The sequence below is a fragment of the Nostoc piscinale CENA21 genome (assembly GCF_001298445.1).
GTDB lineage: Bacteria > Cyanobacteriota > Cyanobacteriia > Cyanobacteriales > Nostocaceae > Nostoc_B > Nostoc_B piscinale_A.
Genome location: NZ_CP012036.1, coordinates 6164989 through 6280331, shown reverse-complemented (window position 1 = coordinate 6280331; position 115343 = coordinate 6164989). Strand labels below are relative to the sequence as shown.

Annotated in this window: 99 protein-coding genes and 5 pseudogenes (2 of these 104 only partly in view); 61 read left to right on the top strand and 43 right to left on the bottom strand. The window is 42.2% G+C overall.

Going from position 1 to position 115343, the window contains the following annotated elements; translation table 11 throughout:
- Nucleotides 1–1468, top strand: partial view of a hypothetical protein gene (locus ACX27_RS26885; protein ID WP_062296986.1) — the 3' portion only. It extends 1271 nt beyond the left edge of the window; the window shows 1468 of its 2739 coding nt (coding positions 1272–2739); the start codon falls outside the window, past its left edge; the stop codon is at nucleotides 1466–1468.
- A gap of 195 nt (nucleotides 1469–1663) precedes the next feature.
- On the opposite strand, the gene ACX27_RS26880 is transcribed toward ACX27_RS26885, so the two are convergent.
- Together ACX27_RS26880 and ACX27_RS26875 are read right to left on the bottom strand one after the other, a co-directional pair.
- Complete coding sequence (locus tag ACX27_RS26880; protein ID WP_062296985.1) at nucleotides 1664–1993, bottom strand: hypothetical protein; 330 nt, start codon at nucleotides 1991–1993, stop codon at nucleotides 1664–1666.
- A 171-nt stretch (nucleotides 1994–2164) separates the two neighbouring features.
- Nucleotides 2165–2371: a helix-turn-helix domain-containing protein gene (locus ACX27_RS26875; protein ID WP_062296984.1), complete on the bottom strand. Its 207-nt coding sequence runs from the start codon at nucleotides 2369–2371 to the stop codon at nucleotides 2165–2167.
- Between the two features lie 749 nt (nucleotides 2372–3120).
- Here ACX27_RS26875 and ACX27_RS32030 point away from each other — a divergent pair.
- The 19 genes from ACX27_RS32030 to ACX27_RS26770 all read left to right on the top strand — a co-directional run bounded on the left by ACX27_RS32030 (nucleotide 3121) and on the right by ACX27_RS26770 (nucleotide 18940).
- Nucleotides 3121–3504 (top strand): hypothetical protein, encoded by a 384-nt coding sequence (locus ACX27_RS32030; protein WP_144427542.1) that lies wholly within the window; start codon nucleotides 3121–3123, stop codon nucleotides 3502–3504.
- A 292-nt stretch (nucleotides 3505–3796) separates the two neighbouring features.
- Complete coding sequence (locus ACX27_RS32025; RefSeq protein WP_144427541.1) at nucleotides 3797–4015, top strand: hypothetical protein; 219 nt, start codon at nucleotides 3797–3799, stop codon at nucleotides 4013–4015.
- Between the two features lie 22 nt (nucleotides 4016–4037).
- Nucleotides 4038–5264, top strand: coding sequence for a hypothetical protein (locus tag ACX27_RS26855; RefSeq protein WP_062296980.1), 1227 nt, complete (start codon nucleotides 4038–4040; stop codon nucleotides 5262–5264).
- Nucleotide 5265: 1 nt separating this feature from the next.
- Nucleotides 5266–6738 carry a type 1 periplasmic-binding domain-containing protein gene (locus ACX27_RS26850; protein ID WP_062296979.1) on the top strand — a complete coding sequence of 491 codons (1473 nt, stop codon included), beginning with the start codon at nucleotides 5266–5268 and terminating at the stop codon, nucleotides 6736–6738.
- A gap of 108 nt (nucleotides 6739–6846) precedes the next feature.
- A complete protein-coding gene (locus ACX27_RS26845; RefSeq protein ID WP_062296978.1) occupies nucleotides 6847–7419 on the top strand; it encodes a hypothetical protein in 573 nt (190 codons plus the stop codon).
- A gap of 13 nt (nucleotides 7420–7432) precedes the next feature.
- Nucleotides 7433–8404 (top strand): phage major capsid protein, encoded by a 972-nt coding sequence (locus ACX27_RS26840; RefSeq protein WP_062296976.1) that lies wholly within the window; start codon nucleotides 7433–7435, stop codon nucleotides 8402–8404.
- Nucleotides 8405–8409: 5 nt separating this feature from the next.
- Nucleotides 8410–8763 carry a hypothetical protein gene (locus tag ACX27_RS26835; protein ID WP_062296974.1) on the top strand — a complete coding sequence of 118 codons (354 nt, stop codon included), beginning with the start codon at nucleotides 8410–8412 and terminating at the stop codon, nucleotides 8761–8763.
- Nucleotides 8757–9077: an HK97 gp10 family phage protein gene (locus tag ACX27_RS26830; RefSeq protein ID WP_144427539.1), complete on the top strand. Its 321-nt coding sequence runs from the start codon at nucleotides 8757–8759 to the stop codon at nucleotides 9075–9077. Before ACX27_RS26835 ends, ACX27_RS26830 begins: the two co-directional genes overlap by 7 nt.
- Nucleotides 9078–9252: 175 nt before the next feature.
- Entirely contained in the window at nucleotides 9253–9537 is a 285-nt protein-coding gene (locus ACX27_RS32020; RefSeq protein WP_144427538.1) for a hypothetical protein, read from the top strand.
- A gap of 83 nt (nucleotides 9538–9620) precedes the next feature.
- Nucleotides 9621–10148, top strand: coding sequence for a hypothetical protein (locus tag ACX27_RS26820; protein ID WP_144427537.1), 528 nt, complete (start codon nucleotides 9621–9623; stop codon nucleotides 10146–10148).
- Nucleotides 10149–10153: 5 nt separating this feature from the next.
- Entirely contained in the window at nucleotides 10154–11629 is a 1476-nt protein-coding gene (locus ACX27_RS26815) for a phage tail sheath subtilisin-like domain-containing protein (RefSeq protein WP_083468851.1), read from the top strand.
- Nucleotides 11630–11639: 10 nt separating this feature from the next.
- Nucleotides 11640–12116, top strand: coding sequence for a hypothetical protein (locus ACX27_RS26810; RefSeq protein WP_062296965.1), 477 nt, complete (start codon nucleotides 11640–11642; stop codon nucleotides 12114–12116).
- The gene (locus tag ACX27_RS26805; RefSeq protein WP_062296963.1) at nucleotides 12116–12526 is read left to right on the top strand and encodes a hypothetical protein; all 411 of its coding nucleotides are present in this window, start codon (nucleotides 12116–12118) and stop codon (nucleotides 12524–12526) included. The genes ACX27_RS26810 and ACX27_RS26805 overlap by 1 nt, the downstream gene beginning before the upstream one ends.
- Before the next feature lie 174 nt (nucleotides 12527–12700).
- A complete protein-coding gene (locus tag ACX27_RS26795; RefSeq protein WP_062296959.1) occupies nucleotides 12701–14623 on the top strand; it encodes a phage tail tape measure protein in 1923 nt (640 codons plus the stop codon).
- The gene (locus ACX27_RS26790; protein WP_062296957.1) at nucleotides 14623–15378 is read left to right on the top strand and encodes a hypothetical protein; all 756 of its coding nucleotides are present in this window, start codon (nucleotides 14623–14625) and stop codon (nucleotides 15376–15378) included. Before ACX27_RS26795 ends, ACX27_RS26790 begins: the two co-directional genes overlap by 1 nt.
- Complete coding sequence (locus ACX27_RS26785; RefSeq protein ID WP_062296946.1) at nucleotides 15375–15776, top strand: LysM peptidoglycan-binding domain-containing protein; 402 nt, start codon at nucleotides 15375–15377, stop codon at nucleotides 15774–15776. Before ACX27_RS26790 ends, ACX27_RS26785 begins: the two co-directional genes overlap by 4 nt.
- A 1-nt stretch (nucleotide 15777) precedes the next feature.
- Complete coding sequence (locus tag ACX27_RS26780; protein WP_062296944.1) at nucleotides 15778–17982, top strand: peptidoglycan DD-metalloendopeptidase family protein; 2205 nt, start codon at nucleotides 15778–15780, stop codon at nucleotides 17980–17982.
- Complete coding sequence (locus ACX27_RS26775) at nucleotides 17982–18719, top strand: phage baseplate assembly protein V (RefSeq protein ID WP_062296942.1); 738 nt, start codon at nucleotides 17982–17984, stop codon at nucleotides 18717–18719. The genes ACX27_RS26780 and ACX27_RS26775 overlap by 1 nt, the downstream gene beginning before the upstream one ends.
- A 20-nt stretch (nucleotides 18720–18739) precedes the next feature.
- Nucleotides 18740–18940 (top strand): hypothetical protein, encoded by a 201-nt coding sequence (locus ACX27_RS26770; RefSeq protein ID WP_062296940.1) that lies wholly within the window; start codon nucleotides 18740–18742, stop codon nucleotides 18938–18940.
- Between the two features lie 15 nt (nucleotides 18941–18955).
- Here ACX27_RS26770 and ACX27_RS26765 read toward each other — a convergent pair whose 3' ends face one another.
- Nucleotides 18956–19468: a hypothetical protein gene (locus ACX27_RS26765; RefSeq protein ID WP_062296938.1), complete on the bottom strand. Its 513-nt coding sequence runs from the start codon at nucleotides 19466–19468 to the stop codon at nucleotides 18956–18958.
- A gap of 199 nt (nucleotides 19469–19667) precedes the next feature.
- Between ACX27_RS26765 and ACX27_RS26760 the strand changes: the two genes are divergently transcribed.
- Genes ACX27_RS26760 through ACX27_RS26720 form a run of 10 tightly spaced genes read left to right on the top strand, consistent with a single transcriptional unit; the run spans nucleotide 19668 to nucleotide 27279 of the window.
- Complete coding sequence (locus ACX27_RS26760) at nucleotides 19668–19955, top strand: GPW/gp25 family protein (protein ID WP_144427536.1); 288 nt, start codon at nucleotides 19668–19670, stop codon at nucleotides 19953–19955.
- Between the two features lie 14 nt (nucleotides 19956–19969).
- Nucleotides 19970–21139, top strand: coding sequence for a baseplate J/gp47 family protein (locus ACX27_RS26755; protein ID WP_062296933.1), 1170 nt, complete (start codon nucleotides 19970–19972; stop codon nucleotides 21137–21139).
- Nucleotides 21139–21696, top strand: coding sequence for a phage tail protein (locus ACX27_RS26750; RefSeq protein WP_062296931.1), 558 nt, complete (start codon nucleotides 21139–21141; stop codon nucleotides 21694–21696). Before ACX27_RS26755 ends, ACX27_RS26750 begins: the two co-directional genes overlap by 1 nt.
- Before the next feature lie 6 nt (nucleotides 21697–21702).
- Nucleotides 21703–23151, top strand: coding sequence for a hypothetical protein (locus tag ACX27_RS26745; protein ID WP_062296929.1), 1449 nt, complete (start codon nucleotides 21703–21705; stop codon nucleotides 23149–23151).
- 13 nt (nucleotides 23152–23164) lie between these two features.
- A complete protein-coding gene (locus ACX27_RS26740) occupies nucleotides 23165–24301 on the top strand; it encodes a phage tail protein (protein WP_062296927.1) in 1137 nt (378 codons plus the stop codon).
- A 2-nt stretch (nucleotides 24302–24303) separates the two neighbouring features.
- Nucleotides 24304–24477 (top strand): hypothetical protein, encoded by a 174-nt coding sequence (locus tag ACX27_RS32605; RefSeq protein ID WP_158507425.1) that lies wholly within the window; start codon nucleotides 24304–24306, stop codon nucleotides 24475–24477.
- 1 nt (nucleotide 24478) lies between these two features.
- Nucleotides 24479–26182, top strand: coding sequence for a hypothetical protein (locus ACX27_RS26735; RefSeq protein ID WP_062296925.1), 1704 nt, complete (start codon nucleotides 24479–24481; stop codon nucleotides 26180–26182).
- Nucleotides 26183–26228: 46 nt separating this feature from the next.
- Entirely contained in the window at nucleotides 26229–26591 is a 363-nt protein-coding gene (locus tag ACX27_RS26730) for a hypothetical protein (RefSeq protein WP_144427535.1), read from the top strand.
- A 1-nt stretch (nucleotide 26592) separates the two neighbouring features.
- Nucleotides 26593–26934: a hypothetical protein gene (locus tag ACX27_RS26725; RefSeq protein WP_062296921.1), complete on the top strand. Its 342-nt coding sequence runs from the start codon at nucleotides 26593–26595 to the stop codon at nucleotides 26932–26934.
- Between the two features lie 15 nt (nucleotides 26935–26949).
- The gene (locus tag ACX27_RS26720) at nucleotides 26950–27279 is read left to right on the top strand and encodes a hypothetical protein (protein WP_062296919.1); all 330 of its coding nucleotides are present in this window, start codon (nucleotides 26950–26952) and stop codon (nucleotides 27277–27279) included.
- A 289-nt stretch (nucleotides 27280–27568) separates the two neighbouring features.
- On the opposite strand, the gene ACX27_RS26715 is transcribed toward ACX27_RS26720, so the two are convergent.
- Complete coding sequence (locus ACX27_RS26715; protein WP_062296918.1) at nucleotides 27569–27748, bottom strand: ribbon-helix-helix protein, CopG family; 180 nt, start codon at nucleotides 27746–27748, stop codon at nucleotides 27569–27571.
- Between the two features lie 227 nt (nucleotides 27749–27975).
- On the opposite strand from ACX27_RS26715, the gene ACX27_RS26710 reads away from it, so the two are divergent.
- On the top strand, nucleotides 27976–28908 hold the full coding sequence (locus ACX27_RS26710; protein WP_062296915.1) for a phosphodiester glycosidase family protein: 933 nt from the start codon (nucleotides 27976–27978) through the stop codon (nucleotides 28906–28908).
- 117 nt (nucleotides 28909–29025) lie between these two features.
- Here ACX27_RS26710 and ACX27_RS26705 read toward each other — a convergent pair whose 3' ends face one another.
- A complete protein-coding gene (locus ACX27_RS26705) occupies nucleotides 29026–31809 on the bottom strand; it encodes a M16 family metallopeptidase (RefSeq protein WP_083468850.1) in 2784 nt (927 codons plus the stop codon).
- A 374-nt stretch (nucleotides 31810–32183) separates the two neighbouring features.
- On the opposite strand from ACX27_RS26705, the gene ACX27_RS26700 reads away from it, so the two are divergent.
- The 5 genes from ACX27_RS26700 to ACX27_RS32015 all read left to right on the top strand — a co-directional run bounded on the left by ACX27_RS26700 (nucleotide 32184) and on the right by ACX27_RS32015 (nucleotide 37712).
- Nucleotides 32184–32879 (top strand): CHRD domain-containing protein, encoded by a 696-nt coding sequence (locus ACX27_RS26700; protein ID WP_062298601.1) that lies wholly within the window; start codon nucleotides 32184–32186, stop codon nucleotides 32877–32879.
- Nucleotides 32880–33256: 377 nt separating this feature from the next.
- Nucleotides 33257–35422 carry a lipoxygenase family protein gene (locus ACX27_RS26695; RefSeq protein ID WP_062296911.1) on the top strand — a complete coding sequence of 722 codons (2166 nt, stop codon included), beginning with the start codon at nucleotides 33257–33259 and terminating at the stop codon, nucleotides 35420–35422.
- Nucleotides 35423–35925: 503 nt separating this feature from the next.
- Nucleotides 35926–36126: a transposase family protein gene (locus tag ACX27_RS35885; protein ID WP_083468651.1), complete on the top strand. Its 201-nt coding sequence runs from the start codon at nucleotides 35926–35928 to the stop codon at nucleotides 36124–36126.
- Nucleotides 36062–37018, top strand: a complete 957-nt coding sequence (locus tag ACX27_RS31305) for an ISAs1 family transposase (protein WP_083468849.1) — start codon at nucleotides 36062–36064, stop codon at nucleotides 37016–37018. Before ACX27_RS35885 ends, ACX27_RS31305 begins: the two co-directional genes overlap by 65 nt.
- A 478-nt stretch (nucleotides 37019–37496) precedes the next feature.
- On the top strand, nucleotides 37497–37712 hold the full coding sequence (locus ACX27_RS32015; protein ID WP_144427534.1) for a hypothetical protein: 216 nt from the start codon (nucleotides 37497–37499) through the stop codon (nucleotides 37710–37712).
- Between the two features lie 55 nt (nucleotides 37713–37767).
- Here the strand turns inward: ACX27_RS32015 and ACX27_RS26685 are convergent, their stop codons facing one another.
- The 6 genes and pseudogenes from ACX27_RS26685 to ACX27_RS26660 all read right to left on the bottom strand — a co-directional run bounded on the left by ACX27_RS26685 (nucleotide 37768) and on the right by ACX27_RS26660 (nucleotide 45924).
- Nucleotides 37768–38634: a fructosamine kinase family protein gene (locus ACX27_RS26685; RefSeq protein WP_062298598.1), complete on the bottom strand. Its 867-nt coding sequence runs from the start codon at nucleotides 38632–38634 to the stop codon at nucleotides 37768–37770.
- An 85-nt stretch (nucleotides 38635–38719) separates the two neighbouring features.
- Nucleotides 38720–40002, bottom strand: a pseudogene (locus ACX27_RS26680) (M16 family metallopeptidase).
- A gap of 128 nt (nucleotides 40003–40130) precedes the next feature.
- Nucleotides 40131–40676 (bottom strand): hypothetical protein, encoded by a 546-nt coding sequence (locus ACX27_RS26675; protein WP_062296907.1) that lies wholly within the window; start codon nucleotides 40674–40676, stop codon nucleotides 40131–40133.
- A 573-nt stretch (nucleotides 40677–41249) separates the two neighbouring features.
- The gene (locus tag ACX27_RS26670) at nucleotides 41250–42848 is read right to left on the bottom strand and encodes an alkaline phosphatase D family protein (RefSeq protein ID WP_062296905.1); all 1599 of its coding nucleotides are present in this window, start codon (nucleotides 42846–42848) and stop codon (nucleotides 41250–41252) included.
- A 170-nt stretch (nucleotides 42849–43018) separates the two neighbouring features.
- On the bottom strand, nucleotides 43019–44134 hold the full coding sequence (locus ACX27_RS26665; RefSeq protein ID WP_062296903.1) for an AI-2E family transporter: 1116 nt from the start codon (nucleotides 44132–44134) through the stop codon (nucleotides 43019–43021).
- Nucleotides 44135–44481: 347 nt separating this feature from the next.
- A complete protein-coding gene (locus ACX27_RS26660; protein ID WP_062296901.1) occupies nucleotides 44482–45924 on the bottom strand; it encodes a cobyrinate a,c-diamide synthase in 1443 nt (480 codons plus the stop codon).
- Nucleotides 45925–46187: 263 nt separating this feature from the next.
- On the opposite strand from ACX27_RS26660, the gene ACX27_RS26655 reads away from it, so the two are divergent.
- Complete coding sequence (locus ACX27_RS26655; RefSeq protein ID WP_083468848.1) at nucleotides 46188–46757, top strand: DUF1877 family protein; 570 nt, start codon at nucleotides 46188–46190, stop codon at nucleotides 46755–46757.
- A 525-nt stretch (nucleotides 46758–47282) separates the two neighbouring features.
- On the opposite strand, the gene ACX27_RS26650 is transcribed toward ACX27_RS26655, so the two are convergent.
- Complete coding sequence (locus ACX27_RS26650) at nucleotides 47283–48242, bottom strand: aldo/keto reductase (RefSeq protein ID WP_062296897.1); 960 nt, start codon at nucleotides 48240–48242, stop codon at nucleotides 47283–47285.
- An 80-nt stretch (nucleotides 48243–48322) separates the two neighbouring features.
- Here ACX27_RS26650 and ACX27_RS26645 point away from each other — a divergent pair, with 80 nt between their 5' ends.
- Together ACX27_RS26645 and ACX27_RS26640 are read left to right on the top strand one after the other, a co-directional pair.
- The gene (locus ACX27_RS26645; protein ID WP_062296894.1) at nucleotides 48323–48913 is read left to right on the top strand and encodes a DUF1802 family protein; all 591 of its coding nucleotides are present in this window, start codon (nucleotides 48323–48325) and stop codon (nucleotides 48911–48913) included.
- Nucleotides 48914–49517: 604 nt separating this feature from the next.
- Entirely contained in the window at nucleotides 49518–49784 is a 267-nt protein-coding gene (locus ACX27_RS26640; protein ID WP_062296893.1) for a hypothetical protein, read from the top strand.
- Nucleotides 49785–49854: 70 nt separating this feature from the next.
- Here the strand turns inward: ACX27_RS26640 and ggt are convergent, their stop codons facing one another.
- Complete coding sequence (gene ggt, locus ACX27_RS26635; RefSeq protein ID WP_062296891.1) at nucleotides 49855–51654, bottom strand: gamma-glutamyltransferase; 1800 nt, start codon at nucleotides 51652–51654, stop codon at nucleotides 49855–49857.
- A gap of 236 nt (nucleotides 51655–51890) precedes the next feature.
- Here ggt and tadA point away from each other — a divergent pair, with 236 nt between their 5' ends.
- Entirely contained in the window at nucleotides 51891–52406 is a 516-nt protein-coding gene (gene tadA, locus ACX27_RS26630; RefSeq protein WP_200929875.1) for a tRNA adenosine(34) deaminase TadA, read from the top strand.
- 79 nt (nucleotides 52407–52485) lie between these two features.
- Nucleotides 52486–53256, top strand: coding sequence for a lysophospholipid acyltransferase family protein (locus ACX27_RS26625; protein WP_062296889.1), 771 nt, complete (start codon nucleotides 52486–52488; stop codon nucleotides 53254–53256).
- Here ACX27_RS26625 and ACX27_RS35020 read toward each other — a convergent pair.
- The 3 genes from ACX27_RS35020 to ACX27_RS31300 form a co-directional block, all read right to left on the bottom strand.
- The gene (locus tag ACX27_RS35020; RefSeq protein ID WP_256364364.1) at nucleotides 53243–53365 is read right to left on the bottom strand and encodes a hypothetical protein; all 123 of its coding nucleotides are present in this window, start codon (nucleotides 53363–53365) and stop codon (nucleotides 53243–53245) included. The genes ACX27_RS26625 and ACX27_RS35020 overlap by 14 nt on opposite strands.
- A gap of 198 nt (nucleotides 53366–53563) precedes the next feature.
- Nucleotides 53564–54028 (bottom strand): CYTH domain-containing protein, encoded by a 465-nt coding sequence (locus ACX27_RS26620; RefSeq protein WP_062296884.1) that lies wholly within the window; start codon nucleotides 54026–54028, stop codon nucleotides 53564–53566.
- A gap of 41 nt (nucleotides 54029–54069) precedes the next feature.
- Nucleotides 54070–57135, bottom strand: coding sequence for a PAS domain S-box protein (locus ACX27_RS31300; protein WP_083468847.1), 3066 nt, complete (start codon nucleotides 57133–57135; stop codon nucleotides 54070–54072).
- Nucleotides 57136–58024: 889 nt separating this feature from the next.
- On the opposite strand from ACX27_RS31300, the gene ACX27_RS26610 reads away from it, so the two are divergent.
- The gene (locus ACX27_RS26610; protein ID WP_062296882.1) at nucleotides 58025–58357 is read left to right on the top strand and encodes a hypothetical protein; all 333 of its coding nucleotides are present in this window, start codon (nucleotides 58025–58027) and stop codon (nucleotides 58355–58357) included.
- A 259-nt stretch (nucleotides 58358–58616) separates the two neighbouring features.
- A complete protein-coding gene (locus ACX27_RS26605; RefSeq protein ID WP_062296880.1) occupies nucleotides 58617–60056 on the top strand; it encodes a deoxyribodipyrimidine photo-lyase, 8-HDF type in 1440 nt (479 codons plus the stop codon).
- A gap of 149 nt (nucleotides 60057–60205) precedes the next feature.
- On the opposite strand, the gene ACX27_RS26600 is transcribed toward ACX27_RS26605, so the two are convergent.
- The 3 genes from ACX27_RS26600 to ACX27_RS26590 form a co-directional block, all read right to left on the bottom strand.
- A complete protein-coding gene (locus ACX27_RS26600; RefSeq protein ID WP_062296879.1) occupies nucleotides 60206–61273 on the bottom strand; it encodes a fatty acid desaturase in 1068 nt (355 codons plus the stop codon).
- Between the two features lie 227 nt (nucleotides 61274–61500).
- The gene (locus tag ACX27_RS26595; protein WP_062296877.1) at nucleotides 61501–62553 is read right to left on the bottom strand and encodes a fatty acid desaturase; all 1053 of its coding nucleotides are present in this window, start codon (nucleotides 62551–62553) and stop codon (nucleotides 61501–61503) included.
- Between the two features lie 287 nt (nucleotides 62554–62840).
- Entirely contained in the window at nucleotides 62841–63659 is an 819-nt protein-coding gene (locus ACX27_RS26590) for an acyl-CoA desaturase (protein ID WP_062296875.1), read from the bottom strand.
- 88 nt (nucleotides 63660–63747) lie between these two features.
- Between ACX27_RS26590 and ACX27_RS26585 the strand changes: the two genes are divergently transcribed.
- Entirely contained in the window at nucleotides 63748–64977 is a 1230-nt protein-coding gene (locus ACX27_RS26585) for a methionine gamma-lyase family protein (RefSeq protein WP_062296872.1), read from the top strand.
- A 59-nt stretch (nucleotides 64978–65036) separates the two neighbouring features.
- On the opposite strand, the gene ACX27_RS26580 is transcribed toward ACX27_RS26585, so the two are convergent.
- From ACX27_RS26580 to ACX27_RS26565, 4 genes are all read right to left on the bottom strand, one after another.
- Nucleotides 65037–66236 carry a Coenzyme F420 hydrogenase/dehydrogenase, beta subunit C-terminal domain gene (locus tag ACX27_RS26580; protein ID WP_062296870.1) on the bottom strand — a complete coding sequence of 400 codons (1200 nt, stop codon included), beginning with the start codon at nucleotides 66234–66236 and terminating at the stop codon, nucleotides 65037–65039.
- 166 nt (nucleotides 66237–66402) lie between these two features.
- The gene (locus ACX27_RS26575) at nucleotides 66403–67041 is read right to left on the bottom strand and encodes a pentapeptide repeat-containing protein (RefSeq protein WP_062296868.1); all 639 of its coding nucleotides are present in this window, start codon (nucleotides 67039–67041) and stop codon (nucleotides 66403–66405) included.
- Nucleotides 67038–68432 carry a DICT sensory domain-containing protein gene (locus ACX27_RS26570; protein ID WP_062296866.1) on the bottom strand — a complete coding sequence of 465 codons (1395 nt, stop codon included), beginning with the start codon at nucleotides 68430–68432 and terminating at the stop codon, nucleotides 67038–67040. Before ACX27_RS26570 ends, ACX27_RS26575 begins: the two co-directional genes overlap by 4 nt.
- Before the next feature lie 79 nt (nucleotides 68433–68511).
- Nucleotides 68512–70086, bottom strand: a complete 1575-nt coding sequence (locus ACX27_RS26565; RefSeq protein ID WP_062296864.1) for a photosystem II high light acclimation radical SAM protein — start codon at nucleotides 70084–70086, stop codon at nucleotides 68512–68514.
- Nucleotides 70087–70654: 568 nt separating this feature from the next.
- Between ACX27_RS26565 and ACX27_RS26560 the strand changes: the two genes are divergently transcribed.
- The 4 genes from ACX27_RS26560 (at nucleotide 70655) to ACX27_RS26545 (ending at nucleotide 73220) form a co-directional block, all read left to right on the top strand.
- Complete coding sequence (locus ACX27_RS26560) at nucleotides 70655–71032, top strand: DUF1830 domain-containing protein (protein ID WP_062296862.1); 378 nt, start codon at nucleotides 70655–70657, stop codon at nucleotides 71030–71032.
- 136 nt (nucleotides 71033–71168) lie between these two features.
- Entirely contained in the window at nucleotides 71169–71630 is a 462-nt protein-coding gene (locus ACX27_RS26555) for a DUF4079 domain-containing protein (protein WP_062296860.1), read from the top strand.
- A gap of 137 nt (nucleotides 71631–71767) precedes the next feature.
- A complete protein-coding gene (locus ACX27_RS26550; protein ID WP_062296858.1) occupies nucleotides 71768–72325 on the top strand; it encodes a hypothetical protein in 558 nt (185 codons plus the stop codon).
- A gap of 124 nt (nucleotides 72326–72449) precedes the next feature.
- Nucleotides 72450–73220 carry an ABC transporter ATP-binding protein gene (locus tag ACX27_RS26545; protein WP_062296856.1) on the top strand — a complete coding sequence of 257 codons (771 nt, stop codon included), beginning with the start codon at nucleotides 72450–72452 and terminating at the stop codon, nucleotides 73218–73220.
- Between the two features lie 132 nt (nucleotides 73221–73352).
- Here ACX27_RS26545 and ACX27_RS26540 read toward each other — a convergent pair whose 3' ends face one another.
- Nucleotides 73353–74120 (bottom strand): response regulator transcription factor, encoded by a 768-nt coding sequence (locus tag ACX27_RS26540; RefSeq protein ID WP_062296855.1) that lies wholly within the window; start codon nucleotides 74118–74120, stop codon nucleotides 73353–73355.
- A gap of 561 nt (nucleotides 74121–74681) precedes the next feature.
- On the opposite strand from ACX27_RS26540, the gene ACX27_RS26535 reads away from it, so the two are divergent.
- Nucleotides 74682–74930 (top strand): DUF6761 family protein, encoded by a 249-nt coding sequence (locus ACX27_RS26535; RefSeq protein WP_062296854.1) that lies wholly within the window; start codon nucleotides 74682–74684, stop codon nucleotides 74928–74930.
- 312 nt (nucleotides 74931–75242) lie between these two features.
- Here ACX27_RS26535 and grxD read toward each other — a convergent pair whose 3' ends face one another.
- The 3 genes from grxD to ACX27_RS26520 all read right to left on the bottom strand — a co-directional run bounded on the left by grxD (nucleotide 75243) and on the right by ACX27_RS26520 (nucleotide 76585).
- Complete coding sequence (gene grxD / locus ACX27_RS26530; protein WP_062296853.1) at nucleotides 75243–75566, bottom strand: Grx4 family monothiol glutaredoxin; 324 nt, start codon at nucleotides 75564–75566, stop codon at nucleotides 75243–75245.
- Nucleotides 75567–75641: 75 nt separating this feature from the next.
- Nucleotides 75642–75896 (bottom strand): BolA family protein, encoded by a 255-nt coding sequence (locus tag ACX27_RS26525; protein WP_062296852.1) that lies wholly within the window; start codon nucleotides 75894–75896, stop codon nucleotides 75642–75644.
- A gap of 119 nt (nucleotides 75897–76015) precedes the next feature.
- Entirely contained in the window at nucleotides 76016–76585 is a 570-nt protein-coding gene (locus tag ACX27_RS26520) for a hypothetical protein (RefSeq protein ID WP_062296851.1), read from the bottom strand.
- Between the two features lie 172 nt (nucleotides 76586–76757).
- On the opposite strand from ACX27_RS26520, the gene ACX27_RS26515 reads away from it, so the two are divergent.
- Complete coding sequence (locus ACX27_RS26515; RefSeq protein WP_062296850.1) at nucleotides 76758–78860, top strand: S8 family serine peptidase; 2103 nt, start codon at nucleotides 76758–76760, stop codon at nucleotides 78858–78860.
- Between the two features lie 44 nt (nucleotides 78861–78904).
- Here the strand turns inward: ACX27_RS26515 and ACX27_RS26510 are convergent, their stop codons facing one another.
- Both ACX27_RS26510 and ACX27_RS26505 read right to left on the bottom strand, forming a co-directional pair.
- Nucleotides 78905–79486 (bottom strand): Uma2 family endonuclease, encoded by a 582-nt coding sequence (locus ACX27_RS26510; RefSeq protein WP_062296849.1) that lies wholly within the window; start codon nucleotides 79484–79486, stop codon nucleotides 78905–78907.
- A 123-nt stretch (nucleotides 79487–79609) separates the two neighbouring features.
- Nucleotides 79610–80734 (bottom strand): type I restriction endonuclease, encoded by a 1125-nt coding sequence (locus tag ACX27_RS26505; RefSeq protein ID WP_062296847.1) that lies wholly within the window; start codon nucleotides 80732–80734, stop codon nucleotides 79610–79612.
- Nucleotides 80735–81061: 327 nt separating this feature from the next.
- On the opposite strand from ACX27_RS26505, the gene bioU reads away from it, so the two are divergent.
- On the top strand, nucleotides 81062–82072 hold the full coding sequence (bioU, locus tag ACX27_RS26500; RefSeq protein ID WP_062296845.1) for a (S)-8-amino-7-oxononanoate synthase BioU: 1011 nt from the start codon (nucleotides 81062–81064) through the stop codon (nucleotides 82070–82072).
- An 89-nt stretch (nucleotides 82073–82161) separates the two neighbouring features.
- Here the strand turns inward: bioU and ACX27_RS26495 are convergent, their stop codons facing one another.
- From ACX27_RS26495 to ACX27_RS26480, 4 genes are all read right to left on the bottom strand, one after another.
- On the bottom strand, nucleotides 82162–82719 hold the full coding sequence (locus ACX27_RS26495; protein WP_062296843.1) for a hypothetical protein: 558 nt from the start codon (nucleotides 82717–82719) through the stop codon (nucleotides 82162–82164).
- Nucleotides 82720–82952: 233 nt separating this feature from the next.
- Nucleotides 82953–84176, bottom strand: coding sequence for a type II secretion system F family protein (locus tag ACX27_RS26490; RefSeq protein WP_062296841.1), 1224 nt, complete (start codon nucleotides 84174–84176; stop codon nucleotides 82953–82955).
- 109 nt (nucleotides 84177–84285) lie between these two features.
- Nucleotides 84286–85404 carry a type IV pilus twitching motility protein PilT gene (locus ACX27_RS26485; RefSeq protein WP_062296840.1) on the bottom strand — a complete coding sequence of 373 codons (1119 nt, stop codon included), beginning with the start codon at nucleotides 85402–85404 and terminating at the stop codon, nucleotides 84286–84288.
- An 83-nt stretch (nucleotides 85405–85487) separates the two neighbouring features.
- Entirely contained in the window at nucleotides 85488–87500 is a 2013-nt protein-coding gene (locus ACX27_RS26480; RefSeq protein WP_062296838.1) for a GspE/PulE family protein, read from the bottom strand.
- Between the two features lie 298 nt (nucleotides 87501–87798).
- Between ACX27_RS26480 and grpE the strand changes: the two genes are divergently transcribed.
- The 5 genes from grpE (at nucleotide 87799) to rsgA (ending at nucleotide 93862) form a co-directional block, all read left to right on the top strand.
- Nucleotides 87799–88548 carry a nucleotide exchange factor GrpE gene (grpE, locus tag ACX27_RS26475; protein ID WP_062296836.1) on the top strand — a complete coding sequence of 250 codons (750 nt, stop codon included), beginning with the start codon at nucleotides 87799–87801 and terminating at the stop codon, nucleotides 88546–88548.
- 354 nt (nucleotides 88549–88902) lie between these two features.
- Entirely contained in the window at nucleotides 88903–90864 is a 1962-nt protein-coding gene (gene dnaK, locus ACX27_RS26470) for a molecular chaperone DnaK (RefSeq protein WP_062296834.1), read from the top strand.
- Between the two features lie 540 nt (nucleotides 90865–91404).
- A complete protein-coding gene (gene dnaJ, locus ACX27_RS26465; protein ID WP_062296832.1) occupies nucleotides 91405–92535 on the top strand; it encodes a molecular chaperone DnaJ in 1131 nt (376 codons plus the stop codon).
- Entirely contained in the window at nucleotides 92535–92792 is a 258-nt protein-coding gene (locus ACX27_RS26460) for a sulfurtransferase TusA family protein (RefSeq protein WP_062296830.1), read from the top strand. The genes dnaJ and ACX27_RS26460 overlap by 1 nt, the downstream gene beginning before the upstream one ends.
- Complete coding sequence (rsgA, locus tag ACX27_RS26455; protein ID WP_062296828.1) at nucleotides 92792–93862, top strand: small ribosomal subunit biogenesis GTPase RsgA; 1071 nt, start codon at nucleotides 92792–92794, stop codon at nucleotides 93860–93862. Before ACX27_RS26460 ends, rsgA begins: the two co-directional genes overlap by 1 nt.
- A gap of 94 nt (nucleotides 93863–93956) precedes the next feature.
- On the opposite strand, the gene ACX27_RS26450 is transcribed toward rsgA, so the two are convergent.
- The 5 genes from ACX27_RS26450 to ACX27_RS26430 form a co-directional block, all read right to left on the bottom strand.
- Nucleotides 93957–94745, bottom strand: a complete 789-nt coding sequence (locus ACX27_RS26450; protein ID WP_062296826.1) for an ABC transporter permease — start codon at nucleotides 94743–94745, stop codon at nucleotides 93957–93959.
- Between the two features lie 57 nt (nucleotides 94746–94802).
- Nucleotides 94803–95783 carry an ABC transporter ATP-binding protein gene (locus tag ACX27_RS26445; RefSeq protein ID WP_062296824.1) on the bottom strand — a complete coding sequence of 327 codons (981 nt, stop codon included), beginning with the start codon at nucleotides 95781–95783 and terminating at the stop codon, nucleotides 94803–94805.
- A gap of 173 nt (nucleotides 95784–95956) precedes the next feature.
- The gene (locus ACX27_RS26440) at nucleotides 95957–97603 is read right to left on the bottom strand and encodes an ABC1 kinase family protein (RefSeq protein WP_062296823.1); all 1647 of its coding nucleotides are present in this window, start codon (nucleotides 97601–97603) and stop codon (nucleotides 95957–95959) included.
- A gap of 31 nt (nucleotides 97604–97634) precedes the next feature.
- Nucleotides 97635–97883 carry a membrane protein insertion efficiency factor YidD gene (gene yidD, locus ACX27_RS26435; protein ID WP_335337738.1) on the bottom strand — a complete coding sequence of 83 codons (249 nt, stop codon included), beginning with the start codon at nucleotides 97881–97883 and terminating at the stop codon, nucleotides 97635–97637.
- 120 nt (nucleotides 97884–98003) lie between these two features.
- Nucleotides 98004–99068: a mannose-1-phosphate guanylyltransferase gene (locus tag ACX27_RS26430; protein WP_062296819.1), complete on the bottom strand. Its 1065-nt coding sequence runs from the start codon at nucleotides 99066–99068 to the stop codon at nucleotides 98004–98006.
- Nucleotides 99069–99185: 117 nt separating this feature from the next.
- Between ACX27_RS26430 and ACX27_RS26425 the strand changes: the two genes are divergently transcribed.
- Both ACX27_RS26425 and ACX27_RS26420 read left to right on the top strand, forming a co-directional pair.
- Nucleotides 99186–100697 carry an LCP family protein gene (locus ACX27_RS26425; protein WP_062296817.1) on the top strand — a complete coding sequence of 504 codons (1512 nt, stop codon included), beginning with the start codon at nucleotides 99186–99188 and terminating at the stop codon, nucleotides 100695–100697.
- Nucleotides 100698–100851: 154 nt separating this feature from the next.
- Entirely contained in the window at nucleotides 100852–101358 is a 507-nt protein-coding gene (locus tag ACX27_RS26420) for a pentapeptide repeat-containing protein (protein WP_062296814.1), read from the top strand.
- Between the two features lie 150 nt (nucleotides 101359–101508).
- On the opposite strand, the pseudogene ACX27_RS35880 reads toward ACX27_RS26420, so the two are convergent.
- A pseudogene (locus ACX27_RS35880) lies at nucleotides 101509–105052 on the bottom strand (GAF domain-containing protein).
- 423 nt (nucleotides 105053–105475) lie between these two features.
- On the opposite strand from ACX27_RS35880, the gene murJ reads away from it, so the two are divergent.
- Nucleotides 105476–107080: a murein biosynthesis integral membrane protein MurJ gene (murJ, locus tag ACX27_RS26410; RefSeq protein ID WP_062296813.1), complete on the top strand. Its 1605-nt coding sequence runs from the start codon at nucleotides 105476–105478 to the stop codon at nucleotides 107078–107080.
- 254 nt (nucleotides 107081–107334) lie between these two features.
- Nucleotides 107335–107847, top strand: a complete 513-nt coding sequence (locus ACX27_RS26405) for an outer membrane beta-barrel protein (RefSeq protein WP_062296811.1) — start codon at nucleotides 107335–107337, stop codon at nucleotides 107845–107847.
- Between the two features lie 271 nt (nucleotides 107848–108118).
- On the opposite strand, the gene ACX27_RS26400 is transcribed toward ACX27_RS26405, so the two are convergent.
- On the bottom strand, nucleotides 108119–109843 hold the full coding sequence (locus tag ACX27_RS26400; RefSeq protein ID WP_062296809.1) for a sensor histidine kinase: 1725 nt from the start codon (nucleotides 109841–109843) through the stop codon (nucleotides 108119–108121).
- A gap of 572 nt (nucleotides 109844–110415) precedes the next feature.
- Nucleotides 110416–111679 (bottom strand): annotated as a pseudogene (metK, locus tag ACX27_RS26395) (methionine adenosyltransferase).
- 256 nt (nucleotides 111680–111935) lie between these two features.
- Between metK and ACX27_RS26390 the strand changes: the two are divergent.
- Nucleotides 111936–112894, top strand: a pseudogene (locus tag ACX27_RS26390) (glycosyltransferase family 9 protein).
- A gap of 541 nt (nucleotides 112895–113435) precedes the next feature.
- Here the strand turns inward: ACX27_RS26390 and ACX27_RS26385 are convergent.
- On the bottom strand, nucleotides 113436–114416 hold the full coding sequence (locus ACX27_RS26385) for a PRC-barrel domain-containing protein (protein WP_062296807.1): 981 nt from the start codon (nucleotides 114414–114416) through the stop codon (nucleotides 113436–113438).
- A gap of 58 nt (nucleotides 114417–114474) precedes the next feature.
- Nucleotides 114475–115343, bottom strand: a pseudogene (gene smc / locus ACX27_RS26380) (chromosome segregation protein SMC) (it continues 2753 nt past the right edge of the window).

Below are 115343 nucleotides of genomic sequence, written 5' to 3'. Positions count from 1 at the left end.
TGTTGCTGAACTGACCATAGCCGACTTAGAGTCTGACAACGTTGAGCGTTATGACCTGTGCAAGCAAAAACGCAGACCAGATGCACCGCGCAGCATATACACATTGAATGGAAAAGCAATATCGCCAGACCACCACAGACACATCGCAACAAACAGTAGTGCCACTGTTGAAATAACCCAAGAGCGCAAGAGACAGATGTTTGCAGAGCTTCGCACCCTCCGCACCAACTACAAATCCATGCCAAGCTTAACTGAAGAGCAAAAGGTACTTAAGTTAAGAGCCAAGCACATATTCTTATCTACCTTTGCTGCATATAAGGCACTAGTACTTGAGAGTGGCGCAGTTTCACTACCAAACGGCAAGATACTGATTAAACCAGCTTACAGTCCACAGAAATCGGGCAGAATTACGATGAACGGTGGTGGATTGCAAAACCTGCCACGCCACTTTCAAGATATCCTGTTTCACAGCACGCAGTACCATAACATCGATATGCAAGCTGCACAGAGCAGAATCGCACTGCAACTGCTGAAGGAAGATGGTCTGAGCAGTGCCTGGCTTGAGGAATACACCACCAATCCTAAAGCTAAGTACGTTCACGCCGCCGCGTGCTTCCCTGACGTTGCAGAGGATGTACGCACCGGGTATTTTAAAGACCTATTGCATAGTTACCTGATGGGTGCAACGATCGCGCCACCTAGTGATAAGTTGAAGGCGCAGTGGGTTAAATCCTGGCAGGCTAAATATGTAGATGGAAAAGCGATTGGAACATCAGCCGCTAGAGACGTAGTTTTTGCAATGTACACCAGCGCAGAGCAAGCATACGCCGCCTACGTTCGCTGGTACAACCACTGTTTGCCCCTCATTACGGATATCGGTGCGTGGCACAAACTGATTGAGTTAGCTATTGCAGGTAAAGCCCCCGCCCCGGCTTGGTTAGTCCGCAATGCAGTTAAAAAATCTACCCTACATAAACACCTTGGTAAGCCTTCAGTACGCAATAAAATGGGAGCTACAGAAGACCTTGATGGGTTGAAGGGTGGAGAGTTGATACGCAGCCTAGTATACTTCCTGTTGCAGGGTGCAGAAGCTGCTTATATCACCGCTGCTGAGGCACTGCTTGAGGAATACAACATTAAGTTAGCGGCAAACATGCACGACGGATTTATCTGTAAAGTGGAGGGTTCTAGCAACTTAGAATCTATCCTTGATGAGATATCCCGCAGAGCAAGTGAGATTAGTGGGGTAGGTGGCACACTAGTTGAGAAGAAGTGGAACGAACCACAACCCGAAGATACAGTAACAGTTACTAATGTCGCCCCGGCACAAACAACCACCACACCAGTTGCCAAGCCCATCCCTGTTAAGCAAGCGCCCCCGGTACTGCAACCAATAAAGTCAGCGTTTAGAACAGTACAGGAATTAGCCGCTTGGTTTGAGAGTAGGTCATTGAAATTTGCAACGTGAAGCTACTAAGTTGTCTGTTACTTTAGAAATCAAATCAAATCATTCATTTAGAAGTGAGAGATTTAAGCCCCCTGCCAGGGGGCTTACTTAACTAATAGGATTTCCCATTATGAGAAATCCACCTATTATGAAAATAGGAATAGTCCAAAATTTGTAATAGTAAATAATTACTTTAGACAAAAAGATTATAGCCAACTAAAATTTTGGGAGGTAATCTCTAAGCCTCATAAATATAAATAAAACATCATTAAGTGTCCCGTCCTTTGATGCCTCTCTTATACTGCTTATCCAATGCGATATGTGCGCCCTGTCTATCTTATAATCATCAGCTAATATTTGAGCTTTTGCCTCTATTATCTCAGAAAGATTAATATAAGGTCGACCATTTACCCAAATTACATTCTCTCTATATTTTAATTCCACAACATGATAGTAATAATTCTTATAGTTTGCCTCTAACATCGGTTTATATATATTAATTAATTCTTGAATTGCCTCATCTAGGCTAATATTTTGCCCTGCCACTATATATATTCCTCAATCTCTATTAAATCCGATTATTTCATAAATTAAATTCCTACAATAATGGTGGTTTGTAAATCTTTAATTCCCTTAGATAAATTAAATACCCCCAGCATGTGTTGGGGGTTTCGCGCTGTCTATTCACCGTCTGTACTTCTATAAGCCGCCGCAGGGTCACTCAGCCTCTAAATGCAGAATATCACCTACACCACATTGGAATAGCTCACATAGCTTTTCTAGGTCACGGATTTTAACTGAACCAAGCTGGTTGTATTCTGCCCTTCTATAGTTTGTCTCTGTCATTTCGAGATAATTAGCCATGAATTTCTGGGTGTGACCGTGTGCTGTACGCAGTTCCTTCAATCGCAGTGTAATCTTCATAATTCGCTTTAAGCTCATATAAATATTCTATCATTTTATTTATGTAAGTCCTATGACTGCACGTTAAATGTACTAAAAGGAAACCCCCAGCAACAACTGCTAGGGGCTTTTTAGTAACCAGGAGTATGTTTAGGTTTATTCGCCGTCCCCGCCACCCTTAAAGATAGTTTTTCCAATAAAGAAGATAGCAGCTGTAGCAACGTAGCAAAGAAGAATAGTCTCCATATTTAGGTTCCTTCTATTAACTATTACCAGCCTATCCAATCCACACAACCAAACAAAGCTTTTTACACTAAGTGAAACTACTTAATTTTGCTTGGTATTTAATTAGTCTATGAATATGCTATAATATAACTATGTAGTGATAAAATAAATGATGCTAAATCTAGACCAGAAGAGAGAATTATTTAGGAGGCACTTGCTTGGTGAGTCGATAGCAAGCCTCGCGCGTCAACACAATATAAGACCGCAGACCATTAAGTATTGGTTTCGCAGTCATTTTAACTACCAGAGAAACCAACATAATACCCTCATACCTGTGGTGCAGGAGTACTTACGCTCCCCCGGCTTAACAAAACAAGAGAAAACTACCATACGTCAGTGGCTAGATGACAGCCTATATGAATTAGCCGCTGAAGGTAAACACACCACACACCCTGCTACGTCGGAATCAACCTTGATGTTCGACATTGCTAGGCAAAACAAGAAACTAATTTCACTCGCCCTACTATCTTCTAAGGAGATCGAAAATGCACACGACAGTCAAAGCTTTAACCACATCCTGTTTTCTCAACGCGCAAGACTTAGATGATTGCCTGAAAGCCTACTTTGCTGGCACGCTGGATTACTTCTCTAGTTTGGAGCGTATTTGCCTTCCCCCCACTCAACTACACCCTACTAATAGTCTCTGGGGGCAGCTAACTACCGATATGATGTACGGAGCACTAGATGCACTATCATATCTGCACCGCGCCATCATCGAGCAACTATACAGACCAAGTGAAGAGTCCTACGATTACCTGGTTGGCTGCTATGCACTGAGTGACCTAAGATTGTCATTCCCGGACTGGCAAAGTATCCAAACTACTGCTGCACTGCAAAGTCTAGAGGAAAATATACTAAATTTACTTTGACCCCTTGCTTTTGCCTTTAAATAGAGGGCTGATTTTACCTTGCTTGCCCTTCCGCCCTACGATGCTTGATAGAAACAGAAATTTAATAGAATTAGAATATAAATTTGTAGCCCTAAACATGCTGCTTAATCCTGCACTTAACAGAACGCAGGCAGCCGAACTCTTAGAAAAACAGTTCCAGATATCAATAACTTACAAGCAGTGGCGGGGCATTAAGGAAAGAATAAAGCCAATAGTAGAGCAACTACGGAATGATGATGATGAGTGCATAAGAATAGCCCAGCAGTGCGGAATGTTCAAATATGCCCACAAAGTACGCCGTATTCAGAAGCTGGAGGATTTAATAGACTCATCATTAAGGTCAGGGCATGAGAGTGCTGGTGTTGCCGCCCTCCGGCTACTAAAAGAAGAATATGCGTCAGAACAAACATCCACACCTGTACAGCTAATCATTGGCACTGCCACGCCCCCGCCACAAGAAGATGTCCTACCAGAAGACGAAGACCTATGATTTAAGCCTCCACAAGTCACAGATGGAGGTTTTTCAATGTCAGAAGACATTTAAGTTGCTGGTCTGCGGAAGGCGGTGGGGAAAAAGTAGGTTACAACTCACCAAGGGTATTGAAAGGGCATTAACTTACGATTTGCCGTATGACCCAGCGAGTCCCCCGGTTGTTCTTATATTAATGCCACAGCTAAAGCAGGCAAAGCAGATATTCTGGCGGCCATTAGTAAGCCTACTAGAAAATGCACAATTTGTTGAACGGTTCAACAACTCTGAACTGAGGATAACTTTAAAAGGAAATAAGCCGGATATCCTTGTACGCGGTGCTAATGATGATAATGGTGATAGCTTGCGTGGTTTGAAAGTATTTCACCTGGCTGGCGATGAGTGGCAAGATGTTAAACCTGCGGTATGGACTGATGTGCTGTTGCCCGCGCTAAGTGACACCCCTGGCAGTTCTGCAATGCTGACTGCAACACCAAAGGGTAAAGCGCACCCTTTATATCAATTTCACTTAGATGCGATCGCCTCACCCGAATGGAGTTACTTTCACTTCACCACGCGAGACAACCCATACTTCCCGGTTGCCAAGCTTAGAGAAGCAAAGCGCAACCTCCCTCCTAAGATTTACAATCAAGAGTTCCGCGCCGGCTGGGAAAATTTTGAAGGACAGGTATTCAGCGAGCTAAATGACAGACACTTTATTAAGGAAATACCACCTGAACTGACTTACTACTGCGGTGTGGACTGGGGTGACATTAACCCGGCTATAGTAATCGTTGGGTTGTCTAAGGAAGGTAAGTTTTACATAGTTGATAGTTGGTTAAACACTAGTGGTCAGGCAGTCACTCAAGATGAGGTTTTGTCTAAGCTTGATTCCTACTGCACCAAGTACAACGTCTTTAGGTCTTACTTGCCTGATGACCGCCCGGCATCAATTAAGTCAGCCCGCGAGTATGGAAGGAAGCATGGCATTAGGGGCATGGAGAAAGCTGTAGCAGTAGACCGCCGGGCTGTTGGAGTAATTGAAGGATGCCAAATAATGAATAACTTATTCTTTAGAGATGAGATGTTTATAAAGTCATCTGAACGCACTCTGATAGACCAATTTCAATCCTATCACCGCAAGACAGACCGCAACGGCAACATACTTAACGAACCTGCTGATGGACAGCAAGACCACCTAGTTGATGCTACACGCTACGTAGTATCTACACTTTACGCCGCACTACAGAAACGCAATTTATTATATTGATATGCCTTATCCCGCCAGTCTTACTTTAAAGCAACTAGAATCCTGCCACGACGAATACCTATACTCTGCTGATACCTTACGCCGCATTGACTTGCTAACGGCTGGCGGGCATAAGTTAGAGAAGAATATTGAAGAGTTCCTACCTCAGCGCCCTGGCGAAGATAATGAGGTATATGAGGCACGCCGTCGCAAGTATAATTATTTAAATATCCTTGGTAGTGCAATCAACCAACAGGTTGCCAAGTTATCCAGCGCCGCGCTCAGTGTATCTGGTATTGGTAACGAACCACTATGGGAACAATTTCGAGAAGATACAGACTTAGCTGGAAGGTCAGAACGTGAGTTGCTAAGTCACATCTTTGCAGAGTTACTTAAATTCAGAAAGGTATACCTGCACGTTGATAAGCCGCGCGCCCTGGTTGCACCACTAAACAGAGCCCAAGAGGCTGCACTAGGTTTAAGACCATATGCGATCGCTTACAGTCCATTCCAGGTGACTAACTGGCATGAGGAGTCTGGCAAGCTTCAGTGGATAAAGATTAGGCAGATTGTTACATCACAGCCAGACCCAACGCAGGAGCCACAGACTATTGCTAAGTGGACGTTCATAGATAACACCAGTATTGCAACCTACGCCGCCCCAGTCAAACTAAGAAACGGACGGATAGAAGAGATTAATGGTAAAGGTGCTGCTGATGAAACACCACTACCATTGCAAAGCGAAATACTGCACGGCTTGGGTGAGATACCAGTAATCAAGATTGAATTGCCTGATAGTCTGTGGGTTGCCGACCAAGCATATCCCAAAGCCTTAGAACATCTCAAGACTGAGCATACCAGACATGACATGTTAACCCTGGCATACTTTCAGCGCACATATAAGAAGGTACGCGTGCCTGACGACGATTTGGAAGAAACTTACTCAGAAGTCGAGCCAATTAAGACTGGCTTACAGCATGTACTGGAATTAGATGATTTCAAATGGAACGAACCCACTGGAACCATCATTGAACACATCAACAACACTCTGCAAAGCATCAAGGATGAGGTAAGGGACTTAATTAGTCTCGGCGGCGGCTCAACTACGACTGAAGCAGTACGCCAGTCTGGCGAGAGTAAAGTTATGGATTTCGTAAAGCAGGAAGCAATATTGAGACAGTATGGCAATATCATCTGCCAAGCTTACCAGTCACTGTTGCAGCTAGTTGCTAAGTCCGCCGGGCTATCTAATCCTGAACAAATATCAGTTACCGGGCTGCAAAGCTTCGACAACGACACATTAGAGTCGCTGATTAGCAAAGTTACTAATCTCAGCACTATTGACTTTACCACTTTAGCTGCAAACTTGCCACCAACTGCCTACAAGTTAATTTACAGCCAGTTAGTTTCTTTACTAGTTGGCAACTTAAGTGCTGAACAACAGCAGGCGATCGCAGCGGAGATAGATTCAATAATTGCCGCCCCGGCTATCTAATTTTTGCTTTTGCCTTTTAATAGGGGCTACTGGATAAGCCATACAAACCAGATACCCGCACCGTAGGGTAAATCGGACACCATATTTTAATGGATAAATTAAACAACAATGACACCAGAAGAAATTCAGGCTTTAGTTAACGCACAGATTGAAGGCTTGAGAGCTGAAATTGCTCAACAGATTACCACTGCTAATCAGGGTCTAGCCGCATCCCTTACTAAGGAATTTAAGAAGCACGCAGCACCCGCGCCGGCTGTCCAAGATGAACCAGAGAAAGAGTCCCTAACTCTTAAGTCTCTAAAACAACAACTCTCTGATATGCAGGCTGCATTTGCTGCAAAAGAGAAAGAGGCAACTGATGCCTTGAAGCGGTCTGGCATTGCAGAGGCAGTGGCACAAGCAAAAGCACTCGCCCCCGGCACTCTACAAAAGCTATTCCTCACCGAGTATGGTGATGCTCTAAAGCAAGAGAATGGCATGTGGTATGTGGATTCACCCGCAACTGGCGTAAAGCCACTCAATGCTGTTTTAAGCGATTTCTTGAAGTCTGATGACGGCAGGCTGTTCGTGCCGCCTTCTGGAGTAAATGGTGCTGGCTCTACTGAAGCAAAGCCTAGCCCCGCAACCACAACAGAAAACAAAGTAGAAGATTTACTCTTCCAGGCTTTTTCAAATATCTAATAAACAATAAACAATGGCAACGATTATTTCTCCTGTTGATGCTTTAGAACTACTCGTACAAGAGGAGGTAGCATCAACTCCTTTAGAGATGTACCCAATGCTCGACCGGCTCCGTGCCGCAGGCAATTTAAGGGTCGCCCGTCAACGTCAAATTAAATGGAATATTAACGCTGCTGGTGCAACCGCAACAGGTGAAGCCACTACAGCATCAGTTTCCGCGTATAGTGCTGATACCTATGTTCCCGCAACATTAGCGATCGGAGAAAATAGAATCCGCCACTCCTTTAGCATTCAGAAGGAATTGATCGCTGAAGCTGCTACCGCTGGTAAAGGGGCTTTACGCGATTTGTTTGCTGCTGATATTAGAAGCGGTGTGCGTATCTGCTTGGAGTCACTACAGACCAACATTTATACAGGTACTGGGTTACCCACAAATGGTGGTGTAGTGGGCTTAGACAACGTTGTTACTGCAACCAGTTATGCAAACATTAGTGGTACTACCTACACCAACTGGACTTGCTTCCGCAGTGCAAACGGTGGTACTAATCGCGCACTAGCCCTTAACCTGTTAACAGGTATGGAGGTAGGTATATATGGTAAAGGCGGAAACTTTACCGCAATTTACACTACACCAGCTATTGTAGCCACCTACAAGGCTCTGTTCGCTGCTCAAGCTAACATTCAGCCAGCAGCCATCCCCAGCATGACAGCTGACCTAGGTTACACAGGTGTTGCTTACGCAGGTAGACCTATCATCCAAGATCCATACGCTCCGGCTAACCGTCTGTATTGGGTTGATGAGCGAGATATCTTCTTATATACCTACGGTCAGAGCAACTCTCAGAATCAGCAAGGAATGCAATTCTGTATTGAGCAGTTACCCAGCGATAACCCAGACGCTTTGAGATATGCAATTTACGTTAAGCCTCAGTTGCAGGTGTTCAATCGAGGCAAGAATGTTGCACAACTAGGGGATATTACCTAAAAAACATGGCTGTACTCAGTCAAGACCAAATTGAGCGTATTGAGCTTTTATGCGGGTACGCTCAGTTCCAGAATTTAACTCGCACTCAGCTACAGGCTGATTTCACTCAGGCTGTGGTTGACCGCGTGGCTGAAATTCTGTCCCAACTAGAAACCATAGATACCCAGCTAATTCAGGTACGTGAGGATAATTACGTTGCCGAGAGCCGGGGTACAAAGTTGGACTATAAATACCACACTAGACAGTTAAAGATGTCGGGATATACCTTGCTACTTGAGTTGGGAACCATCTTAGGCATAAGGGTACTGAAGAATAGGTATGTCCACACAGGTAGTGGTTCAAACCATAACTATTGGTAAGCAACATGATTACTTCTAAAATCACGTTCAGGGGTAGAATCTTTGAGCGTGATATTAGCAATAAGATAGTCACGCAAGCCATCGATAACACCTCAGACTGGGCGCAGAATAGAATCCGCGCGGCTACTCCTGTAAGGTCTGGTAGGATGCGTGCCGGCTGGACTGTTACGCCACAGCGCCGTGAACTGTTTATCACTAATAACGTACCTTACGCTGACATAGTGTCGCGCCGCGTCGGGCTTTATGGTAAATCCATCCCACTAGCCGAGCAACGATTAAGGAATGAATTAAGGCGGTTATATGTCACTCTATGAGAAGCTGGCAGGTGTTGAAGCTAAATTGGCAGGACTGGAAGAGAAATTAGGGCTGCCACAGCGTAAGAACTTGCTGGTAAGGCAGATCTTTAGTAATCACACCAGCCGCACATCTACGATAGCTGATTACCTAATAACCCCTAAGCCATATATTACTAATGTCGCGCCCCGGCTAGTGAACTTACAAGTAGGCACTGAAGGTTCAGACCAGTTGTTTATAACTGCCAGCGATACACAAGTAGAAATCCCCCGCATATTCCCTAAATCATTCTTTGTAGTGCCTGGTACTTTAAAGACCGTGTACGTGATTGATCCACCACTTAACCCCAATGGCACTGTCGCATACACTAACCCAACTACTAAGACAATTGGCGCTTACTTCCACAATTTAATATACCTAGCAGACAACGACCCAACGCGGTGGATTCTAGTGTTGAGACAGGAGGCCGACAGGCGGTGAATATCATACTTGCCCGCGAGGCTATCAGAACTTTCATCACAAATAATGTCTCTATATATAGGTGGGATTCGGACGCACCTGACGTGCTGTATTATGCGCGCGGCGCTTCCAACATTCCAGCTAATACTGCAATAGAGTTACCAGTGCAGGAGTATGTCACGCAGAGAGAGGGCAACAATGGCGTAGTAGCCAGCGCCCGCTTCCCGTACCGAGTAACTTGGATATTCAGAGGTGATTTGCCTATTGAAAGCCTGCCACTAAAGGCTGTAGAGGCAGTGGTGGCTAACATTCAGGTACTAGCACTAATACAGCGTCCCAGCGTCGAATTTACCCAGTTTCTACCGTTTCAGGAACCGGACACAGTAACTCTATCCAACACAGAGGATGAAGACAGGAATTGGCTATTAAGTGCCAACTTTAGCTTTGAGGCTACATTCAGAGTTACCACACTGGCTGATGCAGAAGACCTCACCTCCCCCGGCTTCTTTGATTTAGGGGAAGAGCCACAGGTAGATCAGATAACTATAAAGGTAAATAAAGCCCAGCAAGGTTTTGATACCACCAATAACAACACCTATAAGCTTGACAACACAATAATTCTTACTCCGTAAAAATAATGGTTAATGTCTTCAGTTCATTCCTGTCTCCCGGCGTTCGTGTTACAGAAACGACCCAGGGATATAGGAACTTAGAGATTGCCTCTCATAGCCACACCTACATGATTGGCTCCGGGGCAACTGGCAACTTCAATAATCCCACCCAGGTAACTAGCCTCGCGGACTTTACTAATGTCTTCGGGTCGTCCCCCAGCACTGATGAAGTAAAACTATTCTTCCGCAACAACCGCCGGGGCATTTTGTACTTTGTACGTACCCAAATCGCCCAGCGTAATGAGATTACCATTGCTACTGCTGCGGCTGGTGCATACACAGTCACTATTAATGGTACGGCAGTAACATACACCGCCCCCGCATCTCCTACACCTACACTACAAAACGTAGCTGATGGTGTGCTGGCTGCAATCAATGCAAACTCTACTGTATCTGCCGCTGTTGTAGCCACACCTGGCTCTGCTACTTCTAGAGTATTTGTACGCTCCCGCGTTCCCAGTGTAACTTTCACTCTCACAGCCACCACAGCTAACTTAACTCAAGCCGCCGCTACCCCCACTACACCAATAGCAGCGGATTATGTTTATGCAATAGAGAATAGCTTTGATGCAGCAGATGAGTGGCCACAGGGGTTCCTTATTTGCCCAGATGCTTTTATGCTTCTAACTGCTCAAAGCGATCGCCTGGCAGTTGGTAATGCAATGCACGCCTTGGCTAGTGATGAGTTGTTTGATTGGGTTGCACTAGTGGACTCTGGCCCCGGCTTAACACCAGCACAAGCTAAGACTGAAGGTGAGTTGTATGTTTCGCCGCAGGGTCATTTAGCATTCTACTGGCCCTACCTTACTGACTTGGAAAACGCAACTGTAGCTCCATCAGCAGCTGTTGCGGCCATAGCCACACTCAGATATAAGGAACAGGGATTCCAGGAACCACCTGCGGGCGCACAATACCCAATCCAGGGTGTATTAGATGTAGTCACCAGAATCAACACCCAAGTTCAAGACACTTTAAACCCTAGTGGTATTAATGTGATTCGCAACTTACGCAACAAGGGTGTAGTGATTTGGGGTATGCGTACTCGCGCTAGTGATGACCTGTATAAGCAAGTTTCCCAGCGCGTCATTATGAATACCATCAACGGTACGCTGCGCCGGGGCTTTGACAACTTCCTATTCACTGCAATTGATGGTTATGGCATTTTGCTCAACGCGATGAGCCAAACCGCTAGTGCTGCATTAGAAAGCATCTGGCGTGGTAAGGCACTGTTTGGAGCTACACCTGTAGAGGCATTTGAAGTTAAATGCGACTTTGAGAACAATACGCCTGCGCTGCTTTCTCAGGGCAACGTGATTATGGAAGTTTATGTAGTCACATCTCCAGCACTTGAAAAGCTGCTCATTAACACCATCAAGGTGTCTATTGGCACGTTACCACTGAATCAAGAGCAAATTGACGTAACAACCCTTGAGCAAGCATAGGAACTAAATAATGCCTCGTTTAGACAACATTAACCCCATTGCCAATAGCGATTACCTTCTCACTGTTGAGGGTATTTCAGTTGACGGCTCCCCGGTGTACTTCACCACATTCTCTGGTGTGAAGTTTACCCGTAGTGCAGCAGAGTTTAATGACGGACTCTCTAATAACAAACGATATGTAGAAGGCGGTCTTAAAAGTTACCAGAATATCACCATCTCTAAGCCCCACGACCCTGAAAAAGACCAAACAATCATTGACTTCCTTAAGACTAAGGAAGATGGGTCTAAATTCAGTTTCCGCGCCCGCCCAATGTTAAAAACAGCCACAGGTAATGAGTCTAACACCTTTAGAGGTACTAAAGCTTGGGAGTGTTCAGGCTGTGACTTAGTTAGCTGGATGTGTGCTGACAACGTTGACACTGCGGACGGCGCGCAGGTTGCCAAACTAACCATCGAATTTAGAGTAGAGCAGGTAGAGTACAAATAATGGTACGCAAAGTTACTACAGTCGAGGAGCCTAAGCAAGTCATTGAGGCTCCTAAGACTTTTGCCGTGCAATACGACGATGAAGCTGGCACTGTATCCTTCAACCTATCTGATGGCACTCCAGTGGAGATGCGTAAGCCGCGCACCCGGCAATTACTATTAATTGATAGCTGGAAGTCAACCGCAGACCCTGAATATGTCACCACTGCATTTACTGCATTAAAGCTGGCTAGTCTCTGCGTTACCAAGTTTGGTAATGCTAACAAGGTAAGTTTTGACGAATTGATTGATGTAGATTTTGAAGACTGTGAGAGGGTGGTGAAAGCCCTTGAATGCTTTCGAGATGTCTTTGACTCTTTACAAGCAAGACTTAATAGTCAAGGTGCAGTCACTGCCAGCAATGACACTTGAGGATTTGCTACATCTACTAATGGTTTGCACTGGTGAGTATCTAAGCCAAACTTACTACCAGATGCTAGACATGCAGTTAGATGACGCACTATATCATGCCCTTACGTGGCGTAATTTGAAGGAAAAGCAGAATAAGGTTAACAGCAGCAAGCCATACTGGGCAGAAGGGGTAGAATGGCAGGAAATACAGTAGTAATAACGCTACAAGCGAATAATCAAGCCGCCCCGGTAGTCTCCCAGTTGGCTAACCAGATTGAGAGTAGGCTGGGTGGTGCAATACAGAAGGCTGCTATTAACTCTACTCTCCTAGTTAAGGGGTTAGAGGTTGGTCTGGGCGCGGTAACAAGCGTAATTGGCAGGCTTACCGATGGGTTGAAGGGTGCAGTAAAGGCACAGACCGAGACAATTACCGTTGCTGGCAACATTATGAAGCTGACTGGGCTTAACTTCCAGCAAGCTACAGACTTTGTTGACCAGTTTTCCGAGAGAATATCTAAGGTTGCTTCCGTCCTCCCCGGCACTACCAGTGACTATGTAGACTTTGGCAAGGCGATCGTAGATGATGTAATTCCCGCAATCAGGGAAGTCAATGGTGCTATTAACCCTGAGAAGCTACAGAAAGAATTAGAAGCTATATCTACTTATGGCACACAGCTGTCGCAGAATGCTAGTAAATCAAGTGCTGAGGGCGCGCAAGCCTTATCCAAATTCTTAGGTGGTACTGCTACCAAGGCAGAGCTCATGGGCAATGATTTCTTCCAGAAGAATAATACATTCCGCACCGCTCTGTTCGCTGAGGTAGATAAGCTTGGTGGAGATATTCGTAAGCTTACAGTACAGCAGAGATTAGAAATATTTAAGAAGGCTGCTCAAATCCCAGATGAGGTTCTTAAGGCACAATCAAACTCTATTGCCGGGCTTACCTCAAGCTTTGTTTCTAACTTGTTCGACCCTCTCACTGGTTTGTTTGGATTCTCCCGTGACTTAAACAAAACAGCTACTGGTAGTCAATCAGCATTATCAGCATTTAACGACAGCTTACTACTGCTGATTGGTCAGGACGGACTTCTCAGTACTATAGGCAAGCTATTAGAAGCTTTGGGTGTGCAGGCAATTGACCCAATGTTAGCCCTCCGCACCACTATAATTTCCTTCAACGATAAGATTAGAAACTTACAAGATTTTTTATCTCTAATATTAGATGGGTTTGATGCGGGATTCGGCGTAGACACCGGGGCAATCCTTAAATACCTTAATCTGGATAATATTGGTACAAGAATAGGTGCATTTGTTAATAGCATCTTCACTCAAGCTGCGGGCATGGACTGGTCAGCTGTATTTGGGGCTATAGGAGTTGGGTTAGCCTTAGTAATTAACGAAGGTTTGAGATTCTTCAACGCCCTAGACTTTGGTGCAATCCTCAAAGCTACGGTATCACTGGCTGGCGGACTGTTTATTGGTATTGGTAAGTTTCTGTCTACCCTTGACTGGGAGCAGGTATTATCAGGCTTTGTGAAGCTCTTAGGAATAGCAATACTAGCTTCAGTCACTGCGGCTGCTGCTGCCCTGGTTGCACCAGTTATTGCCAGTATAGGATTACTCGGCGCGGGTATTGCGATTGCTATAACAGGTCTATTAGCTGTAGTAGTAGCCAACTGGAAATCATTAACCAGCGCAGTCTCCAATAAGTGGAATGAAGTTACTACAGCCGTTACTGGCTTTTTCAACAATGTAGCCACTTGGTTTAATGACCTTATTTCCAAGATTCCAGGTGTAGGTGGTAAGGCTGAAACCGCGCGCACTGGTATTATACCCAACTTTGCTAACGGTAATCCTGGCTTACTCTCAGGCTTAGTAAGAGAGGCACAGCAGTCTCCCCCTGGCTCTACACCAGTCATAGCCAACTCTAGTGAGGCAATACTCACACTAGGTCAGCAGCGCGCCCTGATGGCTAATAGAGGTGGATTTAGCGTAGGTTCGCTGAATATCTACACCGCAGCCACCAATGCACAGGAGATTGCAGAGAATGTGATGAACTACCTTGAATTGGAATATGCAAGATATACACAGTCCCGCACGGTAACTGTGGAGGCTTAATGGTTAACACTTCAGTTTTAAACTCACTACCTGCTGTAGGGCAGAATGAGTTAGCCACGGCGCGGCTAGTCAATAACTTAGGGAAGGATGTCTACACATTCCTTTACAACCCGGAGAGCAAATCATTTAACCGCCGCGCCATATATAAGGAAGGTGCAAGCGCCCTTACCTCCTTGCCATCATTAAGCTACCAGTACACCACTGGCTTAACCCTAGACCTCAATAATTTGATTTTAGAGAGTTACAGCCGTGGCAAGTCAATTAGACCATTGCTGGATTCACTGCAAAGCTTGATGGTTGCCAACCCGACGCGTGGCAAGTATGCACCTAGTCCAGTCACATTTACCTGGGGTGCTAATACCTTCGGTCAAGCAGTGATTACCAAAATCGATTGGACTGAAACCGCATGGGTTGGTGGTGAGCCTGCCAGCGCCCGCGTTAACCTCCAGTTAATGCAAATCCCCAGCACCTCGTCTTCCGCAACCCCAGCACAAAGCACGCAGGCAGCAAGCAGTAAGGAGCAACCACTAACTGACAGAGAGAAGGCAGAGGCAATTAACAAAGCACGCGCCAACTTGCGTCAGACACTTAAGTCACTTAATGCTTCAGTTGCTCAACTTGTGCGCTCCGGTAATTACAAGTTAACCGTAAGCAACATGGGTGTGGTTACTATTAGTGACTCAAAGGATAGAGTGTTAGGCGTGGTTGGTACATACAGTAGAGGCAAATTCACTACCGCAGGGCGCACTATATGAGTACTGTACCGTTAAAGCAGGGTGATACCTTAGTTAAGCTGGCTAACGATATATTGGATGATTACAGGGCTTGGCGAGAGTTTGCCCAGATAAACAAAATAGATATATTTGATGACCTGCCCATTGGGGAAAATATACGAATCCCTGACAGAGAAGAGCTTAAGAAGATTTTAGATGAAGAGCAGGCTAGGGTAATTGCCAGCACTGAGAAAGATGTTAAGGCACGCCTTACCCAGATTGCAGCCGACAGGGAAGTGCAAAGCATTGCCAAAGTGTTAGGCGTTGACACCACCAAGTTAATAGAAGACTTAGACCTGAAATCAATTGCAGAAGCAAACCTGCCCCGCCTGTCAAACAATGTTGACCAGGTGTGGCAGTTAATCTCATGGATTGCATAGTATGACTAGCCCCAATCTCTTAGCACCATACCTAAAGGTTACTGTCGGCGCGATCGGTAGCCTACAGTCTGAAACCTTTATGATTGGGGATGGTAAGCTGGTTTCCGCCACCGTCCAGTTAGGCGAGGGTACACTACAGAGTAACTGTTCATTCACGGTACGTGACCCTGATAAGAGATTGTTGGACAAGTTTCTGGCATATATTGAGTCAGTAGATGGGTTAGATCAGTTAACCGAACCAGCACCAAGAATCAGTGATATATCCACCACAGTAAACACCAACCCTGAAAGCCACGTTGGTAAGCCTGAATTAGAGACTCAGCCTGGACAGGTTATTTATGCAAACGCACAGGCATCTACTTACGGCTATGGGGAGTCAACCCAAGGTGGGCAAATAGGGGCATACGGCGACCGCATACAGTGGAATGGCTTGTTTGCTGCTATGGTTGACACCAAGTACAAGTATGCCTCTATGCGTGTCACTAATCTCACTACGGGTAAATCTATTGTGGTGAAGGTTGTTGACCGTGGCCCTTTTGCTGTGGTTAACGGTAGGGCAGCAAGACCCCTTAGAGAACACCCCACGCGGAAGATTGACCTCACACCGGGGGCGTGGAGTGCATTAACTAATGGTGCAGCCCCTGGCATTATTAACGTGAAAATTGAGTGGATACAGCCAGGAACTATCGCTGCCAGCCCAAATCAACCAAGCAAGGAACAAGTTGATGCTGCGATCGCCACTGAACAGAAGAAAGAATCTACTCAGTCTCAGCCTACAATTCCTGTACCTGAGAAAGCCCCAGCCAACCCAAGCACTAGAACCTTAGTAGGCTCACAGATAACCATCGAGGCAGGCTATGACGGGCAAACTATCGCTGCGTGGAGTTTCATACACAACGGGCTGAGATATTCCTTGTTTGACCCAGATTTACTAGAGTTTAGTGGTCAGGCTGCAACTTGGGTCATGACCCGCAGACTGAAGAATACAGTTTACCAAAAGATGACGTTTAAGAAGCTGGCAACTAAGATTGCAGCAGCTTACGGCATTACAGTAGTGATGAGTGAGGAAGGCCCATACTATGAGTACTTCCCCCAGCGCGGGCAGAATGACTATGAATTACTGCTTGCTGAGGCACGGCGTATTGGATACCGGGTACACACCAAGGGCGCGAAACTATATATTGAACCTAGAGAGAAAAGTAGTGTAGTTAACCCAGACACCTTTGTATTGGAATATGGTGTCAACATGGGTTTAAGCTTTGACATAACCCACCAAGCTGAGTCAGATACTAAAGGCGGGGCGCGATCGTCAGACCCCGGCAACCGCACCACAACTGGAATAGTTAAGTTTGAAATTGACCCAGATACTGGCAAGGTAAAGCAAACTAAGAAAGAGTCTGACGCTGGCCTAGGAAACGACACAACAGCCATTATTTCTGGTAATGCCTTACCTACACCCAAGCCACGTACTGATGGCACTACAGCCAACGTAGACAGTCAGCGGCGCGAGAATGAGAAGCGTATTAAAGGTATTAAGGCTAATGCCAGTTTCCCCACTACACCTGAAGCGTTGCTAATAACTCCAGACACTGCCCTGCAAACTAAGGGTATATCAGTCACTGCCGATCGCTATTGGGTAGTTGATTCGGTGGAGCTTCAATATAAGGAAGGCGGATTCACTACTAATTTGAATCTATATTCTCCATTACGCAACAAATACCCAAGCTCAGATATTAATACACCAACACAGTCTACTTCGCCGCCACCGCCACAATCACCAGCCACACCGTTTGATGCCAATGCACCTAAGTTTGTTAGACCTACGACTGGCCCAATAACATCACTACACCGCACCGAGAATCCCAAACGACCTAACCACAGAGGGATAGACTATGGTGCATCAGCAGGCACGCCAGTAGTGGCAGCAGCCAGTGGCACTGTATCTAATGTAGTTACAGGATGTAAGGTTGGTGATGGGGCTTGTGGAGGTGGATATGGAAACATTGTCTATCTCAACCACGGCAATGGCTGGGAGACTCGCTATGCCCACCTAACTACTGTCACCGTTGCTAATGGTGCAACTATCAACCAGGGGCAGCAGGTAGGTACTGTAGGCAATACAGGCCGTTCCCGTGGAGCACACCTCCACTTCGAGACACGCAAAGATGGTAATGATCTGAATCCCCGCAAATATATCCCTGAATAATGAGCATATTTGAAATCCTGGCAAGAAGTGAGCGCGCCAATCAGTTTGCTATTGATCAGCAAGGGCGATCGCCTTACCCTACTCTGGGCATAGTGGTTGAGAACAATGATCCAGAAGGCAGACGTAGGATTAAGGTAGCATTACCCAGCAATCCGCAGGTGCAGAGTGACTGGATACGCAGGCTCACCCCATTCCCCCAGTTCGATCCACCACTGCCTGAAATCGGGCAAACAGTGTTAGTCTTCTACGCTGACGGTCTAGAAACCAACGGATACTACCTGCAATTAGTTAATGATACTAACCCCGCATTAGCTAAGGATAGTGCCTTAAATGACCACGCAACAGCCGTTAATGGCACGCGTACTACCACTATTGGCGGTGATGACACCACTACGGTAAGTGGTTCCTCTACACTACAAGCTTCTGAAGACATCAGCAATGAATGTGATGGAGACTTTAGTGTAGACGCAGGTCAAGACATATTAATGGAAGGCTTACGGGACTTGAAGCTAATAGCCTCACGTTACCTAAGAATACAAGTTTCTCCCAGCAACTATATTGAGTTGTCCTTTGATGGCACAAATCGCGTTGGCGGGGCATGGACAATCAATTTATCTGGTTCATCCATTAACTTCATAAATGCCTCCAGCAGTGCCATAACCATAAATGGTAAAGCCGTGGCTGTTGTAGGTGCTGCTGTAAGCGGCGGTGGCACAGTGGTGACAAGCGGTTACTAAATATATATAAGGAACTAACTATGAACTCTGAAGATTTAGCCAAAGAAATCTACTGCATCTACAACAGTTTGCGCTCCGGCGCGGCAAAGGAAATCCACGCAGATGTGTGGCAATACCTCAACCCATACGAAAAGCAGGTGTGGGAGGATACAGCCAAGGAACTGAAAATCCTCCTTACACCTGCAAAGGCTAGGAAAGCAGCACCCACCACTGAGGAGTAGTGGGTTGCTAATTATTTAGTTGTTGAACAGGAGATTCAATTTTTCTTGTTTCGCTGCCTCTATGCCTTTTTCTAAAATCTCTTCGGCGCTTAACTCTACCTTGTGGTTTTTAAACCACCCGCAGTAGGACTGAATTTCAAAAGGCCATTCGGTGAGGTAATACTTGCATTTGTCTAAGACTTCGCTCTCTGGGGTGCTGGAGGGGAGGCAGAGGTATTGAGCCTGTCCGTAGTAGTGGTGCAGTAGGCTGATTTCCCAGGTTTTCGAGTGTTTGGTGATGATTGCCTCACCACACTCGGTAACTATGTTGCAGTCGTTGAGCTTCTCACCTGTGCGCTCTGCCTCTTCTGCCTCCTCTGCCACTGCCTCCGCCTCTTCAATTTCTGTCTCAATCTCTTCGTAGCGGTCTTGAGCCTCGTCTTGCAGTTCGCTGATTGCATCGGCTAATTCCTGTAACTGCTCTTGAAGTGCTTCAATCTCTTCAAGGGTGGTAGCGGATGCGATCGCAGTTTTGATTGCTTCTAACATCGTAAATCTCCTATTCGGTTATCAAGGTTCTGGTTGATTTCTGTGAGGCGGGAGTGTGTAGTGCCTTCCCTTACCCTCTATACATATAGTATAGCACATTAAATGTGCATACGCAAGAATTACATAAGATATTTTTTAAAAATAATTTATGAGAGGCATTTCGTTTCCCCTCACGGTCGACCCGGCGCGTAAATCCCTAGTGGTAGCGTCCGATGCAGATTTGTACCGTGGGCATATCCTGTCATGGCTGTTAACAGAAAAAGGCGAAAGAATTATGCGCCCCAGGTATGGTTTAAAAGACTATCTGTTCACAGCAGTGCCTGATTTAGATGTTATTACGGCTGAGATGACCGCCGGGCTTACTGAGTACATACCTGAGTGCCAGTTCACCCTGCAAGGCACAATCAACGACTTGGGTGAAACAGTAATAACAGTCTTCTGGAGTTATCTGGGTGAAGACCAGTTAGCACTTAACGTTACTTTCTAGACATCTATATATATATGACAGATATATCCACTACGCTTAAATCAATAATCCTAGATGAGAGGGATGAGGAAACTATTCTGCAACAAGCCCAGTTGCGGGTGTTTAACGCCTCAAGTGGGCAGTTAGACGATTTCACAGAGAATAGCCCGGTAGCTGCACTGTTGCAGGGTCAAGCCTTTGCTGCTAGTGAGCTACTATACAAAGTCAATCAGTTGCCGATCGCAGTAATCATTGATTTCCTCAAAGTAATCGGCGTAGAGCGTAAACTAGGCACTAAGGCTACGGCTACCCTCACATTTACACTCACTGCACCCCTCAGCAATACCTTTGTAATACCTGAAGGTTTTGAAGTTATTGACATTACTGGTAATTTGTCGTTTCTAACTGATGCAGCCTTATCAATCCCTCCTGGCTTAATTAGTGGCTCGGTCACAGCAACCGCTGAGGCTAACGGTTCAGCATACAACCTCGCATCCTATACCTTGGTTGGCATCCCAAATCCCTTAACATTCCTTGCAGCAGTTACCAATGCAGAAGGTAGTAACGGGGGAAGCGACCCTGAGACTGATGAGGAAGTAATTAGCCGTGGCATTACAGAGTTGCGTGTGCGATCGCCTATCTCAGCCCCAGACTTTGAGTTTATTGCTGAGGGCGTGTTGGGCGCTGGGTCACGCTGCATTGCGATTGGTTTACTTGGTGCAAACAAGTTTACACGGCAACTTGGCGCAGTACACCTTTTCCTGCTGAATCCAGATGGCACACCAGCAAACTCTGCACAGTTGATTAAAGTGCAAGAAGCTTTTGCTAACCGCATTGCACTTGGTAGTTCATTGTATGTCTCTCCTGTAGAACTACTAACCATATCTGGTGATTTGGTAGCTAGGTTAGCGCCGGGGCGTGACCCAGACGAAACAGCAGATGAACTCTGGGAAGCTTTCACAACATACCTAGACCCCACCCAATACCCCAGCGATCAAGACATCGTGTTAAATGAGGTAGAGTTTGCCTTGCGCGCCACAGGTGCAATTAAAGATATCCAAACTCTAGACCTTAATGGTCAACCCTTGAACGTTCCCCTGCCTAACCAATACACATTACCTGTGGGGTTTAGCCTAAACATGAGCCTGATTAATGAGGAAGGCATCATCTTTGAGATACTGCGAGGTGCAGGGGAGCCGGAATAATGCACACCAAGCAATCCTGGGAAACAGGCAGACCAATATTCAGTAGGCTCCCAGATGTCTACCAGGAGAATAGCGTAGCTGATTGGCTAACAGTCTACTTCGATGAGTTTTTAGTTGGTACTAAAGCTCTAGTATATGACCTGCCAAATCAGTTTAATCCTTACACCTGCGACACGCGCTGGCTGGATTACATTGCACCCCTATATGGATTCTCCACTCTGTACTGGGATAGGGGATGGCCAGAGACAAGCAAAAGACAACTATTGGCTGGAGCCTACACTACTGTCTGGCCAAACCGAGGCACGCGCGTAGCACTCAGTTACATTCTCAGTTCGCTGTTGATTGAGCATACTATCTGGGAGGGTTCAACCTTTATCCTCGGTTCGAGCCAACTAGGCATCGGTACGCTAGGCAGTGGTGCATGGAAGTATAAAATCCTGTTGCCGCGCCGCTATGCCTTTGGGGGCTACGAATTTAGACTCACACAGAAGATTGATAGGCTCTTCGGCAATCTCTGGTGTGAATCAGAAGTTATTTACTACGACCAACTAACCTGATAATTAATGGCAACTTTAACAGGCACATTTGAGAATGGCAGCGCGGTAGTGCCAGGTAAGCTAGTACTCACATTAGCCAATGGCACAGTCAAAGACACCGCACCCAAGAAAGTATTCTTACCCAAACCTATTGAAATCCTCTGTCCCTCCGGTGTAGTGCCGGGTAGCACAAATGTTGAGGAGACGGAAACTAAAAATACTAGCTACTTATTAGAGTATTTCCCTAGGATCAGTACCTCACCTGATGTCTTCAGCGAAGATCAACTAGCACCATTCCCTTTCTATGCAGTCATACCCAATTTGGCTAGTGTAGATATTGCTGATTTAGTACCTACTGGGATGGTAAGCGACGTATTGGCAACCGGGGCGGTGCGGGTAGCACGCGTCATAGCAGGCGATCCAGCCCTGGCAGCAAGTATTGGTGGTATTACACCTAAAGGTGACTACAATGCAGCTACCAGCTATAAACGCGGGGATGTGGTTGCCTACTTAAACAGGTTCTTCCTTGCAAGTGAGGTAATTCCTTTCAGTGGTATCGTACCTACCAATACCTCATTCTGGATGGAAATACCAGTTGCACCGACCGGCAGCGTAGCTTTAGGAGACTCTACTGTTTACGGCGCGGCATGGGACAACTCTGGATTAGCACCTACGCAGGATTCTGTATACGACGTAATTCAGTCTACCCTATCAGCAGTTGCCGCCAAGGCAAACTCTACTGATGCAATCTTGGCTGGCAATCCTACTGCACCTACGCAAGCTACGGGCAATAATAGCACACGGATTGCAACTACAGCATTTGTAGCAAATACGCTATCTAGTAGTCCAGCGTTAGGTGGTAATCCTACTGCACCTACCCCGGCTGCTGGTGATAGTGATACTTCGATTGCTACAACTGCATTCGTGTCTGGTGCTTTATCTGGCAGTCCCGCATTAGGTGGTACGCCTACTGCCACTACTCCCCCTACGACCAATAACAGCACAAGAATTGCTACCACTGCCTATGTACAGGCACAGAGGTTTAATAACCCAGTCTTAATAGTACAACAGCGTACTACAGGTCAGACTATACCTCATAGCTCCACTACTGTTATGACTTACAACACAACTGTAGTTGATACTGCTGCTGGTTACTCTTCTGCTACTGGTTACACTGTCCCAACTGGTGGCGGTGGTATTTATTGGGTACAAGCACGAGTAGTATTTACGGCTGGTTGTACCAGGATGTTGCTTGAAGTTTTTGTGAATGGGGTTCAAGCAGGGAGACTTTACGATGCAAACCCAACTACTGACGCATTATCATGCGCGACTGGTTCAGCAATTATCAGTGTTCCTGATGGAGCAATAATAACAATAAGGTGCTTTCAATTAAACACATCATCAGCATCTAGGTTAACTGCTGTTACTGTCAACAGTCACTCTGAGTTATCACTTTTCAGGCTACACGCCAATTAATAAATAAATATATATGACACGCACGGTATATCAAAATGGGGATGTACTCACCGCCGAAGCAGTTAACGCTATTGGCTTCCCCATTCCAGATGGTGAGGATTTCATTGGGCGCGGGCCAAAGGTAATTGATGATTACCTAGATGATGCCCCCACACAAATAAAAAGTAGATTCTATGGTTTCTACGATCGGTTAAGGGTTAGTCACAATGCAGGACTAACCCTTAATTATATAGGAGGATCTGTACTGCTCTCTACAGGTGTAGTAGTTGCCATCACGGCAGGAACTATTACAGTACCAAATAATGCCACTAGCTACATCTTCGTTAATAGTGCCGGGGCGATCGCAACCGCACCTACGCTACCAAATGAGTCTTTCCCAATGGCGGTGGTAACTACGGCAGGTGGCACGTTAAGTGGTTCAGTTGTGGATTTGCGAGATAAATTAATAGACCGCGTGCAGCCCTCAACCGTACCTTCTTCAATCCAAACTGGCATGGGTATGGAATGGTGGGGGTCTACACTGCCCTCTGGTGGGTGGCTATGGCAGGACGGTACAGAATACGACATTGCTACATATCCAGCCTTAGATGCTGTGCTAGGCCCCACATTTCGTACAACTGCAGGTAAGTTCCGCGTACCTGATAGGCGGGGGCGCGTGGGTGTAGGTGCAGGCACTGGCACTGGTTTAACAGCACGTACTGTAGGACAGACTCTCGGCGCTGAGACACACCAACTCAACACCACTGAGATGCCCACACACGGACATGGTGTAAGTGGAGATTCACACACCCACGGCATCACTGATAATGGTCACGGTCACACACCTGTAGACCCAGGACACTTGCACAGCATTTATGCAAACACCATAGACGGCGATTTCAATGCCAGAGGTGAGACAGATGCTTTCCTTAGCAAGAATGGCGTAGGTATCACAGGGGAGGATACAGGAGCTAAAGGGTATATCACAGCCAACGCATCTGGTAATCAGTTGGTTGGTACTTCCACTACAGGCATTACCATAGCCACCGCGCGCACCAATATAGCTATTAATGCAGCCAGCACTGGCATCACAATCAGTTCACAAGGTGGAGGCGCGGCGCACAACAACATGCAGCCCAGTATTGTTTGCAATTACGTAATTAAGACATAACCATGATTCGAGACAGAGAAAAATTAGAAGAAGTCCTTGCTGAACTCACTGCAACCACAGCAAAGATGCGCGAAGTATTCCAGGTGAATCCATCCAATGGCTCTTTACGCACCATCCTACGCGGTATGGAATCCGTACTCGGCATCTTAAGAAATTATCTAGCTATTACCAACTAATATGCCCACCAGAAGAAAAATATTTGGCACGTTCGAGGGTGTAGGTAGTGTACCACTCGCCCGACAACCAATTAAAATCCAGCACCTCACCCGAAATAATTCAGGTGGGGTTATTTTTTTAAAGGACGTAGATACCTTCTACACCGATGCACAGGGCGCTGTAGAGTTCACCTTGTGGTGTAACGAGGAAGGTGAGAATGCCAGTCAATATCGTATTACGTTACCAGATGGTAGTTACTTCGACACAGTAGTTCCTGTTGGCACGTCAGACTTGGAATTATCTGTACTGGAGGATGGCGGCGTTAATAGTAGTGACCCACAATACCAATCGCTGATTAGCTTTGTACTGGCTGAGATAGCTAGTACTGGTGGCACTACACCCTTAGCATCATCTACTATTGCCGGGCGCGTGAAGACGGACGTTAACAACGCCGACCCAGTAGTGTACCTGAGAGGCACTATGGATACCTTACTGGCTGCCAAGGCTAACACCAGTGCACTGAGTGGCTACGTTACCACTACTGGCTTAACAACTACACTCTCTGGCTATGTCACTAGCGGTAGCTTAACAACTACTCTAGGTTCCTACCTTCTATCATCTACACGGGGCGCGGCAAATGGCGTAGCAAGCCTTGATGGTAGTACCTTAGTGCCAGTTGCCCAAATCCCCAACATTCAAAACCTCAACGGTACTCTAACTGTAGCTAAAGGCGGTACGGGTGCAACCACTGCCACAGCAGCTTTAACTAACTTAGGTGCTGTTGCCACAACGGACAGTAGACTAAGTGATGCTAGAACTCCAACTGGTAGTGCTGGTGGTAGTTTAAGTGGTACATACCCCAACCCAACAATCGCTGCTTCTGGTGTGGCTGCCGGGTCTTACACTAATGCAAACATTACTGTAGGTGCTGATGGTAGGGTAACAGCCGCTAGTAATGGTGCAGGCGGGGGCGGCGGTGAAGCAAATACCGCGAGTAACGTAGGCGTGGGCGGCGTAGGCTTATATGCCAGCAAGACTGGGGTTAATTTAAACTTCAGAAATATAAATGCTGCCAGTAACAAAGTCACTGTCGCGTTAGACAGCGTAAATAATGAAGTAGATATAGATGTTGCTGAAGCAAACTTATCACTGACTAATATTGGGGGTACTCTATCAGTTACCAAGGGTGGTACGGGCGCAACGAGCGCATCAGCAGCACTGACTAACCTCGGTGCATTAGCAGCCACTGCTAGAGGTGCAGCTAATGGTGTCGCCAGTCTTGATGCTAGTACCTTAGTCCCCGACGCGCAGATTAGTAGCAACATTGCCCGCACTTCCCAGCTTGGTAATGCTCTACAGATCCAAGGAAGAGGTGTAGCGACTACCTCACCGACTAACGGTCAGGTTTACAGTTACAACTCAACAAGTGGTCTGTGGGAACCCTCTACTGTATCAGGTGGAGGGTCTTCACCCATAGCATCATCCACCACCACCGGAACAGTCAAAACAAATACGACTGTGGCTGATCCGGTGGTGTATTTAAGAGAAGAAGTAAACACAGCGATAGCATCAAGCAGTGTAAGAGCTAATCTACAAGCAGCAGCAGGGTCTGGAAGAGTATATCTCTTAACCTACGGTGTAGTTAGTGTAAATGCGTCTACATCTACCGCAGCAAATACTTTTTTTTGCTATGCCTATTATTATCGAGCGCACAATCACTTTTGATAATATAAGCTCCTTCATCCAAACAGCGGGGACAGGATTAATGAGGATGGGAATCTATAGCGATAGTGGTAGCTTCTCACCACAGAATTTAATAGTAGATGGGGGAATAGAAAGAGATTTAGCTGGGGGACTCAAACAAGGATCTGTAGGGAATTTTACATTAACACCCGGTTTGTATTGGGGGTGTTTGATAAAGAACGCAACAGCAACTTTTTTCACTGTACAGCAGTCCAATCCTGGTAATTTAGCCTTCATCGGATTATCAGCACCATCTTCCTCTTCTTTTACAAATGGTAGAAGCGGATCTTTAGCTTATACCTCTCTACCAACATCCCCAGCAATGCCCGCTACAGCGCCTACCACGGCTTTAACTGCTACAGTACCAGCAATATATTTGAGAACAGCTTAAAATGCCACGCAACTTAGTAAGAGAAGAATCTGGAATTAATACTATTAGATGGATAGAATACCGAAAGTTTCTAGACTACCAATTCTCTGATGTTTTTCCAGAGGGCCAATTTGAACCAGAGGGATATGACCCAGACTTGTATGAAAATGTGGGTAATAGGAATTACTTTAACCCTATTGATGGAAATCTCTACTCATTAGATATTTACCCAGATGAGCAAGGAGTCTGGCATAGAGTCTGGGTACTATACACACCTTTCTATGGCTATGAGTTTGTTGGATATATGCCGGAGGGGTTTGTGCCGGACTTTGAAAGTGGGGAGTTTATAGAGGGATTTAATTAGGTATAATTCAGGATAATGGAAGAACTAAACATTCAAAAAAGCATTACCATTCCCCCAGAATCGCAACAGCGCATCATCGACCAAGTACTAATTCAGAGCGGGGGCGTGGGGTTAGGAATTTTGGTCACGTTCGTCGCAGTGTTTACTATGGCTTACTGGATGGGTTTAAGAGAAGCAATTATTGGCTGGACGGATAAACAGAAAGTCGAGAGTGAGGCACTACGCAACCTCAGCACAGCCTTCAGCATCTTCCTTGCTGAATATAAGGAGGATACCCGCGCCATGAAGAGTAAATTGCAGGAGATTTACGATAAGCCTACCAACAGCGGCATTAATAAACGATAGAATGCCCCGGCGGAAACCGGGGCTTTTATTTAGCAATGTCTCGCCACTTCTATGCAGTCTTCAAACAGTTTGAGATTCTTTCTGAAATCCCTATTGTATTCTTGGCAGACTGAGCGAAAATCCCAAATAATGTTCATAACCTCCTCTTCTGATAATCCACGCTTTGCTGCTAAAGTGGAAAGATGTGCTACCTGGTCTACCCATCCGTTTCTTGTTACACGCATTTTGGTTGCCTCTAACTAGACGGGCGGGGCGGTGAAGGTACAGGGTGTAAGGTACTGCGAATACCTTATGCCCTACCACTCCAATCAATTAGTCCCCTTACGGCGCGCTCAATAAACTCACTCCTGGATATACCTTGCTGTTCCGCCTCCTTTTGTAGTAACTCCCAGCAAGTATCTGTAAGGATGAGGTTGCGGCGCTTTTTAAGTTCTGGCCAATCAACTGGTACACCTTCGGTTCTCCACATATCGCCCCGCCCTTTTTGCTTTACAAGAATATACTTACATACTATAAATGAGCCTGTCAAGGGGTTTAGAGAGTTATTTTATTGTAAATTTCTTGGACAGTTAATGGACAGTTTTGGGACGGTTTAAATAGTGTGATTGCTGAAAGGCTTGCCGGGACTAGCCGAAATTGGAATTTTGAATTATTACCCGCTATAGTCGTTCTGTAGCGGGTTCTTATTATCTGAGTATGTGGATTAAAAAAATATTACTCTTATCTATATTGAGCATTACCATCAATTTGTTATTTGCTTGTAAAGAAGATACAGCCAATTCATCAACCAAAGGTGCAAAAACTTGCCCTGGTGAAAATCCTCAATTCAGCCTGGAATTTTTTAAAACTAATAATCAAGGGCAGAAATCCACCAAGGGTATTAATCATGTGATTATTTTTAATCCTAAATCACCCAAGTTAGATTTCAAGGTGAATGTGGGTTTATCTCACAAGCTTTATGCAAAAAATCAACAGGGGAACTTTATCAGAAATTATGTACCAAAGCAATTTAATGAAATTATTAGCGATCGCAATTCCCTGTTAAATGGACAAAGACCGCTAGTAGCGATTAATGCCGACTATATCGGCACTGATGATAAACCACAAGGCTTAAATATTTCTCGTGGTGTGGAGTATTCAGGAGCGTTTAAAAATAGACGTTCTTCCTTTGGTATTTCTGGAGGTAAACCACAAGAGCGAATCGCTACAATTCAGGCAGGGAGAAGAAGTAATAATCTTTTGAATTACAATTTAGTGGGTGGAAATGGCAGATTTTATCGCCAAGGTAAGTTTAAAGATATTTGTCAAGATTTAGGAGAACTTGCTTGTAAAGAAGCAACTAATCGCTCTATGGTGGCGACGACTAGTAAAGGTTATGTAATTTTATTAGTGAATGATATCAAAGCTAATTCAGCTATTGAATCTTCTCAAATTAATCAAGAATTAATGCCAGATATGTTTGATGATGTTTTATCTGGTATTGCCCGGAATAATTGTTTAGGTAAAATTCAAGAAGGAATGTTATTTGATGGAGGTGGGTCGCCTGGATTATATTACAACGGTAAAATTTATGTCGAAAATGGCGGTGCAATTGGTTCGGTGTTTTTGATTTACAAAATAGCTAATTAAATTAATTCATTCACAAAATATATAAAATCGCCTTGACTCAGATACCCGACTTCTTGAAGAAGTCGGGTATCTAGTTGTGTATGAATTGATTGAGGTCAAATCACCGATGAATTACCCTTACTTAGATGCTGTATCACCAGGGCCAGCAGTGACAATCACCACATTTTCTGGTTGAATTAAATCTTTGATGACTTGTTGAATTTGAGTCATATTTACAGCTTGAATGCGTCGCGGAAATTCACGAATTTCTGCGGGGGAAAGACCCAAAACAGCATTATTTAAAATGATGTTGGCAACTTCGCTGGGGTTAGCTAATTCCACAGGGTAGCTATTAGTAATGGAACGTTTGGCAGTATTTAATTCTGATTCTGTAATGCCTTGTTCCCGTAGCTGTTTGAGTAAAGCGATGGTGCTGGCGATCGCTTTTTGGGCATCTGTAGGCGCAGTTTGCATTTCGATTAAGAAGGGGCCGGGATTGATCCCCGCAGCAAAACCACTGTAGATACCATAAGTCAAACCAAGGCGATCGCGCACTTCTGTACCCAAACGGCTAGATAAAGTATCACCACCTAAAATTTGATTCAGTACCAAAGCTGCATAGAAACGGGGGTCTTTGCGAGAAATGCCGTTGTAACCAATGTAAGTTACAGCCTCCGCTTTACCGGGAATTACTTTATTCAAGCGAGTGGAAGTTTTTGGTAGGGGTACTTTCGGCAAATTCAACGCAGGTGGTTTACCTTCAGCTTGCCATTTCCCAAAAGCTTGATTGAATAAATCTTTGACTTTCACTGGGTCAAAATCTCCCACTAAAGCGAGTGTGGTTGTATCTGGACGGTAATGTTGACGATAAAAGTTCAACACATCATCACGAGTGATACTCTTTAAACTCGCTTCTGTGGAAAAACTGTGGAAAGGATGATTTTCTGGGTAAATTGCTTGTTGGAATACGCGCCTTGCTAAAGTGCTGGGGTCATCTAACTGCACTTGCAAACTCGTTAACGCCCGTTGACGACTCAGTTCTAATTGGTCATCGGGGAAATTAGCATTCTGTAATACATCTGCCAAAGTTTGCACTAACACTGGCAAGTTAGCCGAAAGCCCTTCACCACTGATACTGACTCCTTCGCGGCTGGGGCTAAACTCTAAACTGGTTCCCCTATTTTCTAAAGTTTGGGCTAAAGCCAAAGCATTTTTCGTTTGGGTTCCATTCATTAAGTTGTCTGCTGTCAGAAGGGCGAGTCCAGCTTTTTGATTTCCATCAAACTCAGTTCCCGCATCAATTTGACCACTAATGTTAATTGTGGGCAGACTGCGGTCAGGTAACAGTAAGACTCGCAAACCATTGGCTAAAGAAAACTGTTGTGGTAGAGGTTGTTGATTAGATACTGTAGATGAACTCGCAGGTGGTAAATATTTCGCCAGTTCGGCCGGGTCTACTGGTTGACCAGGACTAAAGTTTTCCACAGTCCGACCAGAACCAGAACCAGAAGTTCCGGCTTGACCATCTGGTTGAGTTGGTTCAAAAAAGCCGATGGTTTGTTTAGCTGGAACAAGGTAAGTTTTTGCTACTCGTTTTACATCTTCTGGTGTAACTTTGGCGATCGCAGCTAAATAGCGTTCAATATATTTATAATCTCCCGCCACAGTTTGGTTATATCCCAACTGACTAGCTTGGCTGCTAATATCTTGATTCCCTAAAACAAAAGAAGCTTGCAATATTGTCTTGGCGCGGTTTAATTCTTCTGCACTCACTTCCTTTTGTTGTAATTCGGATAGTGATGTTTGCAGAACTTGAGCAATTTTCTCTAGCTTTTGACCGGGGGCTGCTGTCGCCTCAATTTCATACCAACCCGGTTCAATTAATTCCGCCGCACTTCCATCCACAGAACTTGCTAAACCAGATTCCACCAAAGCTTGATAAAGTCTCGAACTCCGTCCCCCGGTCAAAATTGCATCCATGACATCAATTGCTGGTACATCAGGATGTTTGATATCTGGTAAAGGATAGACAACATGCAAAAGTGCAGCACTTCCTGGTTCTTTTAAAACTATGGGAGTTGAGGCTTTGGAGTTGGGAGTGGGGGGTTGAGAATTTTGACTAACGGCTCTTTCTTGACTATCGACTGTTGACTTTTGATTCTTTGTCAACTTGCCAAAACTTTCTTTCACTGCCTTGAGTACTGGTTCTGTGGCAAAATCCCCTGTAATTACCAAAGTCGCATTGTCAGGACTGTAATAAGTTTGGTAATAATTCCGCACCTGTTCGACAGTGAATTTTTCCACATCGGCTTTTGTACCACCTACAGATAAACCATAAGCCCGATTGGGAAAAGCCGCTTTCATCACCGCCCGATTTAAACGGTAACTGGGCGAGTTTTCATAGCCTTGTAACTCAGAAATCACAACGCGCTTTTCACTAGCAAGTTGTTCAGCCCCAATCAAAGCGTTTTTCATCCGGTCTGCTTCTAAAGTTAGCAATGCTTGGAGTTTATCTTGCTGCACTGTGCCGAAGTAAGCTGTTTCGTCGTAACTTGTAAAAGCATTAAACTGACTACCCAAGGCACTAAACAAACGTCCGAACTGTACGGGGCGGTCTTTTGTACCTTTAAACATCAAATGTTCTAACTGGTGAGAAATACCACTTTCGCCTTTACCTTCGTTGCGTGAACCAACTTTATACCATACTTGCACACTCACCACCGGGGCTGTATGGACTTCTTTTGTTAATACTGTTAAACCGTTTTCTAAGACAGTTTTTTTCACACCTTGGGTAAAGGATAATCCCGATACTGGCGCAACTGCGGTTGGTGTAGCCGCATTAATCACATTGCCCGAAAAAGGTATAAAACTGAGAAAAAAACTAAGTAAAAATGCTATTACCATTGTTGAGCGCCGCTTCATAAGCAAATCAAAATGTGAGTTTTTAATTCATAAAGGCGATTCTAGCGAATCATTCGCTGAAATATGGGGATCAATTTCTGTAATCATGCCAGAATGACATACTTTACAAAAGAAATTAAAGACGAAAATCCTAGGATTCTTAAAGAATTTGGGGATCTTCTGCAATAAATAGCTCAGATTTAAGTAATTGCACTGAACCACTCTGTATATTGCAATGTTCAAATAAGTAAATTAGACAGCAAAGTTCCAGTTAAATCTGGCAAAACAAGTAATTACGCGGAAATTTTTTGTCTAATTACAGAGTTGCAATGAAACATCTGCATGTATTTTCGCTAAAACTTAAGTTTTATTACACACAGAGAAGGATGGCAGTTATGCGGTTTATTAAAACTATATTTACGACATTGATGTATCTAGCAGTTTTTACATTGTTCAGCATCTTTGTTCAACCAGTAAACCAAGCAGTTGCTTTAAGTCAGTCAAGTAACATTAAACTTGACCCCAGCAAAGGTAAGGAAATTGGTTTTGTATACGAAGCTTTTTTAAGTCCACTGCAAGAACCAGATGATGAGGAAAATACACCAAAAATTGCCCCTCCATCTTTAAAATCTACCGCACCTTCTATACCGAGAAATCAGCGTAAGTCACATGGACATGGAATAGTAAAATTCACCAAAGACTTGAGTAAAGCATTTGTGGATGTTCAAGTAGCAGGCGTAAATCTCAAAGATATAGTTATGTTTCATATCCATTGCGGTAAACCAGATGTACTTGGCCCTATTCAAGTTGACTTTGCTTTGACTGGCGATGTTAAACAAAACTTCGCTGATGGTCATTTTTCCGCAGAAGTAACGGATGAAATTATTGAAAAGACGGCTAATTCTGCCAAAGATTTGTTAGGACTTTACACTTTAGGTTGTCCCATTGAATCAGGAAAACCAGATAAAGTTAAAACAATTGCTGGTATGGCACATTATGGCAGACGTAACGAACTTTATTTTAATTTACATACTAAAGGTCAAACTTTTTATGGCGATATTCGCGGTCAATTACATCCGGTAGAAAATTAAAATATGTCAGTCTTGTTTGGGTAGAGACAAGGGGGACAAGGGAGACAGGACATTTAAATAATTGATAAGCAACAAGACCCTGATGATTTTCAATAAATCAGGGTCTTATATTTTTAATTTATTTTTTGAATTAAAATTCAATTTTTTTAACATGAATAAATTTGTTTTATCTCCTGGTTTTGAAAATGCTGTGTTATGTTTGATGGATTCAAAAAAGCAATCAAAGCAACAGCATAATTCAAGGTGAGATGACTAATAATCTAAATGTGATGACAAACAATCTTCAATAATTATCTTGAATTATGCCGACCGAATTAATTAAATAAAGGTTTGTTGATGGGTTGCAATTGCCAAATCTACCAAACAGAGGATTTGATATGTCTTTAGCTTTTCCGCCTAACTCTGCTGTATTGTCAAAATTAGACATTAAAGATATTTTGTTATTTTTATATAAGTTGTCCAAACTGGGTAAAAATGCCGAACAATATACGGAATATAACTATAATTATCATTATGTGCCGCCGTTGGCAATGACTGGTGCTGTACCATTACCACTGATTAAATTAGGAATACCAGTGCAAGAGTTACCTAATTTAAAGTGGGTGGTGATAGTAGCTGCAAAAATTACCACTTTGTTAGTGAATGAAGCTTTAAGTAATTTTTTTGCTAATTCTTTGGGTAATCCTTTAGCTTATGGACTAGAGGGAGAACGCCCTAGTCTAGAACTGACTAAAAAGCTACAAACGTTAGCAGAAATTGACAAAGAAATTCAAGAATCTGATAGTAAGCATGAGTTAGAAAAGCTGGCGTTAAAACTAGCATTAACAACTAGAGAGATTATTACAGAACTGAAAAGCAATGATTTAGGTAATGTTTCTTTTGATGTGAATGAAACATCGGAAGTTGCTCAGGAGTTGGCAGAAATTGATCAAGAATGGGAATTGTATGAAGCAGAACAAAAGGCTACTAATGTAGATTTTTCATCCTCGGTAATTGAAGATGCGATCGCAGATTTACTCAGTGGTGCGGTGAAGCAAGTTATTCTCGCTAATGCTGATTTGCTGAAGTTTGATGATGATGAGGCATTACCTGGAGATGTTAACTTTTCTCCAGAGGCATCAGCAGCACAGCGAACATTAGAGGATTACAATAAATTATTTAGCATTATACCTCTACCGCAAATTAGTCAAAATTTTCAAGAGGATTTAACCTTTGCTTATATGCGAGTGGCTGGGCCAAATCCTCTGATGTTACAGCAAGTAAAGGCTGGAAACAAGATTTTAGAAATTAGTGACGCACTTTATCAGGAAATTACCAAGACTTCCGATTCTTTAGCAGCAGCTATCAGTGAAGGTCGCCTTTATCAAGCTGATTATGCTGCATTAAAAGATATGCAGAATGGGAATTTTCCCCAAGAACAGAAGTATATCTATGCACCTTTAGCATTATTTGTAGTTCCACCATTGAATAATCTTTTTCGGCCTTTAATACCAATTGCAATTCAATGTCAATCGGAAAGTCAGGTATTTACACCGTTGAGTGGTGAAAATTGGTTGGTGGCTAAGAGTGTGGTGCAGATGGCAGATGTTAACTATCATGAGTTGGTGAGTCATTTGGGGCGGACTCACTTGTTTATTGAACCATTTGCGATCGCAACTAGAAGACAACTACCCAAAAACCATCCTCTGAGAATTTTACTAGAACCGCACCTCGAAGGTACTATCTTAATCAATTACGGCGCTCATCAAAAGTTAATTGCTGATCAAGGTGGAGTAGATAAGCTGTTAGCTAGTACAATTGAGTGCGATCGCCAGATGGCAATTAAAGGCGCTCAAGATTATTTGTATAATTTCAACGCTGCAATGTTTCCCAATATTGTGGCTAGTCGTGGCGTTGAGAATATTAATCAACTACCAGAATATCCTTATCGTGATGACGGTCAACTAATTTGGCAAGCTGTCTCTCAATGGGTAGGCACATATTTAAGTATTCACTATCCCAATGCACAGCAAATAATTGCAGATGTAAACTTGCAAAATTGGGCAAAGGAATTAGTTTCTCAACAAGGCGGTCGTTTGCAAAACTTTGGGGAAGATGTTTCAGGTACAATTAAAACTCTGGAATATCTGATTCAAGTTGCTACTACAGTTATTTTTACAGCTAGCGCCCAACATGCTGCGGTGAATTTCCCTCAAGGAAATCTCATGACTTATACACCTGCTTTTCCTTTAGCCGGTTATTCACCAGCCCCCACATCTGACCAACAAAGCGACTTGATGGAATTTTTACCGCCATTATCCCAAGCCAAAGACCAGTTAAAGTTAACTTACTTGCTGGGTTCAGTTTATTACACCCGTTTAGGTCAATACTCTAATTCCTATTTCCACTCTCAAGCACAAATCAAAACTGCTTTGTTCACTTTCCAAACTGAACTCAAAGATATTGAAGCAGAAATTAATCGCCGAAATCGTCTCAATTCTGCCAGAATAGTACCTTACGAGTTCTTATTACCTTCGAGAATTCCTCAAAGTATCAATATATAAAGCTTGACGGTTGATTAGATATTTAGACCATCAGTTTAACGCACCATTGTTATACAGTGGTGCGTTAAACGTTTGTATAGATTTTGTGATTAATTAGCACCCTACAAGACTGGCACGACAAAATCTATTCAAGTTGGAATAAAATTAACCGCAGATAAACGCGGATGAACGCGGATGGCATTTCGGTTATTACATAATTAATTGCATTGTGAATGTGTCGTTTTGCATTACGAATGTGCCGCTTTGCATTGTGAATGTGTCGCCTCACATTACGAATGTGTCGCTTTGCATTACGAATGTGTCGCTTTGCATTGTGAATGTGTCGTTTTGCATTGCGAATGTGGTGCTTCACATTGTAAATGTGTCGCCTTACATCCAATACGGTTTGGTTAACGTTTTATTATTTTGAGATCCCCCCAACCCCCCTTTTGAAGGCAGGGCTGTTTCATTCTGGGAAGAAAAATGGTTGAATCGGATAGTCAGTGCATTGTTAAACAGTAGTAATGACAGTTGCGATTATCACGCAACTGAAGAAAGTTAGGGATTTTCGGACAAAGCAAGGACAAAGACACCGATTATGGCTGGTACTAGTACTGGTAATCATGGGAACAATGAGTGGTTGTGTAGGATACAGAGGTAATGAGAGATTTTGTCAAACGCCATCAACAATCATTAATCGAAATACTAGAGATACCAAAAGATAGAGTGCCATCGTACTCGACAATTCGCCGTGTGATGATGCGTGTAAATTTTGAGGAATTGACACAGATATTTAATGAATGGGCAAGTCAGTATGTAGAATTAAGCTCCTTAGAATGGTTAGCAACTGACGGTAAAAGTATCAAGGCGACAGTCCAGGACTATAGCAGTGCCTATCAAAGATTCATTAGTGTCGTATCGATGTTTAGTAGCCACCAAGGTCAAGTCGTCGGGTTACAAACGATGGATAACAAGCAAAGCAGTGAAATTGCTACGGTTCAAAACTTAATTGCTATCTTGGATTTAAAGGGTGTAGTGTTTAGTTTTGATGCACTTCATTGTCAAAAAAAAACAGTCCAGCAAATCATCCACAGTGGCAATGATTATGTGATTGCAGTCAAAGCCAATCAGCCCAAACTGTATCACCAAATCCAACAGAATATGCAGCACTCACAGCCCACAACTATACATACTGATTTTGAACGAAGGAGTGGTCGCTTTACTCAACGTCGTGTTTGTGTATTTGAAAACTTGAACAATATTTCCCATGATTGGCTGGGTTTAAAGTCGATTATTCAAGTCGAACGAGTTGGTACTCGTGCTGGTAAAGCTTACCAAGAAACTGCTTACTACATCAGTTCTCTGTCCCTGAAAGCATCCGATTTTGCCTGTGGTATTCGTCGCCACTGGAGCGTAGAAAATCGATTACATTGGGTGAAAGATGTTGTCTTTGATGAAGACTCTGCCCAAATGGTTGATGGTTATGCTGCTGCCAACTTCTCAATTCTCCGCAGTTTTGTGATTAATCTTTTCCGCCACAATGGTTTTGATTCCCTTACCAGAGCTATCAGATTCTGCTCCCACAACATCCCATTACTTTTTTCCTTTTTAGAATGAAACAGCCCTGGGGATTTAGGGGGATCTACAAGTCTTTAATACAACACCAAAAAGTTTTCAGACATCCTCTAATACCATTTCACGAAAAATTTGATACAGATGCAAACCCTAAAAGCTTTGCTGTATCTAAGTTTTTTAATTGCGAATTGTGAATTGCGAATTGTGAATTGGTATTACTTGTACTGCACTCAACCGAGAAACGCTGTAAATGAATTTCTTTGTGATTGCGGATTTTTTTCCTGTTTCTTTGTAGTTAGGCTTGCATAAGTTAATGGGAAGCCATCTTATGAGTCATGACCATCCTGTAAGCTACAAAAATCTGAGGGTGGAACTGATATTTTAAAAATTACGTCTCTGCGTCTAGGATTATTGCATCAATTGATACAATATCAATATGCAATTATCTGTTTGGAAAGTCCGATTCATCAAGGTGGAACTGACCAAATGACGTAGGCGAAAATTGTTTGCTGAGGTTGGTATGTATAGGATAATTTGCATTGGACTCATAGCATTAACTGGTTATTTGTACAATGCGGAAGCCAGTTTAGCGAGTGGTAATATTAATGTGACAATTATTACTTCTAATAAAAATAAATATAGTGTTTATACTAAATTAAAGCGATCGCCACAGCGAATCGCATCTAGAGAGGATCAAACGGGGGATTGCTTGCGAATCGGTAAGTGTAGAGATTAATCAACTGATGAGTAAACTGTGCTGGCGATCGCATCCCCAAGTTTTTCCCCAATCTTTATCGCAAAATTTGGTCAATCATGCGGTTGGCTTGGGAACCATAGCCACCACCAAATAAATTGAAGTGATTCAAAATGTGATAAAGGTTATACAAAGTTTTCCGGCGCTCGTAGCCTGTATCTAAGGGAAAAGCTGCGTTATAACCTTGATAAAAAGCAGCCGGAAAACCACCAAAAAGTTCAGTCATAGCGATATCAACTTCGCGATCGCCATAATAAGTGGCTGGATCAAAAATTACCGGTTCGCCTGACACAGTACATCCAGCATTTCCGCCCCACAAATCGCCATGCACTAAGGATGGTTGTACTTCGTGACTGGCTAATAATTCTGGAATCGCGGCTAATAATTCATCTTGTTTTGGAAAATTACCTCCCCGCCTTCTGGCTAATTGAAATTGATAACCAAGGCGATGTGTGCAGTAAAAATCAATCCAATCTGCTGTCCAAGTGTTGATTTGGGGAGTGGAACCAATAGTATTATTCATATTCCAACCGAAACCATTTTGGCTGGTTGCTTGGTGCATAGCGGCTAACTTGCGCCCCATTTCTGCCCAAGATTGGGTATTACCGCCACCCATTTCTAACCATTCCAAAACGATGTAGCCAGAATCACCGGATGTTCCCCAACAAATTGGCCTGGGTACACGGATAGTATTTGTGGCGAACATTTGCTTTAAACCCAACATCTCAGCCTCAAACATAGCTACTTGCGATGCTTGGTTGAGTTTGACGAAGTATGTGAGTTGACCGTTAGAAACGGCATATCCTTGGTTAATGCAGCCGCCACTCACAGAACGCCGTTGTTGAGTGTGAAAATTTTCGCCAGTTACCCGACTAATATGGGCATCAATTTCAGTCCAAAACATTTTAATGGGGAGTAGGGAATCGGGAGTGGGGAGTAGGGAATCAAACATGAGGAATTTCACCACTCCCTACTTACCACTCCCTAATTTACAACGGTTTGATGACCACTACACCATAAGCGTCTGGACAGAGATATTGATTGGCGGCGAGGAGTAAATCGTTGGCTTCTTGCTGTTGAATGTGCAGGGGGTAGTTAAAGGCTGGTTCTAAATCACCGACTAATGATTGATAAAAACCATATAAGCACTGCGATCGCTTGGGGTTTCGTTACCAAAGATAAATCGGTTGGCGACACGTTTACGAACACGGGCGATTTCTTTGTCGGTGACTAACTCGGTTTGTAATCGGCGGATGTGTTGGGAGATCGCATCTTCAACAGCGGCGATGTTTTCGACTGCACATTTAGCAGAAATATAAAATGTACCTTGTAATAAGTTGCTCATATTACTAACTGCGATCGAAGATACTAATCCTCGTTCTTCTCGCAAATCTCTAACTAATCTCGATGTCCTACCATGTCCTAAAATTCCTGCTAAGACATCTAAAGCATAAGTCTGATTTAACTCCGCTAATCCAGGAACCCGCCACACCATGACTAACCGTGCTTGCTGAAGACTTTGATCGACAAATTCTCGCCGCACAATTTCTGTAAATGCCGATTCAAAAGTATAATTTGACTCTTGACTATTGACTATTAACTCTTGATTCTTACCAACCTGAGTAAATCCTTCCGTAACGCTGGCAATTAATTGTTCTACAGGTAAATTGCCCACAGCTACAGCTGTAATCATGGGCGGTTGATACCATTGAGCATGAAAATCCCGCATTTGTTGGGGTTGTAGCCCAGATATGACTGATTCTGGCCCCAACACAGGACGGCGATAGGGTAAAGTATCAAATGCCATTTCCATCGCGCGGCGAAAAGTCCGGCGATGGGGATTATCTTCAGAACGTCTTATTTCTTCTAAAACAACAGCACGCTCACGTTCAAAGGCATCATCAGGAATACTAGGATTAAATACAACATCTATTTGCAGTGGAGCCAACTCAGCAAAATCTTGGGGCGCAGTAGTTATATAGTAATGAGTATAATCTTGGCTGGTAGCAGCATTAGTCACAGCACCCCGTTCTTCAATCCGACGCTCAAACTCTCCACTGGCTAGTCGCTCAGTTCCTTTAAAAATCATATGCTCTAAAAAGTGGGCCATACCGTTAATCGCATCAGATTCTACAGCCGAACCAACTTTAATCCAGAGGTTGAGGTTGACAACATCAATGGGCATTTGTTCGGCGATGATTGTCAAGCCATTAGGCAAACGGTGTATTGTTGGGGAATTGAGACGAGGAGACTTTAATAGAGTTGAGGTCATGGGTAGTGGTGAGTGAACAGGGTTCTTACTTCTTTATCTTATCCGCCACTACAAAATATCTTTGATTGTTGCATCTAAAACAGACTGAACACACAAAGATTTTTTGAGGCTGGGTGTAAAAGTTCTTCTCAATCACCCGAATACTTGACTTCTAACACTTTGCCATCTTTGAAATAAACATTCACCACTTCCGCATTGTAACGACCATCGTTTGGGTCAAGAATGTAGTTTAGATGCTGGTCATATACAACTGGGTCAGTCTTTTCCAGCACATCCTCATTTCCACCAATGAATTCTCCTAGTGGCTGAGGAAATCTTCCGCCTTTGGGAAAACGTTGGTTAAATCTGCTTTGTACTTCTGGAATTGTCATCCCATGTTTAATGTCGGAATAAAACTGCATGAAAGGTTTGACAGGCGAGAGAGTTACAAAGTACAAAGCAAAGATGCTGAGATTGAATCCGATAAACAGCCACAATTCTTGTTTGCGCCGAGATTGTAAGTACACTGGCAAAAGTAAAATCAAGGCTAAAACAGCCATAAATAAGTAATATTGCCAAAATAAGGAAGCAGCGTATTTATAATCCAGAAAAAATCCCAGCAGAAATAAGGCTACTAAAAAAACCACCTCAACAATAAGCTCAATCTTTTTAATGTGACGCTTTATATATTTCATGTGACTGTATCTTGTATTTTTTTCTCAAAGCAATTTTCTCAGAAGCTGAAAATCTGGAGCTAGACAAACAAAGCCTGCACTTCGACAAGCTCAGTGTGACCACGCAAGCTAATTACTTGTTAATATTCAGAGGATGTTTTAAAAGTAAAAAAGCATACTTAGCTGTATAGTGTCAGCAGAAAAAATACTTAAATTTGCTCAGTCACCTGAAAAATTTTTGGCACAAAGTTAATAACAGTAGTAAATCCGAAAAAATAAGCTGCTGTACCTTTAATTTGCATATTAATATTCGCAGAGAGGAAGGAGACAGGGCGCAAGAGAGAGATTTATCCCTAATAAATCCAAATAAACGGCTTATATGAGTTGGGGTAGCCAAAAAGAAGGAGAAACTACAAGATCAAGGTAACAACACCATTGCTTAAGGTTTCCCAATGACTATGGTAGCTTGAGAAACTCCGCCAAAGTCATGGGTTTAGATGGGGTCTGTACCATTGAGACTTTTTGGTAAAAGAAAGTTTGATTTGCTTGATGTCCATTTTAAAAGATAGGTGGGCAAGCTTGCCCACTCTACAGTTAATCTTTTTCTGGTGGTAAATCTACGCTGTAAACAACTTTGCCAGCCAAATTACGCAGGGATACTGTCATCACTTTGGTATAAGCATTAATTCTGACTGCGCCGAAGAATTGCAACCCTTCACTTGGGGGTCGATTTGCTCTTGTACCAGCAGGCAGGCTTTGAAATACTAATTGTGGGCCGAAGGTATTTTCTAATTGATTTGGCCCAAATGTACCTGCATTTAGTGGCCCGGCGACGAACTCCCAGAAAGGTTTAAAGTCTTGAAACTGGGCTTTATTGGGGTCGTAGTAGTGGGCGGCGGCGTAATGGACATCAGCAGTAAACCACACCACATTCTGAATATTTCTGTTTTTGATAAACCGCAGTAAGTCTGCCAATTCTAATTCTCTGCCTAAAGCGGGGCCGTCGCCATTTGCCCAAGCTTCAAAATCAGTCGCACCATCTCTCACTATCAGTCCTAAAGGCATATCACTGGCAATAACTTTCCAAGTGGCTTTGGATGAAAGTAATTGTCGTTTTAGCCACTGCACTTGTCTTCTACTTAAAAAATCTGTTGCTGGACTTTGTTGTGGCTGATTATTGGGAGAGTTTGGCCCTCGATAGGTGCGTTCATCCAGCATGAAAATATCGAGCAATGACCCATACTCAAAGGAACGGTAAATTCTGGTTCTTTCTGGATTATCGTAATACTCAATCGGCATATATTCCAAAAATGCTTGTCTTGCCCGTTTAGCTAACAAGTTAACATCTTTGACTGTGTAGCGGTCATCGTTGAGGATTTCGCCGGGATACCAGTTATTTGTAACTTCGTGGTCGTCCCACTGCGCTAATATTGGCACTTCGGCATTGAAACGCTTAATATTTTCATCCATCAAGTTGTATTGATAGTTCCCACGAAACTCTGTTAAAGTTTCTGCAACTTTCGATTTTTCTGGTGTGGTGATGTTGCGCCAAATTGTGCCATCATCCAGCGTTACTTGAGATTGAATAGGGCCATCAGCATAAATGTTATCGCCTGAATGGATGAAAAAGTCGGGCTGGAGTTGGCGCATAGTTTCATAAATTCTCATCCCACCAAAGTCAGGATTTATACCCCATCCTTGACCTGCGGTGTCGCCTCCCCAAACAAAGCAGATATCTTTGCCATATCTAGGAGGTGTACGGAAAGAACCGCTAACTGGGGCGCTGTAAACGTTGCGATAGTTTAAATCTTGAAAAATTACCCGATAAAATATCTGTTGATTTTGGGGTAGTTTTCTGAGGTTAAGTCGGGCGGTAAAGTCGCTAGTTTCTAAAGCTACAGGCCCAGGAATGCGCCGGACATTACGAAATGATTCGCTAGTTGAATATTCTACAATCATTCTGGCGGGGCGATCGCTCCGACTCCAAATCACAACATTATTTTCACTAATGTCACCAGTAGCTACACCAAAAGGTATACCAGGACGCATTTTTTCCGCAGTAATAATAGCAGGTGCTTGACCAAAAACAGGAGATTTAGAAACAATATTTGTCCCAATAATTCCGCCTGCTGTTACTGCTGAACGTACTAAAAATTGGCGACGATTTATCTTTAATGGTTGATTAGATTCCATAAAATTCAGTTGTTTTACAGAGGTTTGTAGAAAAATAAATTAAACTATTCATGTAATGTTACAAGTAAATATTGAGTTATCTAAAAGTTAAGAAAATATTATGATATAAAGTCAAATATCCCCGAATTATGAAATAATTCGGGGATATAAAATATCTTGAGAATTGCTGGTTAACTTTTGCTGATGTAATTTTCCTGATTTACTTCCATTGGTGAAGTTTTTACGCCATCTTCATGAGTAACAATTTGTTGACTCAGTTCTCCGGCTCGCCAACTATCTGCAATATCTTTAATAAAACTAGCGATAGGAATCGCAATTAACAGACCTAAAACGCCACCTAATTTTGCCCCAATGAGCAAGGAAATTACTACCCACACTGGATTTAAACCAGTTAGATTTCCTAAAATTCTTGGTGCGACAATATTAGAATTAATTTGATCAAGGGCTACTGCGACACCTAAAACTTCCACACCTAACCAAAAGTTTTCTAAAGCAACTAATAAACTAACTATGCCAATTCCTATCCCTGTCCCAAAGGGAAATAATGAGAAAAAGCCAATAGCGATACCAAACAACAAAGCCAGGGGAATGCGGAGGAGTACAAATGCTAATGTCACCAATATAGCTAACACTGCCCCTAATGTTGCCTGACCAATAAAATAATTTTGAAAATCTTCTCGGAGTAATTGTCTAACTTTTGTGCCGATATTTTCAGGGAACCATTGATAAATTCCATCCCATAATTTTTGACCATTTAAGATTAAGTAAATAGTCAAAACGGCTGCAATTAAAATATTAACTACAACACCGATAGTATCAAATGCAAAACCCAGAATTTTGCCTGTGAAAGATTGAAATTGATTGGATAATCTTTCTAACAGTTGTAAGGCTAAACCCCGCAAATTAATCGGAATTTGTTGGGTAGCTGCCCAATTTTGAAAGGCATCTAATTGTTCTAAACTAGAATCTATCCATGAAGGCAGAATATTTGCTAGTTCGTTAAGCTGTTGCAGAATTACTGGTACTAAGGTGATACCAACACCTCCCAGAATCACCACGGCTGACAGCAAGACTCCGACAATTGCCAAGTAACGGGGTACACCGCGTTTTTGAAAGAACTGGATGGGGTAGTTTAAGACAAATGCTAGTAGGATAGCGATCGCAACTACACTCACCAAAGGTTGAAAATACTTGACAACCTGGATTAATAACCAACCGTTGAGAATGACTAGCGGAAACGCCAAGCCATAACTTAACCATCGTGGTAGTTTGTTTGCTGATTGCATGAGAGTGACTTCACCACAATTCTTTAGTTTATTGTGGCATCAGATGGCTGTGTGTGAAGGGGTTAGGGCATGTTTTCAAACTACAACCACAAAAAAATACAGACGATATTATTCTGACTGTCTTGGCGGATCTTGGTGCATCAGGGAACGTAACCCGTTTAACCCAGCCGCAATTGCTGAACCATTGTGAATAATTGTCGCGGCTAAAGGATGTAACACCGTTTCACTTTAAGTTTGATACAAATAGGCCGCAGGGGGGCTGGGAGCAGGGGGAAAGAATGAAAAACCCAATATACCTGCGGTTATGGGAACGAGGGTAATGAGATCGTGGGTATTACGCTCTTCGTTCATCTGCGGTTAATTATTCGTGTTAGTACCTCACTAGAATGAGAAACGCTATAACTTTGACATTGTTGAAGAAATCGCTGGGGAATTTCTCCATTAGAACCCCAGTGTAAATGTATGTATGAAGCGTGAAGATTGATAGGTAAATTCCAGCCTTCAAAGCCCATATTTTCATCGCAATCGTAGCGGTAAGTATCAAACAATGGTTGACGAGAGTTAGCTTTTAAAGTTGAGCGATGAAATTCATGTCCATAAACATTTGTTCCGGCATTTACTAATAAACTATCTTGTAAAGCTACGGCTCGACGATAACCTAAAGTTAAACGTTTATCCATACAAGCAGATGTGGGAATTATGCCCACCATTGGGTAAGATTTACCCTCAAAATCAATGATTTCTCTACACAAATACATCAAGCCACCACATTCAGCAATGGTCGGTATTCCTTGAATAATCGCTGTTTTTACTGCTTGCAAAACATTAATATTTTTAGTTAATTGTTGAGCAAATACTTCTGGGAAACCACCACCAAAATACATACCTTGAATATTTCGCGGTAATTCTGCATCTTCTAAAGGACTCCAAAAAACTAACTCTGCACCTAATTTTTGCAGTAAATCAAGATTGTCTTGATAATAAAAATTAAAAGCGCGATCGCACGCAACCGCAACCCTGACTACAGAAGACGATTTCCCCAAACAACCAGGGTTATTCTCTCCCTTGTCTTCCTTGTCTCCTTTGTCCCCCTTCTGTCTCAACAAAGGTAATAAACTTTGCCAGTCAAAGCAAGTATCACCTAAATCTGCTAGACGTTCTATAACTGCATCTAATTCGCTGAGTTCTGCTGTGGGAACTAAACCAAGATGGCGGTCAGGAATTGTAATATTATCTTGACGACGCAGCACACCGAGAATCGGCAATTGTAGAGATTTTAGAGCATCTTTGAGTAAAGAAAGATGGCGATCGCTCCCGACGCGATTCAGCACTAAACCAGCTATTTTAATTTTGGGGTCAAAGGTACAATAACCGTGAGCGATCGCAGCTACAGAACCCGATAACCGACTGCAATCAATTACCAACACCACAGGTAAATCGAGTAACTTTGCAATGTGCGCCGTACTAGCAAAAGTGAATGGGTGTAAAGTATTTTCTTCCCGACTCCCTATTCCATCAAACAACCCCATCACCCCTTCTACCAAAGCATATTCACTTGCTTGGCTGTGATGAGCAAAACATTGCTGAACGTAAGCTTCACTAGTCAGCACTGGGTCTAAGTTACGACAAGCAAGACCAGTTACATACCGATGAAACATTGGGTCAATATAATCTGGCCCGACCTTGAAAGATTGTACTTGACCACCACGACGACATAAAGATGCTAAAAGGGTGAGTGTGACTGTTGTCTTACCCACCCCGCTACGTTCACCTGCAATTACTAAAGCCATTGAAAAAACTACTGTGTACTATAGTTTAACTTGCGATCGTACTTATTAGAATTGAATATTAACCAATTTCAAAATTATTTTATGGGAATAACAGGTGAAATAAAACAAATTTCTTCATCAACTTTGGATTTATTTATCAAAGATCCATATCTTGTAGATGCGTTTTTTTGATGCTAAATGGTTACCAGAATCCCCTTATTGGCAAAGAGAGCTTTATTCGACAGGAGAATATGCTGAAGTAGCAAAACAAAAATGCTAGAGCAATATTTGGTAATCTACCTGTTGGTAGAAGCAAACAGTGGAAAAATACTTATGATTGGCAAGCCTTAGAGGAATTGTTTCTTTCTGAGTGGGAAAACCCCGAATTAGATTTACATAAATCTTGGCGAGAAATAACATTTTTATTAGCTGGTTATATTTCTGCTTATTACAACACACCTCAAGGCAAAATTCCTGAATTAATAGTTGAAAAAGGATACAAAAAAGATTTTTTGCCATTTCTAGTAATTAAAAATTCCCAGTGGGATGGAAAGCCTTTAATTAACGCCTTTGGTGCTGGTAAAGATATTGGTTATGAAACAGGATATGGGCCAGTTAGATATCTACAAGCAGGCAATGAAGTTGGGCAAATTCTGGATGGTTTATTAGAACTTTCTCAAGAAGGGTTGGAAAATCGTTTTATAAAAGAGTCGCAGAAGCCAAACCCTGTACCTTGGATTGACTGGTCAGACGAAGAAATGATTGATTACATGACAGATTACTACAATGAAATAGTTGATTACTATGAAACTGCTGTTAAAGAGCAAAAAGCACTGCTACTCTATTTAACTTAGATTGCCAATTGAAAATTATAGCTAAAAACATCAAAACCTGGTCAACGATGACCAGGTTATTGGGAATTCACAGGTTTCAAATTTTTTAAAATTAGCTAAAGAATTGAGAGAGTAAACAACTAAGGTGGACTTAATAACTAGCAACTTCAGCAATCTTTGTTTTTCCGCTTTGGGATTTGGCTCTGCCTTTTGTGTGCTTGGGCTTTCACCACATTTAATTAGGGCTTGCTGAAAATTTGCTTGGGCTACAGACGGGAGACATCAGAGTCATTTGCCCTTTTGGTTTGGTTTGAATCTGTTTGATGTCTTGTTATTCAATTTAGCACTTACCTAAGAAATAGCAACTAGTAGTTTACTAAAGTTGACATTTTGTTTATTTTTGCAATCTTTGTTGTTATTTTGCAGGACTTACGCACCAAAATTTTCTGTGGTGATTGGGTGTAAGGGTGAAAGGGTATGGGGTGTAAGGGTTTTGAATAACTACACCCTGACACCCTTCTTTCAAACCTTAACTATCAACTCAGCTTACCAATTCCACATAACTGGGTTGTCATCTAAATGATCGGTGACAATTCGCCCAATAGAATCGATTTCGGCAATTTCTTCAGGGGTAAGTTGAACATTGGCGGCTTTGGCGTTGTCTTGTGCTTGTTCGGGATAACGTGCGCCTGCGATCGCATTGGCTTGGGGTTGGGCAATTAACCAAGCTAAGGCTAACTGTGCCAAGGTACAATGATGGTGTTCGGCTATGGGGCGGAGTTTATCTATAGCTTGTTGAGCGTGTTCAAAGTTTTCGCCTTGAAATAATTTATTTTTGGCGCGGTTGTCTTCTGGGGCGAATTTTTGGCCGCGAGTAAATTTACCTGTTAATAATCCTTGGGCTAAGGGTGAATAAGCCAAGATAGAAATTTGATTTTCGATACAATAGGGCATAGCATCGTTTTCCACCGCCCGCCAAAATAGGGAATATGGGGGTTGCAAACTATCGATTCGTCCATATTGTGATGCTTCTGCCAATTGTGCGCCAGAAAAGTTAGAAACCCCAATTGCTCTAATTTTTCCTTGCTGTTTTAGCTCATTTAAAGCCTTCATCGTTTCTGTGATGGGGACTATTTCGCTATTAAAGGCACCCGCAGGCCAATGAATTTGATAAAGGTCGATATGATCGGTTTTGAGGTTTTTTAAAGAGCGATCGCAAGCCTCAATCACTTGATCGTACTTGAGATGGTTGGCAAAAACTTTTGTGGCATACTGTACTTGGTCGCGCACATCTGATAAAGCTTCGGCTACAATGCGCTCAGAATGACCTTCACCATAAACTTCTGCTGTGTCAACAGTTGTGATGCCGGCTTCAAAGGCGGCGCGAATGGCTTTAATGGAGTCAGCGTCTTCAATTCCCACCCACATCTTTTTGCCAGCTTGCCAAGTTCCAATAATGATGGGTGTGATTTCTACGGCAGATGTACCTAATTTTCGCTTTTCCATAATGGTTGTCTCATTACATTTCCCCGGATAGTTTCATACTTTAACGGTCTTAGCGTGAAATTAAATCAGAGTTACAGCAGATGCCGATGAATTTAACTTCGAGTTTATACGCTCTCAAAGAATGGTCTGTGGCGATTAATGCTTTGGAAACTGCCAAAACCATCATGTTACTGCGTAAAGGTGGCATTCATGAGCAGAATGGACGTTTTCAAGTTGCTCATGAGCAGGTTTTACTTTACCCAACTTTTGAACATCAACAGCCGTTTCTGCTAAAATCAGAATATGCAAATCTCGTCTGTCCAGTAACTCCTGGTTGGCATCCAGAAACAATTCGTATTGGCAGTTGGGCAGAGATTACAGATATTTTGCCGATTAGTGAGGAGTCTACTGTTAACGCTTTACTCCCGTTTCATATCTGGAATGAGTATTTTATTAGCGATCGCTTAAAATGGAAACCACGTCAGCCGTTGTATGTTCTGCTGTTACGCACTTATAAACTGCCCAAAGTCCAAGAAATTCCCTATCTGCCAAAATATGGTGGTTGCAAGTCCTGGATTGATTTAGCGCAACCAATTGGCATCGCACATGCAACACCTGTTTTATCTGATGCTGACTACTCAGAAATAGTTAACGAAATTCGCACGATTATTAGTGATTTTATCAAGTGCTGAGGTTAGGGGCTAGGAAGACAAGGTAGACAAGGTAGAAATATTTCTACCTTGTCTACCACCTCAACCTTGTCTAACCCAACTCCCTGCATAACTATCTTTGATGGTAACTGAATATCAGCACTGATAACTAAATCTTACTTGTGTAACTAGTAAAACAAATGATTGATTATTCAGCTATTTAGCAAAATAGTAACTCTTGTTACACACACTAACAGCAACCACAGATAACATGAGAAAAATCTTGCCCTCATAACCAGCAAAGTATCGCAGAGAAGCGTTATGTTTTTACGCCTATAAGCGATGTTGCATCATTATTCAGTCATGGAGCCAAAAATATTGAGCTATTATCAGCTTTTTCCTACAAAATTCGCAATATCTGACACTTTTTGCAAGTATCAAATGTTGGGGATGGAGTAATTTTGTCTTGCTGTATCTTCAAAAATGGTCTAGCGAATCTATCTGATGGCTTACGTAATTTTACTAAACCAATTTGTAGGTATATGGACACATACTAGGGGAATTAAAAATTATCCCAGAAGATTGATGCAGTGCTTGACAAAAGTCTGCGATTATGCAATTTTAGCTAAACACTAAGGAGTTTGCCATGAATCGACAAATGTGCTGGTTATCTAAGTCTAGTGGCGACGGTGAGAAGGTTTTGTATTTGCAAGTAGAGGCTAATAAAGGTTGGCGGCCTTACACAGCATATCCGCAATTTGCAGTGCCAGATTATCAAATTCCTGGCGGTTCTAAGGGTTGGGCAACTTATCAAAGACTGCTGAAGGCGGGTTGGACATTAGTATCCACTGCGAGAGCGAATGAATTTAGCACTCAAGTAGAATACTCAGAATCAATGGTGCAGAATCAATAGTTGCAGTTAGTGTTTCAGAATTTTAACTATCTCGAAAAACGGCAGTGTTGCGTTATTTTGTAATGACTGTCTACCAGCCTCTAGGCGAACCTTCACCGCGAGGATCGGCGGCTGCTTCTAGGCTGCCATCTGCTTGAGTGGCGATCGCGTTAACATTACCCCAAGGAGTTTTTTCTTCCTTGATATTGTGTCCACGGCGGCGTAAGTCTTGCAGAGTTAAAGCATCCAAACCCCAAGGTTCGACCCGCAACTCATCAGGAAGCCACTGATCATGTATGCGTGGGACGGAGACAGCTGCACCAACGTCCATATTGTATGCCAGCACATTGAGAATTACTTGTAACACCTGAGTGATGATTGTGCTGCCACCAGGGGCCCCCACTGCCATTCGGAGGTGATTATTTTCTGTGACTATTGTTGGAGTCATACTCGACAATGGTGTTTTTCGGGGTGCGATCGCATTTGCTGAGTTGCCAATTAAACCAAAGGCGTTAGGTACTCCTGGCGCAATCGCAAAATCATCCATCTCGTTATTGAGTAAAATTCCTGTACCTGGGGTGACTACACCAGCGCCAAAACCAAGATTAATTGTAAAAGTCAAACTCACAGCGTTGCGTTGTTCATCCACAACGCAAAGATGGCTGGTTTCTGAAGATTCGTAGCGTGTGGTTTGCAATCTCAATAATTTGTTGGGTAGAGGGACAATTTGATTGCTAACAGGGCCAAAACGTTTGAGGATTTCTGGTGCTACTGGTTTGATTTCTGATGCAGGTTTCGCCACATCCATATTGATTTGTTGACGACGCTGTTGAGCGTAAGCTGGGTTAATCAGGGCTTGTACAGGTACTTTGACAAAATCAGGATCACCTAAATATTGCGAGCGATCGGCGTAGGCTATCTTCATCGCTTCCGCCATTAAATGTAAACTGTTAGGATGGTGCCATCCCCAAGCTTTTAAATCATCGTCACCGATAATGTTTAAAATCTGCAATAGATGAACGCCGCCTGATGATGGTGGTGGCATAGAACAAACTTTAGCTTGGCGAAAACTACCGCAAAGAGGAGTTCGCCAGATTGGTTTGTATGCCTTGAGGTCGTCTAAATTAATTAAACCACTATTTTTTGCCATATCTGAGGCGATCGCACGGGCAATCTTGCCAGTATAAAAACTTTGGGGATCGTCGGCAATAGTTTCTAAGGTGTGTGCTAAGTCCCGTTGCACTAATCTTTCTCCAGGCTGATAAAATTCGCCGTTGCGGGTAAATATGCGTCTAGCGGCGGAATTCTGGAGAATTACTGGTTTGCGATTTTCGTAAGTTTGAATGGAACGCCAAGTTAGTTGTTTACTTAGGATAAAGCCATTTTTCGCCAGAGCGATCGCAGGTTTGACAACTTCCTTCCACGGCAACTTACCATAACGGCGATGCACCTCATACATCCCCGCCACCGTTCCTGGTGTCGCCACCGCCAAATAACCATTCACACTTGCATTCGGACGCACCTTTCCTTGTTCATCCAAATACATATTTCTGGTAGCTTTGATGGGTGCGCGTTCACGAAAATCCAAAGCTTTCATCTCGCCAGTTTTCTCAGAATGCAGCAGCAAAAACCCCCCGCCACCAATTCCCGCCGAAAAAGGTTCAACTACAGATATGGCAAAAGTTGTGGCGACGGCTGCATCTACCGCATTCCCTCCCTGACGTAACATCAAAAGTCCCGCCTCACTAGCCAGGGGATGTGCAGATACTACCATCCCCTTTTTGCTGCGTAGCGGTAAAGTGGTAGTGGCTGCTGCAACTTGGCTGTAACAGATAACGCCAAGGGAAAAGACAGTAAATACAACCTGTTTGGGTTTAGCAAAGATTTGCATTTTGACACTGTTGTATATTGCTATGTCTTAGCCTATCGCTTGATGATGAATTTTGTTTCGCGCACAGACGCAAAGCGTATACAAGGTTGACTGTGAAAAAGTTATTTAGCGCGATTAATGCGGCGTGCTACGCCTAAGCACCCCATCAAGAGTGATTTTGAAAAATAGCCTAAAATTAGTAAGTCTTAACCAACAAAAAGCGGCCGCATTCATTAAACCATCAAACTAGATTTGATATGTCTATCGAATATCCAGAATATTGGACACATCGTCAATGGATGAGTCGGGCTTTAGAAATCGCCCAAGCCGCAGGAGAGGCGGGTGAAATTCCAGTCGGCGCTGTCATCGTCGATGGTAGAGGAAATTTGATTGCTGAAGGTGAAAATCGCAAAGAACGAGACAAAGACCCAACAGCCCACGCGGAAATTGTAGCGATTAAAGCAGCATCGCAAATTTTACATAGCTGGCGACTGTATGAATGTACATTATACGTAACTTTAGAACCTTGTCCGATGTGTGCAGGTGCGATCGTACAATCACGGTTGGGGACGCTTGTATATGGAGTGGACGATACTAAAACTGGCGCAATTCGGACTGTGCTGAATATTCCCGATAGTGCTGCTTCTAATCATCGTCTGCAAGTCCTGGGAGGTATTCTAGAATCAGCTTGTCGTCAACATTTACAAGCTTGGTTTGCCACTCGCAGACTTCAACAAAAAACTACAGACAGCAAGAAAACTGTCCAATCATAACCACACAATCTATAAAAGAGAATTTACGGTTTAATTAATCACTACTTAATAAACCTCTGGGCAATTCGCAGCTACCGATATGATAAAACTTGACTTCTCCCAAGATACGCAACAGCTAAAGCCAACATCACAGAAATCATTAAATCATCAGGTGGCTGATACTACCTCACAGGTTTCTCCTTTGTTAGGGCCGATAGCGTATCATTTGGGACGACATCTGCTGTTACCTTTGTTCTTTGGCAGAATTACCATCACCGGACAACACAATGTTCCCACAACAGGCCCGATTATCTTAGCTCCCACCCACCGATCGCGTTGGGATGCGTTAATTGTTCCTTACGCTACGTCTCTGATTACTGGCGCAGATTTGCGCTTTATGGTGACTATCACTGAATGCCAAGGTGTACAAGGCTGGTTTGTACGTCGTTTAGGTGGGTTCCCTGTAGATCCACAACATCCGACAATTTCCACCTTACGACATGGAGTTTCTTTACTAGAACAGCGAAAAACTTTGGTCATCTTTCCCGAAGGTGGCATTTTCCGCGATGGTAAAGTTCATACTTTAAAACCAGGAATTGCCCGCTTGTCTTTGACTGCCGAAATGAATCACCCAGGGCTAGGAGTCAAAATTGTTCCCATGAGTATCAATTACAGTGAACCCTATCCTAACTGGGGAACGGATGTGCATATTAACATCGGCAACCCAATTAATGTTGCAGAATATACTAACGGTTTAGTTAAGCAAAATGCAAAACGTATGACAGATGAGTTAGCTAAGGCGCTGCAAAGCTTAAATCATCAAGAAGCAGAAGTGACTAATGGTCAATGGTCAATGGTCAATGGTCAATAGTTCTATATAAACCAATACAATGTTTGTACCCTGTTACTTGTTTTAAGTGCGATCGCCTAAATTTACCAAATAGTTTGAGTGCGATCGCCACAGCTATTTCCTGATTCAACAGATAACTTAATTTTACATTTTATTCTTGATCATACTAAAACATCTTCAAATTAGATGAAAGTGCTTTTGACTAGAAATTTTAAAGACTTTGGTACGAAAGAGACTCAGCAAATAATTGAATGCAGTAGGAATACAAAAATATATCGCCAGCACTAAAGCTTTTTTGGGTAGTTGCAATTCACTGAATGATTTTGCATTACCATTTTGAAAAGGGAAATTTAGCTAAATTACTGTTGAAGTATCGCCCATCAGTAGAAACTTCTTCACCAATCCATTCTGGTATTTCAATTTGTTGTTGTTCATCAGTTAATTCAACTTCAGCCAAGATTAATCCTTTATTATCGCCATTAAATTCATCAATTTCCCAAATTAACCCGTTTAATTCTACTTTGTATCGCACCTTTTCAATTAACGGGCGATCGCATAATGTATCTAACATTTCCTGAGCGTCTGCTAGAGGAATTTCGTATTCAAATTCAGACCGAGAACAATTTACACTCGGACTTTTAATTGTCAAATAACCCTGGTTGTTCGCAATCCTTACTCTGACTGTAACTGAGTTTTTAGTAGCAATATATCCTTGTCGATACACACTACCTTTACCTAGTGTTCTCCAAGCATCTCCCTTAACTAAAAATTTCCGTTCTATTTCTTTAGCCATCTGATTAATTAAGTAATGGGTACTGGTAATATCTAAAAAATCTAATTTTCGTCTCTCAGGATATGCTGTAAACTGTTCAATAAGTCTTGGGCTGTAAAAGGTTTCGGCAAAACTAATTGAACATTAGCATTGACAACTTCGCTCAAGCCTTCATGGGGATTAAAACCACTGCAAGCAATGATTTTCACTTGCGGATTCATTTTTTGCAGGGTGCGAATGGCTGTCAGTCCGTCCATTTCAGGCATAATCATATCCATCAGTACGGCTTTGACTTGATGCTTGTATTGGGCATAAAGTGCGATCGCTTCAATACCATTACTCGCAGTCAGAACTTGATAATTGTAGTTTTCTAAGACGATGGTAGCAATCTCTAGAATTTTTGCTTCATCATCAACCACTAAAATTAATTCTCCTTTTCCTAAAGATACTGCTGGATTCTCGCTTCTCGTTCTTTGACAGCCTTCGACTGCTGGTAAGAACAGTTGAAATTTAGTTCCTTTGCCAACTTTGCTAGAAACATTAATAAAACCACCATGACTTTTAATAATCCCTAGCACTGTCGAAAGACCTAAACCTGTGCCTATACCAATTTCTTTGGTAGTAAAAAACGGCTCGAATATTCTATTTAGTACTTCTGGCGGCATTCCCATACCATTATCAGCTATGGTTAACTCGATATAATTTCCGGCTTGAGCATCCAGATTCATCTGGGCGTAGGCTTGATCAATTAATCTGTTTTCGGCAGAAATTTCGATTTTACCGCCATCTGGCAGGGCATCACGGGCATTGACAACCAAATTCATCAGCACTTGATGTAACTGGGTAACATCTCCAGAAACAGCCCACAAATTTTCAGGAATAGCGATCGCAAATTCGATGGATTTGGGAAATGTTTGTTTGACAATCAACAGCATTTCCGAAATTAAGTGTTTAATGGAAATAATGGTGCGATCGCCTTTAAATCCCCGCGCAAAAGATAATACTTGTTTTACCAAATCTGCGCCACGTTTGGCATTATTTTCAATGATTGTCATTAATTGATGATAACGCTCTGTGTCTTGGGGAAATTTCAATTGTAATAGTTGAGATGCTGCCAAAATTGGGGTCAAAATGTTGTTCAAGTCATGGGCAATCCCACCAGCTAGAGTCCCCAGGCTTTCTAATCTTTGCGTGCGAAAAAACTGTTCTTCTAATTGTTTTCTTTGGGTGATATCTGTATCAACAATCAAGATAGATTGGGGCTGTCCTGCACTGTCTTGCATCAGTGTCCAGCGACTTTCGACAATAATTTCTTTGCCGGATTTAGTAACTTTATGTAATTCACCTTGCCAAGTACCCGTATTCATTACTTGTTCTATTGCTATGGGAATTTTGGCTGAAGGTTTTTTAAATAAAAGTTCATTAGCGTTTTGGTTGACTGCTTCTTGTGGTGGCCAACCATACAGACGTTCCGCACCTTGATTCCAAAAAAGAATCTGATTTTGCAAATCTCGCACCACAATGGCATTGGTAACAACATCCAACAAAGCGGCTTGTTCTTGAATTTGCTGTTCAGCCTGTTTGCGCTCACTGATATCTGTGGTTGTTCCAGTTAGTCGGCTGGGCTGGTTGTTTTCGTCGTAGTACAATTGACCTGTAGAATTCAACCAGTGAATACTGCCATCAGGCCAAACAGTCCGATATTCCAAGATAAATTTCACACCTTGTTGAAGAGTAGCAGTCACAGCTTGAGTAAAAGTTTGCCGATCTTCTGGATGCAGTAACTCCAAAAACTCTGTTGTTGTCGGACATAATGTCCCACTGGGTAAACCATAAAGTGACCCCATATTAGCAGACCAAAGAGTTTCATTCGTCGGAATCTTCCACTCCCAAATGCCCATGTGCGCCGCTTCTAAAGCTACACTGAGTCTGGCTTCACTCTCACGCAATGATTCTTCTATATGCTTGTGTTCAGTGATATCTTCCACAATGCCAGCGTAATAACAAACATTTCCCTGTTGATCCAGCATTGTAAAAGTGCGATCCCAAACCCAACGCATCAAGCCATCAGGACGTAGAATGCGATATTCAATTTCGGTTGCTTCTCCAGCAAAATGTTGTGTCATCATTTGATCAACGCGATCGCGATCGTCTGGATGTACCGCATCCATCCACGATAGAGGCTTTTCTTGCAAACTCTGGCGAGAACGACCCCAGATTTTTTCATAAGCTGGATTAATATACAAAAATTGCCTGGTTTGGGGGTCTTTCCACCAAATCAAAGCTTGGATATTTTCAGCAAAATACTGAAATTTCGCTTCACTTGCCTGTAATGCTGCTTCTTTTTGTTCGTAATCCAGCTTCTCTCTATTTTGCCAAGCTACTTCAGCTTTTTGGTACTCCGAGATTTTTTGCTGCAACCGCTTGTTTTCTGCCACGAGTTTTTCTAACTCATTCTGAGTTTGGTGCAGTTTTTCTTCTACCATCTGAAGTTTTTTTCGAGTTTGTTGAAATTCTTGATGCGTCGAAGTAAATGTCTGTGATTTAGATTTGATTCCTTGCTGGAGACGATGGTGAATAGAACAACTTATGCAACTAATTTGGCGGTAATTATTTTGTAGTTGCTGTAAAGCTGTTTTGATACCTAGTATTGTATTGCGGTTAAAAGCTTGGATTAAAACACTAGCATTAACAATTCCCTTTAATCGGCCTTGAGAATCTACAATGGGCAGATAGCTAATTTGATAGTGATGCAATAGAGACCAAGCCGTAAATATATCTGTTGCATAACTTTCTTTGAGAGTAATCAAGGCTGTCACCATTACCTCAGACACCTTGATTTGGGTGAGATCAACTCCCGATGCAATAATATTTACTACATCTTTTGCTGTAATTATTCCTAATAAATATCCACATTCTACGACTAAGATGCAACTATTTTCTTGCTGATTCCAGATATCAGGCTGTAAATATCTATTTAAGTCAATCAGAGAATGATTCTGAGCTTTTTTCTGACTCATCAAGATAATAGCATCGACTAGATAACTATCAGGACTAATCATTAAAGGAGAAGGATTAATCAGATAATCTAAAGTCGGCAAATTAATTAGCTGATCTTGTAGTCGCATAGTTAATTTGTTTATTAAATGTATGTTCTTAACCTGAAAGCAAGTTAGAGAATGTAATCTATAGCAAATCAGTGTGAAGTATCATTGATTAAAATTTAATAGAGTATTGTGCAAATTTAACCGCAAAATGGCATTTTTTTTCTTAAATTCAGTCTAAATTTAGATTACAGAGTCAATGGATCTTCAGTGCTAGACTTTTTATCCAATTTGGTGGTAGTCAAACTCATTTTATTGTCAAATGCTGATGAGATGATCTATTGATTCAAAAAATAAATCGTATTAATTCTGGTTTTAAAAATGCTTTGATAACTTATAAATGTAGCTTTTTATTCTCTAGTGCAAATTACTAAACTTATCAATAGCAAGAGTTTCAAAAAATTTTATTCTTAAAATGTCAGTAATTAAGTTATAAAAGCTACACATCATATTATGTAATAAATCTATAGAAAATATAAGTTTTTTTTTACTTACTGCTTAATTAGAAAAAAATCAAGCCGTTTTGATAGATTTTGAAAATTAAATTGCCAAAATGGCACTTCATATCGTGTCTGGTAAAAGAATTATCATCAAGACCGTAGGAGGCAGAGGAAGGAAGAGTTTTATCTTTCTGCACAGATATGCTGAATCATAACTGATTGACCGGACGTGATATCAAAAGCCAGATTGTCGAAAATAATGCCCCAATTTTTGGCGCTATCTGGTCATAGCTTGAAATTTTGATTGAGTAATTTAAGTTAAATCAAGTAAAGTTTAAATTTTACTTATTTTTACCATCATGGCATTCGATGGTGATATTTTAGTTCTTCAGATAAAAAAGTCAAACAACAGTAAGTTGTAAACTAAATCACAACTCAAACTGTAAAAAAACTGAAAATAAGGTAAAAATTTTATGGACTTTCAAGATTTTCTCAGACATAAATTTACTCATGTTGTCATAGGTGAATTCAAGCCAGGTAAATTTGAAGCTGCCAAAAAACTTTATGAAGAAGCCGTATTAACCTATACAACAGGTTTCAAAGGAGCGTATTTGTTACAAGAACCAGGAACAGACAGAGGTATATCGATAATTTTTTGGGAAAGTGTAGAAGATATGGAAGCGAATCACAGTCAGATTTATCAAGAAATTTTGAAACAGATGATGCCTTTATTTGCGGAACCGCCAAAGACAGTAGTTTACGAACTAGTGTGTGAAATTACTCCTCAAGAAACGGAAGAAGTGTAAGGTATGAATTATGTAGACGCGCTTTGCGTGGCTTCCCGCAGGGTAGTATGAAATTTTATGTTTTGGTATTCTGAGTTGAAAGTCACCGAAGTTTGCTCAACGCGGGGAACCCGCGCACGCAAGTTCTCTCCTAACGCAACTTCTCGCTGAGTGCTGAGTAAAAATACTAGTCCTTAACCCATAGCCCCGCTCAGATGTTCATAATGGCTACTTGCTGCTAGGATTTAGCATAGTACAAGTGAACTGTAATAGGTATGGAATGTCTGAGTTAATTCTGTTTTGGCATCGCCGTGATTTACGCATTGGTGATAATACTGGACTAGCTGCGGCCAGAAAGCAAAGCCCTAAAGTAGTGGGTGTATTTTGTCTTGATCCCAATATTCTCGAACGCGATGATGTTGCGCCTGTAAGGGTAGAATATATGATTGGCTGCTTGCAGGCATTACAGGAGCAATATGCCCAAATTGGTAGCCAACTTTTGATTCTCCATACTGATCCTAGACAAGCCATTCCAACTTTAGCGGCAGCTTTGAATGCTAAAGCTGTGTTTTGGAACTGGGATGTAGAACCATACTCGCAAATACGCGATCGCACTATAATTGACGCACTTAAAGAAAAAGGCATTCAATTCCTCGACGAAAATTGGGATCAAATCCTACACACGCCCGCCGAAATTCGCACAGGGAACAATTCGCCTTACACTGTTTACACGCCCTTTTGGAAAAACTGGAGTAGTAAACCCAAAGCACCACCAGCAGAAACTCTACAAACTGCTGAAGGATTAACACCAGCCGAACAAGAAATTGCTAAAAATGCAGGTGCAATTTCATTACCCACCGCCAAAGATTTAGGATTTATCTGGGATGGTGATTTAATTCTGCCACCCGGTGAAACAGCCGCCCAAGACAGATTAGCCGAATTTACTTATAAAGCTATTACCGAATACCAAGAACAGCGCAACTTCCCCGCCACAGACGGCACATCTCAACTCAGCGCCGCTTTGAAATTTGGCGTAATTGGTATTCGCACTGTTTGGCAAGCCACAATTGCAGCACAAGAAAATAGCCGCAGTGAAGAAACAACAGCTAGTATCCGCACTTGGCAACAAGAACTGGCGTGGCGAGAATTTTATCAGCACGCTATGTATCATTTCCCTGAATTAGCTAGAGGTGCTTACCGTGATGCCTTTAAAAACTTTCCTTGGGAAACCAACAATGCACACTTTCAAGCTTGGTGCGGAGGTAAAACAGGCTACCCCATAGTAGATGCCGCTATGCGCCAATTAAATGAAAGCGGCTGGATGCACAACCGTTGCAGAATGATTGTTGCGAGTTTCCTTACCAAAGACTTGCTAATTAATCCCCAATTAGGCGAAAAATACTTTATGCAAAAGCTTATTGACGGTGATTTATCAGCAAATAATGGTGGTTGGCAATGGAGTGCTTCTAGTGGTATGGACCCTAAACCTGTGCGGATTTTTAATCCAGCCAGTCAATCACAAAAATTTGACCCCGATGCTGAATATATTCGCCAATGGTTGCCAGAGTTACGTTCTATAGATACTGAATATTTAGTAACTGGTAAAATTACACCGTTAGAGCGTCGCGCTGTAGGCTACCCTGAACCCATAGTTGATCATAAACAACAGCAACAGAAATTTAAGCAGCGTTATCAACAGCAAAAAGAAATTATTAAGTAGTAGTCCATTACACAAATTTCGATAGATAGTAAATACCCGACTTTTCTAAAAAGTCGGGTATTTGAACAATTGTTTAGGAAGGGTCAGAATCCCCTTCTTTTGTGTTAGCTTCCCGCAGGGTAAAAAACTCCTGACTTCTGAATTCTTCTTTAATGATGATTAGAGGTGTAATAAATCTTACTGCCAGTATCAGGGACAAAATGACAGCTAACACAAGAACGCCATAAAGCCTTCCAAATTGGTTCTTCAGACTTGCGGTAATATTCACCCATCACAGGTTTGATGGCTTCAGTCGCCTTCAATAAATTGTAGTGAGGAATATTCAAGAAAATATGATGGGCAACGTGAGTACCTATATCGTGATGGATATGATTAACCAAACCATAATTGCGATCAATACTCGAAATTGCACCTTTGAGAAAAGTCCAATCATCACCACGATACCAAGGAATATCAGGTTCAGTGTGATGTAGAAATGTTACTAAATCTAACCAAACCACAAACACAATGTAAGGTGCAGCGTAGTATTTCAACAACCACATCCAACCCCATTGATAGGTGAGGAAACCTAACAGACCTACCATCCCAATCCAGAGTACAGTGCTAGTGATTACGTCCCATTTCTCTGATTTTTTGAAGAGTGGGCTATTAGGTGAAAAATGAGAGCCTTCTTTATTAGGGGAACGCTTAAATAAATAGACTGGATAAGCCAATAAAAATAAATAATATCGACCTATTTTCTGCGCCAGTGGCATTTCTTTATACTGTGATTCACTCACAGGATACCAGCTTTCATCATTATCGATATTGCCAGTATTTTTATGATGTGTCCTATGGCTGATGCGCCAGCCGTGATAAGGCACTAGTATTGGAGTATGAGATAAATGGCCAATTAAATCGTTGAGCCATTTATGCTTAGAAAAAGATTGATGTCCGCAGTCATGACCAACAACAAACAAAGCCCAAAACATTGTGCCTTGCATTAACCAGAAAATAGGCCAAAAGTACCAAGAATCAAGATAATGTGCTACTGCATAAAGTGAACCAATAATCAGAATGTCACGAAAGAAATAAAACAGTGATTTACTGACGTTGGGTTGAAAACATTCCTCTGGGATAGCGGCTTTTAAATCCTGAAGAGTAAATGGCAGTTTAGTTGTATCCTCAGAAGCTTGATTGACACGAGAACTGCCGAACTGGATAGTAGGTGTTTGCACTTGATTCTTTGATGAAAAATAAAGTCGAACTGTGTTAGAGGTTTTCCTTCCCCTCTGGGATACTTGCGTTGATGATATAGACGCAAGACAAAATATCTGGCAATTCACCGAACAATCACTAAATTTATAGAGAATTGCCAGAATGATTTAATTCGCAGACAAATAACCTCGCCACCTTGTTTGTATGAGCTGAGATTAATTCAGCGATATTTTAGCTGAATTTTGGTTTATTTACCTGCGTAATATTCGTTAAAAGTTTGATAACCCTCATCGGTGATATAAAGTTGACATTGGTCTGTAATTTGTTTCATTAAAGGCCAAGAAAACTTAAATTCATCATGCAAATAATTTCCCCAATTTTCCTTAATGCTGCTATAAGCTAGGCGTAAATTATAAGAGGGGATAGCAGTAGAAATGTGATGTGGGACGTGAACGTTAATATCGTGGCAAAGGAACTCTACCCACCGGGGGTAATCACAATGAATAGTACCAAATAGCTGCGCCATTGCTTCATTCCATTTGCTGGCTTTGTCAAATGGAACATCTGGGAAAGTGTGGTGAACAATGGTGAAGGTACTCATCCAGAAATGGTATACCATCCAAGGTATAAACCAGAATTTGATAAATCCCCAAATCCCCGTTGTAGCGATAAGAGTAGGAAACACAACTGCTGCAAAAATTGCTACGACAGCAACTGAAAGTTTAATACTTCCTTGGTCTTTAACTTTAAAGTTGCGCCAATCAAAATGCACAACAGCCCAATGTCCAATGGAACCTACCCACCACAGCCGCCTTTTCATGAATAATTCAAAAGCAGATTGACGAGTTTTACCCCAATTGGCAAAAACTTCTGGTCGGATGGGATGCCAAGCATTATCTTCATCTAACTTGTTGGTATGTTTATGGTGATGATTATGCTTAATCCGCCAACTGTGAAAAGGGTAGATCAGGGGCATCATAAATATATGCCCTACTAAATCATTTACCCAGCGTCTTTTAGCAAATGAACGATGACCGCAGTCATGTCCAATTACAAAAAAACCTGTTAAAGCAGTCCCTGTAAAAATCCAGGCAAGAGGCAACAGAAACCAGGGAGAAATTGCCAAACTATAGTAGCCTAAACCTACCATCAAAACATTGAAGAAAACTTGTGTCCAAGCTTTACGTCTATTCTGCTGAAAACATTCTTTTGGCAAAGTTTTGATAATATCTTTGAGCCTTAGTTGGGAATTACTAAGGTCTTGATTTATGGCTTGCGTCTTGATGATTGATGTAGTCATGAAAACCTAAAAAACAACAAACTCCTCCACCAAGTCACATAAAAGTAACTTGTAGTAAAAAATTTTTGAATTAACGCTCTGGATTATAGCAACTTTAGCTACCTATGCACAGAAGTAAGAAGCTTTTGAATAGAATTGACCAATAGTTTTTTAATGGTAAAATTACCAATTTATCTGTGAGGTCAATCCAACATCTAAAATCCAGAATTATTTGACGAATGGATATGAGAAATTCCTTTGTCATTAATCATTGGTAGACCAATGACTAATGACAAATGATAAACGAATTACTGCTTTTTGTCTGCAAGTTTTACATTTTTGGCTAGACCGAAGAGTTGCAAAAATTGAATTGTCATCCAGGTCAAGTCGATTTCCCACCATTCCAAACCGTGACGGGCTGAGTATTGAAAAGCATGGTGGTTGTTGTGCCAGCCTTCGCCAAAAACGAGTAAAGCTACCCACCAACAGTTAGTTGAGTTATCCCCAGATTCATGACTGCGGTAGCCAAATTTATGGGTTGCACTGTTCACTAACCAGGTGCAGTGGTAAACCCAAACAATGCGAACAAAAATGCCCCAAATAACGAACGGCCAGCCACCCAAAAACAACAATAGAAAACCTAGAGCAAATTGGATGAGAATAAAATATTTTTCTAAAAACTGATAGACTGGGTCTTCGGCAATATCTTTGGTAAAGCGAGGAATGTCCGCATGAGCAGGGCATTTGTGAATTAGCCAACCCATGTGGCTCCACCAAAAGCCTTTATTGGAATCATGGGGATCGGGGTCAGTATCAGAATATAAATGATGAATGCGGTGTGTACCGACCCACTCAATTGGCCCTCCTTGACAGGCTAATGTCCCGAAGAACACCAAGAGATATTCCAGCCATTTGGGCGTTTGAAAACTGCGGTGAGTAACTAGACGGTGAAAACCTAGGGTAATACCTAGACCACCAGTTACCCAGTAAAGTAATAAAGCCACACCAACTGCCGTCCAGCTAAAGTTGCTAGGAACAAAGGCAAATAAAGCGCCGATGTGGAGACCAACGAAAAATAGGGTATTTACCCAATTGATTTGAGGTTTAGTGGAAGTAGCAATTGTCATGCAGTAACCTGTATTGAAATTGTTCAGCCTAATCTGCGCGATCGCACAATCCGCACATTTATAATTTTTTTATTTAATGAGGACATTAATGAACAGCTTGGAACAGCTGCGGCAAGCAGAACAGGCACTGTTAGAGATTTTTTCTGGAATTGACGCTCAGGTCAAGCATAATCTAAAAAGAGTCCTGGATGGCTTTCGTAATCAGCGCGTAGGAGCGCACCACTTTGCCAGTGTGAGTGGCTATGGTCATGATGATTTAGGACGAGAAACTTTAGATAAAGTTTTTGCGGAAGTAATGGGTGCAGAAGCCGCAGCCGTGCGAGTGCAGTTTGTATCGGGAACTCACGCGATCGCTTGCGCCCTTTATGGTGTACTCCGTCCTGGTGATGAAATGTTAGCAGTGGTCGGCTCTCCCTACGATACGCTTGAAGAAGTTATTGGGTTACGGGGTGAAGGCCAAGGCTCCCTTATTGAGTTTGGCATAAAATACCGCCAATTGGAGCTAACTTTAGCAGGAACTATTGATTGGCAAGCGTTAAGTTGTAGTGTTACTCTTAACACTCGTTTAGTGTTAATTCAACGTTCTTGCGGCTATTCGTGGCGGCCTAGCTTATCGATTGCGGATATTGAAAAGATTGTGCATATCGTCAAGCAGCAAAATCCCGATACTGTTTGCTTCGTTGATAACTGCTACGGCGAATTTATCGAAACCCAAGAACCCACCCATGTTGGTGCTGATTTAATGGCGGGTTCCTTAATTAAAAATCCTGGTGGGACAATTGTTATCGCAGGCGGTTACGTGGCTGGTCGGGCTGATTTGGTAGAAGCTGCTGCCTGTCGCCTGACTGCACCCGGTATAGGTAGTTACGGTGGTGCGACTTTTGACCAAAATCGCTTGTTATTCCAAGGCTTATTTTTATCGCCGCAGATGGTAGGTGAGGCGATGAAGGGAACTTTCTTAACTGGTTACGTTTTTGACAAGCTTGGTTATCCGGTGAATCCTGCGCCCCTTGCGCCTCGTGGAGATGTAATTCAAGCAATTAAGCTGGGTTCAGCGAAAAAATTAATCGCTTTTTGTAAGGCGGTGCAGCAAAATTCCCCCGTGGGTTCTTATCTTGACCCTATACCTGATGCTATGCCTGGGTATGAGAGTAAAGTCGTGATGGCTGGGGGAACGTTTATTGAGGGGAGTACCTTGGAATTTTCGGCGGATGGGCCTTTGCGGGAGCCTTACATAGTTTATTGCCAAGGGGGGACGCATTGGACTCATGTAGCGATCGCCCTAGAGGCGGCGATTGACGCTGTAGGAGAAGCTTAGAATTGTTTCGCGCAAAGGCGCAAAGGCACAAAGAGATGTTTTGCGTCTTGCGCGAAACATCATTCCGGTAACTTATACTGCCCAACAATCCGTTTACCAAACTCCGGCACATGCGCCTCCAACTTCTCAGGATGATTCCGCTTCACATACAAGTAATTCCTTGTAAAGTGCGAATCAATCGAGAACCGCGCATATTCCAAACCTTTGGGGCCGATTTTATCAATCACCACACCCATCATTTTTGCCACCCACATCGGTAAGGTTACGCCTTTGTCATAAGCCGGAATCCCTTGTTGTACAGCTTCTTTGCGGTTTCCTTGAGACATTACAGGTTGGGTGTTTATCTGGTCTTTCACCAAGTCCAGCATTTCTTTGCCTGTATCATTTCTGACTACAATCCATTGCCAGCCGAAGGGTGCGCCCATGTAACCAACGACTAAATCAGCTAGGGAGTTGACGTAATCAAAGCAACTCATACAAGAGGGTGCGAAGACATCTTTGAGTTGGTTGGTTTTTAAGCCAAAGAAGGGGACTTTCTCAATTGAACCATCTTCGTGTTTAAAGTGAATGCGGAAGTCTTGCATGAATTCGTAGTGTACTACTGTCTCAGGCGATCGGCTGGTGGTTTCTAAGAATTTTTGCAGTCCGGCGCGGGTGACATTATCTACGCAAGGTGTACCTAATACGTATAACTTTTCTAGACCGAGTTTCTTTTCTACTGCCCGGAGTGCTTGAATTTGGCAACCAACACCAATTACTAATAGTCGCTTCATCCCTGATTTTTCTACTTCTTCCAAGATGGAAAGGTTGGGGGAGAGTGTTGGTTTATTTACTCGTGCTGCCAGTATTTCTTCTGGAGTGCGAGCAATCACAGGCATAGGTTGAAAGCGGTCTTCTTTGGTATTTTGAACGCAGACAACGCCTTCCACTAAGCCACTATTTAGCATTTCTATGGCAATACTGCTAACTATCCCTGTCCATTGTGCGCCTTCGATGGGCTGTTGTTTCCGCGCTGCCATCATTTCTTGATGCACGCCAAAGTAAAGTTCATCCGGGTTGTCGAGATTGCGCGAACGACTGTGGGCTTGGGTTTCGAGGGTGTCTATCTGCTGGGTGATAAACGCACAAGCTTCCTTGACATAGTGAATATAGTATGTATCACATAGTCCACATTCGCTGCACAGTTCTTTAGCAGGGCGACGGCTACCGGGTTTTAAGGCTTTGGCTTTTGTATGCTTGCTAGAATCAACAGAGGTCATATAAAGTTTGTTTTATCCAGGAATCCTTTTACTACAATACCTTTACAGCTTATGAACTTAACTATAGAGGTTGAAAAATGAAGAGGATTGCAGCTGGAGAATATTTACAGCTTTCTTTGTAGTCAATAGACCAACTTTTAAAACTTCAGAATTGAATTTTTAGTCATTACAAACCCTTCTCAATAACTGTACCCACTAAACAAGCTTTGTCTAACTTAACTCCGCTTAAATTTGCCCCTTCTAACTCTGCACATAATAAGTTCGCACCTGTAAAATTTGCCCCCGCTAAATTTGCCCCCCGCAAATCAGCCTCTTCCAGATTTGCCTCACTCAACAGTGTTCCTTGTAAGTCAGCGCGGCTTAAGTCTGCGCCTTTGAGATTTGCTCCAGTCAAGTTAGCACCACGCAAGTCAGCACCGCGCAAATCAACGCCTTGTAAGTTGACGTTCATCAAATTCGCACCACTTAAAAAAGCACCTGCTAACGAGACATCACTCAGGGTTGCGCCCATGAGGTTAGCGCCGCGTAAATTACTACCGCGCAAGTCAGCACTGGTTAAGTCGGCTTGCATCAAGTTTGCGCCCATCAAATTCGCCCGCAAGTCAGTTTCTTGCAGGTTCGCCCCCATTAAATTGGCTCCTTCTAAGTGTCCGCCTTCCAGCTTGGAACCCCTAAAATTAGTGCCAACTAGAGTAGCACCTGCAAAATTAATCCGGCTTAAATCGAGTTTACAGAGTTCCTCGTCTTCTAAATTTACCCCTGGGAGTTGTTTAAGGGTTCCTGATTTAATAGCTTCAATGTTCATTGGGGGTAACTACCAATCTCCTCACTACTCTTGCTATGGCTATCCCAGCGCGAATCAAGTAACCACATACCGTTGCTGGCTTTGGTTGTCATTACAGGTAAGTCTAGCCCTTGTTGCAAACCCATGACTAACAAAGTTAGGGCATCTATTAGTTTAGGGTCAAAGCGAGTTGATTGTTGTTGTCGGCATTGTTCTAAAGCTTGAACAAATATTTCTTCCCGACTTTGATTAGCTGATTTAATTTGATTGACTCGCCATTGAAACTCGGCAACTAAGGCCAAAATTCTGGATTCTAAGGGAATTTCATCGCCGGCTAAACCTGCGGGTTCGCCTGTTCCATCCCACCACTCGGTTTGGTGAGTGATAAGTTGAGCAACAGCTCGTAGCCTAGGCATAGTTCGCAATACCTGTGCGCCAGGTACAAGGGGACAGGTTAAGGGACAACTGGGGGCTTGTTCTGTATAACTGCTGGATGTTCCTGGACTCAGAATACTTTCGGCTTTTTGTAGCGGATCTATGCGATGTAATAAACCTGCCAAGCGCAATCTTTTGATTTGCCAAGCTGGTAGTTCTAATAATTGCCCCATCGCTTCACAAAGGGCGACAACTTCCGTCGCTGCCATTGGGTTGTTGATATCTGCTAAATCTATCAACTGCGCCATCCGCAAAAATGCCTGAATTTCGTTAGATAACAAGTTGCTATCTAAGGCTTTTTGACGCAATGCTGTTGGAGTTGATAAGTTTTCTTGCCCAGTTTGTAGGTAATCAACAACGCGAGAGACTACTGTACTTAAGTCTTCTGGAGTAACAAGACTAGATTGGATTGCTTGTTGATGAGTAGTGAGTTTGGCGGCGAGTTCTGGGTTGTATTTTTGAATATGAGCGATCGCTAATTCTGCTGTTTCTTTCACTAACTCCGGTTCAAAAGTCCACAACCCGTAGAATTTCCGTTCTAAATCAGAACCTGGTAGCCCACCTGCACCATAATCAGCCTCAGATAATTCTTGACAAAGTACCATTGCTGTGTATCCAGGTGACAGAATAATTAAATGCCATTCCTGCGCTACCGGATCAGGTGAATCTAAGGCTACTAAGTCTACATTGGGTAATTTGCTAGTAGGATGTTCTGCAAAGCCAGCATCGGGTGAAGCCATAATTACTATTTCCCGACTAAATTTAGCTATGTCTGCATATCTTTCGGCTTCTTGCAAATACCATTTACCACGTTGGAAAGCTGTAATTACCAAGGGTTGATCCTGATCAGCTAAAATGTGGTCTTCGAGAGCATGACACAAAGCAACTAAAGTGTTTTTATAATACACCCCAAATCGAATTGGTCTAGTGCTATGGCGATGGGCGGTTTCCAACTGTTGTAAAATCGACTCTAACATAGGCGGTGGGGAGTGAGGGAGTGGGGAATAGGGAATAGGGAAGGTTGTTTTATACCTAATCCCTTTATTAATGTGTCTTCTATGATATGCCTGCTAACAGTTTTTCTTTTGGCTCAATTGGTGCGGATAGTGCTTGTTCTAATTCCGCACAACCTAGCTTTTCCTCTAAAATCTTCATAACTTCTCGTCCGAAGTCATTGGGATTTTGTCGCCAAGCTTGTAAGCAGACTTCACCAAAAAAAGAACCGAGGGGTTCAGGGTTCCACAGCAGTTTTTTCGCTGTCCACGGCATCAAGCTCATAGGATTGTACCCTGGTTTGAGGATGCCTTCTTTAAAGGCATATTCTTCTAAATGGGTGTGGGGTTGCAGTCCGATAAAGAAAATCGCAGGTTCAACTTTATCTGCACCAAAAATGCGTTCTAGTTCGCGGTGGTAGGCGATGGTTTGGCGAATTGTTTCGGGACGTTCGTCAATTACATTAAAGGAATAATTGACAGAAACTAAATCGTTAAACCCGGCTGCTTTTAAATCACGACAGTTTTGTAAGACAGTCCGCAGGTTGTAGCCCATCCGCATTTTGCGTACCAGTTCTTGAGAACCACTGGTAATGCCGATTTCAAAATAGTTCATCCCGGTTTTGGCCATTAAGTCGCACAATTCGGGTGTTAAATTATCGGCTCTGATGTATGCTGCCCAATGAATATCTGTCATCCCAGAATCAACGATCGCCTGTAATAATTCAATGGCATCATTGATATATCTCCGCGCTGGAATAAATTGGGCATCGGTAAACCAAAAGTTACGTACACCGCGATTATATAGTTGCCGCATTTCCGCTACAACTTCCTCGGCAGGATTTATACGTACTTGTTTACCTTCCACCACGGTATAAACACAGTAGCAGCAGTTATGCGGACAACCGCGCTTGGTTTGCACACCGATATAAAAGTCTTTGTCTTGCAGATAATAGTTAAACTCTGGCCAGACGCTTTCGATATAGTCGTAGTTACAAGCGGTTTTTTGTAATGGGGTGGGTTGTTCGTGAATGAGGCGTTGGCGTGGTTTGTCTTCCCCAACTACATAACAGCGTTCATCATGAAATTCTTTACCACTCAAGAGTTTTTCGAGTAAGGTTTCGCCTTCGCCCACAGAAATAATTGTGCCGGAAGGTAAGCTTTTACCCAACTGTTCATAAAATACGCTGACTGCACCACCGCCAACCACTGCACGCGCATCAGTGTGATATTTTTGGGCGCGTTTTAAGCCGCGCTTGATTAATCCCAAGTTACGCCACAACTCTACATAGTAGGCAATAAAGATGCGTAACCCGCCCAAAGCCCCACGTAATTTGATGAGGGGATTTTTCGCGTAATAAAATTCAAAAGCGTTTTGCAACGGGTTGCCACCACGTCCACCAACAGGGGCATAAATTTGAATATCCCGCCAAGAAAATACTAGTAGCGTGGGTTTAAACTCATCGATACAGCGATCTAACGCCGCAGCATAGTCTAAAGGCGGGACTGTCCCCAAATCAAAAATGCGCTGTTCGATATTCGGGAATAGCTTGTGGACATGATCACAAAGATAAACCACCCCAATGGGAAAAATGGGGTTACAAGGAAGGCGAACGTAGAGAATGCGATTTTCGATCATCGGATTTTTAACCTTTATCTTGCCATTCTTTCAGGAAAGCGAGGGAAATGGGGCTTGCTTAGTTGTATTTATGACAGCCTAGTTTGACTTAGAAGTTAATTTATGCTTTTACATTTTTCCGATGAGGAATGGTGAAAAGGGCTAAATTAGCTTGGCATCAAACAGGAGAAGCTGGTTTATGAATAAATTGTTCATATATCTTTACCATAACATTGAGTTTAATCATTAAGCGATGATCCCTCGCTATCTCTTTGGGGATAAAAGCCCAGCCAAACTCATGAAAATAAAGATACAAGCTCAATCAACAGGTTGTATCCTTTAAGGACAGTTAATTAATATCTCTGACAAAATTGTTACCAAAGAAAACAATTAAAAATTTTCCTTAATAATGTATAATTTTTTAAAAATAGATTTTTTTTATAAAATTTTCATAACTTGAACATATCTTTAGATAGAAATAACGTAGAAATTTTCAGTTGGTAGTCGGAGTTACAGCAACTGGGGATCAGCCGATGTTAGTCTGGGCTGGTGTAATATACAATGTTTGGCGTAAAGCTCCTCGGCAGTTATGGCTCAAATACTAGATTCTCTACCACCTGAGCAATCGGGGAAAATTCTCTGCTGCTACGTTAATGCCACGAGCAAAATCCAGGTGGCTCGCATCTCTAACATCGCTAACTGGTACTTTGAAAGGGTTGTATTTCCTGGGCAGCGCCTCGTGTTTGAAGCCCCAGTAGAAGCTCAAATGGAGATTCATACAGGGATGATGGCAAGTGCAATTTTATCGGATACGATTCCGTGCGATCGCCTTGCACTCCAAGAACCAACCAGTAGTGATTTTAATACCGAATCATCTACTCTCGACCCTATCAGTAAAAAACCCATAGTTCAGTCAATTAATACCAAAAGCGGAGATACAACAAAACCTTTAACAATCGCTGGTTAATCATTGCTTGATTAAAATAAAAAAAATTTGATCAAAAAAAATTTAAGGTTGCTGATATCAGCAACCTTTTCTATTGTGATGGTGGGTTATTAGTTATTCTCCCTTGTCTACCTTGTCTCCCCACTCCCCCAACTTTATGCACCTACCCTCTTTTCTCTGGCTGTGGAAAATCGCTGCTTGGTCAATGGGCTTATCGCTGTTGGCTTATGTCATGTTAGCTGTCACCGGGATATGGATGTGGCAAGCGAGAACTTCTCAATCTATGCCTAGTTTGCCTGGGTTTCCTGTGAGTCGTGGGGGAGTGCGATTGCTCCACTATACAATGGGCATTAGTATGGTGAGTTTAGTGTTATTGTTATTGGCGATCGGCATTATCGGCACATTAGGTCATTTTGGTTCATTAGGACATTCATCACACTTGCCTGCTGGGCTAATAGTAGTATTTTTAGTTTTAATATCTGCCGTCAGTGCCACGCAAATTCACCCTAGAAGACCTTGGATAAGAACTTTACACATCACTGTCAATGTTATTCTCTGCGCCGCCTTTGCTTGGGTATCCTGGACTGGCTGGACTGTGGTACAGAAGTATTTACCTTAAAATTGCCTAAAATTGATAGAAAATTAAGGGTTTAGAACCCGCGCAGGCGGGTTTTGCTTATATAGCTGCGACTTCAGTCGCCAGGATATAAGCCTTCCAGTTAGGATAAAACTGAAAGCAACAATCATAATGGAACCGTGACAGCCAACTCAGCTAATACCTCTACAACTATATTTCGCCTATCTCCGTTAATTCGGATTACCCTGTTGAGTTTATATGTAGCACTCACAATACCATTGCCATTTTTAGCCCAAGCAACAGCCGCACCAACGCCACCGTCATTACTCTGGGTAGGAATTGCCATCGGCTTTATCGGACTGTATGCAGTGTTGACAGAAAGAGTAATTGTCAATGACCAAGAAATTCAAGTAACTTACCCTGTTTGGGTTCCGCGTTTCTTTCGTAAAGGTTGGACTTTGCCTTGGTCAGAAGTCAAAGAAATCAAACCCCGTTCTACAGGTCAAGGCGGGTTAGTTTATTATTTCCTTAGCAAAGATGGTAAAGCTTATTTATTACCGATGCGCGTGGCTGGTTTTGCCCGTTTAGTTAACATTGTTCAAGTCAAAACAGGCATAGACACCACAGATGTTCGTCCCTTAGCACAGCCTTGGATGTATGCAATTTTATTTGGATTTACATTACTACTGCTGTTAGTCGATGCTTGGACTATCAATACAGCTTTGACACTATCTTAAATTTAAAAACTCACGTAAAGACGAAAAAAATCCTTTGCGACTTTGTGCGGCAGTCGCTACAAGTCGGGGAACCCGCCCAACGCGCTGCCTTGCCTTTGCTTGAGAAAAAAGGAAAACTCTAACTGTGGATAATCTCACTCCACAAGCCCAACTCCGGCTTGAGCAAGTTAATCTATTTACCAAACTAAAAAGCAATCACCAAGGATACCCAATCTTACAGAATATTTCCTTTCAAGTATTCCCTGGTGAAAGAATTGCGATCGCTGGCGTAACTGGTGCTGGCAAAACCTCACTACTACGCCTAATAAACCGCTTAACTGAACCTAGTAGTGGCAAAATCTATCTAGACAATCAAGAATACCGCCAAATCCCAGCCATCCAACTACGCCAAGCGGTGACACTGGTGTTGCAAGAGTCAAAGCTACTGGGGATGACAGTCCAGCAAGCCTTGGAATATCCTTTAGTTTTGCGCGGAATGCCCAAACAGACGATTCAGCAACGAGTTAGCCATTGGGTGGAACAATTGCATATTCCTAACGACTGGTTAGCTAAGAATGAGTTACAGTTGTCATCTGGTCAAAGGCAATTAGTTGCGATCGCTCGTGCTTTAATCATCCAACCCAAAATCTTACTATTAGATGAGCCAACATCGGCCTTGGATGTAGGTACAGCCTCTCATCTGATGCAAATCTTCATTCAACTAGCCGAAACCCAACAAACTACAATTTTGATGGTCAATCACCAGTTAGATTTAGCCCAAATGTTTTGTACCAGGCTGTTACACCTGCACCAAGGCCAGTTGTTAGCAGACAAACCCGCCTCAGAGGTAGATTTAGTCAGTTTACAAGCAAGTTTGACTCAGGCAGAAACTCAAGCCGCAGAAGAATGGATTTAAAAACCTCTTATCTGATAAATCACCCTAAACACAACACTTACAGCAGTTGAAGCATACACCAGGATATTTTAAAAATATCAATGTCAGCAACAGTAATTTTTTTTAAACTCCTGCCTTCTGCCTCCTGCTTCATCACCGTTGAGTAGTAAGTGTTGGACGTTGATTACTAAACCGTTCTTTTGCTAACTTTGTTTGTGATTGGGGAAGATTGGCATTCAAAATTTCCATGTTAAATCTGTATCCCACATTCCGAATAGTTTGAATCAAACTAGGTTGGCGGGGATCAAGTTCTACTTTTTTGCGTAGCGATAAAACATGAGTGTCTATCGTGCGCGGGTTGTCAATTGCATCTGGCCAAGCACGACGCAGCAATTCTGAGCGAGACAAAGGTACTCCGCCAGCTTGCGCCAACACATACAACAAACTAAATTCCTGGGGTGTTAAATCGATAAACTCCCCTTGGAATCGGACACGACGCTGCACTAAATCAATTTGTAAAGTGCCATAGTCTAAATAAGCTGGTGCAGTCGGCGTGCGTTTGCGGCGAATTAATGCCTCAACCCTAGCCAAAAATTCCTGCATACCAAAAGGTTTGCTGAGGTAATCATCGGCCCCCGCCTTTAGTCCTGCGACCACATCCGCTTCGTTGCTACGTGCAGACAGCATTAAGATTAAAGGCTGTTGCTGACGATGCAACCAACGGCAAAACTCGATACCATCTCCATCAGGCAGATCCGCATCTAGAATCACTAGAGTTGGTTGATGGGTTAAAAACACTTCTCTTGCTTGATAAATGCTGGCAGCTTGATTTACCCTATACTCTAACTGTTGCAAGTGCCAACCCAGCAACGACCTTAGATGGGGATTCCCCTCAACGATTTCAATACAAACCGAACCCACGGCGGTAAGACCCCTTAGCGTTGATGACTTTCAAAGTAACAAGCTCATGCTCAAGGTTTTGTAGTCTTTGTTACTTCTAATCACAATTCATTTGACATTTATTCTAAAAAAGGGTGGCAATATCTCCTACCTCAGCCTATTCCCAAGGATAATTAGTAATTTTCTTAAATTTTTGTTAGACTTATCAAAAGTTCTTCTTAACAATCAATTTGCTTTTAGCAAATTGTAACTTTATAAAGAACTTTTACTCAGCCAGTATTCCATGAGTGTAAAAGTTCTTCAGCCTAGCGTTGGAGTGTAGATTATGCTTGCTCAAGCTTAACCTCAACCATAAAAATCAAGTTGTTAAAAGAAGAAATCATAAGAATAAATTACTGACCAATCAATTTCCCAGTTTTCTGGAATAGGATCTGAATACGCTGTAGCTGCTGGAGGGGGCAGATCAAAGCAGAATCATTGGCATAATTTATATGCCAAAAACGCTAAAAAAGCGAAAGTGGCACTTCACATTTCAGCGTTAATCATTTACAATTCTCATTCCAAAGAGATCAAACAGCAGTTATGCTTCAAGACACACAAACCATCCGTTATTACCAAAGACTCACAGACGCCTTCGTCGAGCTATGGAATCGCGGTTATCGTATGGACGATATGCGGATGTATTTGGATGGATATCTAGCCGCACTGCGACATGGCAACGCTATCGAGCCATACCTGATTCATCGTCTAGAAGAGGAAGCCAGCCGCTACTTGTACGATGCATCAAATTTTGCAATGCCGGAACCACAACCACAACACGATTACTACTAAAGCTTTTGCTTTAGCCATTCAAAGTAAGCGTAGATTGACGCAGATGATTATAGCACGTTATCTGTATTGATCAAGTGTGCGGTGGTGTAAATTTTGGGAGAGATTGTACTGGGAAAAACATCCCCTCAGACCTGTGGTAATTTTGGTAACTCTTGTGAGGGGTGTTTAAGATTGTGATTTTAATTAAAAAGCAGAAAATTTTTTATTCACGACTTGCTACTAACCATTGAGTAATTTTTCTGCTTTGGGAAGCGTAGTCCATCAAAAAAGCCCCGTTACAGGGGCTTTTTTGTAATTAAACTTATTTCAAAATTACGAAGCTAGAGCAACTTCCACTGTTTCCTGCAATGATCCCTTTTGGTACATTTCAATGAGGATGTCGGAACCACCAACGAATTCACCGTTAATATAAACTTGGGGAATAGTCGGCCAGTTGGAATATTCTTTAATGCCTTGACGAATTTCAGCATCCTCAAGAACATTAAACGTCTCGAAGGGAACACCCAATGTATTGAGGATTTGGACAACGTTGTTAGAAAAACCACATTGAGGCATTAACTTAGTTCCCTTCATGAAAACAAAGATTTTGTTTTGCTTAATTAAGTTCTCAATTCTCTCTTTGACTTCTGGTGACATGGTGTTTTAGTTTCCTATGTTACTGATATAAAAAAATCAATAGTCAATGCTCAACCTAGCTTGGGACTATTGATTTCATGAAGTGGTTGTTTGCCAAGTTTCTGGCGTAAATGTTTTAACTGCCAAGGCGTGAATTGCTTCTGTGGACATAGCTTGCCGCAACGCGCCATAAACTAGCTGATGTTGTTGCACTAGTCCTTTACCTGCAAACTGCGATGATACGACTGTAACTTGATAGTGGTCTCCGCCACCTGTTAAGTCTTGTACTTGTATCTGAGCGTCTGGCAGTTCCGCCTTGATCATAGCTTCAATCTGCTGCGGACTAATCATCGCAATTTCTGAAAAAACTACTTCTCTATTATTAGCAGATTAGGGAGTGGAAGAAGAGGCAGGGGGGCAGGGAGCAGGGAGCGGGGGAGAATGACTAATGACTAACGACAGAACAAAATTTATTTTTGGGAAGTTGAACCGCTTTGTCTGGGGTAGGGGGTATCAACAAAGCCTAGTTCAAATAGCTGTTGATATGCTTTTTTACCTAAATCGCGGGTGGGATTTTGACTTCTAACAATTTGAATTAATAGTGGTACGGCTAATTCTGGCTGATTTTGGGCGCGATGTACAAGTGCGAGTTGATATGTGGCTTCGTCTCGCTTTTGGGCGGTTAATAAAGCTTTTTGACGTTGAGAGTCAGACACTCTGATGTCAATACCAGAAAAGCTAGAGTTTAGGTCTTGATAAAAGTTAGATAGCTGATTAAAAACTTGCCGTGCTTCTTGGAGTTTTTTGGCGGCTAGGGCATAGTTTTGGGCGGAAACGGCTGCTTCTGCCTCTTTCATCAGTCGCTCTCCGCCTTCAATGCTTAACAAGCTATTGTTTTGGGTGGTAGGACGGAGATTATTGGGATCGTTGGGGTCAATAGGCTGTGCTTGTTGGCTATAAGCGGGCGATAGCAAACTTAAGCAGAGGATGACTGAGAAGGAACTGAGGCTAATAAAAGGAGCAGTTGCAGCTATTTTCATAGATTAAATGGGTGTGACAAATATATATAAATACTAAGAGAAACTTTGGGTATCTTAACTTTGTTTTCGTTTTAAACAAAACACAGCTATATACTTGGTTTCTTTGCTTTAGACTGAAAATCGGTTTAATTGAGTTCCCAGTGCTTCTGTATACTAATTACCATCGTCTATTATGAGCGATCGCATTAATTCCTCTGATCTTCCAACCACAGGTGTACCAGCCAGCAATTTGGGATTTGTTCTGCAACGCGGTGGTGAAGAATTAGTGTTAGAAAAAGCAACAGACCGTTTCACCATCCGCCCAGCTAACGATTTTACACCTCAACAATTATCTCAGGTAAGTTGGGGCATTTGGCAGCGAAGTATTCCCCAAGCACAACTAGAATTATTTAAAGTTGCACCCGCCCAGTTAGATGCGGCGATGGCTCAAGCCCGCGCAGCGGAAAATGTAGCCTTTGCCAGCCATGTTTACACTATTAAAAATAATCCTGGGACTTTTGTTTACTTGGGCGACCAAATTACTATTCAATTTTTAGAAGAGATAGCAGCGCCTAGAATTAATGCGATCGCCAGTGCATATAGTTTAATTCCAGATAAGCCTGTTCTGGGCATCCCTAACACTTTCGTATTTTTGGTTAGTAAACAAGCTACAGACAACCCAATTAAAATTACTAACCAACTGCAAGGACTCAAAGAAGTGTTAGCTGCTGAACCTAACATTATCATTAATAGCGAAACACACTACAAACCCCGTGACCCGCTTTATACCCAACAGTGGTACTTAAACCATAGCGGCGGTGAGGATTTAGTATTAGGTTCCCATATCTCAGTCGAAAAAGCTTGGGATATTACTCGCGGTGTCCGTTCTGTTGTTGTGGCTGTGGTGGATGATTCTTTTGATTTGAATCATCCTGATTTTCAAGGTTCAGGTAAAGTTGTTGCCCCTAGAGATTTGAAACAAAATGATTTTCTACCTTTACCAGATGCTAGAGAAACTAGCCACGGGACAGCTTGCGCTGGGGTAGCCATTGCGGAAGAAAATGGTTCTGGTATTGTGGGGGTGGCTCCTGGTTGTGCATTTATGCCCATCCGTACTACTGGTTATTTAGATGATGAATCTGTTGAGCAAATTTTTAATTGGGCAATTGACAAGGGTGCAAGTGTAATTTCTTGCAGTTGGGGAGCTTCGGCTGTGTATTTCCCCTTGTCTTTGCGGCAACGGGCGGCCATTACCCGCGCAGCCACCAAAGGCAGGAAAGGAAAAGGATGTGTGATTTGTTTTGCTGCTGGTAATGCCAACCGTCCAATTAATGGTAGTGTGATTGAACAAACTTGGCCTGATAAAATTTTACAAGGTAAAACCGAATGGCTCAGTGGTTTTGCGGTACATCCTGATGTGATTACTGTTGCGGCTTCCACTAGTTTGAATAAGAAAGCGGCTTACAGTAATTGGGGAGATAGTATTGCTGTATGTGCGCCTAGTAATAATGCGCCGCCAGGAATGTCATTTCCAGAAAAGGGTTATGTGTATACACAACCTGCGATCGCTGCTTATCTTAACGGGTTGGGTGTATTCACCACTGACCAATTAGGAGCCGCAGGTTACGACAAAGGCAATTTTACTAGTAGTTTTGGTGGGACTTCTAGTGCTACGCCTGTGGTGGCTGGAGTAGCGGCTTTAGTTTTATCGGCGAATCCCGATTTAACTGCTCAACAAGTTAAACGCATCTTACAAGAAACTACTGATAAAATAGTTGACCCGAATCCCGACCCGCAATTAGGTCTCAAAGGGGGGACTTACAATGGTAATGGTCATTCCCAATGGTTTGGCTATGGCAAAGTCAACGCCGCTAAAGCCGTCCAAGTTGCCAAGCAAATGCGAGAAGGCACATCACTTGTGAGCCAACAGTTGCGGGTGAGTAATCCCAACTCTGTAGGCATTCCAGATAATGATCGCCAAGGTGTAAAAAGTGCGATCGCCATTAACGAGGATATCGTAGTTAAAGATATTCAAGTAAGTGTGAATGTCTCGCACGATTTTTTAGGCGATGTAGAAATTTACTTAATAGCGCCGAATAATCAGTCAGTTTTGTTACAAAACCGGACTTTAGGCAGACGGACTAACTCGCAGATGACTTATAATGTGCGATCGCATCCAGCCCTCAAGCAGTTACTATCCATATCTGGGCAAGGGCGCTGGCAATTGTGGCTCATCGATGCTGCACCACAAGATGTTGGTAGATTAAACAGTTGGGAATTAGTTATTGGTAATTAAGAATACAGTAGGACTTACGCACAAAGATAGTCTGTTATTTAGTACTAACTGTTATCCGCTTCAGCCTCAAATTGAACTTGTCGATATAAATCAGCGATCGCTATTTCTACATTTACCGATTCTAGTAGCAATGTGTTGTCTAAATTATAATCTGACAATACCCATTTTCCCTGTTCGTTGCGGCGAAATACTTCCACACCCGGTTGTGTTACTTGTACTAATACATATTCTTGCAAGGTTGGAGATTGACGATATGCAGCAAATTTTTTACCCCGATCAGATGCTTCCGTTGAAGGTGAAAGTACTTCGATAATTAAGCAGGGAAACTGTATCAATTGTGGATCATCATCCCGCTCATCGCAAGTCACTACCACATCAGGATAAAAATATTTCTGTCCTGGTTCTACCTGCACCTTTACATCTACAATGTATACCTCACAGGTGCGATCGCCTAAAGCATCATCTAAAAGTTTGAAGAAATTTCCCGACACCCGATTATGGTTGCGCGTCCCACCACTCATGGCGACAACTTCACCATCCCAATATTCGTAGCGTTGTTCTTGGGTAGGTTCCCAAATTAGATATTCGTCTGCGCTGATGAAAATGCGATCGGGTAAAGCAACCATCGGTAAATTGAGGAGTGATTTACTTTTCTACTTTTATAGGATAGCGAAAAAAGCTCTTTCGCTTTTAAATACTTTGGGGCGATCGCTTTCAGCACTAACATCGGCGATCGCTTTCCACATCTATTAAACTATAGCCGCACTTTTGCTACTGAATTGGGGCTGTTCATAAGCAGTTACAATTGCCTTTAACTTATCAGCATACTGATAAATTTCATTAACATTATCGATAGAAACTTTATCTTGAGTTCTAGTGCCATTTATATCCATTGAAAAAATTTCTAATTTCTTCCGAGTTGAGTCGTTAAAATATAAACGCACAATCGGTTTCCAAGTATTACCATCTAATAGAATATTGCAGTAGTTAACTGTATCTTTGTATGTTATTCTAGTCGGCTCTATTGCCTGACGTAAAATAGATTTAACAATATAATATCCTTCACGCTCATCCTCTGTAAAGTCAAGTTGTTTAATTGTCTCTTCCGTCTCTACTTCTGTTTCTATTTTGATAGTTTCTTGTTTAGTTTTTGAACGTCCTGTTGCTTCGTCTAAAAGACTTTCAATTTCCTCTCGAATAAATTCCTTAATAGCCCTTTGTGTATATCCAGTAAACTCGTCTTTCAATTGACCTACAAAATTATTCTCAGGACATAACTCTTTAAAAAAATATTTGACAAACTCGCTTTTAGGTTCTTCAACTTGCTTTTTTAGCAGAGCCTTGATACCACCAACATACTTTAACTCTGATGCGGCTATAATAGCTTCATTGACATTAAATGCTGATTTAGTTAGCTTAGAAAGCTCACGAATCACTGATTCATTTAAATTTAGTAAATCTAATTCTAAGAATGGAGTTTTATCCATCTTATTAGGCCTTTCTAAATCAGCATAGAATTTGTATATTACCCCATCTGTTAATACACCAATTCGCGCATCCGTTGCCATAAAATAAGCAAATAATTGACTCCATTCATTATCTTTGCTGAAATCAGTACCATAACATTTACACTCAATCAGAATTGCTGGTTGGCCATTTTGAAATATTGCATAGTCTAGTTTGAATTTTCTGGCAGCTCCCACATTTGCATCATATTCAGGCATTACTTCATCTGGGTGAGAGGGATCGTACCCCAAAATTTTCTGAATAAAAGGCATGATAAGAAAGTGTTTTGTAGCTTCCTCAGTTTTGATGCTGCCTAATTTTGCAGGAATTGTAGATGCAAAAGCTCTGACTTGATCAACAAAATCCATGATTGTAACACTCCAAGATAATGGCAATGTGGACTGTAATGTTATAGTTCACACAAAATCTTAAGAAATAACATAATTTTGAATTAAACCCATGATTGAAGCTTATGTTCTTAATTTTGCTAAGTTTTGAGTTTTATGATGAAGCGATGACACATGAAAATTTGCTCAAGCCTAACCCACTGAGAAATAATTTCTGGTAAAAAAACTGATCTGGTTGGCGAAGAAACCAGGATAATAAAGCATAATTAACCTTTATAGCTTTGAGCGATCGCCATCAGCCAAGATGGTTCAGACTCAAAGCTTTTGATTCAACTTAAGTAATTGACTATGAGTACAGAAAATCTCAATATTGCGCCAGCGTTACGGGTAGGAGTACTGGGTTTTGGTGGACTCGGACAAGCAGCAGCCAAGGTACTTGCTGGTAAACGAGAAATGACATTAGTAGCAGTGGCAGATCAAAAAGGCTATGCTTACGCTGCGGAAGGGTTAAATTTTAAAGATTGCATTGCCATTTATCAGTCGCAAGGTTCTGTAGGTTATTTAGAACCAGTCGGGACATTAACAAACAACAGTATTCAAGATTTAATTGATACCGCTCAACCTGTAGATGGGTACTTTTTAGCTTTACCCAACCTACCCAATGATTTTATTCCTTCCGTAGCGCGGCAGTTTATTCAATCTGGTTGGCGTGGTGTGTTAGTAGATGCAATTAAGCGTACCAGTGCGGTAGAACAGTTAATTGCTATGAAAGACGAATTACAAGCCGCAGGTATTACCTACATGACAGGATGTGGTGCAACACCAGGACTGTTAACTGCTGCTGCTGCTTTAGCCGCCCAAAGCTACGCCGAAATTCACAAAGTCGAGATTACCTTTGGTGTAGGTATTGCTAACTGGGAAGCTTACCGCGCCACCGTGAGAGAAGATATCGGTCACATGCCTGGTTATACTGTAGAAACTGCACGGGCAATGACTGACGCAGAGGTAGAGGCATTATTAGATAAAACCAATGGCGTGTTGACCTTAAAAAATATGGAACACGCCGATGATGTGATGTTAGAGTTAGCAGGGATAGTAGATCGCGATCGCGTCACTGTTGGCGGTGTAGTAGATACTCGCAATCCTAAAAAGCCCCTCAGCACCAATGTGAAAGTTACAGGACGCACCTTTGAAGGAAAGATTTCTACTCATACCTTTACATTAGGCGATGAAACCAGTATGGCAGCAAACGTCTGCGGCCCTGCTTTTGGTTATCTCAAAGCTGGAATGCAACTACATCAACGCGGAATTTACGGTATATTCACCGCAGCCGAAATCATGCCTCAGTTTGTGAAATAAGCGGTGAGGTTTAGAGACTGGAGGTAGGTAGAGAAGAGATGAAGGGGCTGTTTCTTTTCCTCTTAACCCTAGTCCCTAGTCCCTAATCTCTAATCTCTAGCCTCTAGCCCCTCTTCCTCTCTTCGTTCTTCTTCCAATAGCAAATATGATGTTTGCATAACAAATGGCAACTCTGCACCGATCAGACCTCGTTGAATGCGTTCTGATGTTTCACTAAACACTACAAACAACGGATATATAGTATTTGCTCCTTCACTTAATATATGACTATGGCGAGGTGGCATTAACCATTCATAGTCTTGATCTAAGAAAATTTGGGTTTGTCGCCAACGTCCTAACAAATCAGAAAAGTCTTCATGGGGACGGTGAATAAAGATTAAAATTTCGGCTCCAGTTTTAATTTTCCATTCTGGATCGCACATTAAAATTGCCACATCGCAGGGTAGACAAATTGCCTGGGGAACCTCGGAAACAGTTTTACGCAGACGAACAATAGGTAGAGGAATAGTAATTACGCTTTCATCTGGACGACGCAAACTAGGAATCATTTCTAGATATGGTCGGTGTTGTTTGAGGAGAGCGATCGCCGCTTGATGATTGCTATACTCTGCCAAGCTGGCTTCATAATGAGATTTCTGCACAGGCATAATTTTATAAAGTATGAAGTGTGTAGACACCCTTTGGATGGCTTGCCGCAGGCTAATGTGAAGGATGAAACGTCAGTATTCAGACTACAGAAGTCAGAAGTGATCACAGTTTGATTACTGATAGTTTTGGACTATTAGCATCTCTGTCTAGCAAAACCTTGATTTATCAACCCCACGCGAATTCTTACTTCTGACTCCTGAATTCTTACGATAAAACTTCGTCCTTTCGCTTTTTATCCCAGCTTTTCAAACACCTTGAATAGTGGCAAATACATCGACATCAAAATAGTACCAACCATACTTCCTAAAACCAAAATCATGATTGGTTCAAGAACACTAGTTAGGGCTTTTACTGCTTGCTCAACTTCATCTTCATAGAAATCAGCGACTTTCATTAACATCCCATCCAATTCTCCCGTTTCTTCACCAATACTAATCATTTGGATTGCCATTGCCGGAAAGACATTCGCTTTTTGGAGAGCAAGACTAATCATTCCGCCTTGTTGAACTTCTAAACGGGCAGCATCTATCGCATTCGCAATAACTTGATTTCCTGATGTATCTCGGACAATTTCTAAGGAAGTCAAAATCGGCACGCCTGAACGAGTCAAAGAACCAAAAGTCCGACTAAATCTGGCTACAGAAGATTTTTGAATCAAATCACCAAATAAGGGCATTTTGAGAGATAAACGGTCAATAGTTTCTCTACCAACACGAGTTTTATAGTACTGCCCATAGGCAAATTTTGCTGCAACAAATGCAGCAATAATCACAAAAGATTTCCAACTTCTTAAAATTTCGCTACAAGTCATCAAGAATTGTGTTAAAGGAGGTAATTCTGTACCTATTTCTGTGAATATTTTTGCAAAAACAGGTAAAAGAAAAACTGTCATCCCAACAAAGATAGTCACAGCAATAAAACCTACCACCGTTGGATAAGCTAGTGCTGATTTAATTTGGTTTTGCAATCTCGCTACATCTTCCAATAATTTCGCTAAACGATTGAGTACTTCATCTAACACCCCCCCAACTTCGCCAGCTTGAATCATACTGACATACAAACCATCAAAACAATCAGGATGCTTCCGCATAGAATCAGAAAGATTAACACCACTCTGCACATCATTACTAATATCAATGAGTGCTTGTTTCATCTTCGGATTGGTACACTGATCTGCTAGTACCCCTAAACCTCTAACAATTGCAACTCCCGCATTGACTAAGGTAGCAAGTTGTCGAGAAAAAACCGCTTTTTCTTTAATTGGAACACTAACAAATGAATTCTGGAATTTTTTGAAGTCAAAGCTGAGTGGCAAGCCTTGAGATTGTTTGAGTTCTTGAACTACAAAACCTTTATCTCTAAGATTATTACGAGCTTGGGCTAAAGATTCAGCAACTATTTTTTCAGTTCGAGATTTTCCTTGAGTATCTCGAATCTTGGCAATGAAGGTTGGCATAGATAGATGAATTCAAAATTCAAAATTTTAAATTTGGTCAATCAGCAATAATTAATAGCCAACTAATAACTGACTACTAATTATTACTTTTCTGATTCCGAATGAAATTTTAATGAGCTTTAGCAGCACCAGGTTTTGCTCCGGCTGGGGGTGTTGATGCACCAATCAGACGCTGAATTTCATCTGGCTTGGAAGTCTTAGACATTGCTGCTTCAAAAGAAATAGTTCCGGCTTTGTAGTAATCAGCTAAAACCTTCTCCAGAGTTTGCATTCCTAATTTACCGCCTGTCTGAATTGCTGAGTAAATCTGCGAAGTTTTACCTTCTCGAATCAAGTTAGAAATAGCCGGAGTCACAATCAGAATTTCTTGAGCCATGACTCGACCATACTCCCCTGGTTTGGGGTTTTTCTTCGGTACTAAGGTTTGGCTAAATACGGCAACGAGGGAGTTAGATAACTGTACTCGTACTTGAGTTTGTCTTTCATGGGGGAAAACGTCGATAATCCGGTCAACTGTTTGGGCGGCGGAACTAGTGTGTAGTGTGCCGAATACCAAGTGACCTGTTTCTGCGGCTGAGATTGCCAAAGAAATTGTTTCTAAATCCCGCATTTCCCCCACCAGCATAATGTCTGGATCTTCCCGGAGGGCGGCTTTCAAGGCGTTAGCAAAACTCTTTGTATCTTCGCCCAATTGTCGTTGGTGAACTAAGCTTTTAATTGGTTCGTACACAAATTCAATTGGGTCTTCTACCGTCAAAATATGTTCTGCTTTAGTACGGTTAATTAAGTCAATGATGGCGGCGAGAGTCGTTGTTTTGCCAGAACCTGTAGGGCCTGTTACCAAAATTAAGCCTCTGGGCTTCTCTGCCATTTCCCGGACAACATCTGGTAGACCCAATTTTTCAAAGTTAGGAATTTTGGAACTTAACGCCCGTAAACAAGCTGCATAAGAGCCTCGTTCTTTATAAACATTCACCCGAAAACGTGCCAAACCTTTTACGCCATAAGAACAATCTAATTCCCAGGTTTGTTCTAGAGTTTTACGCTGGGTATTGTTGAGCATACTAAAGATTAATCTTTGGCATTGATCATTGGTCAAGACTTGATCGCCAATGGGTGTGAGTTTACCACTAATGCGGAAGTAGGGAGGCAAACCTGCGGATAAGTGCATATCCGAACCACCCATTTCAATCATTTGTTCCATCAAGTCTTCAATCATCATTTCCATAGTTCTGCTTCCTTTGTGTCAGTTGTCATTTGTCATTTGTCATTTGTGTTTACTAATGACTATTGGTAGCAATTGACCAATCATTAATCTTGAAATCTGGGTGTCATACAGTAGGGACAATCCAGCCATTCCGGTTGTAGTTCAGCACTACAGGTTCGACAGGTCAGGCCAGTCTTACGTTTGGCTTTTAATTCTGCTTCTAAGCCTGTATCGGTAAACGTCACCCGATCAACTTCTTCTAAGGTGGTAGCTCCTTGACGTACTAAATCTAAGCTGTAGGCCAATAGGGTTTTCATTCCTTCTTCTACAGCCACTTCTTTGATGCGTTCGGTAGGTGCTTCTTGGTTAATCAAGGTTTGGAGGTTTTCGGTGACACGCATCACTTCATACACACCACAACGTCCTTTGTAACCAACACCATTACAGCTTGGGCAAAGATGATTTTTGGCTTTGGCATCGGTTAAGGCTTCGACTGTCAAAGTATTCGCTTTATAGAAGGTAAGTTCTACCTCTTGAGAAGCAGATAGACCATAGCGAGCTAGTTCTTCTGTTGTGGGAGTGTAGGGAATGCGGCAGTCAGGACAGACTCGCCGCACCAAGCGTTGTGCCAACACACCAATTAAGGAACTAGAAACCATGAATGGTTCAATGCCCATTTCACCTAAACGAGCGATCGCACCCGGAGCATCGTTAGTGTGTAAGGTAGTTAATACTAAGTGACCGGTTAAAGCTGCCTCAATCGCTGTTTTGGCAGTTTCTTTATCCCGCGTTTCCCCCACCAGCAACACATCCGGGTCTTGTCGCAAGAAAGCTCGCAGTGCTGTAGCAAAATCCAATCCTTTTTCTCGAATTACCTGTACTTGGGTAATCCCTGGCAAACTATACTCAATCGGGTCTTCAACTGTACTGATATTAATTCCCGGTGAGTTCTTTTCCGCCAATGCTGAGTACAAGGAAGTTGTTTTACCAGAACCCGTTGGCCCAGTTACCAAAATCAGACCAAAGGGACGACTCACCATTTCCTGAACAATACTCAAGGTTTCTGGATCAGTGATTAACTTATTCAATCCCAATTGGGTAGAAGAGTTATCCAAAATCCGCAGTACAACCTTTTCCCCATAACGACTGGGCAAGGTATTCACTCGGAAGTCTACCTTTCTACCTTCAAACATCCGGCGAATGCGTCCGTCTTGAGGTACACGCCGTTCAGCAATATCTAAGCTGGCAATAATTTTAAATCTGGCCGTGACTGCTGGAATAATTTTTTTCGGCATGGGATCAAAAGCTTCACGCAAGACACCATCCTTGCGAAACCGAACACGAAGGTTTTCTTCTTGCGGCTCAACGTGAATATCCGAAACCTTTTCGTGCAATGCCTTAGCCAGAATGCGGTTCACCAAGTTGATGACAGGAGCATCTTCTGCACCCTTCATTGCTGATCCCAAATCAGCTTCCATCTCGTCGGGAGCATCATCTAAAGCTAAATTGCCGAGATTTTCTAAATCTTGATTGATATCTGTAAACTTTTCTTGTTCCAGATGTTTTTGCTTCACAGCTAAATCATCCAAATATTGGTTGATTAACTGCTGATAATCTTCTTGAGTAATCACCATCCGCTGCAATGCCAAACCTTGGGGGCGCAAGATGCGATTGAGATCATCCGAAGCTTCTAAGTTATCCGGATCGACCATTGCCACTAAAACGCTGGGAGGGTTTTGGTCTTCGTTTTTGGATAGGGGTACTAAGCGGTGACGACGGCAAATATCAACCGGGATCAGGGTTTCAATCAGGCTGCCGACGTTGGTATTGCCAATAGTATTGATTTCCGGATCAAGAGATTCAACACCGTATAGTATTTTAAGTTCAAATAGCTGTTGTTTTTTATACTGTCTAAGAAATTCCGGTGATAGTTGTCGCCCAGTGATCGACTCCAGCACTTCCGTCAGGGGTCTGCCAGATTTGCGACTTTCAATCAGTGCCTGTCTCATCTGTTCGCTATTAACATAGCCAGATTGCACTAGCTTACTGCCGAATGGCGAAAACTCTGTTCGGGTCGTGAGAGCGGTACTGCGCCGTTGTGGTGACGATTGAGTCATAGGTGAGCAATTAGTAGGGGAAAACCTCTGCTTAGAGTATTCCCAAGCTATGGCTCAGAATTTTCATTTAAACTTAATAAAATTTTCGATTGAAGTCTGAAGTATGAAGTATAAAGTCTGAAATTTACACTTCATACTTCATCCTTGGTCGTTCGGGTTCCCGTCCTGAGAGAGTATGCGCTAATATATTCACCATTTGTCACAATAGGATGACGGTGATCTCACTTCCAGAACAATGTTGACAATCAAATCTCCCTCCACGGTGATTTATTGTCCACAAGAGGATCTGGAATAGACCATGATGGACGAAAATAAACAGGTAAACAATACAAGCCAGCAATTGGGTGAACCAACAGAGGTAAAGCAAGACATGATGAGCGACTCCCCAGCCCAAATCAACTCCAACGAATCTGGCAGCGAAGTTACTGAGCAAGTGGCAGCCACAAGCAATGTATCAGGAGATACGGCTGCGCTCAATCAAGAAGATGGCTTCGCTGCTACCGAGAAAACACCAGCAGACACGGCAGCTTTGACAGAGTTAACTCAACAAATAGAGTCTCTCAAAGCGCAAGTAGAAGAACGTAGTAGTCAGTACATGCGGATTGCGGCAGATTTTGAAAATTACCGCAAACGTACTAGCAAAGAAAAAGAAGAGCTAGACGTACAAGTGAAGCGGAATACAATTTTAGAATTACTGCCAGTGGTCGATAATTTTGAACGGGCGCGAGCGCACCTCAAGCCACAAACTGACGGTGAGATGACAATTCACAAAAGTTATCAAGGAGTTTATAAACAATTAGTGGATTGTCTGAAACGGTTGGGAGTATCACCGATGCGGCCGGAAGGTGAACAGTTTGATCCGAACCTTCATGAAGCAGTAATGCGCGAACCTACGGATGAACATCCAGAAGGAACAGTGTTAGAAGAGTTAGTACGCGGATATTATATAGGCGATCGCGTGCTACGTCATGCAATGGTCAAGGTGGCTGCTCCGAAGGAGGATACACTGTCTGCACCTGAAGATCAGTCGAGTCCAGCTAACAGTTAAACTGTATTTGCTCGCCTTGCTGACTGTCTCTTCGTACGAAGTCAAAAAGCCAAAGTCAAAACAATTATGACTAAAGTTTTTGTTTTTACCTTTTGACTTTTTACTTTTACGAAGTGCGTACTCAGGTAATATACGGGCGAGCAGTTTATATTTCAAAAAGGAAAGGGCTGTTGACGGTTTGCCGTAGTTTAGCAGCCCAACCCCTAGTTGTATTTACTTAGGGAAACTGGTTTTGTGGCAAACAGCCGATATTTAGTTAGTGCGTTTGACAGACTTAGCCTTTAGCTTTAGCCCGTACAAAAATATCCCGCGCAACAACACACGGTAAAAGCATTCAGTACAAATACTGTAAGTATGGGAAAAGTTATAGGGATCGACTTAGGCACGACTAACAGTTGCGTCGCAGTTTTAGAAGGTGGTCAGCCGATTGTAATTGCCAATTCGGAAGGCGGAAGAACCACTCCTAGTATTGTGGGATTTGGCAAGGGTGGCGATCGCTTGGTCGGTCAGCTGGCAAAACGCCAAGCCGTAACTAATGCCGAAAATACAGTCTACAGTATCAAAAGATTCATCGGCCGTCGTTGGGAAGATACGGAACATGAACGCGATCGCGTTCCTTACAATTGTGTTAAAGGCCGAGATGAAACTGTTGATGTCCAGATTCGTGGCAAGAATTACACACCACAAGAAATTTCCGCGATGATTCTGCAAAAATTGAAGCAGGACGCGGAAAATTTTTTAGGAGAATCTGTCACCCAAGCCGTAATTACCGTACCAGCATATTTTACTGATGCCCAAAGACAAGCAACTAAAGATGCTGGGACAATCGCTGGTTTAGAAGTATTACGTATTATCAATGAACCGACTGCGGCGGCTTTAGCTTTTGGCTTAGATAAGCAAGACCAAGAGCAATTAATTCTCGTGTTTGACTTGGGCGGCGGTACTTTTGACGTATCGATTTTGCAACTAGGAGATGGAGTTTTTGAAGTCAAAGCAACTAGCGGCAATAATCAACTGGGTGGTGATGACTTCGATAACTGTATTGTGCGCTGGATGATTGAACGCTTCCAGGAACAAGAAAAAATTAACCTCGCCCAAGATAAGATGGCTTTGCAGCGTCTACGGGAAGCAGCAGAAAAAGCTAAAATTGAACTCTCTAGTATGGGGACTACCTCGATTAACTTGCCATTTATTACCGCCGACGCATCCGGGCCAAAGCATCTAGAGACGGAACTCAGCCGTTCTAAATTTGAAGAACTCGCAGCACATTTGATTGAGGCGACGATTGAACCAATGATTCAATCTCTCAAAGATGCTGATCTCAAACCCCAAGACATCGACAAAATTATTTTAGTTGGTGGTTCAACTAGGATTCCGGCTGTTCAAAATGCTTTAATTAAATTTTTTAACGGCAAAACGCCCGATCGCTCAATTAACCCGGATGAAGCTGTCGCATTGGGAGCCGCCATTCAAGCTGGTGTTCTCGGTGGTGAAGTTGATAATCTTTTGTTATTAGATGTCACTCCCTTGTCTTTGGGTATTGAAACCCTGGGCGAAGTATTCACCAAAATTATCGAACGTAACACCACAATTCCCACCAGCAAATCTCAAGTTTTTTCCACAGCAATTGATGGTCAAACTTCTGTAGAAATTCACGTTCTCCAAGGGGAACGGGCAATGGCAAGGGATAATAAAAGTTTAGGTAAGTTTTTGTTAGCGGGGATTCCTCCGGCTCCTCGTGGTGTTCCTCAAATTGAAGTATCTTTTGAAATTGATGTTAACGGTATCCTCAAGGTTGCGGCTCAAGATAAAGGTACCGGTCGAGAGCAAAGTATTCGGATTACTAACACTGGTGGTTTGAGTGCTAACGAAGTCGAACGGATGCGCCAAGAAGCTGAGGTTTTTGCCGAAGAAGACAAAAAACGCAAGGAGTTTGTAGAACTGAAAAACCAAGCCGATAATTTGTTAGTCAGCTACGAATCCACTTTGAAGGATAATGGCAACTTGATTGGCGAGCAGATGAAAACTTTAGCCCATGAAAAGTTTGTCCAACTGCAAGCTGTGATGAGTAATCCGAGTATTTCTCTGCAAGAATTTCAAAATTGCTTAGATGACTTCCAGCAAACCCTATTTGCGATCGGTGCTGATGTTTATAACCGCGCTAACAATCCCAATACCGATGAAGGTGAAGCAGTTTCCGAGCCATTATTAGCATCTCCATTAGAAAATCATGCCAGTGGAACTGTCATCCCTCAATTTAATTTCGATTTTGATGAGGAAATGACTGCACAAGCTGATTATGAGGCGATAGACTAAAGGGTAAAGTCTGAAGTTTAAAGTATGAAGTTTAAACCTTTCATACTTTGTTCTTTAATCTTGAAATTCTGTCTTACTACAGATGCAATGTACTACAAATGGGGGGTTTTCCACACCTAATGGTGCGGTTAGCCCCTCTAGTTCATCAGCAGGGTTTTTTCCTGTCACGTAGCACAATTGTAAAAGAGACAGCTAACTCAACAGCCAAAGCTTCTAGCATCTGCTAACTTCGCTGTTAACTTTCGTTAGTCCTTGTCGTTTCCCACATAACAGCAAATGTTGAGCAAAATTTGCTGGTGATTTTTATAAAAGGTAAAAGGTACAATCAGTTATTAATAAAAGTTAATCTATGCCTTCTGCCTTAAAAAGTGCTGAGTTTTGAGTGCTGAGTGCTGAGTTAAGATTCACTAGGAATTCTTCTAAGCCTTCTGCCTCCTGCCCTTCGGGTTCGGCAGTCCCCCATCGACGGGAACCGCCAAGACGGGGGCTACCTCACCTCCTGCCTCCTGCCTTCTTCCTTCTATCTTTTACCTTTGCTATATGGCCCGCGACTATTACGAAATTCTGGGTGTCTCTCGTGACGCCGACAAAGAAGAAATCAAACAAGCTTACCGCCGTTTAGCCCGTAAGTATCACCCAGATGTGAACAAAGAACCGGGCGCAGAGGAACGGTTTAAAGAAATCAACCGCGCTTATGAGGTACTCTCAGAACCAGAAACCAGGGCGCGTTATGATCGCTTTGGCCCAGAAGGTGTTTCCGGTGCTGGTGTGGGCTTTCAAGATATGGGTGATATGGGTGGTTTTGCCGATATCTTTGAAAGCATTTTCAGCGGCTTTGCTGGCGGCGGTATGGGTGGACAGACAGCGCAAAGACGTCGCAGTGGCCCAGTGCGGGGTGATGATTTACGACTAGACCTAAAGCTGGATTTCCGCGAAGCAGTATTTGGTGGTGAAAAGGAAATTCGCATTTCTCACCTCGAAACTTGCGAAGCTTGTAATGGTTCTGGCGCAAAACCAGGAACCCGTCCCCGTACTTGTTCCACTTGTAGCGGTTCCGGTCAAGTACGCCGTGTCACGAGGACACCTTTTGGCAGTTTTACACAAGTTTCCACTTGTCCGACTTGTAATGGTACTGGTTCGGTAATTGAAGATAAGTGTGATGCTTGTGACGGTCGAGGTACAAATCAAGTTACCAAAAAACTTAAAATTACAATTCCGGCTGGCGTAGATAACGGTACACGCTTACGCATAGGACAAGAAGGTGACGCAGGTCAACGTGGTGGCCCTCCTGGAGATTTGTACGTTTACCTGTTTGTCAACGAAGATGAAGAATTCCAGCGCGATGGCATTAATGTGCTTTCGGAAATCAAGGTGAGCTATTTACAAGCCATTTTAGGTTGTCGTTTGGAAGTGAATACAGTTGATGGGCCAGTGGAATTAATCATTCCCCCAGGAACACAGCCAAATACAGTGATGAAGCTCGAAAATCGTGGCGTACCGCGTTTGGGTAATCCTGTGAGTCGGGGAGATCATCTTCTAACAGTGTTAATTGATATCCCGACTAAAATCACCCCAGAGGAGAGAGAATTGCTAGAGAAGCTGGCTAAAATTAAAGGCGATCGCACTGGTAAAGGTGGTTTAGAAGGTTTCTTGGGGAATTTGTTCAAGTAATGAATCTATCTTCTGTATCTACTCCCGATGCTCAACTCGATTTGCGCGGTACTCCTTGTCCGATTAATTTTGTGCGGACAAAACTCCGCCTCGAAAAAATGTCGCCAGGAGATTTGCTCGAAGTATGGCTCGACCCCGGAGAACCAATCGAGCAAGTTCCTGATAGCTTAACAATGGCAGGCTATCAGGTAGAGCAAATTACAGACTGTAGCGAGTATTTTTCTTTGTTAGTCCGTTGTCCGGCCGCTAATAAATGATGGCTGTTGCTACTGATGGACAGTTACTGGGTACAGTTTTAGCTGTACAAGCCAATTTTTACAGGGTACAGCTAGATCAAGACAATAGGGAGATAGCTCCTGCACATCTCCCTATACTTTTGTGTACCCGCAGAACCAGGTTAAAGAAAATTGGACAGCAGGTGATGGTGGGCGATCGCGTGGTGATAGAAGAACCAGATTGGGCTGGTGGACGCGGTGCGATCGCAGAAGTTTTACCCCGCACTGGACAATTAGACCGGCCTGCGATCGCTAATGTCAACCAAATTATGTTGGTATTTGCTGTTGCTGATCCACCCTTAGAAGCTTATCAATTAAGTCGATTTTTAGTGAAAGCTGAGTCTACTGGTTGGGATGTGGTTTTGTGTTTGAATAAAAGCGATTTAATCTCAGCCCAAGAACAGCAAGAAATTAGCGATCGCCTCTTGGGTTGGGGTTATCAACCGTTATTTATTAGTGTGCAGAATCAAATTAATCTTGACCAAGTAATCACTCATCTTAGTCATAAAACTACGGTAATTGCTGGGCCTTCTGGTGTGGGGAAATCCAGCTTAATTAATGCCTTAATTCCTGATATTAACCTGCGAGTCGGAGAAGTTTCTGGTAAACTTGCCCGTGGTCGTCATACAACTCGCCATGTAGAATTATTTGAATTACCTGATGGTGGTTTGCTAGCAGATACCCCTGGCTTTAATCAACCAGATTTGGATGCTCAACCAGAAGAATTAGTTTACTATTTTCCTGAAGTCAGAAAACTATTAGAAGTGAATCACTGTCGATTTAGTGATTGTTTGCATCGAGACGAGCCTGATTGCGCCGTGCGGGGAAATTGGGAACGCTATGAACATTATCTAGAGTTTTTGGAGGAAGCGATCGCCAGACAAACCCAATTGAACCAACAAGCCGATCCTGAATCTACCTTGAAGTTAAAAACCAAAGGTAAAGGACAGAGTAAATACGAACCCAAACTAGAAAGTAAAAAATATCGTCGAATTTCCCGCAAAACTCAACTGCAAGCATTACAAGATTTATATCAAGATAGTGAAGAATAAATTTATTGATTGTAAAACTCTCAATTCCTCCGCGCCTCCGGTTACTGAGCACAGTCGAAGTATGTGTCTCTGCGTGAAATAAAAATATATTAGCTCACGCGCCCATTCCAGAGTATCGCTTCAATCCCGCCCGCCACAACAAACGGTTTGCGCCCAAAAATATCATTATCCAACCAATCATACATAAAAAACCCTGCGCTATATCTACAGGTAGTCCCACCAAAATACTTGCAGGGAAATCAATTAAATAGGGAAAAGGTGTAAATAAAACAATATTGCGTACAAATTCGGGAAACACATTTAAAGGTGCAACCATCCCCGATAAAAATAAAAAGAATAAGAACCAGAAATTTTCTAAAGCACTAGCACGTTCTGTCCAAAAAGCTAACACAGCAAAGGTGTATTGAATGACAAACCGCAAAATAAATGCTAACACCACTGCTAACGTAAATAGAAACACCTGCCCAAAACTTGGCAACCAAAAAGCCTGGGGATACAGTACAAAAAATAAAATTATTAGCAGTATGGTAAATGGTATCCGCGTCACTCTTTCAGCCAGATGAGACGCTACATGATGCCATACCGGGTCTAGTGGTTGTAACAATCTAGGAGAAAGTTTACCTTCTACTACTTCTTTTTCAAATTCCCAAATTACCCAAGCAACAGTAATTTGTCTTACTACAAAGACTGTTAGAAAATAACGAGAAAAATCCACAGAAGACAAACCAAATTTGCCTCCTTGTGCTGCTTGCATCCAAACACCCATAAGGATTATAGGTAAAGATCCAGACAACACCCATAAAATTAGTTCTGCACGAAACTCCATCATATAGGTGTTGTATACAGCCAAAAAAGTTAAAGTTTTTCTAATAAATTTTTTCATTTGTCATTTGTCGTTAACCAAGTTGTTTTATTTCTTTTCCTCAGCACTCAGCACTTACTAAACGACTCCCGCCTGAAATACTTTACCTATGACTTCTTCTATGGGCGGTTCTTTCACTTCTAAATCGATGACTTCTAGTTCTGACAAAATCTGAGATACTGTACGAGTGAGAGCTTCTTGCTGTACCATAAAACAGACAGCTCGCCCGTCTAAAGATTGCACATCTCCATAAGACTTGAGCTTTTCCCTTGATAAAGGTTGGGCTAACTCTACGTGAACTTCTCGATATGGTGCGAAGCGTTCTAACAGTCCATCTAAACTACCGTCATACATCAGCTTTCCTTGGTGAATTAATAATACTCGCTGACATAAAGCGGTAATATCAGCCATGTAGTGACTAGTTAATAATACGGTGGCTTGATAACGCTGATTGTAGTCTCGCAGAAAATCTCGTACTGCTACTTGAGCATTCACATCAAGTCCAAGAGTTGGTTCATCAAGAAATAAGACTTGGGGACGATGTAAAAGTGCAGCTAACAGTTCTGCTTTCATTCGCTCACCCAAAGATAGCTTGCGTACTGGTTGAGTCAGCTTTCCTTGGAGGTTTAGCATTTCTGTTAATTCTCTTAAGCGGAGAGAAAATTCTTGGTCAGAAATGTTGTAGACAGCAGCATTAATTTTTAAAGAGTCTATTGCGGGTAAGTCCCAGATTAATTGCTGCTTTTGTCCCATCACCAAGGTAATTTTTTGCAAAAATGCTTCTTGGCGTAAAAACGGAATATGTCCAGCTACTCTCACTGTCCCACTACTAGGATGAATCAGACCAGTGAGCATTTTGAGTGTGGTAGTTTTTCCAGCACCATTCGGCCCTAAAAATCCTACTACCTCACCAGGGGTAATTTCAAAGGAAACATTTTCAACAGCTTGAATTGAACGGTAGGTGCGGCGGAAAAAGTGAGTAATTGTCCCAGCGATACCTGGTTCTTTAATCGCCACCGGATAAGATTTACTTAAGTTTTCAACAAAAATATGCGGCATAAAATTTATCTTAAAACCTTCAAGGGACGATTTCAGCCACAAATATGGTTGTAATTTATGCTTCAACTGCTATATGTAGAATAATGATCAGCGTGCATCTGCGTCTATCTAAGGTTTTAAATATTTATCAGTATTATCCTGGAGATTGGTAAAGCCAAGGTAAAGCAAGTGAACTAACGTAAACGTCCCGATCGCAAAATACTAATAATCAACCACAATCCTAATAAACTGGCGGCGGCAAATAACACACTACTTAAAAACGATAGTTGCGTTGTCTGGGCTTTAGTGGAAATAATTGCTGCTCCCATAATCAGTGAACCTACCAAAATACTGAAAGAGAGGCGATTGGCTGCATCATCCATTGTGCGGCGTACACCATCTAATCCATGCAATGATAAATTCCAACGTAATGTCTCTGATGTTACACGATCAAGTAAAAGTTCAACTTGTCGGGGTGATTGTAATGATAAACTTTTGAGGTCGAGGGCGGTACGCAGAAGCGATCGCACTGGATTTTCACCGACTAATTGACGACGAAACAAGTCGGTAATTAAGGGCTTAACCTCATCAAACAAATTAATCTCAGGATTGAAAGCCCTGGCGACACCTTCTAAATTAGCTAGGGTTTTGGCATACAAACCCATATTGCTGGGCAATCTAATTTTATTGTTGCGGGCGACTTGCAAAATTTCATAAATCACTTGACTAAAATTCATGTTTGTCAAGCTGACATTATGATACTTTCGCAACATGCGATCGTAATCACTTTCCAGTCGCGCTAAAATTACAGGCTGTGGCGAATCTGCTAATTGTAAAGTTAACTGAGCGCATCGACCAGCATCTAAATCCACGATCGCCAACAACATCTCTGTTAAAATTTGCTGGGTACGGGGATCAAGTCTGCCCACCATTCCACAATCTAAAAGTGCCACCCGACCATCTTGCAGATAAAATAAATTTCCCGGATGGGGATCGGCATGAAAAAACCCATCAATATATAACTGTTGGAAAAATGCTCTAAATAGTAATGTTGTGATATTTTTGCGCTGGGTAGCAATATCTGTGCCGTTGTTGTCACCTGTCAACCTTGCTGACAATAAAGGCACACCATCCAACCATTCCATCACTAACAATTTTTCGGAAGTTAAATGCCAGTGAATCTCCGCCACGACGATTTGTTGCGGGTCAAACCAACGACCTTTAGATAAATTCCGGCGTAATTGGTCTGTAAAAGTCGCTTCTCTGGTAAAGTCTAGCTCTGCTTCTAAAGCTTTAGTAAATTCTTCTGCAATTGATTTAATTTCGTAAGTTTGCCCAAAATCAGTACGCGCGACTAAATCAGCGATCCCCTGAATTAAAGCAATATCTTGGGCAATAGTCGTATCAATTCCTGGACGTTGAACTTTCAAAGCGACTTCCCGACCATCAGCTAGTGTAGCGCGATGAGTTTGGGCAATTGATCCCGCCGCAACTGGTACAGGGTTAATCTTGGGAAAAACTTCTTCTAGGGGGCGTTTTAACTGTTTGCGAATAACTACTTCTATCTCTGACCAGGGAACTGGCGGTACTTCGTCTTGCAGTGTTGACAGTTCCTCAATGTAAGCTGCACTAAGTAAATCGGGACGAGTCGATAATAACTGACCAAGCTTGATATAAACAGGCCCCAAACTTACCAAAATATTTTTTAATACTGCTGGGGTAGGTAGCTGGGGTTCATCGGTTTTGCCACCAGTTAGTAGCCTCCGCATATAGTCCCAGCCATTACGAAGCACCACTTCAATAATTTCTCGTTGACGAGGAACAGTTTGAGTTAGGAACATGATGGTAAACACCTGCAAGAACGCAGAGAAGTTAAAAAGGTAGACAACAGGGAATTACAATACAGCCAGAGCTAGTTTTAGTTAAGGTTCTACTGGCCAAAGCACAGTCTTGAAATCTTTTTTGGGATGATTTTACAACTTCCATCAAACTTTGCTCACTTAACATTCTTTTAATATAAGTAGAACAAGATTCTCCACCGTGTAATTGCCGATGCGGGCAAGCAAAGCCTTTCACGGGAGAAATATATCTTTGATAAGCAGTGATAGAGTGAATTGCCATTGTCTTGGCCAGAGGCTCAAAGCTTAAAGTTTGCATAACTGTCAGTAAAAACAACAGACAGTCAAGTTATAATAAAAAAACTAGCTTTTAAGCCTCTGTCAAGGGTTTTAACTTTGATAATTACAGTAGGTTTGTAAAGCGCGGGTCATCTTGCAGGATTTTGAGAACCTGTTTAATTTCTTGGGTGCGTTCTTTATTAACGATGAGGGTAACATTGCGATCGCGCACAATCACCACATCTTCTAAACCAATAGTAACAATTACATCATCGGGATTAGAGGCATAAACAATCGCTCCTTGCGTATCTAAACCTATATGGGTAGCTAATTCTACATTGGGAGTCTCTTCCTTTTTTAATAAACGTTCGATCGCATTCCAATCGCCTAAATCATCCCAACCAAAATCTACCGGGAGGACGTATGCTAAATTGGTTTTTTCCATGAGTGCATAGTCTATACTCTTTTTAGGTAATTCAGGGTAAATATCAGGGCCGTATTGTTCCAGAGGTTTTATGATTTCTGGAGCATGGGTGTAAAGTTCCTCAAGAACAACCCCAGCCCGAAAGACAAACATTCCACTATTCCAGCTAAAACGTCCCGTAGATAAAAAAGTTTCTGCTAACTCACGGTTGGGCTTTTCAGTAAAGCGGTTGACATGATAAGCTGGCAACTCATTAAAGCTACCAATCTTTTCACCTTGTTCAATGTAGCCGTAACCAGTTGATGGAAAAGCAGGCTTAATTCCTAAAGTAACAATCGCTTTGGTGCTTGTTGCCAGTTGAGTAGCAGCCTTTAATGTGTCAGTAAACGCCTTTTGGTCAGCTATCCAATGGTCAGCCGGAAAAAAGCCTATAATTGCGTCTTCTCCATAACGTTTTTTAATTTCTAAACTTGTCCAAGCAACGGCGGCGGCAGTATCCCTTCCTTCTACCTCAATGAGTAAGTTTGGCGATGGCAGTTCGGGTAACTGTTGGCGTACACCTCCAGCTATCTGGCTGGAAGTAATCACCCACAAGGAATCCCAACCGTCTGCCAATGGGAGCAACCGATCAGCAGTTGCTTGCAGTAAACTTCTAGAACTGCCATCTAAGCTTAAAAATTGTTTAGGACGGTCTTTGCGACTTAGAGGCCAGAAACGCTCACCTTTGCCACCAGCGAGGATAACGGGGAACAAGGAATTATTCATGTTGTCATACACACCTACGCAAGAACACTACAAGTTTACTGTGAGCATTTACTCTGGCAAGATTTGTAGCTTGCATTAACATAACTTTTATGGAAGTGGTTGAGTGGGGAGAAAATTGTGATTAGAGAAGTTCAATTATCTGAAAATGAAGTAAAGTCTCAGCAAATACCGAATTTAGACTTGGAAAGCAAACCAGGTCAAATTCAACGCGTTGAAACTCAGGGAACGCTGCAAACTATCACAGATACCAGCACAGAATCGGTATCTCAAGAAGCATCAGCCAGTTCCACTCGTACTGTTGTAGAGTCAGTCAGTGCAATTCCCAACGAACTGTACGAGAGATTGGGCTTAAGTATGCCCCGCTGGCTACTGTGGATACTGACAGTAGTTATGGGGGTAATTCTCTCTGGACTTTTAGTTTCCACTTTGGCGCTGTGGACTCCCTTATGGAGCAATTTAGATAAAACCGATGAGGAACTAGGTTTTGCTGGTAAAGAAGAGCAGAAAGTCCCTTTACCTGGGGAATTATGGAGCAAAATTTCCCAATACCAGCTATCACGCCCCATGAATATTTTGATTATGGGGATTGAACCAGTCAACGGTGCTGTTGATGGTTCACCGGAAAGTTTTGCTGGGAAAAGCGACACCATGCTTTTGGTCAGGCTCAACCCCAGTGATAAATCCATTCGGGTGCTTTCCATTCCCAGGGATACAATGATCGCAATCCCTGAAAAAGGGTTAACCAAGCTATCAGATGCTAATCCCCAAGGCGGGCCAGTATTGGCAGCAAGAGTAGTTAGCCGCACCTTAAACAATGCGCCCATTGACCGTTATATTCGGATTTCTACCAGTGGCTTGAGGCAATTAGTGGATCAGTTGGATGGGGTAGAAGTATTTGTACCTAAAGCAATGGAATACCACGATAGTAGCAGCCAATTGAACATTAATCTAGTCAGTGGCTGGCAAACCCTCAACGGCGAACAAGCAGAACAATTCGCTCGTTTCCGGGAAGATGGACTAGGTGATTTACCAAGAGTACAGCGTCAACAAGCACTACTAGGAGCATTGATTCAACGCCTCAATAGTCCTACTGTCGTACCGAAATTGCCCCAATTAACCCGCATAATGCGGAAGTATTTTGATACCAACTTAAAGATAGAAGAAATGATGGCTTTGGTGAATTTCTCCGTGAACGTAGAGCGGGATAATTTCCAAATGACCACTGTTCCCGGTACCTTCAGCCGTTTTAGTAAAGACCCCAATAGCTATTGGCTGAATATGACTGGACAATCAAATCTCTTGAATAATTATGTTGGGGTAGATGTACCTGGACTTAAACCAGATACACGTCCAGTTTCTAACCTCAAAATTGCTATTCAAAATGCTTCTAATCAACCACAAGTTACGGAAAAAGTTATTGCCTATCTCAAAGAGAAAGGCTTTAAAAATATTTACACAACCTCAGATTGGCCTGATAGCCAGCGCCAAACCCAGATTATTGTCCACAGAGGTAGCCGACAACCGGGAATTGAGTTACAGAAAATCTTAGGTTTGGGTCAAATAGAAGTGTCAACATCTGGAGACTTGGAATCAGATATCACAATTCGGATTGGGAAAGATTGGAAATAGTCACAAGTTATTGGTCAAGAGTCATTAGTCATTTGTTACTATTTGTTTGACTCTTGACTATAAAGTTGTGAACAAGATTAGTCAGAAATTTTGAAGTTTGCTTGTTTCAAACTTCACTCAGTTTTCATAACTCAGTAGAGAGGTGCGTAAAGTTATGAAAAAGATTTGGCAGAAATTGTTAAGTTTCATTCTAATTCTCCTTTTAGCTGGCTTGTGGCTCATACTGAGTCCAAGACCAGCTTTTGCTCAAATTAATACCATCAACTACAGCAATACCAATTTAGAAAACCGTGACTTCTCCAATGCTGATTTAGCAGGTGTAACTTTTGTGGCTGCGGAAATGCGGGGTACTAACTTCCAAGGCGCAAATTTAACCAATGCGATTTTCACTAAAGGAGTTTTGTTAAAAGCTAATTTAGAAGGTGCAAACTTAACGGGTGCTTTAGTAGATCGGGTGACTTTAGATGGTGCTAACTTAAAAAATGCTAATTTTACGGAAGCTACTTTAACCCGTAGTCGTTTTTACGATGCTGATATTACTGGCGCGGATTTTACAGATGCGTTAATTGACCGCTATCAAGTTTCATTGTTATGTGAAAGAGCGACAGGGATAAATTTAACTACCGGAGTAGCGACACGCGATAGTTTGGGTTGTCGTTGAAGGATTGTCAGTATTCAGAATACAGAAGTCAGAAGTGGTCACAGTATGATGACTCAGAGTCTAGAAATATGAGAATCTCTGTCGATGAAAGCCTAGATTTGCCAAATATTCTCGATTCCGACTTCTGATTCCTGAATTATTAGAAAGATTTTAATCATGAGAACAGGGAAGTTCAATTAAAAATTCTGTTCCTTTTCCGGGAGTTGATGCACATTTAATTTGACCTTGATGTTTTTCGACAATGATTTGGTGGCTAATAGATAAACCTAATCCTGTACCTTTACCGGGTTCTTTGGTGGTAAAGAAGGGGTCGAAAATATGGGAAGTGACATCTTCAGGGATTCCCAGACCATTATCAGCGATTTTGATGACTACTTGGCGATCGCTCTTTTGAGTGCTGATCCAAATTTTTAAAGGTACTCTAGGACAGCTAGTTGAAGCTTGTAAATGCTGATTCCAGATAATTTTAAACTTATCTTCTAAAGCATCAATACTGTTACTCAGAAGATTCATAAATACTTGATTCAGTTGTGCAGGATAACATTCTACTAAAGGTAATGTGCCGTATTCCTTCACCACTTCAATATTAGGACGCGCCCTATTTTCCTTGAGGCGATGTCCTAAAATCAGTAAAGTACTATCCAATCCTTCATGAATATCTACAGCCCTTAAATCCGCTTCATCAGTACGAGAAAAATTCCTTAGTGACAGTACAATTTCGCTAATTCTTTCTGCGCCGACTTTCATGGAATCTATTGTTTTAGGCAAATCTTCGACGATAAATTCCAAATTCTGATTATCTATCTTTTCTTTAATATTGGGCAAATAAGAACTATATTGACGGTAAATCTGCAAAATATTTATTAACTCTTGAGTGTATTCATTTAAATGAATCAGATTACCAAAAATAAAACTAACAGGGTTATTAATTTCGTGAGCGACACCAGCGAGTAATTGTCCTAATCCCGCCATTTTTTCTCCCTGGATTAACCGAGCTTGAGTCTGCTTTAATTCACATAAAGTTTGAGTTAATTCTAGAGTTTGACGTTTGGTTTGTTCTAGTAATTCCGCTTGTTGAAGAGCAATACCTAACTGCACACCAACTTGCGCTAATAAATTAATTTCTTCATCTTTCCAATAACGTGGTTGAGAATTTTGATAAGCAACTAATAATCCCCATAAACGTTCACCTTGACGAATAGGCACAAAAGTCTCATTACGAGGTAATTTATCATCTTCATCTGTATCATCAAAAGTAGCTAAAACGAGTGGATTAACTTGTGTTAAAGGTTTCCAACCATCTTTAAAAGAATCAGCCACAAATTTCCCACTCCAATCATCATTAAAGCGATATATAGCAACTCGCTCTACTTCTAATAACTCACGTACCGCTTGAGTAGTAGTTTTAAAAATAGTTTTTACATCCAGTGATTGGCGAATTTTATCAATGGTTTCAGCTAATAATTTTTGCCTTTCCATTGATTTTTCGCGCTCATTGGCCTCTGCTAACTGAACGGCTTGAGTTTGAACTTTTTTTTAAATATGAATCTTGTTTTAAAGCCACTCCTAGTTGTTCAGCTATTTGGCTAACAAACTCAATCTCTGATTTTTGCCAGTTACGTGGAGTTTTACACTGGTGAATACATAATAATCCCCAGAGGATACCTTCTTGTAAAAGTGGAGCGACTAAATTAGCTCGTACTTGAAATCTTTCGAGAATTTCGACATAACAAGAGAGGAAATTGCCTTGATAAATATCAGTAATGGCATTGACTCTACCTTGAGCATAAAGCGATGCAAAGTTTTCGCTAAAACAATGATCATAAACTTTTTCTGCTACTGCCGAAGGATAACCATGAATTACATCTTCATAGATAAATTCTCCTTCCCAATCTTTTTGCAGATCAAACCGAAAAACGCCTACACGGTCAGCTTGAAGTAATTGTCGTACCTCTGTGACAGAAGTTTGAAAAATTGTATCTAAATCTAAAGACTCTCGAATTCGGGTAATAATGCTAGTTAAAGTTTTCTGCTGATTGGCTTGATAGCGAGCTTCATTTAATAGTTTGTTGTGTTGTAGAGCTACGCCTAAGTTTTCAGCAACATGACTCACAAATTCGATTTCTGAAGGTTGCCAATTTCTCGGTTTATCACATTGGTGAACACATAATAAACCCCATAAATTGCCCTGTTTTAGTAGTGGCACTACTAAATTAGCCCGGACTTGAAAATTGCCTAAAATTCTGGCATGACAAGCACTTAATCCACTATCATAAATATCAGCGACTGCTTGCACTCTGCCTTGTTGATAATGCACCGCAAACTGTTCACCAAAACAATAGTCATAAATTTTAGCAGCTACTACTGAGTCCCAGTCTGGCGCAACATCTTCAGAAATAAATTCTCCTTCCCAATCTTTTTGCGGCTCAAATTGAAAGATTGCAACTCGATCTGCTTGCAGCATTTGCCGCACTTCAGTAACAGTAGTTTGAAAGATAGTTTCTAAATCTAGGGATTTACGAATACGTGTAATCACACTAGTTAATGTTTTTTGTTGTTCTGCTTGGGCATTAGCTTTTGCTAGTAATTCATAATGTCGCAACGCTACACCTATTTGCGTACCAATTTTGCTCAACGATTCAATTTCATAAGGTTGCCACTGTCTAGAAGCACAATTTTGATAAGCCGCGATAATTCCCCAAAGTTTTTCACCGTGAATAATGGGCGCAGTGGCAAAAGCTTTTGCTTCAAATTGTTCTAATAAAATCACATGACAATTGGTTAATTTAGCTTCATAAATATCATTGGCGCTAAAAGTTTGGTTTTGAGCATAACATCCTCCTTGATTTTGTTGTAGGTAAGTATCGTTAATTACGGGTTGGACATTAACTAAAGGTGTGCAACCTTCAACAAATGATTCAGCAACAAACTCACCACTCCAATCAGGATTAAAGCGAAAGATGGCAACACGATCAGCTTCTAAGAGTTGGCGGATTTCTTGAGTAGTGGTTTGAAAGATGCTATCAATGTCCAAAGGTGAACGAATTTGATCAACGATTTGTGCGATTACTTGATCGCGCTGGGCTGCCTGTGTAAGTTTTGTTGCCTGTAGTTGAACTTCTTGAAGATGACTGGCTTGTTGAATAGCAATGGTGAGGTGGTCAGCAATTTGGCGGATAAATTCAATTTCAGCATCTTGCCATTGACGAGGTTTACTACATTGATGAATACAAATTAATCCCCATAGTTTTTGGTTTCTTAATAGGGGAACAATCAGATTAGCACGAACATTAAATCTATTCAAAATTTCTATATGACAACTACTCAGTTCAGCAGCATAAATATCAGATACTGCTTGTACTTTTCCTTGCTGATAATCGGCCGCAAATTTTTCACCAAAACAATGGTCATAGACTTTGGCTGCTAAAGCTGATTCCCATTCATCAGCAACATCTTCAGAAACAAATGCTCCTTCCCAGTTTTTTGTAGGATCAAATTGAAATATAGCTACTCGATCAGCTTGCAGTAATTGACGTACTTCTTTGACTGTAATTTTAAATATTGTTTCTAATTCTAAAGATTCTCTGATTCGGACTATGACACTAGCCAGAGCTTTATGTTGTTCTAATTGTTCTTGTAGTTGATTATTTGACAAGACAACTTCGGGTTCTGTGAGTGTTGATTTTGCTTCCATATTTTTAAATGGGTTGTTTGTCAGTCGAAGAACTTTAATACTCAATCTTCCTAATGCGGAAGACCAATGAGAAATAACATCAAGTACTAGGTTGCCCATTTTTGGCAGATAATCAACCATAAATGTCATAGATACACTAACAAGTTGAGAATTTAGCTAAGTATTGTGAAAAGCAATTTATTTAAAAGACTGACGATTTGAAGAATCAAGGATTTTGTAAGGGTAAGCCTTGAAAAATTCAATTGGTATGTAAAAGAACTTATGAGCATGTCAAAGTCAGGGAATGAAACCTTTTTGATTCCTGGCTATGTAAATGGTTTTATTTAAACTTTGGGTTTCTCTTAAAATTGACCTGACAGATGGCGAGATTTCAGGTTAAATATTGTCAGATATGCACTCTGCAAGAGTTGTCAGGTATTATTCGTGACTAATCAAGAACAAAAATCATCTCGTTCTTTCGCTGGGATTGCTGGCATTGTTGCCGCAGCCACATTAATTAGTAAAGTATTTGGTTTGATCCGGCAGCAGGCGATCGCAGCCGCTTTTGGTGTTGGTGCAGCTGCTACTGCTTATAGCTATGCCTATATTATTCCTGGCTTTTTATTGATATTACTGGGTGGTGTGAATGGGCCATTACACAGTGCTGTTGTGAGTGTTTTAGCCAAGCGCAAGCAACAAGAAGCAGCACCTTTGGTAGAAACCGTGACAACGTTAGTGGGTGGCATTTTGTTATTAGTAACGGTTGCCCAGGTTTTTTTAGCAGATACGATTGTTGATATTGTCGGTCATGGTTTGGCAGAAAATACAAGAGCGATCGCCATCCAACAACTGCAAATCATGGCACCGATGGCTTTATTTTCCGGCTTGATTGGCATTGGTTTTGGCACGCTCAATGCAGCTAATCAATACTGGTTACTTTCGATTAGCCCCTTATTATCGAGCATCACTGTAGTTATCGGTATTGGGATTTTGGCTTTGCAATTAGGTAAAAACATTATTCTGCCAGAATATGCCTTTATCGGCGGAATGGTGTTAGCTTGGGGAACCTTAGCAGGCGCAATTCTTCAGTGGGTGGTGCAACTAATTGTGCAGTGGCGGTTGGGATTAGGAACACTGCGGTTGCGGTTTGATTTTCAAGCCCCTGGTGTTCAAGAAGTCATTAAAATTATGACTCCAGCAACCATTTCTTCGGGAATGATGCCGATTAATGTTGCCACTGACCTTTATTTTGCCAGCCCTATCCCTGGTGCTGCGGCTGGCTTTAACTATGCAAATTTGCTAGTACAAACACCTTTAGGGATTATTTCTAATATTATTTTGTTACCTTTATTGCCAATTTTCGCCAAACTAGCAGAACCCGAAAATTGGCCAGATTTGAAATTACGTATTCGCCAAGGCTTATTACTCACAGCCTGCACTATGCTACCTCTAGGAGCTTTGATGGTGGTGTTATCTGTACCAATTGTGCAGATAGTATATGAGCGCGGTGCTTTTAAACAAGATGCTACACAGTTAGTTTCGTCGTTATTGGTTGCTTATGGGATTGGGATGTTTGTTTACTTGGGGCGTGATGTGTTAGTACGGGTATTTTACGCTTTGGGAGATGGTCAAACACCGTTTCGCATCAGCACTTTTAACATTTTGCTAAACATTGTATTGGATTATTTTTTTGTACAACCCTTTGGCGCACCGGGTTTGGTGTTAGCAACTGTGGGTGTGAATTGCAGTTCTATGTTAATGCTGTTATGGTTACTAGACCGGAAACTGAATGGTTTACCTTGGCGTGAGTGGAGTGTACCAATTTTTGGTTTATTCGGTGGCAGTGTAGTGACTGGGTTTGTCAGCTATGGGACTTTGTTTGGTTTACAGCAGTTGTTAGGTACAACAGGTTTAATAGTTCAGTTAATAGAGTTGTCAATTGCTGGTGTAGTGGGTTTAGTTGTGTTTGGTGCGATCGCTTCACTCATGAAAATCCCAGAAGTCAATACTTTTATGATACGGGTGCGTCAGCGTTTCTTCAAAAAATAATTCTTGATATCATGTCCGGCAAATCAGTTATGATTCTGCACATCTGTGCTGAAAGACAAAACTTTTCTTCCCCCTGCTCCCTGCGGTCTTGACGATAAGTCTTTTACTGGACACGATATGATTTAGTTCACCCAATTGGGTGAAGAATTTTTCACCCACTTGGCTACCTGAGTGTAGGAGGGTAAAACGAGTTAAAAAAGCGACCCTAGTAGTAGAGAGCATTGATTGCACTCAACTCTAGTGGAGAGAAACTTATGAAACTCAGAACTTTAACTACTTCTTTTCTCGTAGTTGCTTCTATTGTCCTCTCAGCTGGAATTGCTGCTGCTCAAACTGCTGGTACTAACGGTAGTTACATTGGTGCTGGTGTTGCAGCTGGTGCTACTAGTGGTGGACAAGGAAATGATGATGCTCAATTTGGTGGTAATGTCCAAGGACGTTATGCCATCCCCAATGCACCTGTATCACTGCGCGGAAGCGTGTTATTTGGTGGTGATACAACTGCCTTTATGCCTATTTTGACTTACGATGCCGCGATCACTAAAAATACTAATGTTTACGTAGGTGGTGGTTATTCGTTTTTGGCTGATGAAGGTCGCAACACCCCATTAGGTAATCGCAATGCACCTGTAGTCACTTTGGGTTTAGAATCGGAAGTTAGCAAAAACGTTATTGCCTATGGTGATGCTAAATGGGGCATTGACGCTTATAGAAACAGTGATGCTGATGCCGTTAGCTTCCAAGCAGGATTAGGCTATCGTTTTTAGAAAGTCTGAAGTGTGAAACCAAATCACAGGACTTAAATAGTACGACGAAAAGATGAGAGGTATGAAGTATACAGCGTATTTTGGGTAAACGAGGTACAAGCGTAAAACCCAAAACTCTGTAGAGACGTTACATGTAACGTCTCTACAGTATGAAGATGCGCCGAATGATATAACGAACCGCAAAGGGCGCAAAGCACACAAAGAAACAGCTAAATAAATTTAGCGCAGTCTCATAAAGAAACGGTATTAATACCTGCTGAATTATACTGTATCATTCTTTGACAGTCAGAGGTAGGCGTACTGTAAAAGTTGAACCTACTCCTGGCTGACTTTTCACAGAAATCTCACCACCCATCATCTGACAAAAATGACGACTGATGGCTAAACCCAAGCCAGTACCACCATATTTCTTGGTGGTGGAATTATCCCCTTGGATAAAAGGTTGAAATAATTGTTGCTGTTGATGATGAGTCATCCCAATACCTGTATCAGCAACAGTAAACGCAATTATCCCCAAGGGAGAGTCTGATAATGAGTTGGGTTTTTCATTTTTCACAGTGAGGGTAACTTTGCCGTTAGTCGTAAATTTAGACGCATTACTTAACAAGTTTAAAAGTACTTGTCGCATTCTTGTTTGATCAGCATACATTGTACCTAGCTGTTCGTCGTAATCTACTTCTAAAATATTGCCATTTTTTTCAATGGAAGGTTTAATAGTCAATACCAAATTATTAATCAGATTGGCAATTTCAAATGTCTCTGGATAAAGAGTCATTTTCCCCGCTTCAATTTTGGATAAGTCGAGGATGTCGTTAATCAATTCTAATAAGTGTCTACCTGCGGAATTGATGGTTTCTAAATCGGTAATAAAGTCTCCCGATAAGTTTAAATCTGTAGCGTCATCTTGCAGTAGTTGGCTGAGTCCAATGACTGCATTTAAGGGTGTACGTAATTCGTGACTGACGTTAGCTAAAAAGACACTTTTAGCTGTGCTGGCGGCTTCGGCTAGTTCTTTTGCTTGTTCTAGTTGTTTCGTGCGTTCTGAAACTCGCTCAATCAACCGATTTAATGATTTTGCTAATAAGCCAATTTCATCTTCGGTGGTAACGGGGGCGCGTAAATCAAAGTTAGATTTGCGGGCGACTTGTTCGGCGACTTGAGTAACTGTAATGACTGGTTCAGCGATCGCTCGACTGGTGCGCCATGCGATAATAGCTGCGATCGCTACCGACACCAGCATACTCACCATCACAATTAATCTTTCAACACCTTTTGCCTGTTCTACATCTATTTGCCTATCTTGTTCTTGATTTTCGGCAGTTTGCAGAATATTCGTTAATTTATCCGAAAGACTATCTAATTGCATGGCGGTTTCACCACGCATAATTTTTAACAACTGCTCTCGAACTACAGCAATTTGCTGGGGCTGTAGCGGCTGTTTATCAATTTCCTTTAAGACCGCTTCTATTTGGTCTACGTAAGATTTTAAGTTAATTGTATAATCTTCCAATAAAGCTTGTAAATTAGCACTGGTCGCTGCTAATTGCATCGGCTTTTTTTCGATAAAATTGTCAATTTTTCGCTCTAAATCTTCAGCTTTATTAACATTCCTTAAAAATTCTGTTTTTTTAGTGAGCAGTTGTTGAGAATCTTCTAATACTGCGACTAAATTAGAGCTATGTAATTGCGCTCCTACTACCGCATTTTTATAGTTAGTTAGTAGTTGGCGTTGTTCTTGGGCTTGATTAAACTGTCTAATTTCTCGTCCTCGGTAGTAATTGGCAATCACCAGACCAGTCAGTGAGCCGAAAAAGCCAATACCAATAGCTACAAAGTAGCCATAGCCAATTTTTTGATGTATCCGCCAAGAACTGGCTTTGAGTTTCCCACTGGAGGGAAATTCGATTGTGGGCAGTTCTTCGCTTGATGAATCTTTGGCTGGCATTTTTTTGCTTGCTGAATTACTGTCAATTGGGTTAGGCTTGTGAGTTTGCATTCCTCAAATCTCCTCGCCCTTCCGCAAAAATCGCCACATCAATTCCATCTTTAAAATTAAATTAACTGGTGATTAACACCTACACAATTTTTTTGTAAGAAGCAGCGTAAATAATTATTCTTTAAATAATTGCCATTACTTTATTGTATTTAGGTGATTTTGATATGAATGTATACAAAAACACAGGAAAATGATAAAATTCTATGTTTGCATATAATCAATACTTCTTTATAGTAAAGCTTATGCAGGAATTTTATCTTTAGCGTTAAGGTTTTTGAAACCTAGTTAATATCAGGTATGTTTTAACTATTAAATACACTGTACTTATTTTTAATCTTGTCTTGTACGATGGAAATACTTAAATGCCAGACAGATTAATTCATCTCGCATCTTAGCACCGATCAGTAGGATTCTCAAACAATTTTAGAATTTGGATAGCCTGAATACTAAAAAACCTCTGCCTTGCTACTATTCAAGCAATAGGAAGACAGAGGAATTTATATATGTAGGGAGTGTTGACTGTGTTTTACTCCCGATTTTGCTCAGTCTGCGATTGTAACTCTGTTAGAGTGCTAGGCGATCGCAGTTGAACGTAAATGAGAAACTGCTTGCTTCAACAACTCGGCCTTGTCGATTTGTTCCCAAGGCAAGTCTAAATCATTCCGTCCCAAGTGACCGTAAGCCGCGATGTCCTGATAAAAACGTCCGCCTCTTTCACTTGGTAAGTTACGTAAATTGAAAGCATGAATAATTCCTGCTGGACGTAGTTCAAAGTTTTGTTTGACTAATTCCAACAAAATTTCATCATCCACTTTGCCAGTCCCAAAGGTTTCTACGAGAATACTGACTGGTCTAGCTACACCGATCGCGTAACTCAACTGCACTTCGCATTTTTCTGCCAAGCCAGCCGCTACAATGTTTTTGGCTACATAACGAGCTGCATAAGCCGCAGAACGGTCTACTTTTGTGGGGTCTTTGCCAGAGAAAGCGCCACCGCCATGACGGGAATAGCCGCCGTAGGTATCAACAATGATTTTTCTGCCTGTCAAACCAGAGTCACCTTGTGGCCCACCAATCACAAATTTACCTGTTGGATTGACTAAAAAGCGAGTTTCTTGATCAGGCTTGATGTCAATATCACTAAAAACAGGCTCAACCACTGCTGTCCAGAGGTCTTGCTTAATTCTAGCTTGCACTGCGGCTTCATCAGTGATTTCCCCAATTGTAGCTGTGTGCTGTGTGGAAATCAGGATAGTATCAATGCCTACAGGTTTCCCATCTTCGTAGACTACGGTTACTTGAGTTTTACCGTCAGGACGCAGGTATGGTAATTCACCAGTTTTGCGGACTGCTGCCAGTCGGCGGGCAATGCGGTGCGCCAAACAGATGGGTAAGGGCATCAGTTCTGGAGTTTCGTTACAAGCAAAGCCAAACATGATACCTTGGTCGCCTGCCCCAATGGTATCGAATAGTTCATCACTATCCTGTTGGCGGGTTTCTTGGGCAACATTTACACCTTGGGCAATGTCAGGTGATTGTTCATCTAATGCTACAATCACGCTGGTGCTGTTAGCAGAGAAGCCGTTATCTGCATCAATATAGCCAATTTCAGCGATTTTTTTTGCGAGCTAGATGCACATAATTGACATTAGCCTTAGTAGTAATTTCACCAGTAATTAATACCAGACCAGTATTAACTACTACTTCAGCAGCTACGCGACTGCTGGGGTCTTGTGCCAGTAAGGTATCAAGAATCGTATCTGAAATTTGATCGCAGATTTTATCTGGATGACCTTCAGTTACTGACTCGGAGGTAAATAAATAGCGTCTAGACAAAGAAATTTCCTCCTGTGAGAGTATAATCACTGACTAAATGAAGTATTTAGTTCAGCTAATTATTTCTAGAATCATACCAATCTTGACACATTCCGTAGTAAGTGTATTTTTATATTTTTAAGAAGAGATAATCAAATTTGGGTATTTGTAAAGGAATTAATAATTAAATATTTGGGAAGGTCAGCACTGTCCACTCCCTAATCTTTCATACCTATATTCCCCTAAAATAAGGAGCGAGTAAGCGTCAATAATTATTATGCGAGTAGTAGCCCTTGTACCTGGCGGAATTGGCGACCAAATTCTCTTCTTTCCGACTTTAGATAGTCTGAAGCGTGATTATCCCGACGCTCAGATAGATGTCGTTACGGAACCCCAGTCAAAGGCTGCCTATCGAGTGAGCAAGTCTGTTCACGAGGTACTGACCTTTGATTATAAAGATCGTAACAGTCTAGCAGATTGGGGTAACTTGGTAGGCACAATGCGCGATCGCGAGTATGATGTCGCCATTGCTTTTGGGCAAAGCTGGTTAGTGGGACTAATGCTCTGGTTAACAGGGATTCCCATGCGTATTGGCTTTCAAGGCAAAGGAGCCGTGTTTCTGACTCATACTGTGCCGTTTAATCCATCTCAGTATGTAGCGGCGGCGTATCACGAGTTGCTAAAACCATTGGGTATAGCCACACCCGTACCAGAGTTAGCAGTAAATGTCCCGAAACCCGATATCGACTGGTCACAAAACGAGCAAAAACGTCTAGGCGTAAATGACACAGGCTACGTCTTGATTTATGGAGGGGTTGATTCAAGCTCACGGGCGAAAGGTGCTGAGAAAATCTATCCGGTTGAGAATTGGCAGCCAATTATTCAAGAATTTCAACAAAAACAGCCAGATATGTCTGTGGTTGTGATTCAAGGTGCTGATGATGAACAGTTTGTGCGATGCTCCGCGAATCCTGTCCGGAAATCAAAGTCACATCTCCTGATAATACAGGTAAGTTGACAGCTATGATTGCTGGTGCAAACCTGATGCTGTCTACCGAAAGTGCGCCATTACAGTTGAGTGTTGCAGTTCAGACTTATACCATTGGTTTGTTCGGCTCCTCAGATCCAGGTAAACTGTTACCAAAAAGTGAAAAATTCCTCGCCATTAAATCCCCCTCTGGGAAAGTAGCAGATATTTCACCCACAACAGTTTCCGAAAAAATCTGGGGCGGCTAATTTCATTATTAACTTGTAAGCTAAACCACATCTAGTTTGCATAACGGAAATGCCAATAACTCTTGTGGGGTGGGCATTTTGCCTGCCCTAATTATGCAATTTAAATGTGTAATAGCTTACCAATCATGTAGAGATGTTGTATACAACGTCTCTACAACAGTAATAAATTAATACGGTTTCGTTAAGATAATGAGAGTTAATTTCTCAATTTCTACTCTACCTATCAGAGCATAAGAAAGATTTGGGGGATTCTCCCCCACGCCCCCGATTGGGGGACGGTTGCGTCCCCCAAACCCCCTCCAAAATCATTTTTACGTTTTTTGTTGAGTTATAGCGTCTTTGCGGGGCAGTCCCTACTCTGCAAGAAGCCGAGCGGAGGTTGAATGCCACGAATATTAAGACTTTTTCTCCTGGCTGCTTGGTGAGCAAACTTGTACTGAGCGCAGCCGAAGTAGCCGAACCACTGCCTCCTGCCTTCCACTACAAATGACAACACACCAGAAAAATTAACCCCTCCTGATAACTTAGGAGGGGTTGAAAATTAATATCCGCCTTCTTCTTCGTATTCTGGCTGTCTTTCTTTGACTTTCTTGGGAATGTTCACGGGTTTTGGTGCATCTTCCCAAGCATCACCTTCTACATCGTCGTCATAATCATCGTAATCGTCGGTGTAGGCTTTAGTTTCGTACTTGGGCGGTTGTTGATATCTGTCGCCGCCTGTGGCTTCACTCCAGTTATCTTCTTCTTCGTCTTCTTCGTAGCGGATAGACTCATATTGTCGCGCTCGCATGACTTCGCGCCTTGGTCTTTCTTCTTCTACGTAGTCTTCGTTCCATTCTTCTTCCCGCGCTACTGGTTCGGGGGTGCGAACTTTTGGCTTGGGTGGCTGTAAAGGTGTTCCACTAGGTAGCTGATTCGGTGGTGCAATTGTGCGTGGTGCAGAATAACCATATTCTTCTTCTGCATCGCGTTCCCAAGGTGGTTTGCCGATACCTAAACGTTCTAAAACGCCTACTGTTAATTGGGTTGTACGTTCTTCGGCTCCTTCAAACACAATTAATCTGCTGGGGCCTGTGCTAACAACTTCGTCGATGGAAATTTCGTAAGTGCTGAGAAATTGGTCGGGAATTTGTGGTACTCCCAAAGAAGCAATAATGATCGAGTGCAGTTTGCCTGAGATACCGTCAAACTTAAAGCCCCGGACTCTACCTAAGACTTCACCTGTTTCTGTAATTACTTCCCAGTTAATCAGATTACTGAAAGCTTCAATATCAATATCTTCGATGACATCTTCGTTATCAACCAGAATGGCATCACCAATTTGGTTGATACTACTAAGGTACATATAGCGTGGCAGTCCAGAGATAGAGATCAGGCTGTCTCGTAAACCAAGAGCCACAACCTCCCTTTGATCAATATCAACCCAGATTTGATTCACAATCCCCAACCGCTTGGCGTTGTCGCGGGTAATCACCTGGGTATTTAATAAGTCGGAACGCCTAATTATCTGTTCAGAGGTCATTCTATACCGAGTCCTGATCTCGAATCCGGTTTATCTATACACTATTATTAACAAAGATTCAAGCAGATGTATTCGAGGATGTTAACTTAATTCCCAAAACTTGGGTATAAGCGCCTCGTGCTTGAGTAACGCCAATGGTGCGTTCGGCTGATTCTATCATCGGACGACGCAAACTCACAACTATGAACTGTGCCAGTTGTGCTTGTTGTTTGATCATTTTAGCCAATCGTTCTACGTTTGCCCCGTCTAAAAACATATCTACTTCATCAAAGGCATAAAAAGGTGATGGGCGGTAGCGTTGCAGGGCGAAAATGAAGCTTAAGGCGGTGAGAGATTTTTCACCCCCAGACATAGAAGCTAGTCTTTGTACGGGTTTACCTTTGGGGTGCGCGACTAAGTTTAAACCACTGTTAAAGGGATCTTCAGGATCATCAAGTTGCAAGTAGCCGTCGCCTTCTGAGAGGGTGGCGAAAATTGATTGGAAGTTTTCGTTCACTGCGTCAAAAGCTTCTTTAAAAGCGCGTTGTCGCAGTGTGGTAAAGTTTTCAATTCTTAATAATAATTCGGTGCGTTCGGCTTCTAAGGTTTGTAATTTTTCTGTGAGTTCTTGCAGGCGGTTTTGGGTGCGTTCGTATTCTTCCAACGCCAGCATATTTACAGGTTCCATTGCTTGCAGGCGTTTAGAGAGCGATCGCAATTCTTTCTGCAATTCTTCTAAATCTACCTGTTCTGGTACTTCCGGTAAAGGGCTAGGCAATTCTGGGAGTAGTTCTCGCAATTGATTTTGCAAAGTTTCTATTTCTTCACGCCGCTTCTGCTGGGTTTCTTGGAGTTTTTCCAGTTCCCATTCTAATTGTTGCTGACGGAGTAAATGCGATCGCACTTCTTGTTCTATCGCGTCACGTTTTACCTTTTCTTCACCCAAAC

Coding starts and splice junctions, on each gene's coding strand:
- ACX27_RS26685 (WP_062298598.1), bottom strand. CDS start 38,634: ATGTTTTGGACTGAAATTGATGCCCATATTAGTCGGGTAACTGGCGAA.
- ACX27_RS26450 (WP_062296826.1), bottom strand. CDS start 94,745: ATGAAAAAATTTATTAGAAAAACTTTAACTTTTTTGGCTGTATACAAC.
- ACX27_RS26575 (WP_062296868.1), bottom strand. CDS start 67,041: ATGAACATTGAAGCTATTAAATCAGGAACCCTTAAACAACTCCCAGGG.
- ACX27_RS26535 (WP_062296854.1), top strand. CDS start 74,682: ATGCTTCAAGACACACAAACCATCCGTTATTACCAAAGACTCACAGAC.
- ACX27_RS26875 (WP_062296984.1), bottom strand. CDS start 2,371: ATGAAGATTACACTGCGATTGAAGGAACTGCGTACAGCACACGGTCAC.
- ACX27_RS26755 (WP_062296933.1), top strand. CDS start 19,970: ATGACAGATATATCCACTACGCTTAAATCAATAATCCTAGATGAGAGG.
- ACX27_RS26590 (WP_062296875.1), bottom strand. CDS start 63,659: ATGACAATTGCTACTTCCACTAAACCTCAAATCAATTGGGTAAATACC.
- grxD (WP_062296853.1), bottom strand. CDS start 75,566: ATGTCACCAGAAGTCAAAGAGAGAATTGAGAACTTAATTAAGCAAAAC.
- ACX27_RS32605 (WP_158507425.1), top strand. CDS start 24,304: ATGATTCGAGACAGAGAAAAATTAGAAGAAGTCCTTGCTGAACTCACT.
- ACX27_RS26560 (WP_062296862.1), top strand. CDS start 70,655: ATGGCTCAAATACTAGATTCTCTACCACCTGAGCAATCGGGGAAAATT.
- ACX27_RS26805 (WP_062296963.1), top strand. CDS start 12,116: ATGGTACGCAAAGTTACTACAGTCGAGGAGCCTAAGCAAGTCATTGAG.
- ACX27_RS26385 (WP_062296807.1), bottom strand. CDS start 114,416: ATGACCTCTGAACAGATAATTAGGCGTTCCGACTTATTAAATACCCAG.
- ACX27_RS26525 (WP_062296852.1), bottom strand. CDS start 75,896: ATGATTAGTCCGCAGCAGATTGAAGCTATGATCAAGGCGGAACTGCCA.
- ACX27_RS26790 (WP_062296957.1), top strand. CDS start 14,623: ATGGTTAACACTTCAGTTTTAAACTCACTACCTGCTGTAGGGCAGAAT.
- ACX27_RS26715 (WP_062296918.1), bottom strand. CDS start 27,748: ATGTGGAGAACCGAAGGTGTACCAGTTGATTGGCCAGAACTTAAAAAG.
- ACX27_RS32015 (WP_144427534.1), top strand. CDS start 37,497: ATGTATAGGATAATTTGCATTGGACTCATAGCATTAACTGGTTATTTG.
- ACX27_RS26785 (WP_062296946.1), top strand. CDS start 15,375: ATGAGTACTGTACCGTTAAAGCAGGGTGATACCTTAGTTAAGCTGGCT.
- ACX27_RS26595 (WP_062296877.1), bottom strand. CDS start 62,553: ATGACTACATCAATCATCAAGACGCAAGCCATAAATCAAGACCTTAGT.
- ACX27_RS26610 (WP_062296882.1), top strand. CDS start 58,025: ATGGACTTTCAAGATTTTCTCAGACATAAATTTACTCATGTTGTCATA.
- ACX27_RS26405 (WP_062296811.1), top strand. CDS start 107,335: ATGAAACTCAGAACTTTAACTACTTCTTTTCTCGTAGTTGCTTCTATT.
- tadA (WP_200929875.1), top strand. CDS start 51,891: ATGTCTATCGAATATCCAGAATATTGGACACATCGTCAATGGATGAGT.
- ACX27_RS32025 (WP_144427541.1), top strand. CDS start 3,797: ATGTTCAAATATGCCCACAAAGTACGCCGTATTCAGAAGCTGGAGGAT.
- ACX27_RS26625 (WP_062296889.1), top strand. CDS start 52,486: ATGATAAAACTTGACTTCTCCCAAGATACGCAACAGCTAAAGCCAACA.
- ACX27_RS26430 (WP_062296819.1), bottom strand. CDS start 99,068: ATGAATAATTCCTTGTTCCCCGTTATCCTCGCTGGTGGCAAAGGTGAG.
- dnaK (WP_062296834.1), top strand. CDS start 88,903: ATGGGAAAAGTTATAGGGATCGACTTAGGCACGACTAACAGTTGCGTC.
- bioU (WP_062296845.1), top strand. CDS start 81,062: ATGAGTACAGAAAATCTCAATATTGCGCCAGCGTTACGGGTAGGAGTA.
- ACX27_RS26580 (WP_062296870.1), bottom strand. CDS start 66,236: ATGACCTCTGTTGATTCTAGCAAGCATACAAAAGCCAAAGCCTTAAAA.
- ACX27_RS26490 (WP_062296841.1), bottom strand. CDS start 84,176: ATGCCAACCTTCATTGCCAAGATTCGAGATACTCAAGGAAAATCTCGA.
- ACX27_RS26855 (WP_062296980.1), top strand. CDS start 4,038: ATGGAGGTTTTTCAATGTCAGAAGACATTTAAGTTGCTGGTCTGCGGA.
- ACX27_RS26620 (WP_062296884.1), bottom strand. CDS start 54,028: ATGGCTAAAGAAATAGAACGGAAATTTTTAGTTAAGGGAGATGCTTGG.
- ACX27_RS26750 (WP_062296931.1), top strand. CDS start 21,139: ATGCACACCAAGCAATCCTGGGAAACAGGCAGACCAATATTCAGTAGG.
- ACX27_RS26510 (WP_062296849.1), bottom strand. CDS start 79,486: ATGGTTGCTTTACCCGATCGCATTTTCATCAGCGCAGACGAATATCTA.
- ACX27_RS26675 (WP_062296907.1), bottom strand. CDS start 40,676: ATGAAATATATAAAGCGTCACATTAAAAAGATTGAGCTTATTGTTGAG.
- ACX27_RS26725 (WP_062296921.1), top strand. CDS start 26,593: ATGCCACGCAACTTAGTAAGAGAAGAATCTGGAATTAATACTATTAGA.
- ACX27_RS26585 (WP_062296872.1), top strand. CDS start 63,748: ATGAACAGCTTGGAACAGCTGCGGCAAGCAGAACAGGCACTGTTAGAG.
- ACX27_RS35885 (WP_083468651.1), top strand. CDS start 35,926: ATGACAGTTGCGATTATCACGCAACTGAAGAAAGTTAGGGATTTTCGG.
- ACX27_RS26570 (WP_062296866.1), bottom strand. CDS start 68,432: ATGTTAGAGTCGATTTTACAACAGTTGGAAACCGCCCATCGCCATAGC.
- ACX27_RS26740 (WP_062296927.1), top strand. CDS start 23,165: ATGACACGCACGGTATATCAAAATGGGGATGTACTCACCGCCGAAGCA.
- ACX27_RS26645 (WP_062296894.1), top strand. CDS start 48,323: ATGCCGATGAATTTAACTTCGAGTTTATACGCTCTCAAAGAATGGTCT.
- ACX27_RS26480 (WP_062296838.1), bottom strand. CDS start 87,500: ATGACTCAATCGTCACCACAACGGCGCAGTACCGCTCTCACGACCCGA.
- grpE (WP_062296836.1), top strand. CDS start 87,799: ATGATGGACGAAAATAAACAGGTAAACAATACAAGCCAGCAATTGGGT.
- ACX27_RS26605 (WP_062296880.1), top strand. CDS start 58,617: ATGTCTGAGTTAATTCTGTTTTGGCATCGCCGTGATTTACGCATTGGT.
- ACX27_RS26640 (WP_062296893.1), top strand. CDS start 49,518: ATGAATCGACAAATGTGCTGGTTATCTAAGTCTAGTGGCGACGGTGAG.
- ACX27_RS26810 (WP_062296965.1), top strand. CDS start 11,640: ATGCCTCGTTTAGACAACATTAACCCCATTGCCAATAGCGATTACCTT.
- ACX27_RS26745 (WP_062296929.1), top strand. CDS start 21,703: ATGGCAACTTTAACAGGCACATTTGAGAATGGCAGCGCGGTAGTGCCA.
- ACX27_RS26765 (WP_062296938.1), bottom strand. CDS start 19,468: ATGTTAGAAGCAATCAAAACTGCGATCGCATCCGCTACCACCCTTGAA.
- ACX27_RS26795 (WP_062296959.1), top strand. CDS start 12,701: ATGGCAGGAAATACAGTAGTAATAACGCTACAAGCGAATAATCAAGCC.
- ACX27_RS26700 (WP_062298601.1), top strand. CDS start 32,184: ATGCGGTTTATTAAAACTATATTTACGACATTGATGTATCTAGCAGTT.
- ACX27_RS26495 (WP_062296843.1), bottom strand. CDS start 82,719: ATGCCTGTGCAGAAATCTCATTATGAAGCCAGCTTGGCAGAGTATAGC.
- ACX27_RS26705 (WP_083468850.1), bottom strand. CDS start 31,809: ATGAAGCGGCGCTCAACAATGGTAATAGCATTTTTACTTAGTTTTTTT.
- ACX27_RS26850 (WP_062296979.1), top strand. CDS start 5,266: ATGCCTTATCCCGCCAGTCTTACTTTAAAGCAACTAGAATCCTGCCAC.
- ACX27_RS26815 (WP_083468851.1), top strand. CDS start 10,154: ATGGTTAATGTCTTCAGTTCATTCCTGTCTCCCGGCGTTCGTGTTACA.
- ACX27_RS32030 (WP_144427542.1), top strand. CDS start 3,121: ATGCACACGACAGTCAAAGCTTTAACCACATCCTGTTTTCTCAACGCG.
- ACX27_RS26710 (WP_062296915.1), top strand. CDS start 27,976: ATGTGGATTAAAAAAATATTACTCTTATCTATATTGAGCATTACCATC.
- ACX27_RS26770 (WP_062296940.1), top strand. CDS start 18,740: ATGAACTCTGAAGATTTAGCCAAAGAAATCTACTGCATCTACAACAGT.
- ACX27_RS26695 (WP_062296911.1), top strand. CDS start 33,257: ATGTCTTTAGCTTTTCCGCCTAACTCTGCTGTATTGTCAAAATTAGAC.
- dnaJ (WP_062296832.1), top strand. CDS start 91,405: ATGGCCCGCGACTATTACGAAATTCTGGGTGTCTCTCGTGACGCCGAC.
- ACX27_RS26845 (WP_062296978.1), top strand. CDS start 6,847: ATGACACCAGAAGAAATTCAGGCTTTAGTTAACGCACAGATTGAAGGC.
- ACX27_RS26400 (WP_062296809.1), bottom strand. CDS start 109,843: ATGCAAACTCACAAGCCTAACCCAATTGACAGTAATTCAGCAAGCAAA.
- ACX27_RS26650 (WP_062296897.1), bottom strand. CDS start 48,242: ATGGAAAAGCGAAAATTAGGTACATCTGCCGTAGAAATCACACCCATC.
- ACX27_RS26840 (WP_062296976.1), top strand. CDS start 7,433: ATGGCAACGATTATTTCTCCTGTTGATGCTTTAGAACTACTCGTACAA.
- ACX27_RS26775 (WP_062296942.1), top strand. CDS start 17,982: ATGAGCATATTTGAAATCCTGGCAAGAAGTGAGCGCGCCAATCAGTTT.
- ACX27_RS26730 (WP_144427535.1), top strand. CDS start 26,229: ATGGGAATCTATAGCGATAGTGGTAGCTTCTCACCACAGAATTTAATA.
- ACX27_RS26780 (WP_062296944.1), top strand. CDS start 15,778: ATGACTAGCCCCAATCTCTTAGCACCATACCTAAAGGTTACTGTCGGC.
- ACX27_RS26505 (WP_062296847.1), bottom strand. CDS start 80,734: ATGGATTTTGTTGATCAAGTCAGAGCTTTTGCATCTACAATTCCTGCA.
- ACX27_RS26665 (WP_062296903.1), bottom strand. CDS start 44,134: ATGCAATCAGCAAACAAACTACCACGATGGTTAAGTTATGGCTTGGCG.
- ACX27_RS26440 (WP_062296823.1), bottom strand. CDS start 97,603: ATGTTCCTAACTCAAACTGTTCCTCGTCAACGAGAAATTATTGAAGTG.
- ACX27_RS26735 (WP_062296925.1), top strand. CDS start 24,479: ATGCCCACCAGAAGAAAAATATTTGGCACGTTCGAGGGTGTAGGTAGT.
- ACX27_RS26555 (WP_062296860.1), top strand. CDS start 71,169: ATGCACCTACCCTCTTTTCTCTGGCTGTGGAAAATCGCTGCTTGGTCA.
- ACX27_RS26670 (WP_062296905.1), bottom strand. CDS start 42,848: ATGGAATCTAATCAACCATTAAAGATAAATCGTCGCCAATTTTTAGTA.
- ggt (WP_062296891.1), bottom strand. CDS start 51,654: ATGCAAATCTTTGCTAAACCCAAACAGGTTGTATTTACTGTCTTTTCC.
- ACX27_RS26485 (WP_062296840.1), bottom strand. CDS start 85,404: ATGGAAATGATGATTGAAGACTTGATGGAACAAATGATTGAAATGGGT.
- ACX27_RS26445 (WP_062296824.1), bottom strand. CDS start 95,783: ATGCCGCATATTTTTGTTGAAAACTTAAGTAAATCTTATCCGGTGGCG.
- ACX27_RS26660 (WP_062296901.1), bottom strand. CDS start 45,924: ATGGCTTTAGTAATTGCAGGTGAACGTAGCGGGGTGGGTAAGACAACA.
- ACX27_RS31300 (WP_083468847.1), bottom strand. CDS start 57,135: ATGCGACTACAAGATCAGCTAATTAATTTGCCGACTTTAGATTATCTG.
- ACX27_RS26515 (WP_062296850.1), top strand. CDS start 76,758: ATGAGCGATCGCATTAATTCCTCTGATCTTCCAACCACAGGTGTACCA.
- ACX27_RS26460 (WP_062296830.1), top strand. CDS start 92,535: ATGAATCTATCTTCTGTATCTACTCCCGATGCTCAACTCGATTTGCGC.
- ACX27_RS26420 (WP_062296814.1), top strand. CDS start 100,852: ATGAAAAAGATTTGGCAGAAATTGTTAAGTTTCATTCTAATTCTCCTT.
- rsgA (WP_062296828.1), top strand. CDS start 92,792: ATGGCTGTTGCTACTGATGGACAGTTACTGGGTACAGTTTTAGCTGTA.
- ACX27_RS26720 (WP_062296919.1), top strand. CDS start 26,950: ATGGAAGAACTAAACATTCAAAAAAGCATTACCATTCCCCCAGAATCG.
- ACX27_RS26565 (WP_062296864.1), bottom strand. CDS start 70,086: ATGATCGAAAATCGCATTCTCTACGTTCGCCTTCCTTGTAACCCCATT.
- ACX27_RS31305 (WP_083468849.1), top strand. CDS start 36,062: ATGAGAGATTTTGTCAAACGCCATCAACAATCATTAATCGAAATACTA.
- ACX27_RS26520 (WP_062296851.1), bottom strand. CDS start 76,585: ATGAAAATAGCTGCAACTGCTCCTTTTATTAGCCTCAGTTCCTTCTCA.
- yidD (WP_335337738.1), bottom strand. CDS start 97,883: ATGGCAATTCACTCTATCACTGCTTATCAAAGATATATTTCTCCCGTG.
- ACX27_RS26835 (WP_062296974.1), top strand. CDS start 8,410: ATGGCTGTACTCAGTCAAGACCAAATTGAGCGTATTGAGCTTTTATGC.